Here is a 111,854-nt window from a genome sequence, read left to right as displayed (position 1 = left end):
GCTTGAGCTGCTGGCAGATCTCGGTGCTGCGGCGGCATTGCCAGACGATGGCGTTGTAGATCGGCCGGCCGGTGGTCTTGTCCCAGACCACGGTGGTTTCGCGCTGGTTGGTGATGCCGATGGCGGCTACCTGGTCGTGATGCAGGCCGGCTTGCGCCAGGGCCTCGACCATCACCGCGCTCTGGGTGGCGAAGATTTCCATCGGGTCGTGTTCGACCCAGCCGGCTTGCGGGTAATGCTGGACGAATTCGCGCTGGGCGGTGCACACGACGTTGGCGTCGCGATCGAAAATGATCGCGCGGGAGCTGGTCGTACCCTGATCGAGGGCAATGATGTAGTTCTTATTCTGAATGTCGGTCATGTCGATTGCCTTGGACAAAAATAAGGAAGTGGGCAAGAGGCGCAGGTCGGGGTTGGGCAGGACCTTGCGCCACCGGTTTCAAGAAGTTCTTACTTTGCCGTCAATGGCTTTTTCGGCATCCGTTGGAGCAGGGGCGACGGTTGGCAGGTGACGGGCAATCAGCCCGCGGTAAGCCACGGCACCGAGGCAGGCACCGACAATCGGCGCAAAGATCGGAACCAGGAAGTACGGAATATCGCGGCCGCCGGTGAAGGAAACCTCGCCCCAACCCATGAAGAATGTCATCAGTTTAGGGCCAAAATCCCGCGCCGGGTTCATCGCGAAACCGGTCAGCGGCCCCATGGCGCTGCCGATCACGGCAATCAGCAGGCCAATCAGCAGCGGCGCCATCGGGCCGCGTGGCAAGCCGTTGTTGTCGTCGGTCAGGGACATGATCACGCCCATCAGGATCGCGGTAATCACCACTTCGACCAGGAACGCCTGGGCGGTGGACAGCGCCGGGTTGGGAAAGGTGGAGAACACCGACGCCAGCTCGAGGCTGGCCTGGGAGCCGCGGACCATCTGGTGGGCTTGTTCGTAATCGAAGAACAGGTTGCTGTACAGCGTGTAGACCAGCAGCGCCGCGCAGAAGGCGCCGGCGATCTGGGAGAAGATGTAGAACGGCAGTTTGCGCTTCTCGAAGTCGGCAAAGATGCATAGCGCGATGCTGACCGCGGGGTTGAGGTGCGCGCCGGAAACACCGGCGGTGAGGTAGATCGCCATGCTCACGCCGATCCCCCAGATGATGCTGATTTCCCATAGGCCAAAGCTGGCACCCGCGACCTTGAGCGCGGCGACGCAACCGGTGCCGAAGAAGATCAACAAGGCTGTACCCAGGAATTCGGCCATGCACTGGCCGGAGAGCGACGGTTGTTGTAACGCAGTTGTCATGGAAAACCTCGGTTTTTGTTGTTGTCTGGCGCTGGCGTAAAGGGCGCCGAGCGCGATTTTCACCGTCGGCAGGATCCCCATCCTGGGCGCGGCTTACTGCTGGGTACGGCTGTTGGATCTAGCACATGATATTCGCAAACGAAAAAATATAGACAAGAAACATTACTGTCAAAGGTCGAAAGTGAACCACTGGTCATTTTATAACTATCAGTTGTGTGAATGATCTTGCGGGAAGCGCGTGGGTTTTGCGCAAAAGGCGCGGCCAGCCTGGTGCCGGCGGCTGCCTGGGCTGGGGGATGGGCCTTGGAATAGAGCCTTTTGCGGGCGGATATCCTAGAATCGCCGGTACTGTTTCTGTTGTTTTCCCTGCCTATGGAGTTGCCATGACCCCTGCACTGGATCTGCTGAAAAAAGTTCGCGCCGAACATCGGGTGCACAGTTATGAACACGACCCGAAGGCTGCCTCCTATGGTCTGGAGGCAGCGGAAAAGCTCGGCCTCGACCCGGCGCAGGTGTTCAAGACGCTGTTGGCCAGCAGTGAAAAGGGCGAATTGCTGGTGGCTGTGGTGCCGGTCGTCGGAAGTCTCGACCTCAAGGCCCTGGCACACGCCGCTGGGGTGAAAAAAGCCGAGATGGCCGACCCGGCTGCCGCGCAACGAGCGACCGGTTACCTGCTGGGCGGGATCAGCCCGCTGGGGCAGAAAAAGCGCTTGCGCACCTTTATCGACAACAGTGCGCAACCCTTTGCCAGCATCTTCGTCAGCGCCGGTCGGCGCGGGCTTGAGGTCGAACTTGCGGCTGCCGTGCTGGCTGAACACACCCAGGCGACCTTCGCTGATATCGGTCGCGACTGATTCGGCGCGCAGCCTGAGGTTTCAGTATTTGTCTGGAAGGGGAGAGATGAGGGGGTATAACGGCACAGGAGCCGGCGAACCGGCTCCTGTGGGAGGTCACTGGGCGCTGCTGTAGCGGCGAACGCCCGATTCGGCCTGTGGCAGCTGCGCCGCGGTGCTGCCGGAGGCCTGGAACAGCACCAGGTGTTCGGCGGCGACGCGGATTCCCACGTCAGCGCCAACCAGGTGATCGGCGTGGCTCGGGAAGATCGATTCCAGCTGGCTGCCGGTCGGCAGTTGCAGGCGGTACAGGGTCGAGGCACCCTGGAAGCTCTTGCCGACGATCCGTGCCTTGAGGGCGCTGTCCGGTGCATAAACGATGTCGTCCGGGCGTAGCAGCACATCCACCGCGCCGCCGGGCGGCCAGGTGTAGGCACGGTTGCCGCGCAGTACACCGAGCTCGGTCTGCACCGATTCCGGGCTGTCCAGCTGGCCACGGATGAAATAGCCCTGGCCGATAAAGCTTGCCACGAACGGCGTCAGCGGTTCGTGATAGAGGTTGTACGGCGTGTCCCATTGCTCCAGGCGGCCTTCCTTGAACACCCCGACGTGATCGCTGACGGCGAAGGCTTCTTCCTGGTCGTGGGTCACCAGGATCGCGCTGGTGCCCCGCGCCTTGAGGATGTCGCGCACTTCGTGGCTGAGCTTGCGCCGCAGTTCGCCATCGAGGTTGGAGAAGGGTTCGTCGAGCAGCAGCAACTGCGGTTCCGGCGCCAGTGCCCGGGCCAGTGCGACGCGCTGCTGCTGGCCACCGGACAGCTCGTGGGGGAAGCGCTTGCCGAGGTTCTTCAGGTTGACCAGTTCCAGCAGCTCCTCGACCACCCGGTTCTTTTGCGGGTGCTTGCGGATGCCGAAGGCAATGTTGTCCGCCACGCTCAGGTGCGGGAACAGGGCGTAGTCCTGGAACACCATGCCGATCCGGCGGCGCTCCGGCGCCAGGGTGAAGCCGGCGCTGGAGATGGTTTCGCCGGCCAGCTGGATTTCACCTTCGTGCACCGGTTCGAAACCGGCAATCGCGCGCAGGGTGGTGGTCTTGCCGCAGCCGGAGGAACCGAGCAGGCAACCGATATCGCCGGCGTTGAGGTGCAGGTTGAGGTTCTGCACGACCCGTTGGTCCTGGTAGCCGCAAGCGAGATTGCGCAGGTTAAGCAGTAATGGCTGGCTCATGCGTGGTGGTACGCCGGCTCGACCAGAAACTCGAGCAGGGCCTTTTGTGCGTGGAGACGGTTTTCTGCCTGATCCCACGCCACGGAGCGCGGATCGTCCAGCAGGTCGAGGCTGATTTCTTCGCCACGGTGAGCGGGCAGGCAGTGCATGAACAGTACGTCTTCGGCGGCCAGGTCGAGCAGTGCGCGATTGACCTGGAACGGCGCGAACAGCTTGAGGCGCAGGGCGGTTTCTTCTTCCTGGCCCATGGAGGTCCAGACATCGGTGCTCACCAGGTGGGCGCCGATCACCGCGTCTTTCGGATCGCGCACGATGCTCACCCGGTCGCCGGCCCGGGCGACGAATTCAGGGTTGGGGTCGTAGCCTTCGGGGCAGGCGATGCGCAGTTGGAAGTCGAACTGGATCGCCGCTTCTATATAGCTGTTGCACATGTTGTTGCCGTCGCCGATCCAGGCCACGGTCTTGCCCTGGATCGAGCCGCGGTGTTCGAGGAAGGTTTGCATGTCGGCCAGCAACTGGCACGGGTGCAGGTCGTCGGACAGGCCGTTGATCACCGGTACGCGGGAGTTGGCCGCAAACTCGGTCAGGGTGCTGTGGGCAAAGGTACGGATCATCACCGCGTCGAGCATGCGCGACATGACGATGGCGCAGTCGCTGATCGGCTCGCCGCGACCCAGTTGGGTGTCGCGCGGGGACAGGAAGATTGCCTGGCCGCCGAGCTGGATCATGCCGGCTTCGAAGGAAAGGCGGGTGCGGGTAGACGACTTCTCGAAAATCATCCCGAGAACGCGGTTTTTCAGGGGCTCGAAGAGTACGCCGCGGTTACGCAGGTCCTTCAGCTCGATGCCTCGACGAATCACGCTGACCAGCTCTTCGGGCGTGCAATCCATCAGGGAGAGAAAGTGCCTTGCGCTCATCATTAACTACCTTTTTGCAACAGACCGCAGATACTCAAAGCCTTGTTTTATCGAGAAACGGGCGAGACCTGCGGCGAAAGCCGCACGGGGCGACGAAATAGGGGAAGGCGCGATCTTATAATTAAATGTCGCGTCTTACCAATAGCAGGCTTGGTTTCTAAGGCTTTCACCACTTGCGGCGAGTGGTCTGGGCCAAAAAAAGTGGGCCATTCGTGACGTTTACAGCCTGTTCAGATCGGTCCGGTCCGATGTGGCGTCAATCCACTTTGCGTAGGTCCGGAGCGGCATTTGTACACTGCGCCTCGGCCGCTTTGCAACGCGCCTCGTGGCGCATGCCGCTATCAGGCATATGGCTGGCGCGGGCTGGGTTTTTCTCTGCTCGGCTCTTGGGTACTTTGAGCGTGGCAGGAAATGGGAAGGATCGCGGCAGGGATATCGGCCAGAAACATTTCCTAAGACAAAGTGCTGGGGTTATAAATGCGCACCGGCAACAGGGAAGTGCTTGGAATGGACTCGAAAGAACAGCAACTGAAAACATTGTTGGGGTTGACGACGCGAACCCTGACCGACCTGACGGCATCGATCACCTCGATGTCCTTCGAGTTGCTGCGCAGCGAGGACAGCACCACGCGCAACGCCGCGCGGCAGATGATCGATCGCATGATGACCATCAGCAGCAATCTCGATGAGCACTGGCGGCTGCTCGCCGAATTCAGCGGGATGCAGGGCAGCGAGGCACCGATGGACGGCATGACGCCGATCGCCCGACAGGACGACCCTCCGAGGCTGCCCTCCAACTGAGCCATCGGCTGGCTTGATGCTTGCCGATTCACAAGATGAAGGTCCCTGGCGCTGATGCCGGTCTGGCACCATAGTTTTGTTCCCGCGGCCTGACGCTGGCCGCCCCGAATAAAATAGAGACTGGCCATGACCAAGACTCTCCATCACCGTGCCTGCCACCTGTGTGAAGCCATCTGCGGCTTGACCATCGAAACCACCGAAGTCGACGGCGCCGGCCCGCAGATTACCTCGATCAAGGGCGACGCCCAGGACAGCTTCAGCCGCGGCCACATCTGCCCCAAGGCGGTGGCGCTGCAGGACATCCAGAACGACCCGGATCGGCTGCGGCAGCCCATGCGCAGGGTCGGCAGCGATTGGCAGGCGATTGGGTGGGACGAGGCCTTCAACCTGGTGGCCGAGCGCCTGGCGGCGATCCAGGAGCGGCACGGCAATAATGCGGTGGCGGTCTATCAGGGTAATCCCAGCGTGCACAACTATGGGTTGATGACCCACAGCAACTATTTCCTCGGCCTGCTGAAAACCCAGAGCCGCTTTTCCGCCACCTCGGTGGACCAGTTGCCGCAGCACCTGAGCAGCTACCTGATGTACGGCCACGGGCTGTTGCTGCCGATCCCGGATATCGATAACACCGATTTCATGCTGATCCTGGGCGGTAATCCGCTGGCGTCCAACGGCAGCATCATGACCGTGCCGGATGTGGAGAAGCGCCTGAAGGCGATCCAGGGGCGCGGCGGCAAAGTGGTGGTGGTCGACCCGCGGCGCAGCGAGACGGCGGCCATGGCCGACCAGCATGTGTTTGTCCGTCCCGGCGGGGATGTGGCGCTGCTGTTCGGCATGCTGCAGACGATCTTCGCGGAGGGGCTGACGCGCGACAGCCATCTGCTGGTGGATGGCCTGGCCGAGGTGCGTGAGGCCATTTCCCGCTTCAGCGCCGAAGCCATGAGCCCTTTGTGTTCGGTGCCAGCGCAGCAGATCCGCCAGTTGGCGCGGGACTTTGCCGCGGCGGACAGGGCGGTGTGTTATGGCCGGATGGGCGTGTCCACCCAGTCGTTCGGCACCCTCTGTCATTGGCTGGTGCAGTTGCTCAACCTGGTGACCGGCAACTTGGATCGGGTCGGCGGCGCCCTGTGCACCGAGCCGGCGGTGGATCTGGTGGCGGCGACTTCGGGTGGGCACTTCAATGCCTGGCAAAGCCGGGTTTCCGGACGCCCCGAATATGGCGGCGAACTGCCGGTCTCGGCCTTGGCCGAAGAGATGCTCACCGAAGGGGACGGGCAGGTGCGAGCTCTGATCACCGTGGCTGGCAATCCGGTGCTGTCGACCCCCAACGGACGGCAACTGGAGCAGGCGCTGGATGGCCTGGAGTTCATGGTCAGCATCGATCTGTACATTAACGAAACCACCCATTATGCGGACCTGATCCTGCCATCGACCTCGGCCCTGGAGAACGATCACTACGACACCACGTTCAATATGTTCGCGGTGCGTAATATCAGCCGCTTCAACCGGGCGATCCTGCCCAAACCGGAAGGCGCGCTGCATGACTGGGAAATCTTCGTCGGCCTGGCCAGGGCCTTTGCCGCGCGGACCGGCAAGGAGCTCAAGCCGACCGTGCCGCCGGCGCAGATGATCGACAGGGGGCTGCGGGCGGGGCGGTATAGCGAGGCGTCCGGGTTCAATCTGTCGGTGGCGACGCTGGCCGATCATCCCCATGGGATCGATCTGGGGCCGCTCAAGCCCAATCTGGCGGCACGCCTGAAAACCGAGAGCCGCCGGGTACAGGCCGCTCCCGCACCGATCATGGCGGACCTCCAGCGCTTTGCCGCGTTGCAGGCTCCGGCGGCCGATGAACTGGTGATGATCGGCCGGCGCCATGTGCGCAGCAATAATTCGTGGATGCACAACTACCATCGGTTGGTGAAGGGCAAGCCCCGGCACCAGTTGCTGATGAATCCCGATGATCTGGCCCAGCGGGGGCTGGCTGACGGGCAGCGCGTGCGGGTCAGTTCACGGGTCGGGGCGATCGAGGTGGAAGTCCTGGCCAGCAGCGAGATGATGCCCGGGGTGGTCAGCCTGCCCCATGGCTGGGGACATGGTCGGCCGGGCGTGCAGATGAGTATCGCGATGGCGCAACCGGGGTCGAGTGCCAATGACTTGACCGACGAGCGTCAGCTGGACGAGTTATCGGGCAATGCGGCGCTCAATGGCGTGCCGGTGAAGGTCGAGGCGGCCTGAGGAGTTTGTCGGAGAGGCCGAGCATGGCGCTCGGCTTTCCGTTACAATGCGCCACCGTGTCGACAACAGAGTCGGAAAGTTCAGCCGAGGTGCTCCATGGATATCATCGAAACTATTAAAGAGCAGATTGCCAACAACACCATTCTGCTTTACATGAAAGGCTCGCCGAATGCCCCGCAGTGTGGCTTCTCCGCGAAAGCCGCTCAGGCCGTGATGGGTTGTGGTGAGAAGTTCGCTTACGTGGACATCCTGCAGAACCCGGAAATTCGCGCCAACCTGCCTAAATACGCCAACTGGCCGACTTTCCCGCAACTGTGGGTAGCCGGTGAACTGGTCGGCGGCAGCGACATCATGGCTGAGATGTTTGCCAATGGTGAGTTGCAGACCCTGATCAAGGCCGCCGCTGAAAAAGCTGCTGCCAAGACCGAAGCCTGATTTGCCCCTCGGCAGGAGCGACACCTTCGCTCCTGCCGGTCGTGTGGATGTGTCCACGCAATAAAAAGCCCCGCCCTCGTGAGAGAGGCGGGGCTTTTTTATGGGCTGAACGTTGAGAAGAGTTACTCGTCGCCCATCTGCGATTGCAGGTAGTTTTCCAGGCCGACTTTATCGATCAGGCCCAGTTGGGTTTCCAGCCAGTCGATATGTTCTTCTTCCGATTCCAGGATGTCTTCCAGCAGCTCGCGGCTACCGAAGTCGCCAACCGATTCGCAATGGGCGATGGCGGCTTTCAGGTCAGCATGGCCGGTACGCTCGATGCGCAGGTCGCACTCGAGCATTTCCTTGGTGTGTTCACCGATGTGCAGTTTGCCCAGGTCCTGGACGTTTGGCAGGCCTTCGAGGAAGAGGATGCGCTTGATCAGCTTGTCCGCATGCTTCATCTCGTCGATGGACTCGTGGTATTCGTGCTTGCCCAGCTTGTTCAGGCCCCAGTCTTCGTACATGCGTGCGTGCAGGAAGTACTGATTGATCGCGACCAGTTCATTGGCAAGGATCTTGTTGAGATGCTGGATGACTGTGATGTCGCCTTTCATGATGGGGTCCTGCCCTGTAATTAGCGGTATATAAGGCAGAGTCTGAGCCGCACGATGATTAGTGTCAAACCTAAGTTATTGAATAATATATGAAAATTAATCGGAATAAGAATGTTTGTGTTCCGCGTTTTGACGCTAAGCGATTGAATTACAGACATAAAAAAGCCGGACATGAAGTCCGGCTCTTTTAAATGGCGTTAATTACGCAGCATTAAATTCTACTGGGTAAGGAATCGCTGGCTGGCTGCTTTGCAACTCGGTCAGGGTTTCACGTACCACCTGCTTGGCGAGGCAGGCACATTTGCCACATTGACTGGCAACGCCGGTCGCTTGGCGTACTTCACGATAGCTGCAGCAACCGTCGTAGATTGCATCGCGGATTTGTCCGTCGGTGACGCCAGTGCAGAGGCAGACATACATAAGGTGAGAACCGTCGCTGGTTATGGCTCAATGCGACGGATCTTAATGTTAACGAGAATGATTGTCAAAGTGGTTTCCTGGGGCTTTTTGCCAGATTCGTGTCTGGCAGACGAACGGTTTTTTCTACCACGGGTGACGAGTTGTCCAGCAGGGCGGCTTTTTTGCGGCCTGAGCCCGGAGGATGGAAAAACCACTAAGGACAGCTCAAAAACGCGGTGTATGATGTGCGGTCCTTACGAAGCGGGATCGAGTCACAGGGCTGTCGCTTGGCGGCGGCAAACTGGGCTGGATCTCATTCTTCATTCGATCACACCAGGAGATATCCAATGAGCGTACTCGTAGGCAAACAAGCCCCTGACTTCACCGTTCCCGCCGTTCTCGGCAATGGCGAAATCGTCGACAGCTTCACCCTGTCCTCGGCCATCAAAGGCAAATACGGCCTGGTGTTCTTCTACCCGCTGGACTTCACCTTCGTCTGCCCGTCCGAGCTGATCGCCCTGGACCACCGCATGGCTGACTTCAAGGCACGCAACGTTGAAGTGATCGCTGTTTCGATCGACTCGCACTTCACCCACAACGCCTGGCGCAACACCCCGATCAATGCCGGCGGCATCGGTCAGGTTCAGTACATCATGGCTGCCGACATGAAGCACGACATCGCCAAGGCCTACGACGTTGAGTCCGAAGGCGGCGTGGCTTTCCGTGGCGCGTTCCTGATCGACGACAAAGGTGTCGTTCGTTCGCAGATCGTCAACGACCTGCCGCTGGGCCGTAACATGGAAGAGCTGATCCGTCTGGTCGACGCTCTGCAGTTCCACGAAGAGCACGGCGAAGTCTGCCCGGCCAACTGGAAGAAAGGCGACAAAGGTATGACCGCTTCGCCAGAAGGCGTTGCTGCTTACCTGAGCGAGAACGCCGGCAAGCTGTAAGCCGCGCTTCACGCATAAAAAAACCGGCCTCAGGGCCGGTTTTTTTATGCGCGGTCGATCAGCGACGGTATCAGTCGTTGAAGTCTTCCCAGCCGCCCATTTCCTTCCAGCGATTGACGATGCCGCAGAACAGGTCGGCGGTCTTCTCGGTGTCGTAGCGGGCGGAGTGCGCCTCACGGCCATCGAAGTCGATGTCGGCAGCCTGGCACGCCTTGGCCAGCACGGTTTGGCCATAAGCCAGGCCGGCAAGCGTCGCGGTGTCGAAGCTGGAGAACGGATGAAACGGGTTGCGCTTCATGTCCAGGCGCGCAACGGCCGCGTTGAGGAAGCCCAGGTCGAAGCTGCTGTTGTGCCCGACCAGGATCGCGCGCTTGCAGCCGTTGGCCTTCAGCGCCTTGCGCACGCTGCGGAAGATATCGTTCAACGCGGTTTCTTCACTGACGGCCATGCGCAGCGGATGGTCGAGCTTGATCCCGGTGAACTCCAGCGCCGCAGCTTCGATGTTGGCGCCTTCGAAAGGCTCTACGCGGAAAAACAGGGTGTGCTCGGGGAACACGAAGCCCTTTTCGTCCATGCCGATGATGGTCGCGGCAATTTCCAGCAATGCGTCGGTGGCCGAGTTGAAGCCACCGGTTTCAACGTCGACGACTACCGGCAGGTAACCACGAAAGCGTGCCGCCATTGGATGACGCGAGCCACCACCGTTGTGACCGTCCTGCTCGTCGTCGAAATGGTCTTCACTCACGCGTGTTCCTCCAGCAGGCGCCAGCGCAGTTTTTCACCGGCGCGCAGCGGGATGACGGTCAGCTCGCCGAAAGGCAGGCTGGCAGGGGCGGTCCATTCTTCACGAACCAGGGTGATGCGATCGGTGTTGGCCGGCAGGCCGTAGAAGCGTGGGCCGTTGAGGCTGGCGAAGGCTTCCAGCTTGTCCAGCGCGTTGCGCTGTTCGAAGGCCTCGGCGTACAACTCGATCGCGGCATAGGCGGTATAGCAGCCGGCACAGCCGCAGGCCGCTTCTTTGGCGTGCTGGGCGTGGGGAGCGGAGTCGGTACCGAGGAAGAACTTCTGGCTGCCGCTGGTGGCGGCGTCGAGCAGTGCTTCCTGGTGCACGTTGCGCTTGAGAATCGGCAGGCAATAGAAGTGCGGGCGAATCCCGCCGACCAGCATGTGGTTGCGGTTGTACAGCAGGTGGTGGGCGGTGATGGTCGCGCCGACGTTGGCCGAGGCCTCGTTGACGAACTGCACGGCGTCACGGGTGGTGATGTGTTCGAACACCACCTTGAGCGTCGGGAAGCGCTCGACGACGCGGCGCATGTGCTCGTCGATGAACAGCTTCTCGCGGTCGAACACGTCGACCTCACCGCGGGTGACTTCACCGTGGATCAGCAGCGGCAGGCCGACTTCGGCCATGGCCTCCAGCGCCGGGAAGATCTTGTCGATGCTGGTGACGCCCGAGTCCGAGTTGGTGGTCGCACCGGCCGGGTAGAGCTTGGCGGCATGGACGAAACCACTGGCCTTGGCCGCGCGAATTTCTTCGGGCTGGGTGCGATCGGTAAGGTAGAGCACCATCAGCGGCTCGAAGCGGCTGCCGGCCGGCCGCGCAGCGAGAATGCGCTGGCGATAGGCGTCGGCTTCAGCGGCGTTGCGCACCGGAGGTACCAGGTTAGGCATGATGATGGCGCGGCCAAAGGTGCGCGCGACATCCGCGACAGTATTGGTCAACACGGCACCATCGCGAAGATGAATATGCCAGTCGTCGGGACGCAGCAGGGTCAGGCGGTCGGACATTGGGGATTCCAGGCGGGTCAAACTCCAGTGAATGCTACCGGAAAAGACTCTTCCAGGCACTCGCTATCAAGTTTTGCGTGAAGCTTCCGATATCCCGAAGGTATGCCGTAAACAGGCATTTCGATTTTCGTGATGTACAAGTCAGTGGAGCCTCCCGTGCGCCAGCGTTATCTAGCCTTGCTCAGTGTGTTCGCCAGTCTTCCCGCGATGGCGCTGACTTTCCAGACCCGTCTGGAGAGCATTGAGTGGACGGTCGAAGGCGATAAATTCGAGTGCCGTCTGAGCCAGCCGATCACCGATTTCGGTTCCGGGGAGTTCGTGCGCCGTGCCGGCGAGCAGGCGACCTTCCGCCTCAAGGCCTACAACCCGATGCTCGGTGGCGGTTCGGCCACGCTGCTCGCGGCGGCCGCGCCTTGGCAGCCAGGGCGGGGCGACATCAACCTGGGTTCGGTGCGGCTTGGCAGTGGCGATGTGCTGTTCAACAGCTCGCAACTGCAGGCCGGGCGGCTGATCGGTGGGCTGATGGAGGGGCGCAGCCCGGTGGTTCGCCACTATTCCCGTGAAGGCGGGGTGTCCGAGGTGCGCTTGTTGCCGGTCAGGTTCAGCAAGGCGTATGGCGACTATCAACGCTGTGTCGCCAAGCTGCTGCCGAAGAACTTCGACCAGGTCAGGCAATCCGAGGTCGGCTTCCCCGGGGGTGGTATCGACCTGGATGCCAAGGCCAAGGCCAGGCTGCAGGTGATGCTGGAGTTCCTCAAGGCCGATCCGACTGTCAATCACATCCAGCTCGATGGCCACTCGGACAACAGCGGCAACCGCTTGACCAACCGTGATCTGTCGCGGCGCCGGGCGTTGGCGGTGATGGAGTTCTTCAAGGCCAACGGCATTTCCGAATCGCAGATCGAGATGCGTTTCCACGGTGAACGCTATCCATTGGCGCCCAACACCAACGCGGCGAACCGGGCGAAGAATCGTCGGGTCAATGTGCAGTTGCAACGTGTCCCGGTCGCGGAAAAACCGGCGCCCCAGGCTGCGGCTGCCGCCAACGCCGCGGCGACTTCCTGAAGCGGCTGTCGTCGTCGCTCGCTCGACATAATCTGTCGCTTCGTCGTCATAAGCTGTCGCGCCTCTGTAAATTATCCGCGTTGATCGGTAGACTTGATGGCTTTCCGTAGAACCCCGTGGAGTGATGGCATGGCGGACGTAAACAAGGTTGTTCTGGCGTATTCCGGCGGCCTGGACACTTCGGTGATCCTCAAGTGGCTGCAGGATACTTATAACTGTGAAGTGGTGACGTTCACCGCTGACCTGGGTCAGGGCGAAGAGGTCGAACCTGCACGTGCCAAGGCGCAAGCCATGGGCGTGAAAGAGATCTATATCGACGATCTGCGCGAAGAGTTCGTCCGCGATTTCGTTTTCCCGATGTTCCGCGCCAACACCGTTTACGAAGGTGAGTACCTGCTGGGTACTTCCATCGCTCGTCCGTTGATCGCCAAGCGCCTAATCGAGATCGCCAACGAAACCGGCGCCGACGCCATTTCCCACGGCGCTACCGGCAAGGGCAACGACCAGGTTCGTTTCGAGCTGGGCGCCTACGCCTTGAAACCAGGGGTGAAAGTGATCGCTCCTTGGCGCGAGTGGGACCTGCTGTCCCGCGAGAAGCTGATGGACTACGCCGAGAAGCACGCGATCCCGATCGAGCGTCACGGCAAGAAGAAATCCCCGTACTCGATGGATGCCAACCTGCTGCACATCTCCTATGAAGGCGGCGTGCTGGAAGACACCTGGACCGAGCACGAAGAAGACATGTGGCGCTGGACCGTCTCCCCGGAGAAGGCTCCCAACACCCCGACCTACATCGAGCTGACCTACCGCAACGGCGACATCGTGGCGATCGACGGCGTCGAGATGACCCCGGCCACCGTGCTGGCGACCCTGAACCGCATCGGCGGCGAAAACGGCATCGGTCGTCTGGACATCGTGGAAAACCGCTATGTCGGCATGAAGTCCCGCGGCTGCTACGAAACCCCTGGCGGCACCATCATGCTGCGCGCTCACCGGGCGATCGAATCGATCACCCTGGATCGTGAAGTGGCGCACCTGAAAGACGAGCTGATGCCCAAGTACGCCAGCCTGATCTACACCGGCTACTGGTGGAGCCCTGAGCGTCTGATGCTGCAACAGATGATCGACGCCTCCCAGGCCCACGTGAACGGCGTGGTTCGCCTGAAGCTGTACAAGGGCAATGTGATCGTCACCGGTCGCAAGTCCGATGAGTCGCTGTTCGATGCCAACATCGCGACCTTCGAAGAAGACGGCGGCGCCTACAACCAGGCGGATGCGGCTGGCTTCATCAAGCTCAATGCCCTGCGCATGCGCATTGCGGCCAACAAGGGTCGGACTCTGTTCTGATGCGTTGAGTCGTTTTAAAAGAGCCCCGCCATGAGCGGGGCTTTTTTATGCCTGATGATTTAATCGATCAGGCGGGTATCTGAAGGCCATAACTAAAGTTGCCACTGCTCATTGTTTCAATGGGTTCTCGACTATCGTTCACTATGCTCTTTTCAATACAAACTGTAGGAAGCTTGGAGCTGATTAATATATAGCGAGCGACGTTCAAGTTTTCCTTGTAGGGCAAATCCGTATTGTTTGTAAGGAACTTCTCGGGGCGATGCTGGCTCGGGGCGCGGCCATGCCACGGGCCAAATGACTGGGTTATGGTGTTTGCTTGAAAAACCAATAGCGGACTCTGGACTTACCCATGAAGAAAGTTTTGATCGTAGATGATCATCCCGTCACGCGTCTGGCTGTGCGCATGCTGATGGAGCGGCACGGTTTTGAAGTAGTTGCCGAGGCGGACAATGGCATGGATGCCCTGAAACTGTCTTATGAACATGTTCCAGACATCCTTATTCTTGATATTGGTATTCCCAAACTCGATGGCCTGGAAGTTATCGCCAGACTGTCGTCAAAAGCCATGTCGACCAAAGTGCTGGTATTGAGCCTGCAAGTACCTGGCCCTTTCTCCATGCGCTGCATGCAGGCCGGTGCGGCGGGTTATGTGTGCAAGCAGCAGGACATCACTGAATTGATCAGCGCCGTCAGGGCAGTCCTGGCTGGCTACAGTTATTTTCCCAACGAAGCCTTGCATACCCTGCGCTCGAGCCTGGGCATCGCCAGCGAGGAGGGGATGTTGTCCAGCCTGTCCGGTCGGGAGCTGATGGTCCTGAAGCAACTCGCCGGTGGGCAGACCAACAAGGAGATTGCCGAGGGCCTGTGCTTGAGCAGTAAAACGGTGAGCACCTACAAGAGGCGGCTGTTGGGAAAACTCAACGCCCGCTCGCTGGTGGACCTGATCGAGTTTGCCAAGCGCCATCAGCTGGTATGACGGTTGAGGGGTTACAACAAGGCTCGCGAGGGAAAAACAGCGGTTTTTGCGAGCCTTCATTACGTTGTGGGCTTGCCGGTCTGTCGGCGGTGTTGGATCCATCAGCCGCGCATGGCCTGGTTTGAAAAACCGACTTGGAGTGTTAGCTGGTGTAACAAAAAAGCCTCCGTAAAAGGAGGCTTTTTGTTACTAAAGATCAAAGTCGTAATCGGCCAATTGCTTTTGCAAGCGCCGCTCTTCCAGAAGGTTGTCGATGGTACGACGTTTGCTCAAGTTGGTCTTGGCCACCTCTACCACGGGCTCCGCATCTTCTGTTTCAACAGGGGTGAAGTCGTCTTCTACGTCCAGTTGTTCTTTACCAGTACTCATAAGGTTAACTCCAGGCTAAGACTGCCATTGGCGCTCCTTATATCGATATTCTCGGGACTGGTAAAAAAGATTTTTTCAATCGACCTATCATCAAAATCAATAATCGCTCAATCGTCGGAGGTCTTGTGCTTGTATTCGCACAGGTCCTCGATTCGGCAGCTTCCGCAACGTGGCTTACGGGCCAGACACACGTAGCGGCCATGGAGGATCAGCCAGTGATGGGAGTCGAGGAGATACTCCTTGGGCACGAACTTCATCAGCTTTTTCTCGACTTCCACGACATTCTTCCCAGGGGCCAGCCCTGTGCGGTTGCTCACCCGAAAGATGTGGGTATCGACGGCCATGGTCAGTTGGCGGAAGGCGGTATTGAGCACCACGTTGGCGGTCTTCCTGCCGACGCCTGGCAGGGCCTCGAGTTCTTCCCGGGTCTGCGGGACTTCGCTGTTGTGCCGCTCCACCAGCAGGCGGCAGGTCTCGATCACGTTTTTCGCCTTGCTGTTGTACAGGCCGATGGTCTTGATGTACTCGGACAGGCCTTCGACGCCCAGGGCATAGATGGCGGCCGGTGTATTGGCCACGGGGAAGAGCTTGGCCGTCGCCTTGTTGACCCCGACATCGGTGGACTGGGCCGAGAGAATCACGGCGATCAGCAGCTCGAAGGGCGACGAATAGGCCAGTTCGGTTTTCGGTTCCGGATTGTCTTCGTGCAGCCTGCGGAAAATTTCCAGGCGTTTTGCGGCATTCATGGGTGAGTCATTTCCTTGAAGGCGGTCGGTGTGAGGTCGAAGCAGCAGCCCAGGCCTGCCTGGCGGCCAGCAGCAGCCCCAACAGGATAAAACCGCCAGGGGCGAGCGTCAGCAGGTGCAATCCGCCCTGGGCGGTCAGAACCCAACCTGGCCAGTCGACGTCGTTCATCCCCAGCAACCATTGCAGATGATTGCCAATGGTGCCACTGCCGAAGGCTTCGCGCAGTGCGCCCAGGGTAATCAGCAGCAGGCAGAAAAGGCCGGCGAAACGCAAGCGCACGGGGCGCTGGAAAAAATCCTGGTACTCCAGCACTACGCATTGCACGGCAATCAGGCCCAGGTAGAGGGCCAACTGTTGTTGCAGTTCGAAGGCCCAGGCTTGCGCTGCCAGCATGGCACAACTGGTGAGCGTGGCGCTGAGCAGGATACTGGCGCCCAGGCGGCTCTGACCAGCCAGGCGTGGGCGCAGGGCATTCATGCATAGGCCGAACACTGCGCTCACGCAGAGAAATACCAGGGCCAGGCCCAGGGCCTTGACCAGTGAGTCGCTGGCGCCGATCAGCGGCGTCAGCATCAGGGCGTTCTGCAGGGCCGAGGATTTATTCATGGGCGGGACTTCCCAGCAGTTGTTCGCGATGCTCGTCGAAGTAACGCAGGCTGTCGTGAATCCCCTCGACCACCGCCCGTGAGGTGATGGTGGCCCCGGCCATCTGGTCGAATTGGCCATTGTCCTTTTTCAGCGCCCAGCCGGCGTCGCCCGGGTTGCCCAGCGACTTGCCGATAAAACCCTGCAGCCAGGCATTGGGTCGCTCGGCGATGCGCGCGCCCAGCCCGGGAGTTTCCGAATGCCTGAGGGCCTTGCTGCCCAATAGTTTGCCGTTGGCGGAGATACCGATCAGCAGCTCGATCGGACCGCCGTAACCGCTGACCTGGCTGCGCAGCAGCACGGCACTGGGCTGGCCGTTGCGGGTAGCGCGATAACCTGTGAGCAGGGTGCTGTGGCTGAGTTGGATGTTATCGACGGCCAGGGGCTGATCCAGCGGCTGATTGTCGTAGCTGTCGACGGGCAGGATATCCAGCAGGTTGCGTGCCTGGATGGCGCGTTGTTCGCGCTCGATGCCTGGGGCCGTGGCCTGATGGACGAAGAAAGTACCGGTGGCGCCGACCGCCGCCAGCAATACCAACACTCCCAGACTCATTGCGCGATTCATGGCAGGGAAGGCTCAGGAGGCGGAGCAGCCAGGCGCTCCAGGGCCGGGACGGCGAGATTCATCAGCAGTACCGCGAAGGCGACGCCGTCGGGGTAACCGCCCCAGGTTCGGATCAGGTAGGTCAGCAGGCCGACCCCGACCCCGAACAGCAGGCGCGCCTTCGTGCTCCTGGGGCTGGAGACCGGCTCGGTGACGATAAAAAAGGCGCCAAGCATGGTGGCGCTGGTCAGTAGGTGGAAAAACGGCGAACCGTGGGAGTCCGACCCGGAACCGTTCCAGCACAGCAGGCTGATGATGAACAGACTGCCGAGCATGCCGGCCGGTGCGTGCCAGCTGAATACCCGTTGCTGCAGCAGAAAGGCGCCACCGGCGAGAAAGGCCAGGTTGACCCATTCCACGCCCTTGCCGCCGAAATGGCCGAAGGCGGCATTGCCGGCGAACAGTTCGTCGATGGTCAGGCTCTTGTTGATACGTAGGCTGTCGAGCGCCGTGGCCTGGGCCCAGGCATCGGGCGCTGTGCTATCGAGGGTTATGCCGACGATCTGCTGCAGGCCGCTCAGCAGGTCCAGGCCATGGGAGGCTGGCCAATGAGTCATCTGCTGGGGGAACGACACCAGCACCAGGGCATAACCGAGCATCGCCGGGTTGAACGGATTCTTGCCGACGCCGCCATACAGGTGCTTGCCGAACAGCAGGGCACAGGCCGCCGCACTGACCGTCAGCCACCACGGGCAGTACGGTGGCAAGGCCAGGGCCAGCAAGGTGGCGCTGACCAGGGCGCTGCCATCGCCCAGGAAGGGGCGCAGTGGCCACTGGCGCAATCGGAGCACCGCGGCTTCGACGGCAAGGGCGGTGGTACAGGCCAGCAGCAGGTTGATGAGAACTCCCCAGCCAAACAGCCAGAAGAGCGCCAGCAGCCCCGGCAGGGTCGCCAGAAGCACACGCTTCATGGCCTGTTGCAGGCGCTCGTCCGGCTGCTCAAGGGGCGTCATGGGCTTGTACCTGGCGCTCGGCTTCGGCCAGTCGTTCGCGGGCCTCGGCCAGCAGTGGCGGCGGGGTATCGCTGTGGCGTTCCAGCTTGCTGACTTGCGCCCGAGCGTAGGCCAGTTCGGTTTTCAGTTGCCGCAGGCGGGCGTCGATCGGGCGTTTCTCGACCCGCACGAGATCGGGTGCCGGCTTGCCGCTGGTGTCCTCGGCCGCGTGCAAAGCCTGTTCTGCGTCCTTCAGTGCCTGCTCCAGGCTGGCCAGCTGTTCGGCAGGCGCCTGGCTGTCCTGGGCCTTTTTCAGTTCCGCGCGGCGCGTCGCCAGCTGGATTTTCGCGCGCTTGAGCTCGGCGTCTTTGGCGGGAGGCGCTGAGGCTGCGGGAGCGACAGTACTTTCGGCAGCGCTTTCCAGTTGGGCGAGGGCTTGTTCGGCGGCCTCGAACTGGCGCTGCAGGACGGTCAGTTGCGACTGTTGCTCGAAGGTCGGCGGGTGGCCGAAGGCTTTCAGCGATTTGTTCAACTGGGCCCGGCTCATCGCCAGATCGATCTTGGCTTTTTTCACCGCGGCATCGGCGGCGGCCGCTTTTTGCGCGCGTACCCGCTCGATGGCCGCCTGCACCGGGTTCAGGGTGGTTTCGCTGGACTGCGCCGCTTTTTGCGCGCGCGCGGCACGTTCGGCCTGCTTGTGCTGTTCTTCGCGTTGCAGCCGGGCGTTGCGGCGCTCGAAGCGCAGGCGCGCGTGATCGCGTTTGGCGGTCCGGGCGTGCTGTTCTTCGAGGCTGGTGGCCAGTCCACCGACGATCGGCAACACATTGTTCAGCGACAGTGGGTGCATCTCGATGCAGTCCACCGGGCACGGTGCCACGCAGAGATCGCAGCCGGTGCATTCGTCGATCAGCACCGTGTGCATCTGCTTGGCCGCGCCGACTATGGCATCCACCGGGCAGGCCTGGATGCACTTGGTGCAGCCGATGCATTCGGCTTCGCGGATAAAGGCCACTTGGGCCGGTGCCGGGCCACGGCTGATGTCCAGTTCCACGATAGGGACGTTCAGCAGCCTGGCCAGGCCGGCGATGGTTTCGTCGCCGCCGGGCGGGCACTTGTTGATCGCCTCGCCGTTGGCGATGCCTTCGGCGTAGGGCTTGCATCCGGGATGGCCGCACTTGCCGCATTGGGTCTGCGGTAGCAGGGCGTCGATGCGTTGAATCAGACTCATGGGTTGAGCAGTCCGTTGAAACCGAGAAATGCCACGGCCATCAGGCCGGCGCTGATCAGGTCGATCGGCAGGCCGCGAAAGGGCAGGGGCACATCGTTGTTGAGAATGCGCTGGCGCAGGTCGCTGAACAGGCTCAGCACCAGCCAGAAACCGAGACCCGCGCCCAGGCCCAGGGCGAGGCTATAAGCGATTCCCCGATTGGCCTGGACCGCCAGCAGCAACGCGCCGAGCACGCCGGCATTGCCCAGCAGCAGCGGGCAGAGGCCGTCGAATGGCAGCCCGGGCAACATCCGGGTCAGCAGCTTGAGCAGCGGTGCGATCAGCAGCACGCCCAGCGGCAGGAACACGAACAGTTGCAGCGAGGTCAGGCCCAGTGGCACCAGCAGAGCCTGGTAAAGCCCGTAGCCCAACAGGCTGCAGAGCAGCATCAGGCAACTGGTGGCGATCCCCAGGGCATGGATCCGCCGCCGCGCAACCCGCGGCTCGGTACTGGTCTGCAACAGCGGATCGACGCCCAGCGGCCACTGCAACACGAAGTTGTTGATCAGGGCAGCGCTGATGAGCGTGAGGACAATCTCGGTCATGTTCGTGGCCGGTGAGGGCGGGCGTATACCTGAAGACTAGGCAATTATCCGGCAAGGGCGCAGGCCCATCCAGATATGAAAATCCCCCCGCCACGCGGCGGCGCGACGGGGGGATCGATCCCGCGGGCGGATTTACTTGATCCGCTGACCCGGCTTGGCGCCGCTGTCCGGGCTCAGCAGGTAGATCTCATCGCCGCCAGGGCCGGCCGCCATCACCATGCCTTCGGAAATGCCGAACTTCATTTTCCGGGGCTTGAGGTTGGCGATCATCATGGTCAGGCGACCGTCGAGCTTGGACGGATCCGGGTAGGCGCTCTTGATCCCGGAGAATACGTTGCGTTGTTCGTCACCGATATCCAGGGTCAGGCGCAGCAGCTTGTCGGCGCCTTCCACATGTTCGGCCTTGACGATCAGGGCCACGCGCAGGTCGACGGCGGCGAAGGTGTCGAAGTCGATTTCCGGCGACAGCGGATCCTTGGCCAGCTCGCCATTGCCTTGCTGAGCGCCGGTGTCGGTCTGGCTGGCGGTCAGGTCTTCTTTCGAGGCGTCGGTCATGGCTTGTACTTTCACTGGGTCGATCCGCGTCATCAGCGGCTTGAATTCGTTCAGCTGATGGTTGCTCAGCAGGTGCTGGTGGTCGTTCCAGGTCAGCGGGGCGACGTTGAGGAACGCCTCGGCATCGGCGGCCAGCAGCGGCAGCACCGGCTTGAGGAAGATCACCAATTGGCGGAACAGGTTGACGCCGGTGGCGCAGATGGCCTGGACCTCATCCTGCTTGCCTTCCTGCTTGTTCAACGACCACGGCGCCTTGTCGGCGATCCAGGCGTTGGCGCGGTCGGCCAGGGCCATGATTTCACGCATGGCGCGGGCGAAGTCGCGGGCCTCATAGGCGTCGGCGATGCTTGGCGCGGCCGCGAGGAAGGCATCGGTCAGCTCCGGCGCGGCATTCTGGTCCACCAGCACGCCGGCGTTGCCTTTGTGGATGAAGCCGGCGCAACGGCTGGCGATGTTCACCACCTTGCCCACCAGGTCGGAGTTGACCTTCTGCACGAAGTCTTCGAGGTTCAGGTCCAGGTCGTCGACGCCACGGCCCAGCTTGGCCGCGTAGTAGTAGCGCAGGTATTCCGGCGACAGGTGGTCGAGGTAGGTCCGGGCCTTGATGAAGGTGCCGCGGGACTTGGACATCTTCTGGCCGTTGACGGTCAGGTAGCCGTGCACGTTGATGCCGGTCGGCTTGCGGTAGCCGGCGCCTTCGAGCATGGCTGGCCAGAACAGCGCGTGGAAGTTGACGATGTCCTTGCCGATGAAGTGGTACAGCTCGGCGGTCGAGTCCTTGCCCCAGAACGCGTCGAAGTCCAGCTCCGGCGTGCGGTTGCACAGGTTCTTGAAGCTGGCCATGTAGCCGATCGGCGCGTCCAGCCAGACGTAGAAGTACTTGCCCGGTTCGTCGGGGATCTCGAAGCCGAAATACGGCGCGTCGCGGGAGATGTCCCACTGCTGCAGGCCGACATCCAGCCATTCGGCGATCTTGTTCGCCACGGCATCCTGCAGGGTGCCGCTGCGGGTCCACTCCTGCAGCATCTGCTGGAAGTCCGGCAGCTTGAAGAAGAAGTGCTGGGAATCCTTGAGCACCGGGGTGGCGCCGGAAATCGCCGACTTCGGATCCTTCAGGTCGGTCGGCGCGTAGGTGGCGCCGCATTTTTCGCAGTTGTCGCCGTACTGGTCCTCGGTGCCGCATTTCGGGCAGGTGCCCTTGATGAAGCGGTCGGCCAGGAACATTTGTTTTTCCGGGTCGAAATACTGAGTGATCGAACGCGTGGCGATGTGCCCGGCGTCGCGCAGCTTCAGGTAGATCTGGCTCGACAGCTCACGGTTTTCTTCGGCGTGGGTCGAGTGGAAATTGTCGAAGTCCACCAGGAAGTCGGCAAAGTCGGCGCTGTGTTCGGCCTGGACGTTGGCGATCAGTTGTTCCGGGGTGATGCCTTCCTTTTCCGCGCGCAGCATGATGGCCGAGCCGTGAGCGTCGTCCGCGCAGACATAGATGCATTGATTGCCGCGATGCTTCTGGAAGCGCACCCACATATCGGTCTGGATGTACTCAAGCATATGGCCAAGATGGATGGAACCATTGGCATAGGGCAGGGCGCTGGTGACGAGGATCTTGCGTGGCTCGGACATGGGGCTCGGCTACTTGATGAAACGGAGGTCGGCCACTATAAAGCGCCGGCGCATATTTTTCACCCTTCAGGCCGGTTTCCGGGTGTCGCGCGCGCCAGGGTTCGTGGCGAAGGACGAGCTCCCTCGCCACAAATGAGCGTCCGGCGTAGGATAGCCGCCTGATTTTCCCGTCTTGTTATCGGAGTTGCCCATGAGCGCCGTCAATCGCGCAGCGGTGGAAGCCGTTCTTCGCCAATACACCGACCCCTACCTTAACCAGGACCCGGTCAGCGCCGGTTGTGTCCGTTCCATCGATGTTCAGGGGGACCGGGTAACGGTCCAGCTCGAGCTGGGTTATGCCGCCGGCCTGTTCAAGAGCGGCTGGGCGCAGATGCTGCAACTGGCCATTGAAGGCCTGGACGGCGTGACAGCGGCCAAGGTCGAGGTCACCAGCGTGATTGCCGCGCACAAGGCCCAGGCGCAGATCCCGGGCCTGGCCAACGTCAAGAACGTGGTGGCGGTGGCCTCCGGCAAGGGCGGTGTGGGCAAGTCCACCACCGCGGCCAACCTGGCCCTGGCTTTGGCCCGCGAAGGCGCCAAGGTGGGGATTCTCGATGCGGACATCTATGGCCCGAGCCAGGGCATCATGTTCGGCATCGCCGAGGGCACCCGGCCGCAGGTCAAGGACCAGAAATGGTTCGTGCCGATCAAGTCCCACGGGGTCGAGGTCATGTCCATGGCCTTCCTGACCGATGACAACACGCCGATGGTCTGGCGCGGGCCGATGGTCTCCGGCGCCCTGCTGCAACTGGTGACCCAGACTGCCTGGGGCGACCTGGATTACCTGGTGATCGACATGCCGCCAGGTACCGGCGATATCCAGCTGACCCTGGCGCAGAAGGTCCCGGTGGCCGGCGCGGTCATCGTCACCACCCCGCAGGACCTGGCGCTGCTGGACGCGCGCAAGGGCGTGGAGATGTTCCGCAAGGTCAACATCCCGGTGCTGGGCGTGGTGGAAAACATGGCCGTGCACATCTGCTCCAACTGCGGCCACGCCGAGCACCTGTTCGGCGAAGGCGGTGGCGAGAAGCTGGCGACCCAGTACGGCGTCGAGCTGCTGGCCTCGCTGCCGCTGTCGATGCTGATTCGCGAGCAGGCCGATGGCGGCAAGCCGACGGTGATCGCCGAGCCGGAAAGCCAGATCGCCATGGTCTATCAGGAACTGGCCCGCCATGTCGGTGCGCGCATCGTATTGCAGGAAGCCGCGGCGCCGGCGATGCCGAACATTACCGTCAGCGACGACTGAGCCGGTTGGGCAAACAAAAAAGCCCGGTGCACTGCACCGGGCTTTTTTATGGGTGTTTTATGGGCGGGGTTCAGATCCGCAGGCCGCCGTCCAGCTCGAGGATCCGACCGGTGTAGTAGTCGTTCTCGAAGATATAGGCCGCCGAGTGAGCGATTTCTTCCGGCTTGCCCATGCGCTTGAGCGGGATGCCGGAGGTCATTTTCTCCAGGGCTTCGGGTTTCATGCCCAGGGTCATTTCGGTCTCGATGAAGCCCGGTGCGATGCCGGCCACGCGGATGCCGTAGCGCGCCAGTTCCTTGGCCCAGGTCACGGTCGCCGCGGCGACCCCGGCCTTGGCGGCGGAGTAGTTGGTCTGGCCGATATTGCCGGCACGGGAGATCGAGGAAATGTTGATGATCGCGCCGCTGGTTTTCAGCTCGACCATCTTCGCCGCGACTTCGCGGGTGCAGAGGAATACGCCGGTCAGGTTGACGTCGATCACCGACTGCCATTGGGCCAGGCTCATCTTGGTCATCTCGCCGTCCTTGACCTTGAGCAGCAGGCCATCGCGCAGGATACCGGCGTTGTTGATCAGGCCGTGAATGGCGCCGAAGTCTTCGGCAACCTGGGCGACCATGTGTTCCACCTGCTCTTCATTGGCGATGTTGCACAGGTAGGCGCGGGCTTCGACTCCCGCGGCCTGGCAGGCGGCAACGGCCTGGTCGAGCTTTTCCTGGTTCAGGTCGACCAGTGCCAGCCTGGTGCCTTTACTGGCGAAATACTCCGCCATGGAGCGGCCCAAACCCTGGCAACCGCCGGTGATAATGATTACTTTGTCATTGAGTTGCATTCGCATGCTCCGATAGCAGAACTGGAGTGGTGTCCTTTAAGGCGCCTCTCTTGTGCATCGGGCATGGCCTGGCTGCAGATTTGAGAATTGCCCCGATGGCGTCGCTGGAACTTTGCTCCAGACGCCCGTCCGTTTTCGACGGATTCTATATAAGGAGTCATAAATTGAGCGTTGAAGCTGCGAAGCATGCACGAGAATTACTGCTCAAGGAATACCGTGGCGTGCTGTCGACGCACTCCAAGGCCATGCCGGGTTTTCCCTTCGGCTCGGTGGTTCCTTATTGCCTGGACGAGCAGGGGCGGCCACTGATCCTGATCAGCCGCATTGCCCAGCACACCCACAACCTGCAGAAGGATCCCAAGTGTTCGCTGCTGGTGGGCGAGCGCGAAGCCGAGGACGTCCAGGCGGTGGGACGCCTGACCTATCTGGCCGAAGCCGAAAAGCTCGAGGACGCCGCGGCGATCGAGGCGGCCGCCGAACGCTACTACCGGTATTTCCCGGAGTCGCAGAATTATCACAAGGCCCACGATTTCGATTTCTGGCTGCTCAAGCCGGTACGTCATCGCTACATCGGCGGCTTTGGCGCGATCCACTGGATCGACCAGGTGACGCTGGCCAATCCGTTCGCCGGCAAGGCCGAGCTGAGCATGGTCGAACACATGAACAGCGATCACGCCAAGGCGATTGCCCATTACGTGGATCTGGCCGGCCTGCCGAAAACGGCTGCGGCGCAGCTGGCCGGCATCGATACCGAAGGCATGCACCTGCGGATCGACCAGGGGTTGTACTGGCTGCCGTTCCCAAGCCCTTGTAATACGCCGACACAAGTGCGCGAGGCCTTGGTTTTTCTGGCTCACGCCGAGCAATGGCCGAAAAATGCCGGGGCCGAGGCTTGAATTCACGAATTGCCGACGTCATCTAGGGTCTACTGGAAGGCATTCTTCCGTAGAGGAAACCATTTGATGCGCCCTTTTCTGTTGCTCTTTCTGCTGTTCCCGGTGCTAGAGCTGTTCGTATTCGTCAAAGTCAGCGGTGCGATCGGGTTTTTCCCGGCCTTGCTGCTGATCATCCTGGGTTCGATGCTGGGTGTGCTGGTCCTGCGCGTCGCGGGGCTGGCCACGGCATTGCGTGCCCGTGAAAGCCTGAACCGCGGCGAACTGCCGGCCCAGACCATGCTCGAAGGCCTGATGCTGGCCCTGGCGGGCGGCCTGTTGATCCTGCCTGGCTTCATCAGTGACGTATTCGGCCTGTTCATGCTGTTGCCGATCACCCGTCGCCTGCTGGCCAACAAGATGCGCCAGCGTGCCGAAGAACAGGCCATTCGTCAGCGCGCCTTTGCCGACGACATGCAGGCCGCCCGTGGCGGACCCGCGCCGCAGCGCCCTCTGGGGCGTGAGCCGAATGTGATCGAAGGCGAGTTCGAGCACCGCGATTCCTGAGTCTCTCAATGATCGACACGGCACCTTCGGGTGCCGTGTTCGTTTTGCCCGGCTGAAAATCTAAAAAATTTCACTGGGCAGCCCTTGTAATAAGCATATGCGCCCACATGTATCGGTCACCGCAAGGTTTCTGGTGGCGACACCAGACAGACTTCCGCGTCTCGCTCGTCGAGCCGCAACCGGCCACGCCGGATTTGTTAACCCGCCGGTAACGACACCGGCCGCTGAAAACCATAATTAGGAGAGATCGACAATGAAGCTTCGTCCTCTGCATGACCGCGTCGTCATCCGTCGCAGCGAAGAAGAATCGAAAACCGCTGGCGGTATCGTTCTGCCAGGTTCGGCCGCTGAAAAACCTAACCGTGGCGAAATCGTCGCTGTAGGTACCGGTCGTATCCTCGACAACGGTGAAGTACGTGCGCTGGCCGTGAAAGTGGGTGACAAGGTTGTGTTCGGCCCTTACTCCGGCAGCAACACTGTGAAAGTAGACGGCGAAGACCTGCTGGTAATGGCTGAGAACGAAATTCTCGCCGTTGTCGAAGGCTGATTACTCGCTCATTTTCCCGTTACTACAAAGTATTTAAGGAATATCGATCATGGCTGCTAAAGAAGTTAAATTCGGCGACTCCGCCCGCAAGAAAATGCTCACCGGCGTTAACGTCCTGGCTGACGCGGTAAAAGCGACCCTGGGCCCGAAAGGCCGTAACGTGATCATCGAGAAGAGCTTCGGCGCTCCGACCATCACCAAGGACGGCGTTTCCGTCGCCAAAGAAATCGAGCTGAAAGATCGCTTCGAAAACATGGGCGCGCAGCTGGTAAAAGACGTTGCTTCCCGTGCCAACGATGACGCCGGCGACGGTACCACCACCGCCACCGTACTGGCTCAGTCGATCGTCAACGAAGGCCTGAAAGCCGTTGCTGCCGGCATGAACCCGATGGACCTGAAGCGCGGCATCGACAAGGCGACCATCGCCATCGTCAAAGAGCTCAAAGGTCTGTCCAAGCCATGCGCCGATTCCAAGGCCATCGCTCAGGTTGGCACCATCTCCGCCAACTCCGACAACTCCATCGGCGACATCATTGCCGAAGCCATGGAAAAAGTCGGTAAAGAAGGCGTGATCACCGTTGAAGAAGGCTCGGGCCTGGAAAACGAACTGTCTGTCGTTGAAGGCATGCAGTTCGACCGTGGCTACCTGTCCCCTTACTTCATCAACAAGCCGGACACCATGGTCGCCGAGCTCGACGGCCCGCTGATCCTGCTGGTGGACAAGAAGATCTCCAACATCCGCGAAATGCTGCCAGTGCTGGAAGCCGTTGCCAAAGCCGGCCGCCCACTGCTGATCGTGGCTGAAGACGTTGAAGGCGAAGCCCTGGCGACTCTGGTTGTGAACAACATGCGTGGCATCGTCAAAGTCGCTGCCGTCAAGGCACCAGGCTTCGGCGACCGTCGCAAGGCCATGCTGCAGGACATCGCCGTCCTGACCGGCGGTACCGTTATCTCCGAAGAGATCGGCCTGAGCCTGGAAAGCACCACCCTGGAGCACCTGGGTAACGCCAAGCGCGTGATCCTGTCCAAAGAAAACACCACCATCATCGACGGTGCTGGCGTTGAAGCGGACATTCAGGCTCGTGTGACCCAGATCCGTCAACAAGTGGCCGACACTTCGTCCGACTACGACCGTGAAAAACTGCAAGAGCGTCTGGCCAAGCTGTCCGGCGGCGTTGCGGTGATCAAGGTTGGCGCCGGTTCCGAAGTTGAAATGAAAGAGAAGAAAGCCCGCGTTGAAGACGCCCTGCACGCTACCCGTGCAGCCGTTGAAGAAGGCGTGGTACCTGGCGGTGGCGTGGCCCTGATCCGTGCTCTGCAAGGCATCAACGACCTGAAAGGCGACAACGCCGATCAGGACGTGGGTATTGCAGTTCTGCGTCGCGCTATTGAAGCGCCTCTGCGCCAGATCGTTGCCAACTCTGGCGACGAGCCAAGCGTAGTGGTCGACAAGGTCAAGCAGGGTTCGGGTAACTTCGGTTACAACGCTGCCACCAGCGAATACGGCGACATGATCGAAATGGGCATCCTGGACCCAACCAAGGTGACCCGTTCGGCGCTGCAAGCGGCATCCTCCATCGGCGGTCTGATCCTGACCACCGAAGCGGCTGTTGCTGAAATCGCTGAAGACAAGCCTGCAGCTGGCGGTATGCCAGACATGGGCGGCATGGGTGGCATGGGCGGCATGATGTAAGCCAGCCTTACCCCCGTACGAAAAAGCCCCGCTGGCGAAAGCCGGCGGGGCTTTTTTATGGGCGGGATCTTTGCGGCCTGGGCTGGCGCCATCGCAAGCAAGCTCGCCTCTATGCGCTAGGCGCGAGCTTGTTCGCCATAAGGCTCAGGCCTTGACCGCTTCCGTCTCCATCACCGGCTCAGCCTTGCCCGCCGGTCGATAGAGAATGAAGTAGTAGGCCCCCAGGCAGATCAGCCAACAGAAGATCGCGGTCCAGACGTTGTGGGAGAAGAAGTGCGCGCCCTGCAGCATGCGGCCGACCGAGAACACCGTGCCGAGGGCAAAGGCGAACACCAGCGCCTTGCGCGCCAGGCGCGGGCGGCGATCACGCAGGACAAAAAACAGCGCGAACAGGGTGAAACCGGTGGCGGCATGGCCGCCTGGCCAGCAGCGACCGGGCTTGTTGGTCGCTGGCCGAGGGCTGAGCAGTTCGCTGTAGGTTTCCTTGCCGCCGAACTCTTTCAGGCTCCACGGACATTGCACGGCGGTGACCGCCTTGACCGGGGTGACGAACGCGGTGGCCAGGCCCAGCGACAGCACCAGGCAGCCCAGCTCGCGCTTGAACGGCCTGAGACGCCGGACGAAGAAGGCGCCGATGAAGCCGACAATGGCCAGCACCGAAAAGACGATGACCAGCTGCTTGGCACGGTCATGCAGGATGTTTTCCAGGAAGTAACTGTGGCTGCCGATGAAGTCGCCGGCGGCGGGATCGTAAAAATACTTGGCCAGATCCATGTCCAGGGTAGTCAGTTCAAGCAGCAGCAGGATGACGGCGGCAAGGGCGGGTATGCCCAGGCAGATCCACCAGTTCAGTGCTCTGGAGGTGGGGCGGGCAAGGGTCGGAGCCATGGGGAATCCTTTTGAGGGGAGCATTGCGATCGCGGGTTCCCGCGGAGTCTAAACCTGCCGCTGTCGTCAGCGTGTGAACCCCTGGTGAAAAACTCGTCAAGGCCCTGGAGTCCTGCGGCTGCATTCGCCATGGGGGATTGAACAACCCTAGCCCTGAGCCACGCTTGGCCTTAAGCTGCGCGAGCCAAGACGGCCGTAACTGTGTGCGGAGAGAGTGCCCATGCGAATTCTACTGGTTGAAGACAACCGCGATATTCTGGCCAACCTGGCCGACTACCTGGGGCTTAAAGGCTACACCGTGGACTGTGCCCAGGACGGTCTGTCGGGCCTGCACCTGGCTGCCACCGAACATTACGACCTGATCGTGCTCGACATCATGTTGCCGGGTATCGATGGCTACACCCTGTGCAAACGCCTGCGTGAAGATGCCCGCCGCGATACGCCGGTGATCATGCTCACTGCCCGCGATCAACTGGACGATCGCCTGCAGGGCTTCAAGTCCGGGGCCGACGATTACCTGGTCAAGCCTTTTGCCTTGTCCGAGCTCGCCGCGCGTATCGAGGCGGTCATGCGTCGTGTCCAGGGCGGCGGGCGCCGGGCCTTGCAGGTCGGCGACCTGAGTTATGACCTCGATACCCTGGAGGTCACTCGCGAAGGGCGCCTGCTCAAGCTCAACCCGGTCGGGCTCAAGTTGCTGGCGGTGCTGATGCAGAAGAGCCCGCATGTGCTGCGCCGTGAAATCCTCGAAGAAGCGCTGTGGGGCGACGATTGCCCGGACAGCGACAGCCTGCGCAGCCACGTCCACCAATTGCGCCAGGTGATCGACAAGCCATTCGGCAAACCGTTGTTGCATACCGTGCACGGTGTCGGTTACCGCCTGGCCGAGGGTCGTGATGGAGTTTAAGCAAAGCCTTTCCCAGCGGATCATCATCGCCTTTGCGCTGATGAGTGCGCTGGTCGCTGGAGCCTTCGCCCTGGGTATCGTGGCGACGGTGCACCTGGTGGAAGAGAAGCTGATTTCCGCGGGCCTGGGGGGCGACCTTCAGCGTCTGCTGTTGATGGACAACGTTTCCGACTGGAGCCACCGTCCCGAGCCGGACCAGCTGTTTTACTTCAGCGGCGGGCGTGGCGACTTCGAGTTGCCCAAGGATCTGCGGCATCTGGATCCGGGCTTTCATGAAGTGTTCCGCGAACAGCTGTCGTATCACGCCATGGTCGAAGTGGTCGACGGCCGGCGCTACGTGCTGCTGCAGGATCAGAGCGATTTCGAAGAGCGCGAACGGGTGCTTTTCGCGGTGGTGCTGGTGGGTTTCGTGCTGAGCCTGGCCTTGGCGGTGTTCCTCGGCTGGGTACTGGCGCGCCGGGTCATGGCGCCAGTGGTGAGGCTGGCGCGTCAGGTGCGGCATCGCGACCAGTTGCTGGGGCTGGCGCCGCCATTGGCACCGGACTACGCGGCTGACGAAGTAGGGGAGTTGGCGGTGGCCTTCGACGCCACCCTGGGGCGATTGCGCCAGGCCCTGAATCGCGAGCGCCTGTTCACCAGCGATGTCAGTCACGAACTGCGTACGCCGCTGATGGTGCTGGCCAGCTCCTGCGAGCTGTTGCTGGAAAACCCGGCGATCGATCAGCGCGGTCGAGCCCAGGTCGAGCGCATCGCCCGGGCGTGCGGCGAAATGCGCGAGCTGGTGCAGACCTTCCTGATGCTGGCCCGCGCCCAGCGTGAAGACGGCGGCATGTCGCCCCAGACGACCTTGAGCCAGGTGGCCGATGACCTGATGGGGCTGTGGGGCGAACCGATCCGGCAAAAGGGCCTGGAGCTGATCTTCGACGCCGGCCAACCGCTGGACACCCGCTATAACGCCACTTTCCTGCACGCGGTGATGGGCAACCTGCTGCGTAACGCCCTGCACTACACCGAGCAGGGCTTCATTCGCTTGAGCCTGGAGCCCTGCGGCTTTGTGGTCGAGGACAGCGGTGTGGGCATTCCCGAGGAGAAACGCGAGGCGATGTTCGAGCCTTTCGTGCGTGGCAACGAGAAGCGCGGCGAGGGCCTGGGCCTGGGCCTGTCGCTGGTGCAGCGGATCTGCGAGGACCAGGGCTGGAGCGTCAGCCTCAGCACCATGGAGCCCAACGGCTGCCGGTTTCATGTCGAGTTGAACCGTCGCACGGCATGACGGGTCTCTATGGCTTCTGCGTGGGCCGTCAGGTCGGGAATTTCCCTGGTTGATGGCCCCAGGCCATATGTCAGAGCCTGTAAAACCCTGAAATATTTCCACTCTGGACCGGACGAAGTTTTCACAAAGACATGACCTGACGCTGACAAGCCGCTGCCTAAGGTGGGGCCATCAGATTCAGGAGACTGTGTGATGGCGACCCCGATCAAGTTGGAATTTTCCGAGAAGTACGACGAACAACATGCTCAGGAGTATCTGCTCAAACATCAGGATGGCGTAGCTCGCCGGATGTCCCACAAGCGTGACGAGCAGTTGGCGCGCGCTGCCCTGGCCATGGCCGGAGAGCCGGGGCTGGTGCTTGACCTGCCGTGCGGTGCGGGGCGTTTCTGGCCGTTGCTGGCGGAGAAGCCCAACCGGGTGATCATCGGTGCGGACAACTCCGAGGCGATGTTGAAGATCGCCACGGTGGCGCAACCGGCCGACGTGGTGAAACGGGTACAACCCTTGCAGACGTCTGCCTTCGACATCAACTTGCCGGACAACGCCGTCGACAGCATTTTCTGCATGCGGCTGCTGCATCACATCGGCGAGTCGTCCCATCGCCTGGCTCTGCTCCGGGAGTTCCAGCGGGTTACCCGGGACAGTGTGATCGTTTCACTGTGGGTCGATGGCAACTTCAAGGCCTGGAAACGCAAGCGCATGGAAGTTCGGCGCAAGGAGGAATCCGGGCAGGAAGGTTACCAGAACCGTTTTGTGTTACCGGCTGCCACGGTTGAAGAAGAATTCAAGCAGGCCGGGTTTCGTGTTCAGGATCATCTGGACTTTTTTCCGCTCTACGCCATGTGGCGAGTCTACGTATTACGTAAGAGGTAACAGGATGGCTGTTGAATGTGCACGGGAAATGGAAGTCGCTGCTGCAGACCGTTTCGATTACTTCTGGAGTCAGCAGGGGGAGTGGGTCGAAGAGCCCAATCAACGTCGAGGCGGGGAAAGTGGCGTCCAACGTCTTCCGGGCACTGACGGGCGTGTGCTGTATGCCAAGCGCCAGATCGGTCATATCTATCGCAGCTGGTTGCACCCCTTCGGCCGCCCCACTGTGTTGCGCGAGCAGGATGCGCTCAAGGGCCTGAGCCAGCTCAATGTGAAGGTGCCGCACCTGGTGTTCTGTGGGGCGCAGCGTGATTCCCAGGGCCAGTGGCGTGCCTTGCTGGTGACCGAGGCGCTGGACGGCTTCGTGGAAATCGACCACTGGTACGCCGCTGGCGAGCGCGAGCGCCACGGCGAGGCACTGCACGAGTCTGTACTCAAGGAATTGGCGGCCGCGCTGGCGCGCATGCACCGGGGCCGCTGGCAGCATGGCTGTCTGTATAGCAAGCATGTGTTCGTACGGGTCATGGGTGAAGGCGCAGCGGCGAAGGTGGATATCGCGCTGCTGGATTTCGAGAAATGCCGCCAGCGCCTGACCGCTAAACGGGCTGCCGCCCATGACATGAAACAATTGCGTCGCCACTCGTCGTGGAGTGCCACGGACTGGGACAAACTCTACTATTTTTATAGGACGGCGTTTGGCAGCGCTATCAAAGGCTTATAGTGATGAAGCTCGAAATTGCACGAGGTTTGTTTTTAATAGGAGCCTTGGCAGTTGCATCCTTGGCGGTGGCTGCATGGGAGCAGCCACGCATGGAAGTTCTCAGTAGCACACAGGCGGGGGCGCACTGTCCTCTGCCACGGGTCGCAAAAGTGCCCAAGACAAGCACGGCAGCCAGACCCGATCAGGATCTTTTGTTGTTCATGTTCGGCCTGACTCAGGGAATGAGGCCACAGAGTTGAAGACCATCAGACCCGATAAAAAGGCCTCGCATCGCTAGGCCTTTTTTATTGCCCGTGTCCTTCACTTGTCCGGCCTGGCCAGCAGGGTGTAGATGCAGGGCAGCACGAACAGGGTGAACAGGGTGCCGATCGACATCCCCGTGGCGATTACCGTGCCGATGTCGAACCGGCTGACCGCGCCGGCACCCGTGGCCAGGATCAGCGGCACCATGCCGAAGACCATCGCCGCGGTGGTCATCAATACCGGCCGCAGGCGAATGGCCGCGGCGGCTTCCACGGCCTCGCGGGGCGTCAGTCCCTGGTCCTTGCGCAGCTGGTTGGCGAACTCGACGATCAGGATTCCGTGCTTGCTGATCAGGCCGATCAGGGTCACCAGCCCGACCTGGGTATAGATGTTCATGCTCGACCAGCCGAGAAACAGTGGAATCAAGGCCCCGCAGATCGACAGCGGCACCGTCACCAGGATCACCACCGGATCGCGGAAACTCTCGAACTGCGCAGCCAGCACCAGGAAAATGATCGCCAGCGCCAGGCCAAAGGTCACCCACAGCGCGTGGCCTTCCTGGACGAACTGTCGTGAGGTCCCGGCATAGTCGAAGGCGTAGCCCGGCGGGGCTTCTTCCTCGGCGATCTGGCGCACGGTATCTATCGCTTCACCCATGCTGACCACCGGGAACCCGGAAATGGTGGCGGCGTTGAGTTGCTGGAACTGGTTGAGCTGTCGCGGGCGGGCCCGATCGTGGACGCTGATCAGGGTCGACAGCGGCAGCGCCTCGCCCTTGGCGTTTTTCACGTAGTAGTTGTTCAGCCATTCGGGGTTGTCGCGATAAGGCCGTTCGACCTGGGCGATGACCTTGTAGCTGCGTCCCTCGATGGTGAAGCGGTTGATTTCCGCCTCGCCGAGCAAGGTGGCCAGGGTCCCGCCCAGGTCCAGCATCGACACGCCCATCTGCGCCGCCTTGGCGCGGTCGATGTCGACCACCACTTCCGGCTTGTCGAAGGCCAGGTCGATGTCGACGAAGGCGAACTTGCCCGACTCCATGGCGCGCTTCTTCACCCGGTCGGAGAGCTCCAGCAACGACTCGTAATCGTTGGGGCTGTTGATGATGAAGGCGAACGGCAGCCCTTCGCCGGTGCCCGGCAGGGACGGCAGGTTGAAACCGAAGACCTGCAGCCCGGCGATGCCCGCGAGCCGGGCCTGGACTTCTGGCAGGATCTGCATCTGCGTGCGCTTGCGCTCGTTCCAGGGTTTGAGCAGGAAACCGCCGATACCCGATTGCACACCGTTGAAGCCGTTGATCTGGAACGAGGAGTAGTACTCGGGGAACGTCTTGAAGATCTCCAGGAACTCGTCGGTATAGGCGTTGAGGTAATCCAGGTTGGCCGGCTGGGGAGCGGTGGCCATCATGAAAATGATGCCCTGGTCCTCGTCCGGGGCCAGTTCCGACTTGGTAAACATGAGCAGGACCGGGATCAGGCACAGCACGATCAGGGCGAACACCAGCACCACCGGCCGGGTGTTGAGGGTGCCATGCAGCAGGCTCTGGTAGCGGCGCTTGAGGCTCTCGAAAATCAGGTCGAGGCGGTGGGCCAGGCCGCTGGGGTTTTCATCGTGGCGCAGCAGCAGGGCGCACATCATCGGCGACAGGGTCAGGGCGACGATGCCGGAAATCACCACCGCGCCGGCCAGGGTCAGGGCGAACTCCTTGAACAGCGCCCCGGTGAGCCCCTGCAGGAAGCCGATGGGGGCGTAGACCGCCGCCAGGGTGATGGTCATCGATACCACCGGCATGGCGATTTCCCGGGCGCCTTCGAGGGCCGCGTCCAGCGGCGTCTTGCCTTCCTCGATATGGCGATGGATGTTTTCCACCACCACGATCGCGTCGTCCACCACCAGGCCGATGGCCAGCACCATCGCCAGCAGGGTCAGCAGGTTGATCGAGTAGCCCATCAACTGCATGAAGAACATCACGCCGATCATCGACAGCGGAATGGTCACCACCGGGATCACCACCGAACGCAGTGCGCCGAGGAACAGGAACACCACCACGATCACGATCAGCACGGCTTCGAACAGGGTCTTCACCACCTCGTTGATCGAGGCCTGGATGAACAGCGTGGCGTCGTAGGCGATCTCGGACTTGAGGTTGGGCGGCAGTTGGGCTTCCAGCTCCGGCATGATCTTGCGCACTTCCTTGATCACGTCCAGCGGGTTGGCGTTGGGGGTCGCCTTGATGCCGATATAGACCGAAGGGATGCCGCCAAAGGAGCTGATGGCGTTGTAGTTCTCCGCACCCATCTCGACCCGTGCCACGTCGCTGAGCAGTACCCGGCTGTCGCCCTCGGTCCGCAGGGGAATGGCGGCGAAGGCTTCGGCGGATTTCAGTTCGGTGCTGGCGTTGATGCTGGTGACCACGTACTCGCCCTTGACCTCGCCGGCCGCGGACAGGAAGTTGTAGCGACGCACCGCGCTGGTCACGTCGCTGGCGCTCAGGCCGTAGCCGGCGAGCTTGACCGGGTCCAGCCACAGGCGCATGGCGAACACCTGGTTGCCGAGGATCTCGGCCTCGGCCATGCCCGGCAGGGTCGCCAGCTTCGGCTGGATCACCCGCGACAGGTAGTCGGTGATCTGCGGGTTGCTCAGCTCCTGGCTGAAGAAGCTGATGTACATCAGCGCCGAGGCGTCGGCGGCTTCCTTGCTCAGCACCGGGTCCTCGGCGTCCTGGGGCAGCTTGTTTTTCACCTCGTTGGCCTTGGCCAGCAGCTCGGTGAACAGGCGGTCGCTGTTGGCGCCGATACGGGCGTAGACCGAGATCACCGAGAAGTTCTGGCGGCTGACCGAGGTCATGTAGTCGATGCCCTCGGCACTGGCCAGGCTCTGCTGCATCGGCTGGGTGATATAGCCCTGGATGGTCTCGGCGTTGGCCCCGGGGTAGGCGGTGGTCACCGTGATCAGGGCGTTTTCCATCTGCGGGTACTGGCGCAGCGGCAGCTTGCTCCAGGCCTGGAAGCCCAGCAGCACGATCAGCAGGCTGACCACGGTGGCCAGGACCGGACGACGGATGAACGGATCGGTAAAAGCCATGAGGACTCCTTGATCAGTTCGCGCGTGGCTGGCCGTTCTGTTCGGCGGGCAGCGTCTTGTCCGGCGTGGTGGTGATGTGGGCGCCATGGTCGAGCTTGATCTGCCCGCCGCTCACCACCTGTTCGCCGCTGCTCACGCCCTTGTTGATCAGCACCAGGCCGTTGCGCCGTTCGCCGGTTTCGATGAAGCGCCGCTCGGCGATCAGCACCGGCTGGCCCTTGTCGTCTTTTTCCGGGCTGCCGTCGTCGGCCTTTTTCTCACTGACCACGTACAGCGAATTGCCATACAGGGAGTAGGTGATGGCGCTTTCCGGGACCACCACCCGGGGCTGCGGATCGGGCAGCAGCACCTGCAGGTTGGTGAACATGCCGGGCAGCAGCTTGCCGTCGGGGTTGGCCAGGGTGGCGCGCACCTGCACGTTACGCGTGGTGTCTTCGACCTTGGGGTTAATGGCACTGATGGTGGCGGTGAACTGCTCCGCCGGATAGGCGGAGACCATCACGCTGACCGATTGCCCCAGGGCGATTTTCGGCACCGCCTGTTCCGGGACGAAGAAGTCGACATACAGGCTGCTGAGGTCCTGCAGGGTGGCGATCACCGTGCCGCTGGCCAGGTAGTCGCCGACATCCACATGGCGGATGCCGATGGTGCCGCTGAAGGGCGCGAGCATGCGTTTTTTCGCCAGCGCCGCCTTGAGCTGATTGACCGTGGCCTTGTTCTTTTGCAGCACCGCCGACAATCGATCGAATTCGCCGCGGGAAATCGCCTGGCTGCCTACCAGCTGGCTGCCGCGGCCGAAATCCAGCTGGGACAGGCCCAGGTCGGCCTGGGCGGTTTCCAGCAGGGCGCTTTCCACGGCACTGTCGAGTTGCAGCAAGGGCTGGCCGGCCGTGACCTTTTGCCCGGACTCGAACTGCAGTTCCTTGACGGTGCCGGCCACTTCCAGGCTGAGGTTGACCCCCTGCAGGGCCTTGAGGGTGCCGACCGTGGGCAGGCGGGTTTGCCACGGTTGTTCGCGAGCCGTGGCCACGGCCACGCTGATCGGCGGCTTGGGCACCGCGAAGAGCTTGACCTGCTGATAGATGGAGAAGGCCTTGTAGCCCGCCAGCGACAGCAGGATCAGCAGGACGACACCCAACATGATAAACATGCGGCGACGCAGCATATTCCGGTCCCTTGGAAAGCAAAGCTGGGAAAACCAAGTTGGTAAAACCAAGCTGATTGTCGGAGACATTACTCCGACTTTCCGGGGGCTTCCAGATGACAATCCGGTCATCTGCGGCCCGGCTTTGCGATCCTGCGCGGGGGCGAGAAACTAGACCAGGTGCAAATGGTTGTCCCAGAGCCCTGCCGGCAAATCCAGGGGCTTTGCCACCAGTTGTTTCTGACGACAGTCGTAGAAGCGACAACGCCCCTGACCCGAGGTCACGACAAAACCATCCGCCACCGCACCGACCCCGGCACAGTCCGGCAAGGGCGCGTCCAGGCGCACCTCGGCGCTGTCCAGGTCCCAGATGAAAAAGCGGTTGCCGCGCGGGGCGGTGAGGGCCACCAGGCGCAGTTCGCTGTGCACCGCGACGCTGGCGGTGTAATGCCCCATTGCCTGCAGCTGATGCTCGGCCACCGGGAAGGCCTGGAACGGCTGCCCCGGGCGCTTGATCGCCAGCAACTGCGACGACTCATGGGCGTCGCCCATGAACTGCTGGCCGGTGACTATGGTGCCGTCGCCGGCGATGCCCATGTGGCGCACGCTGTTCATCTGCTGGGCCAGGGTTTCCTTGCTCAGCAGGTTGCCGTCGCGCTGCATCAGCACCAGGCTCGGCTCCATGGCGTTGAGGTTCATCTCGACGCGGCTTTCCGCCTCGGTGCGAATCCCGCCGTTGGCCACCACCAGGGTCTCGCCGTCCGGCATCCACGACACCTGGTGCGGGCCGATACCGTGGGTCGGGATCTCGCCGCTGTGCACCAGGCGTTCGCCCTCGAACCGGTACACCCCGAGCAGGCCGCGACCCGGATCGCTTGTGTCGTTCTCGGTGGCGTACAGCCAGTCGCCGCTCTTGTGGATCACCGCGTGGCCATAGAAATGCCGGTTGGGCTGCGAGGCCAGGGTTTGCAGCAACGCGCCGTCGCGCAGGTCGATCAGGTAGCTTTCGGTGCCCGGGCGGCGGGCGACGAACAGGGCGATCGGCAGCGTCGGGTGGTTGACGATGTCATGGCAGCGTTGACCGACCTGGGTGGCGAACACTTGCTGGCCATCCAGGCGGTAGCCGACGGCGTAGTGCTTGCCGTCGCCGTCATCCCGCGCCGAGAGCAGCAGCGGGCCTTGGTCCTTGTGCTTGAACAGCGTCCAGCCACCCAGCGTGACGGCGCTCAGCAGCAGGCTGCCGAGTGCCAGAGCCTGACGTCGCAGCATGATCAGTCACCGTCGTTGGCGTTGAAGCCCAGTTGGATGCCCAGCGCCTTGGCCAGCTCGCCTTCGTGCAGGCGGTGGACGACGTTGAGGCTGTCGTAGATGTCGTTCAGTTGCTGGCGGCCGGCGTCGTCGGCCAGCAGCTCGGTCAGCGAGCGCTGGGTGCTGGCGAACAGCTTCAGCGAGGCGGCGTAGGCGGCGTCGATCTTGTCCACCAGCGGCTTCTGCTCGGCCGGCAACAGGCCGCGCAGGCCCTTGTTGTCTACCCCGGCCCAGACGGTCTGGGCCGCGGCGAGGCTGGCTTCCAGGCTCTGCATGGACGACTGGCTGCGCCAGGCGTCGGCCTGGAACGGCTGTGGAATACCCTTGCTCTGACGGCCCATCGGCGTGCCGAGCTTCTTCTTCAGGGTGTCCAGCGCGGTGACCTGGACCCGCAGCAGGTCGGCGATGGCCTCATGGGAGTCGGCGTAGCGCTGGTTGGGGAACTTGCTCATCTGCGCGAGCATGCCGTCGCTGGTGTTCCAGCGCGACAGGATCTCTTCGGCGAGCTGTTTCTGGCGTTCTCCAATAGCAGTCAGCAGCGGGCAGTAGCGAGCTTTCTGCGCGCTGTCGGCCATATCGATCTTGCTGTCGAACAGGATGTATTCGTAGGCCGAGAGGCCTTGCACCACGACGCTGGACTTGGCCAGGGCGGCGGCGTCGATCTGCGGCGTGGCGGTGACCAGCTGTTCGACCTGACGACCAACCAGGTTCTTCTTGTCCGGCCAGAACTGCACCTGCCAGGAGCGGTTGCCCTCGGCCAGCGGGCCGATCAGCAAGGGTTGCAGTTCGGCCCAGGCTTTCTGCGCGTGCAGGAAGTCGGCACGGGCGGTATCCAGGCTTTGCTTGCCTTCACAGAAGGCCAGGGCGCTGATCGCCAGCTGGCGGTCGGCTTCGACCCAGCGGCTGTAGGTCGGCAGGATCACCTGCTTGGCGATGGCCGCCGAGGTCACGGCTTGTGGGTCCTGCGGCGAGCAGGCGCCCAGGGCGAGCGCGGCAAGGCTGGTGAACAACAGCTTGGGACGGAACATGTTCGGGCTCCCGGTTCTTGTAGGAAGGCGTTAAAGAGAGTTCAGGAATGCCAGCAACGCAGCGCGTTGTTCGGCATTGAAGGATAAAACCTGTTGCTGCGCCGCCTGGGCTTCGCCGCCGTGCCAGAGCACGGCTTCGAGCAGGTTGCGGGCGCGACCGTCATGCAGGAACTGGGTGTGGCCGCTGACCGTTTGCGTCAGGCCGATCCCCCACAACGGCGGCGTGCGCCAGTCGCGGCCGCCGGCCTGGAATTCGCTGCGGTTGTCGGCCAGGCCTTCGCCCATGTCATGCAGCAGCAGGTCGCTGTAGGGGCGGATCACTTGATTGGCCAGCTCGGGTTCCGCGGCGTCGGCAGCGGTGGTGAACTGGGGGGTATGACAGGACTGGCAGCCGGCCTGGTAGAACAGGTTCTTGCCGGCCAGCACCTGTGGCGAGCCAACATCGCGGCGCGCCGGCACCCCGAGGTTGCGACTGTAGAACAACACCAGGCGCAGGATGTTGTCGCTGACTTCCGGTTCGCCATCCGGCCCGTTGCCGTTGGGGGCTTGCTTGCAGGCGGTCTGGGCGTCGGTGCAGTCATCGAAGGGTCTCAGGCTGGTGGTCAGGCCCATATCACCAGAGAACGCGTGAACATTTTGTTGATTGAGGTTGGGTTGTCCGGCTTTCCAGCCAAAACGCCCGAGTACGGTCTTCTGCTGGGCGTCGTCCCAGACCCGGTTCGGTCGTCCGGCGATGCCGTTGCCAGCCTTGGCCTGTGCTTGGGCATTGGCCAGGATCGCTGCCTCGGGGATGGCTTCAAGCAGGCCCAGGCCGATCATCGGTGGCGCCACGCGGGCCGAGAAACGGGTGTCGGGATGCATCGGGCCGTAGCCGAGCTGGGTGATCTGCAGCTTTGGCTTGCGCAGTTCGACTTCGCTGCCGTCCTTGAAGCGTAGGGTCAGCGGTTCGTACTCGACCCGCACCTTGCCTTCCGGAGCGACGCCAGGCACCGCCATGTCCTGGAACTGCCCGCCGTACACCGGCTCGGGCACTATGCCCAGTTGCTCGATGACCTTGGCGTAGGCCGGCTCATTGGGGATCGACAGGCGCACTAGCATCGACACGGCGTTGTCCGAGTCGGGCGTCGGCGGGTGGCCGCGGCCGTCCTTGATATGGCAGTTCTGGCAGCCGTTGGTATTGAACAGCGGGCCCAGGCCATCGCGGGCGGTGGTGGTCGAGGGGGCAATCACCCAGGGGCTGCGGAAGAAACTGTTGCCAACGCTGAAGTCCAGGCGCCGGGTCGGCGACAGGTTGGCCGACGGCATGGAAAAAGCGTTCTGGTCACTCTTGCGCACGGTCGCTTCACCGCCGGAACGCGCTTCGCCCGGCTCGGCCTGGGTAAAACGCGGAGCGTCATCGCAGGCACTCAGGCTCAAGGCCATGAACAGCGCAGACCAGCGAAGCAGCGATCGGGGCATCGGATATCCTGCAAGACGAGCAAAACAAGGGCGCAAAGTCTAACAGGGCGGGGGAGTTTGAATAAGAGGAATTATCGTTCCGCTTGACCTGAGGCAAGAGCGGAGCACCCGCCTGTAGCCGCTGCCGAAGGCTGCGATCTTGAACCCTGCGCCCCTTCGGTGGCGATCGCAGCCTGCGGCAGCGGCTATAGGACAGCAGGCACAAAAAAGGCGACCCGAAGGTCGCCTTTTCATTCCCGCAACGCTGATCAGAACTCGTGATCGGCGTTGTCCGGGTTCAGGTCGCTGATGCCCAGCTTGCCCGCGGCCTGTTCGATCGAACCGGTCTGCTTGACCAGCGCGGCGATGGCGTCACGCACGATCTGGTTGCCCGCGTCGTTGCCGGCGGCGATCAGTTGGTCGTAGTGCTCACCCTTGTTGGCGTGATCGACCATGACCTGGATCTTGGCTTCGGTGGCGGCCAGATCGGCTTTCAGCGCGGCGTCGGCGGCCGGGTCGATTTTCGCCACCAGCGACGACAGGCTGGCGCCGGTTAGCTTGGTGCCGTCGGCGCGGGTGTACTCGCCCAGGTAGACGTTGCGGATGCCCTTGGCGTCGTAGAAGTGCGAGTTGTGGGTGTTGTCGCTGAAGCAGTCCTGCTCGTCTTCAGGGGAGTTGGCCTCCAGGGACACCTTCATGCGCTCGCCCGCCAGTTCGCCCAGGGACAGGCTGCCCATGCCGAACAGCATTTTGCGCAGGCCGCTTTCAGCTGGTTCGGCTTCCAGGGTGGCGCGGTAGTTGTCGGCCACGTTCGGTTTCCAGTTGCCGACCATTTCTTCCAGGTCGTTGACCAGCAGCTGGGTCACGGCTTTCAGGTAGGCACGACGACGGTCGTTGTGGCCACCGGTGGCACCGGCGCCTTCCAGGTAGTCGGACGCCGGACGGTTGCCGGCGCCAGGGCCGGTGCCGTTCAGGTCCTGGCCCCAGAGCAGGAATTCGATGGCGTGGTAGCCGGTGGCGACGTTGGCCTCGGAACCGCCCAGTTCGTTGAGGCTGGCGAGTTTTTCCGGGGTGATGTCTTTCACGTCGACCTTGTCTTCGCCGACCTGGACTTCAGTGTTGGCGATGATGTTGGCGGTGGCGCCCGGGTTACCCAGCGCATGCTCGTAGGACTTGTCGACGTAGTCGATCAGGCCTTCGTCCAGCGGCCAGGAGTTCACCTGGCCTTCCCAGTCGTCGACGATGGTGTTGCCGAAGCGGAACACTTCGCTCTGCAGGTAAGGCACGCGAGCGGCGACCCAGGCGGCCTTGGCGGCTTTCAGGGTGTCGGCGTTGGGCTTGGCGAGGAAGGCGTCGATCGCGGTCTGCAGGGTCTTCGCGGTGGATTCGGCATCGCTGTATACGGCGAAGACCATGTCGGCGTAATGCGCGACAACCGCCTTGGCCGACGCTTCATCGACCTTGCCGGCCGCAGGAGCGGTGGCCGGGGCTGCGGTGCTGGCGGCTGGGGTAGCGGCTTGCGGCGCGGCAGCCTTGTCTTTGCCTTCGCCGCAACCAGCGAGGGAAATAGCGATGGCCAACAGACTGGCGGTAGCCAGAGGCATACGAATCATGGCGAACATCCTGCTTCGAGAGAGGGGTGGACTGGCGCGAGGGGCGCGCAAAACTGCGACATAATGCGAAAGATTTGCATTATGTGTAAAGGGTTGTGGTTGTAAATATTTCCTATTCAGAAAGCGATTGCGCTGGATCAAGCTTATGCGCGCAATCGTGCTTTCAGAGGATGGCCGCGTTACTGCGTTGGGCCTGTTTCAGGTAGGCGCTCAGCTCCCGTGCCGGCAGGGGTTTGCTGTAGTGGTAACCCTGACCTTCGTGGCAGCCTTCGGAGATGATGTAGGCCTCCTGCTCGGCGGTTTCCACGCCCTCGGCGATCACCTGCATGCCGAGGCTTTTGCCCAGCTGGATGATCGCCCGCACGATGGTCGCATCGTCGTCGTCATCCAGCAGGTCCTGGACGAAGCTCTTGTCGATCTTGATCTTGTCCAGCGGCAGGCTCTTGAGATAGCTCAGGGACGAATAGCCGGTACCGAAGTCGTCGATGGCGATCAGCGCCCCCGAGCGGCGCAGGCTCAGCAGGTGCTGGGCAGCGGTGCTGATGTCTTCCATCAGGCCGGTTTCGGTGACTTCCAGTTCCAGGCTGCGTGGCGGCAAGCGATAGATCTGCAGCAGGTTGTTGACCACCCGCGGCAACTCGGCGTGGTGCAGTTGCACGGTGGACAGGTTGACCGCCATGCGCAGGTCGCTGAAGCCCAGGTCATGCCATTCGCGCAACTGGCGGCAGGCCTGGTCCAGCACCCATTCGCCGATGGCGATGATGGTGCCGTTCTGCTCGGCCAGGGGAATGAACAGGTCCGGCGGGACGAAGCCGTGTTCCGGATGCTGCCAGCGCAGCAGCGCCTCGACCCCGACCACCCGATGATCGCGGTAGCTGATCTGCGGCTGGTAGACCAGGTGGAACTGCTCGCGGTTCAGGGCTTCGCGCAGGTCCTTCTCCAGCTCGCGGCGCCGGCGCATCTCGCTGTCGACGCTGGCGATATAGAACTGATAACGGTTGCGCGACCGGCTCTTGGCCAGGGTCATGGTCTGCTCGGCTTTCTGCAGCAGCTTCTCGGTGCTGTCGCCGTCTTCCGGGAACAGGGTGATGCCGATGGTGGCGCGCAGGCGGATTTCCTGGTGGTCGAGGGCAAACGGCGCTTCCAGGTCGTCGAGAATGCTCTGCGCCAGTTCGGCGGCTTCGTAGGGTTGTTCGATATCGGCCTGGACCAGGGCGAACTGGTCGCCGCCGAGGCGGGCGAGGGCGCCCAGGCGGCCACTGTGGGCCCGCAGGCGATCGGCCAGGGCCAGCAGTAACTGGTCACCGGTCTGGTAGCTGAACTGTTCGTTGATGCCCTTGAAGTCGTCGAGGCCGACACAGAGCACCGCGACCCGGCGTTGCAGGCGGCCGGCATCGATCAGGATCTTGTCCAGTTGCTGCTGCAGTTGCTGGCGGTTGGGCAGGCCGGTGAGGAAGTCGTACTGGGCCATGCGCAGCAGGCTGTTTTCCGCTTCATGGCGCAGGTGCGTGTTGCGCTCGATCGACGCCAGCAACTGGTTGGCGGTATTGATCCAGATCCCCAGTTCGTTTCGCTCGTGGCCCTTGAGCAGGGGAATCTGATGTTCGCTGGGGCGGTCCGGGTTGATGGTGGTCAGGTGCTCGATGATCCGCGACAGCGGCTTGGTCAGCAGCCAGTGGTAAACCAGATACAGCACCAGGCCCATGGCCAGGGCGCGCAATACACCGGAAATGAAAATGATCACCGAGCTGACGATGAATCCCTGGCCGTAGGTGGCCGTGTCGAGGGTGATGCTCAGGTCGCCGTAGTATTCGCTGTAGGGGCCACGACCCACCAGTTGGGTGGTGAAGGTGCGTTCCTTGCCGAGGATCAGGTCGGTCAGCCAGCGGCTGGGGGAGGCCTGTAACTCACGGGTTTTTTCCGCGAGCATGGTTTCGTTGGGATGGCCAATGGAGGCCATGCGCACAGCATCGTCCTGGAACAGGCCTTCGATGACTTGCATGCCCATTTCGCGGTCCAGGCTGTATACGGCCTGGGTCGAGGGGTCGCGAAACATGTCGAGAATGCGCTGGGCATCATTAGCGACCGCCTGCCGAGTCTTGTAAGCATCGAAGACGATTTGTGCGCAGCTCAGAACTACGCCCACTATCAGTGCCGACAGCAGCACAACCCGGAGCAACTTCACCGACAAGCTGTTTTTGAGTTCCAGCTTCAAAGGGTTATTCCTTGTTCCGTGCGTGTAGCGTCAAGTTGCCATGAGTATTGGCAATCCCGTGATGGCAGTCAAAGGGACAATCAGGCCCAGGATATTTCACCTGTAGGCTTGGCTGGAATGCCGGGAGCCAGCATATCCGCGCTTATCGGTTATATGTCGGTAGCCAAGCCTTGCAACTTGAGGGACGGAGGAGATTTTTTACCTGAATAGAGAGGTTAGCCCGCTGGGCTGGCACGGCAAGCCGGGCCCTTGCCGGTAAAACGAAAAAACCCGGCAATGCCGGGTTTTTTTGACTGCAAACGGGCTTAGGCGACGAAGGTCTTGCCTTCGAACTGCTCGGCCACGAATTTCCAGTTGACCAGGTTCCAGAACGCTTCGACGTACTTAGGACGCAGGTTGCGGTAGTCGATGTAGTAAGCGTGTTCCCAGACGTCGCAGGTCAGCAGCGGGGTGTCGCCGCTGGTCAGCGGGTTGCCGGCGCCGATGGTGCTGGCCAGGGCCAGGGAACCGTCAGCCTTTTTCACCAGCCAGCCCCAACCGGAACCGAAGGTGCCGACGGAAGTCTTGGTGAATTCTTCCTTGAACTTGTCGAACGAACCGAAAGCCGCGTTGATGGCTTCAGCCAGTGCGCCGGTTGGTTGACCGCCAGCGTTTGGCGCCAGGCAGTTCCAGTAGAAAGTGTGGTTCCAGACCTGAGCGGCGTTGTTGAAGATACCGCCCGAAGAGGATTTGACGATCTCTTCCAGGGTTTTGCCTTCGAACTCGGTGCCTGGCACCAGGTTGTTCAGGTTCACGACATAGGTGTTGTGGTGCTTGTCGTGGTGGTATTCCAGAGTTTCCTTGGAAATGTGCGGCTGCAGGGCATCGTGTGCGTAAGGCAGCGGCGGCAATTCGAAAGCCATGGTGATTCTCCTAATCAGGTCAGTTGCGGTGGGCGCAAGGCCGATCACGGGCGGCCAGACAAGCGCCGGGGAGTTTGTACTCTTTGCGGCGCAGGGTTCGGATCATAGCACCGGGGGTGCGGCATAACCACGCAACAACTGTGTGGGATAGAGGTTCCAGAGCCTTTTGGAATAAATCATGCGGCGGTGAGGAGTTGAATCGCGACACTGAACATCATCACTGCCACCAGCAGGTCGAGAATGCGCCAGGTGCTCGGCCGTGCCAGCCATGGAGCCAGCCACGCGGCGCCGAGGGCGAGGGTGAAAAACCACAGCAGCGAAGCGCTGGCCGCACCGACCACATAGGCGCCGGGTTCGGTCTGTTGCGCGCCCAGCGAGCCGATCAGCAGCACCGTGTCCAGGTACACATGGGGGTTGAGCAGGGTCACCGCCAGCGCACTGAGCAGCACCGCGCGCAGCGAGCGGACAGTCTGGTTCTCGCCCTGTTGCAGGCTCTGCCTGGAGCAGGCGCGACGCAGGGCCTGGCTGCCGTACCAGATCAGGAACGCGGCGCCGCCCCAGCGGGCAACCGCCAGCAGCGTCGGGTTCTGCGCCAGCACCGTGGCCAGGCCGAATACCCCGGCCGCCACCAGCAACGCATCGCAAGTCACGCACAGCACGGCCACCGGCAGGTGGTGTTCGCGCCGCAGGCTCTGGGCCAGGACAAAAGCATTCTGGCTGCCGATCGCCATGATCAGCCCGGCCGCTACCAGCAGTCCGTTAACGTAGCTCTGCCACATGTCGTTTACTCCTCGCCCGCCGCCAGTTGCCGCAGCACGTGCATGGCGCGCTCGGCATCGGCCTTACCGACAAACAGATGATCGTGGTAGTAGCCGGCGATCACGTTACAGCTGATCCCGGCCTTGCCCAGGGCGCTGGCGAATGCGGCGGTCAGGCCGACGGCTTCCAGGGCCGAATGCACGTTCAGGGTGATCCAGGCCGCGACGTAGTCGAACCCCAGCCCCAGCCGTTCGGCTTGCTGGCGCTCGAGGATCACCGTGAGCCCTTCCTGCTCGCGAAAGCTGCCCAGTACGTCGATGCCGTCGAGCAGCGCGCGATCGGCGATGGAGCAGAACACGTAGTCACCGGGGTTGAGCTGCGGGCTCATGCTGCGCAGCAGGGTATCGAGGGAGGTTTCGCCAGCCATGGAAAAGGTCCTTGAACGAGAAAGCATGCTGGCTATTCTCCGGTTGCAGGCTGTATAAGAAAAACCAATATTACTGATCGCTCATTAGGAAAACTGATGTTCGACTATAAATTGCTGTCCGCCCTGGCCGCGGTGATCGAACAGGCTGGATTCGAGCGCGCCGCGCAGGTGCTGGGGTTGTCGCAGTCGGCCATTTCCCAGCGGATCAAGCTGCTCGAGGCGCGGATCGGCCAGCCGGTGCTGGTGCGGGTCACGCCGCCGGCGCCGACGGAAATCGGCCGGCGCCTGCTCAACCATGTGCAGCAGGTACGCCTGCTCGAACGCGACCTGCAGAGCCAGGTGCCGGCCCTGGACGAGGAAGGCTTGCCGGAGCGTCTGCGCATCGCCCTCAACGCCGACAGCCTGGCCACCTGGTGGGCCGAGGCCGTGGGCGACTTTTGTGCCGAGCAGCACTTGCTTCTGGACCTGATCGTCGAAGACCAGACCGTGGGCCTCAAGCGCATGCGGGCCGGGGAAGTGGCGGCCTGTGTCTGTGCCAGCGAGCGGCCGGTGGCGGGTGCCCGCAGCGTGCTGCTGGGCGCCATGCGCTACCGTGCCCTGGCCAGCCCGGCCTTCCTTGCTCGGCATTTTCCGCAGGGTGTGCAGGCCGAGCGCCTGGCCCGGACGCCGGCCCTGGTGTTCGGCCCGGACGATTTCCTGCAGCACCGCTACCTGGCGGCGCTGGGTGTCGATGGCGGGTTCGAGCATCACCTGTGCCCTTCGTCCGAGGGCTTTATCCGCCTGACCGAGGCCGGCCTGGGCTGGGGGCTGGTGCCCGAATTGCAGGTGCGCGACCAGTTGGCGCGGGGTGTGTTGGTGGAGCTTTTGCCAGATAAGCCGATCGATGTGCCGCTGTACTGGCATCATTGGCGCAATGGTGGCCAACTGCTGGGTCTGCTCACCGAGCACCTGGCGCGTTCTTCGGCGCAATGGCTGGTGCCGTTGGCGTAACACAAGGCGTCAAGGCATCAGGCAATACCCCATGCAACACAAGTGTGCGACAGGCATGAAACACGAAAGCAATCGGAGCAAGTCATGAAAATTCTGGTCACCGGCGCAAGCGGCTTCATTGGCGGACGCTTCGCGCGTTTTGCCCTTGAGCAGGGCCTGGATGTACGGGTCAACGGGCGTCGGGCCGAAGGTGTGGAACATCTGGTGCGGCGTGGAGCCGAGTTCGTCCAGGGTGACTTGAGTGATGCCGACCTGGTGCGCGACCTGTGTCGCGATGTCGATGCGGTGGTGCATTGTGCGGGGGCGGTGGGGCTCTGGGGGCGTTATCAGGATTTCCATCAGGGCAACGTGCTGGTCACCGAAAACGTGGTCGAGGCCTGCCTCAAGCGCCATGTCCGGCGCCTGGTGCACCTGTCGTCGCCGTCGATCTATTTCGACGGCCGCGACCATCTGGGCCTGACCGAAGAACAAGTACCCAAGCGCTTCAAGCACCCTTATGCCGCCACCAAATACCTGGCGGAGCAGAAGGTGTTCGGCGCCCAGGAGTTCGGCCTGGAAGTGCTGGCGCTGCGTCCGCGTTTTGTCACCGGCGCCGGCGACATGAGCATTTTCCCGCGCCTGTTGAAGATGCAGCGCAAGGGCCGTCTGGCGATCATCGGCAATGGCCTGAACAAGGTCGACTTCACCAGTGTGCAGAACCTCAACGAAGCGCTGCTCAGCAGTCTGCTGGCCAGCGGCTCGGCCCTGGGCAAGGCCTACAACATCAGTAACGGCGCGCCCGTGCCGTTGTGGGACGTGGTGAACTATGTGATGCGCCAGATGGGCGTGCCGCAGGTCACGCGCTACCGCTCCTTTGGCCTGGCCTACAGCGTGGCGGCCCTCAATGAAGGCTTCTGCAAGCTCTGGCCGGGCCGTCCGGAGCCGACCCTGTCGCGCCTGGGCATGCAGGTCATGAACAAGAACTTCACCCTGGATATCAGCCGCGCCCGCCATTATCTGGATTACGAACCCAAGGTCAGCCTGTGGACGGCGCTGGATGAATTCTGCGGCTGGTGGAAGGCCCAGGACATACGCTGAAAATAAACACTGAACCGAGTTCGGGGTTCAGGGTCGATCAGGGCGGCGGGTTAGCGGTTTATACTCGCCCCATTCAGCTATCACCGCGGTTTTAGAAAGGTTGCCCCATGCGTAACGATGCCAACGACGACTTCGACGATGTTCCAAGCCTGCGTGCCGATACCCTCGACGATGATTTCCCGACCACCGCCGCGGGCCGCGCGCGTACTTCGGTGCATTCGCGCAGCGTGCCGGCCGTCAAGGTCAAGGCAGCGAATGCCGGGCCACTCTGGGCGCTGGTCGGTGCCTTGTTCTTCGCCTTTATCGGCCTGGCCTGGTGGAGCTTCCAGCAGATCTCGCTAATGGAGCAGCAACTGGTCGCCACCCAAGAGAGTTTCGCCCGTATCAGCGAAGAGGCGGCGGGGCGCCTGCAGGACATTTCCGGCAAGGTGGTCGCCAGCCAGTCCAGCGTCAACAGCGACAGCGAAGCCTTGAAGCTGCAGATCAAGCAGCTGGAAAGCCGGCTGCAGGACCAGGGCAAGCAACAGCAAGGCGTAGCCGGACAGGCCACGGACCTGGACAAGCGCCTGGCCCAGATGACCGCGCAGGCCACCGAACAACAGACGGCCAACAGCCAGTTGCAGGCTCAGGTGAAATCCTTGAGCAGCGAGCTGGCCGCCCTGAAAAGCGCGCCTGCCGACACCAGCAAGGCCGATGCCCAGTTCAAGAGCCTGAACGGCGAGATCGCCACCTTGAAGAAACAGGGCAACCCGAGCGCCGCCATCGAGCGTCTGGAGCAGGACATGATCGTGCTCAAGAGCCAGCAGGACAATCGTCCCGCCGCTGCCCAGGGCGGCACCAACACCGCCGAGTTCGACGCCTTCCGCGGCCAGGTCACCCGCAACATCAATACCCTGCAGAGCCAGATCCAGAATCTGCAGCAGCAGCTCAATACCCGCCCCTGACCTTGACGACCTTCCCGCGCCAGGCGTGGGAAGGTCGCGGTTTTGCCTCTCGCCTCCCTGCTTCGCTGAATACTCGACCATATCCTTTAGCCGTCTACGCTCTTGAAACACCAACAAGAACGAGGGACGCGCAATGAGGGGATTGCTTAGAGCCACGGTGCTGGGGTGGTTGCTGATGTTCTGTGGCAGCCAGGTCCAGGCGGCGGACGATGCCACGGCGGCCAAGGCCCTGCTGGAGAAGGCCCTGGCCTATTACCACGACCAGGGTGACAAGGCCTTTGCCGCTTTCAGCCGGCAGGGCGAGTTCGTCGACAAGGACCGTTATGTGTTTGTGGTCGACACCAAGGGGGTGATGCTGGCCAGTGGCGGGCCGTCGTCGGCGCTGATCGGCCGCGATGTTTCCGAGGTGCTCGGGCCGGATTTGCAAAAGGCCTTCAAGGACGCGCTGAAGATTCCCGAGGGCAATGGCATCCAGCAAGCCGAATACCGCTGGCAGAACTGGGCCGACGGCAAGGTCGAGCGCAAGCATGTGTATTACCAGCGGGTCGGCGAGCGAATCCTCGCGGTCGGTTATTACCTGCCGCGGGCCTCCGCCGAGCAAGCCAGGGCCTTGCTGGACAAGGCTGCGAGCGAGTTGGTCAAGGACGAGAAGGGTACGCTGACGGCGATCAACTCGCTCAAGGGCGGTTTCCTGCAGGACGACCTGTATGTGTTCGTGGTCGATCTGGACAACCAGCGCTATGTGGCCCACGGCACCAATCTGCGGCTGATCAATACCGACTTCAACAAGGTCAAGGATCCGGACGGCAAACCGGTGGGCGAGCCGATCCTGGCACTGATGGCCACCCAGGATCAGGGCGAGTATGAGTACCGCTGGAAGAACCCGGTGACGGCCAAGGTGGAAGACAAGCACGCCTACCTGCGCAAGGTCGGGCACTTCCTGGTGGCGGTGGGGTACTACAGCCCGTGAGGGTCGGTCGCCAGCCAGCTCGCCTATGGAAGAGCTGGCTGGCGATGCCGTTATTTGACCTTGTCTTCACGCCCGCGCAGCAGCGCATTGGGCATGGCCAGCGCCGCCGCCAACCCCAGCAACGACACTGCCGCGCTGACCATCAGCAAGTGTTTGAAGGTCAGCAGCAACTCAGCCCGCAAGGCTCCCTGTTCCACATCCGGCGCGGCATTCAGGCCATCGAGCAGCACATTGCCCGAGTGGCCTTCGCCGATCAGCGCCGAACCGCTCAACTGGGCGAAGCTGGAGTCCTGCAACAACGCCAGCAACAGCGCTGACATCAAGGCCACACCCACCGCACCGCCCAGGGAACGGAACAGGTTGGTAGTGCTGGTGGCGACTCCGATATCCCGTTGTTCCACCGAGTTCTGGCTGCCCACCAGCGAAGTCGGGAACTGCATGCCCGAGGCAATCCCGCCGAACAACATGAACACACTGCTCAGCAGCACCGCCTGGGGTGGGCTGAAGGCCATGCCGAGAACGGTCAGCGGCATCAGTAGGGCGCCACTGAGGATCATCGGTTTGTAGCGGCCGGTCACCGAGGTCATGCGCCCGGCGAAGTAGCCGCCTATCGGCAGGCCGATGGCCAGCGGCAGCAGGTGCAATGCCGCGCTGTCGGCTCCGGCGCCGGTGACGCTCTGAAAGCGCAACGGCATCAGCACCGTCAGGGAGATGGCCTGGAAGCTGGTGAAGAACACCGTGCACCAGCACAGCATGGCATTGCGATTGGCGAACAGGTGCATGGGCAGCAGCGGCTCTTGCGTGCGCCGTTCATGCCTGGCGAACAGGGCCAGGACGATGACGGCACAGGCCAGCAGGCCCAGCACCTCTTGGCTGCGCCAGGCGTGACCCTGGCCGAAATGGGTGATCGCCAGCAGCAGGGCGGTCAGGCCGATGATCATCAGCAGCGTGCCGAGGTAGTCGATGATCGGTTTGCGTTGCGGAATCGGTAGCCCCCGCAGATTGCGCCTGGCCACCAGCCAGGCACCCAGGCCCAGGGGCAGGTTGATCAGGAACACCCAGCGCCAGGACAGGTATTCGGTCATGTAGCCGCCGAGCACCGGGCCGGCGACGCTGGCTGCCGCGTACATGCTGCTGAAGTAACCCTGGTAACGCCCACGTTCGCGGGGCGGCACTATGTCGCTGATGATCGCCTGGCTGACCGAAATCATCCCGCCGGCGCCGATGCCCTGGAAGATCCGCGCCAGGACCAGCTGTTCCATGTTCTGGGCCATGCCGCAGAACAGCGATGCCAGGGTGAACAGGCCCATGCCGAACAGCATCAGCTTGCGTCGGCCATAGAGGTCGCCGAGCTTGCCGTAGATCGGTACAGCCACGGTCATGGCCACCATGTAGCCGGAAATCACCCAGGCCAGCAGGCTGACGTCCTTGAACTGCGCGGAGATGGCGGGCATGGAGACCGCGACTATGGTCTGGTCCAGGGCGCCGAGGAAGATCGCCAGCATCAGGGCAATCAGTACGCTGCGAAGAGCCAGTTTGGGCTGGCCAGGCTGGTCGGGATGGGTCACGGAAGAACCTGCGGGCAGTGATTGACCCGCAGGGTGCAAGGCGAGCGGGAATGCCCGCTAGTGTACTCGATAGGCCCCTACTCGATAGCTTCGTAAGGAAGGCCGACGTAATTTTCCGCGATGGTTTTGCGCCCGGCCTCGGAGTCGACGAAGTACGCCAGCTCCGACTCGGCGATACGCTGGCTGAAGTCGTCGGAGTCGGGGAAACGGTGCAGCATCGCGGTCATCCACCAGGAGAAACGCTCGGCCTTCCAGATCCGCCGCAGGCAGATTTCCGAGTACTTTTGCAGCAGGTCGGTGCGCTGCTCGCGGTAGACCTTGAGCAGGATGTTGAACAGCGTGCTGACATCGCTGGCGGCCAGGTTCAGGCCCTTGGCCCCGGTGGGCGGCACTATGTGCGCGGCGTCGCCGACCAGGAACAGCCGTCCGTATTGCATCGGCTCGACCACGAAACTGCGCAGCGGCGCGATGCTTTTCTCGATCGACGGTCCGGTCACCAGGCGCTCCGCCAGCTCCTCGGGCAGGCGCTTCTTGAGTTCGTCCCAGAAGCGTTGATCGGACCAGTCGGCGACATTTTCCTCTGCCGGTACCTGCAGGTAGTAGCGGGTGCGGGTGGTCGATCGCATGCTGCACAGGGCAAAGCCGCGTTCGTGGCGGGCGTAGACCAGTTCGTCGTGGACCGGCGGGGTATCGGCGAGAATGCCGAGCCAGCCGAACGGATAGATGCGCTCGAAAACCTTGAGCTTGTCGGCCGGGATCGACTGCCGGGCGACACCGTGGAAGCCGTCGCAGCCGGCGATGTAGTTGCAGTCCAGGCGGTGGGGCTCGCCCTGGTAATCGAAGGTCAGGTAGGGCTGGTCGCTCTGCATGTCGTGGGGGCGCACGTTGTCGGCCTGGTACAGGGTCCGGGCGCCGACGGCCTGGCGGGCTTGCATAAGGTCGCGGGTAACTTCGGTCTGGCCGTAGATCGTCACGCTCTTGCCGCCGGTGAGGGCGTGCAGGTCGATGGCCACTCGGCGGCCGTCGAGGGCCAGTTCGAAGCCGCCGTGCACCAGGCCTTCGACGTCCATGCGCTGGCTGACCCCGGCCTGGCGCAGCAGGTCGACCATGCCTTGTTCCAGCACCCCGGCGCGGATGCGCCCGAGTACGTAGTCCGGGGTTTGTCGTTCGAGGATCAGGGTATCGATGCCGGCCTTGTGCAGCAGCTGGCCGAGCAGTAGTCCGGAGGGGCCGGCGCCGATGATGGCGACTTGAGTTTTCAGGGTTTTCATTGTTTTTATGACTCGCAAGCTTCACGCGAACAGGTTCGCTGAGTGATTTTTATGTTTCGAGTGCCTGCATTTTTCACTTGTGATGCTGTCAGTTGAAGGTGAAAACTGAGCCGATACCTGTTCATTTCACCAATCGGTGCGATTATCGCCCGTCACCCAGAGGCCTGGATTGCAGTTATGAATAAGCCTGCCTTGCCTTCAATTCCGGTGTTCAAACTCTATGGGGAAAGCCTGGATTGGCCGACACCGGACCTGCTGCACTGCGAAACCATTTCCAAGCGCAGCCGCGAGCACCATTGGGAAATCAAGCCGCATCGGCATGCCGATCTCTGTCAGTTGCTGTTCGTGCATCGCGGGCAGGCCGAGCTTGAGATCGAAGGCCAGCGCACGCTGCTGGGGGAGTCGGCACTACAGATCCTGCCGGCCCTGTCGGTGCATGGCTTTCGTTTTTCCGAGGACATCGACGGTTATGTGGTGACCCTGGCCGCGCCCTTGATGGCCCATCTGCAAGCCCAGCTGGGGCACTCGGTGAATGCCCTGGCCGTGGCCGAGAGCTACCCGGCGGGCGCCGACGGCGACTACCTGAACAGCCTGTTCGCCGCGTTGCAGAACGAGTACCTGGGGCGTGAGCCGGCGCGGGAAATGCTCATGCACTCGCTGGTCAGCGTGATCATGGTGTGGGTCAGCCGCCAGGCGATCCGGCGCCGCAGCGCCAGCCAGCGACCGCAGCGGGCGCGGGAGTATTTCAATGGCTATATCCAGTTGGTGGAAACCCACTATCGCGAGCATGTGAAGGTCGAGGACCTGGCGCACAAGCTGGGGATCTCCGTTTCCCACCTCAATGGCACCTGCCGTGAACTGGCGGGCCAGCCGGCCCTGCAGATCATGCATGAACGCCAGCTGCTGGAGGCCAAGCGCCTGCTGACCTACACCAGCATGACCATCTACGAGATTTCCGACACCCTGGGGTTTTCCGATCCCACCAACTTCACCCGGCTGTTCCGCCGCCGCGTCGGGATCTCGCCCAAGGCCTTCCGCGACCGCTTGAAGAGCGATCACGAACAGTGACGCCGCGCGCCTGCATCATTTCAAGGAGTTGAGGGTCGCGTTGTGCGGGATGCACTGATCAATGTTGCAACTGGCGAAGACATGTGGCTGTTGCCGGGCCTGCTCGACGCGATAGGCCGCTGTTCCATACAGCACCAGGGTCGCGGTGCAGGTGACGAAAATGGCCAGGTATCTTCTTGTTTTGATGTTCATGGCAAACACCTCTGAACGAATACCCCTGCGCGTGTGGGGGTACTGTTATCAGCATAGATCAGCCACATGGGGCAGACATGGCCGCTTGCCAGGTCGCGGGCAGGGTGTTGACGCGGTATTCAGCGGTCTTATCGGGTTTTACAGCCCCTTGTCCCACTCCGGTTCTTCGGGGAAACGCAGCACCAGGAAATCCAGCATGCTGCGCAGGGCCGCCGGCATGTGTTTGCGCGAGGCGTAGACCGCGTACATGTTCATTTGCCGGGGTTCGGCATGGGGCAGCAGGCGCACCAGTTCGCCGCTGTGGATATGCACGCCGGCCTGGTAGCTGGGCAGCATCGCCACGCCGGCCCCGGCCATGGTCGCGCGCAACAGGGTGCTGGCTTCGTTGGCGCTGATATTGCCCTGCACCGGTACCGAAACCTGTTCGCCGTCCTGTTCGAAATGCCACAGGCTCTTGCCGAAATAGGAGTGGGTCAGGCAGTTGTGCTGGCTGAGCTCCTCGACCCGCTGTGGTGCCGGGTGCTCACGCAGGTAGGCCGGGGAGGCGCAGATCACCGAGCGGCATACCGTCAGCCGCCGGGCGATCAGGTTCGGGTCCAGGTCGTTGCTGGTGCGGATCGCCAGGTCGATGCGTTCGTCCACCAGGTTCACCGTGCGGTCGAGCATCTGCAGGTCGATGCTGACGCCGGGGTAACGCTTGACGTAGGTGGCCATGGCATCCGCCAGCTGAGCCTGGCCGAACGAGGTGCTGACACTGATGCGCAGCAAACCGCGGGGCGCATCGTCGGGTTCGCTGACGGCGGCCTGCATGTCCGTCGACAACTCGAGCATCTGCCGGCAGCGGGGCAGGATCTCGGAGCCCGCCGCGGTCAGGCTCAGCTTGCGGGTGGTGCGGTGCATCAGCCGGGCGCCGACCCAGTCCTCCAGCTCCGCGAGATAACGCGAAACCACCGGCCGCGAGAGGTCCAGATGGTCGGCGGCGGCCGACTGGCTGCCAAGGTCGACTACGGTGACGAAGACGCGCATTGCTTGAAGACGATCCATGATTTGCCCGCTTTCAGAAACAAACTATGTCCAAGCATCGCATTTTTTGTAACGAGTGCGGCAACTAAGCTTCATCTCCATCGCCACCTACCCATGGCCACTTACGGCCGACAGACCATCGGAGCTGCATATGATCGGATTCACCTCACTCAAGCGCCTGCTGCTGGCGACCGCCACCCTGGGTTTCGCCGCCCATGCCGCCGCCGTCGAGCCGGCCCTGAAGCTGGATGTGTACAACCCGGGCACCGCGGCGATCTTCCCGGTGACTTCGGTGCTGGTCAGCGGCAAGAAGGAAGCGATCCTGGTGGACGCGCAGTTCGGCAAATCCCAGGCCGAGCAACTGGTGGAAAAGATCCGCGCCAGCGGCAAGCAACTGACCACCATCTACATCAGCCACGGTGACCCGGACTACTACTTCGGCCTGGACACCATCACCCAGGCTTTCCCCAAGGCCAAGGTCGTGGCGTCGCAGCCGACTGTCGAGCACATCAAGGCCACGGTCGACGGCAAGCTCGCGTTCTGGGGCCCGAAAATGGGCGCCGACGTACCGGCCAAGACCATTGTGCCGGGCGTGCTCAAGGGCCACAGCCTGACCCTGGAAGGGCAGAAGCTGGACATCATCGGCCTGGACGGCAAGCAGCCTGACCGCACCTTCGTCTGGATCCCGTCGATCAAGGCGGTCGTCGGTGGCGTGGTGGTGGCGGAAAACATCCATGTATGGATGGCCGATACCCAGACCGCGCAATCCCACAAGGACTGGCTAACCACCCTGGACACCATCGCCGCGCTGAAACCCCAGACCGTGGTACCGGGCCATTACCTGGGCGAAAGCGTCCGCTCCCTGGCTCCCGTGCATTTCACCGCCGACTACATCAAGGCCTTCGATGAAGAAACCGCCAAGGCCAAGGATTCCGCCGAACTGATCGCGGCGATGAAAAAGCGTTACCCGGACCTGGGCGAAGACAGCTCCCTGGAGCTGAGCGCCAAGGTCGCCAAGGGCGAAATGAAGTGGTGATTCGACTGCCCCCGCGCCTGGCGCGGGGGCAGTCCCTGTAAGGCTTTGTCTCACTTATCGGAACTGGAGAACTGTCATGAGCAAGATCGCAATCATTGGTGCCACCGGTCGTGCCGGTAGCCAACTGCTGGAAGAAGCCCTGCGTCGTGGTCACAGCGTCACCGCGATTGCCCGTAACCCGGCGAAAATCGGCAACCGCGCCGGTGTGGTGAGCAAGGCGGTCGACGTGCTGGACGGCGCGGCGTTGCAGGCAGCGGTCGCCGGTCACGATGCGGTGATCAGCGCGGCGCACTTTTCCACCATCGCGCCCAAGGCCGTGATCGACCCGGTGAAACAGGCCGGCGTCAAACGCCTGCTGGTGGTGGGCGGTGCCGGTTCGTTGCTGTTGCCCGACGGCAGTCGGGTGATCGACGCCGCCGGTTTTCCGGATGAGTACAAGGCTGAAGCCAGTGCCGGCAGTGTGTTCCTCGATACCCTGCGCCAGGAGAAAGAGCTGGACTGGACCTTCCTGTCGCCATCGGCGGAATTCGTCGAAGGCGAACGCCGCGGGCAGTTCCGCCTGGGCCAGGACCATCTGCTGGTGAGCGCCGAAGGCAAGAGCTGGATCACCTTCGCCGACTTCGCCATCGCCATGATCGATGAGCTGGAAACACCGAAGCACTCCCGCCAGCGTTTCACTGTCGGTTACTGAGGCTCCCCCTCACCCTGTAGCCGCTGCCGCAGGCTGCGAACGAGCGCGAAGCGGTCGTAATCCAGACAACAGGTTGTACGTGGTGTCTGGTTTTGCGACTGCTGCGCAGCCGATCGCAGGCTGCGCCAGCGGCTACAGGGCTACATCGGTTTTAGGGCTATCTGGTCCGGGCCTGTTCCACCAGCCAGTCCAGCAACGCCCGCAACTGCGGCGATGGCGCTGAGCGATCGGGGTGGACCAGGTAGTAACCCAGGCCGGTGCGCACCTTCAATGCAAATGGCATGACCAGCCGCCCGGCGCTCAGGTCTTCGCCGATCAATGCCCAGTCGCCAATGGCCACGCCCGTGCCTTGGGCCGCAACCGACATCGCCAGGTCCAGGGTTTCGAAATGCTGGCCCTTGCCGATGTTATTCAGCACCGTCCCCGAGGCTTTCAGCCAGGTCTTCCAGTCATGGGTATCCAGGGTCGGATGCAGCAGCATGTGTTGCTGCAGGTCGGCCGGGGTCTTCAGCGCTATCGCCCCTTCGAGCAATGCCCGTGAGCACACCGGCGTCAGCTGTTCGTCGAACAGGTGATAGGCCCCGAGGGTGGAGGGGGGCGGGGCGCCGTAAATCACCGCGGCGTCGAAGTGTTCGCGGTTGAAGTCGACCCCGTGCTGCACCGTGGTGGTCAGCCGCACAGGCACGTCCGGCCGCTCTTTCTGCCACTGCATCAGGCGCGGCAACAACCAGCGCATCACGCAGGTGGACGCCTTGAGTTGCAGGGTGTCGCGGTTCACCCCGACCTGTTCCACCCCCTCGCTGATCAGGCCGAACACCTGTTCCACCCGTGGCAACCATTCCCGTCCTTCGGCCGTCAGGCTCAGGCCGCGGGCCTGGCGCTGGAACAAGGCATAACCCAGGTGGCTCTCCAGGCCGGCGATCTGCCGGCTCACCGCGCCCTGGGTGATATGCAGCTGCTCGGCCGCGTGGGTGAAGTTGCAGCAGCGTGCGGTGATCAGAAAGGTGTGCAGCGCAGGCAAGGGCGGGAGGCGTTTCATAAAGGGCCAAGGCATGACGTGAGGACATGGCTAGTATGACTTTTTATCCATTGTTCCCGCTACACGTGGCCCGTTCCAATGACGCCTTCCCCGTGCCTGGCCATGCAGCGGCCAGCCAGGCACACCGTCTCAAGCGAACAAGAAGGGCAAGACATGGCGACGTGCGGCGAAGTGTTGGTCAAGTTACTCGAAGGTTATGGCGTCGAGCAGGTCTTCGGCATTCCGGGGGTGCACACCGTCGAGCTGTATCGCGGCCTGGCCCGTTCGCGCATCAGGCATGTCACGCCGCGTCACGAGCAGGGCGCCGGTTTCATGGCCGACGGTTATGCCCGCACCAGCGGCAAGCCGGGGGTGTGTTTCATCATCACTGGCCCCGGGATGACCAACATCACCACCGCCATGGGCCAGGCCTATGCCGACTCGATTCCGATGCTGGTGATCTCCAGCGTGCAGTCGCGCAGCCAGCTCGGCGGCGGCCGCGGCAAGTTGCATGAGCTGCCGAACCAGGGCGCCCTGGTGGGCGGCGTGGCGGCGTTCTCCCATACCCTGATGTCCGCAGCGGAACTGCCGGGCGTCCTGGCCCGCGCCTTCGCGCTGTTCCAGGCCGGTCGGCCGCGCCCGGTGCACATCGAGATCCCCCTCGACGTGCTGGTGGAGGAGGCCGATGACCTGCTCGACAGCGAGCCGGTGAGCATCGCCCGGGCCGGCGCCGCGCCCGCCGCGATTGCCCGGATGAGCCAACTGCTGGCGGGCGCCAGGCGTCCGCTGATCCTCGCCGGTGGCGGTGCGATCGATGCTGCCGCGTCCCTGACCCGCCTCGCCGAATTGCTCCAGGCACCGGTGGCCTTGACCATCAATGCCAAGGGCATGCTGCCGTCGCGGCACCCGCTGCTGATCGGCTCGACCCAGTCGCTGGTGGCGACCCGCGCCCTGGTGGCCGATGCCGACGTGGTCCTGGCCATCGGCACCGAACTGGCCGAAACCGATTACGACGTGACCTTCGCCGGTGGCTTCGAGATTCCTGGCGCCCTGCTGCGCATCGACATCGACCCTGACCAGACCGTGCGCAACTATCCACCGAAAGTGGCGCTGGTGGCCGACTCCCACAGCGCAACCGAAGCCTTGCTGGCCGAGTTGGGCAAGCAACCGCTGAGCGAGCGCGACAGTGCCTGGGGCACCGCCCGTGCCGCTGCCCTGCGCAACGCACTGGAACAGCAGTGGGACGCGCCGACCCGGGCGCAGACGCTGTTCCTCGAAACCGTGCTGCAAGAGCTGTCGGAGATCGTCATCGTCGGCGACTCCACACAGCCGGTGTACAGCGGCAACCTGACCTTTAACCCCGAGCGTCCGCGCCGCTGGTTCAACTCCTCGACCGGCTACGGCACCTTGGGTTATGCCTTGCCGGCGGCCATCGGCGCCTGGCTGGGCGGTGCTTCCGAGCGCAATGCCCGGGGCCCGGTGGCGTGCCTGATCGGCGACGGCGGCCTGCAGTTCACCCTGTCGGAACTGGCCTGCGCGGTGGAAGCGCGCACGCCGATCATCGTGCTGCTGTGGAACAACCAGGGCTACGAAGAAATCAAGAAATACATGGTCAACCGCGCCATCGAACCGGTGGGCGTGGACATCTACACGCCGGACTTCATCGGCGTGGCCAAGGCCCTGGGCTGCGCCGCCGAGGCCATCGACAGCGTCGACGGATTGCGCGATGCGCTGCGCGCGGCCAGCGATCGCCAGGGCCCGACCCTGATCGAAATCGACCAGGCCGGCTGGATGCGGGCGGTGCAAGCATGAGCCAGGCAAACCTGTTGAACGGCCTCTACATCGACGGTCAGTGGCGTGCCGGCAGCGAGCTGCTGCCAGTGATCAATCCCTCCACCGAAGAGCTGCTGGCGTTGGTCGGTGGTGGCGACCGGCACAGCGTCGAGCAGGCGGTGACCGCGGCCCAGGCCGGGCTCGTGCACTGGGCCGCGGCCAGCGGTGCCGAGCGTGGCGCGGTGTTGCGGCGGATCGCCGCCGGGGTCGCCGAGCGCCGTGAACGCCTGACGCACCTGCAATCGAGCAACAACGGCAAGCCGCAATTCGAAGCGGCCATCGACGTCGATGACGTGATTGCCACCTTCGAGTACTACGCGGGGCTGGCCGAAGGCCTGGACGCCGCCCAGGACCGCGACGTGCCGTTGCCCAGCGATGATTTCAGCGCCCGTGTGCGGCGTGAGCCCTGTGGCGTGGTCGGCCTGATCGTGCCGTGGAACTTCCCGATGGTCACCACCGCCTGGAAGCTCGCGCCGGCCCTGGCTGCCGGTTGCAGCGTGGTGCTCAAGCCCTCGGAAGTCACCCCGCTGCCGGAACTGGAACTGGCGGCGATCATCGCCCAGAGCGGCTTGCCCAAGGGCGTATTCAACCTGGTCTGCGGCACCGGGCTGGCGGTGGGCGCGCCGCTGGCGGCCGATCCGCGGGTGGCGAAGATTTCCTTCACCGGCAGCAATGCGGTCGGGGTCCAGGTCATGCAGCGCGCGGCGGAGACGGTCAAAGGCGTGAGCCTGGAGCTGGGCGGCAAATCTTCGCTGCTGGTGCTGGCGGATGCCGATCTCGAACTGGCGGTGGAACTGGCCTGTGGCGGCGGATTTTTCAACGCCGGGCAGATGTGCTCTGCCACCAGCCGGGTGCTGGTGGCCGACGAACTAGCGGACGAGTTCCTGCTGCGCCTCAAGGCGCGGGCCGAGGCGATTCGAGTGGCGGACCCTTTCGATCCGGACGTGGAGATGGGCGCGCTGGTCAACCAGGCGCAATACCAGCGAGTGCTGGGCCATATTGATCGCGGGCTGAGTGTCGGGGCCAAGCTGGTATGCGGTGGTGGGCGTCCAGCGGACCGGGAACGTGGTTTTTTTGTACGGCCGACCCTCTTCACCGAAGTGCCCCTCGACAGTGCGCTGTGGCGTGAGGAGATCTTTGGCCCGGTGCTCTGCGTGCGCAGTTTCGCCAGCGAGGCCGAGGCCATCGCACTGGCCAACGACAGCGAGTTCGGCCTGGTGGCCAGTGTGGTCAGCGCGGATCTAGACAACGCCGAGCGGGTCGCCAATGCCTTGCAGGCCGGGCTGGTATGGATCAACGCGCCGCAAGTGATCTTCCCGCAGACCGCCTGGGGCGGCTACAAGCAGAGCAGCATCGGCCGCGAGCTGGGGCCTTGGGGGTTGCAGGCATTCCAGGAGATCAAGCACGTGATTCGCGCGCGCTGAGCCGCGCAAAAAACACCCCATGCCTCGCCAGGAGGCATGGGGTTTTCAATTTTCGGTCATTGTGCCCGTCAGACGCTGCTGCGCAGGCGCGCCATATCCCGCAGCGGCGGAGCGCCGAACTGGCGGCTGTATTCGCGGCTGAACTGTGAGGGGCTTTCGTAGCCGACCCGGTAACCGGCGGCGGACGCTTCCAGCCCTTCAGTCAGCATCAGGCGCCGGGCTTCCTGCAGGCGCAGTTGTTTCTGATACTGCAAGGGGCTCATGGCAGTCATGGCCTTGAAGCGGTGGTGCAGGGTGGACACGCTGAGGTTCACCCCGCGCGCCAGATCGTCGATGCGCAGCGGTTGCTCGTAATTGCCGTTCAGCCATTTGATGGCCTGGCTGACCCGGTGGCCCTGGCTGTTGGCGATGGCGATCTCATACAACCGGTGGCCCTGGGGGCTGCGCAGCAGCCGGTAGAGAATCTCCCGACGAATCAGCGGCGCGAGCATGGCGATGTCTTTGGGCGTATCCAGCAGGCGGGTCAGGCGCAGCACGGCGTCGAGCATCGGCGTATCCAGGCGTTCCACATACAGGCCACGGCCGACAGGACGGTTCGGCACCCCCAGCGGCCCGGCATCGGCGATCAGCGTGCTGATTTCGGCCGGGTCGATGTCCAGGCGCAGGGCGAGGACCGGTTCCAGCGGCGAGACATCGGCCAGGCGTCCGCTCAATGGCATGGAAACCGAGACCACCAGGTAGTTGAGCGGGTCGTAGTTGAACTCCTCGTCGGCCAGCCGTACTTCCTTGCGACCCTGGGCCATGATGCACAGGGCCGGTTGGGCCAGCACCGAGGCGAAATCATGGGAGTGGCTGTAGCGCGAGACGAACAGCGACTGGATCGCCGTGGCATAGCTGCCGTCTTCGCCGGTGTTGCGAGCAATGATCCCGGCCAGCTCCGCCCGCTGTTTTTCCATTTCCGCATCCAGTGGCGGCTGCTGGGTTTCGAGCGATGACATGAAGGCCCCTCCGGGAAGATTGCGATGGCCACAGCTTAAATTTGTGCAAGCGCCAGGGGTAGGCGATTCCTGCGTAAATCTTGCCTGATCCTGCCACGCGTGCGCGCGTGAGCAGAGCAGAGTCCTGTACGCGGGCTGTCACTTGCTTGAAACAACGTTGTGGTTTTTTCCCCGCGGGAGGGGCTGGATCCGCTGCTCTCAAATCAGGTTCGCAGGATTGTGCAATACGCTGGCAGGAATCGACTAACGGCCGTTGCGCCGGGCGCTTAATCTTGGATCCTGTCGCAGCCCGTCCCATGGCTGCCTCGACACCACCCTGGGAGGGTCGCACATGTCCACGCATATTCCCGTCAGCCACATGGCATTCGTCCGCGCCCGCGCCGGTCGCTCAACCGAGTTGGGTGCTCGCTTGAGCAGTCTGATCGAACCATCCCGCCAGGCCACAGGTTGCCTGCAGTTCGCCTTGCAGCATTCGCAGTGCGACGCTGATTTGTGGCTGGTATCCGGATTCTGGAGCAGCCAGCAGGCGATGACCGATTACTTCTGCTCGCCGGCCATGGCGATATTCGCCGAGCTGGTCCAGGACCTGGTGGTCAACAGCCTGGATTTCCATACCTTCAGCGACGTCTCGGCGGCCCAGGCCGAAGGCGAATACGCGCAACTGAACGGGGCACCGGTACACCAGCTGGCCAGCTGAGGGTTTAGAATGGCCGACTTTCCATTGGCCAGGATCAGCAACATGGCACGTAAAGAGTTTGCAGCATACGAAGCGGTTTCCGCCGTGGTTCCAGGTGAAGGGGGCTACAGCGCCGCCATCGCGGTCAAGGCCCTGGGTGGTTCAGGGGCACCGCGCTTTCACAAGGTTCTGGACGACCAGAAATTCAAGACCGCCCACGACGCCGACCAGGCTGCCGCGCAGAAGCTTGAGCAGTTGATCGACGTGAACGAAGACGGCGAACTGGCCTGGGAAACGGCCTGATCCGGGCAGCAATCTGATCTGAGAAACTAGTTGATCTGAGAAGCTACCTGACCGCCCCCGGGCGGAACATCTTGAACAAGGCCTCTGGCCCCAGTTGGAAATAATCCGCCGGCCCGCCGCCGCGCAGAATCGGTTCTGCCGCGGCGGTGTCGTATATCCCATCCTTGAGCAGCCATTTGGCGATATGCACGGCGACCACCTCGCCGAGGATCAGCCAGCTGGGCACCAACTCCTGATCCGCGCGCTGCAGTTGAATGATCTGGGTGACCTTGCACTCGAAGGACACCGGGCTTTCGGCTACCCGCGGCACAGCAATCACCTTCGAGGTCGCGGGCGTCAGCCCCGCCAGTTCGAATTCATTGACCTCGGCCGATACGGCCGCGCAGCTCTGGTTCATCTGCTCGGCCAGCGGGCGGGTGGCGAGGTTCCAGGCGAACTCGCCGGTCTGCTCGATGTTGTTCAGGCTGTCTTTGCGACCGACGCTGGAGAAACCGATGATCGGAGGAATGTAATTGAAGGCGTTGAAAAAACTGTAGGGCGCCAGGTTCAACCGGCCTTGCAGGTCCTGGGAGGAAATCCAGCCGATCGGGCGCGGGCCGACGATGGCGTTGAACGGATCGTGGGGCAGGCCGTGGCCCTGGGCGGGTTCGTAGTAATGGATGTCTTCGGACATGACAGGCTCTTGCGCGGACAAAGAGGGAAGGCCGTCATAGTGCAAGCCATTGAAAGTGAATGCCAGCTTGCGGCGTGCGGTTTTCCCCGGGCCAGAAACAACTAGGCCCGGCCGAAGCCGGGCTGCGGGGCATCCCTGAGGGTTAGCCGATGGTGGCGGCAGTTCCGGTGCGATCGAAACCATCGGCAGCGATTGCGTCGGCGGTGCCGGTGCGATCGAAACCATCGGAGGCGACTGCGCCTGCGCCTGCGGTACCGGTGTGATCGAAGCCATCAGAAGCAACTGCGCCTGCGGTGCCAGTGTGGTCGAAACCGTCGGCGGCGATAGCGGCGGCGGTACCGGTGCGATTGAAGCCGTCGGAAGCCAGGCTGGCGCTGGTCGAGCTGCCCGAGGTGAAAGTGGCCGAGCCGGTGCGGTCGTAGCCATCGGCGGCGAAGGTGTTGGCAGCCAGTACGGAAAGGGTCAGGGCGAGGATCAGTTTGCTTTTCATGGTGGTCACTCCAGGTTCGTTGACGTTTTGTGCAGTGGGTGTGGAATAGATACTACGCCAGTTAATTTGATTAAAAAGCGCAAATAAATGCTTAGAAATATCGATTTAATCGATGTTTGTGGCACCAGAAATACCTGCATAAAGCCTCTTTCCTGCTTCTGCCGCGTTTGACGCGCCGACACCGATTTCGATGGGGGCAGAATGCGGGCAGGGCATTAACCGATCATTAACCTGTTCGAACCGTTGAAAAATCGTGATCAACGGTTTTTTCATCCGCCACTTACCTATTTTTCACCGCTCGCCCCGCAGCCTTCGCTCCGACATAGAAGTCCAAGACGGACCGTCCTCAATCGAGCCCTGGAGCAATGCTGCGAATGAATAAACTCCCTCAGATCACCCTGGCGTTCTGGGTCATGAAAATCTGCGCGACGACCCTCGGGGAAACCGCCGGCGACTTGCTGTCGATGACCCTGAATGTCGGTTACGCCATCAGCTCGATGATCCTGATCAGCGTGTTCCTGCTGACCCTGGTCACCCAGCTGTTCTCGAAAACCTACAACCCGGTGCTGTACTGGATCGTGATCCTCTCCACCAGCACTGCCGGCACCACCATGTCGGACTTCATGGACCGCACCCTGGGCCTGGGGTATGCCACCGGCTCGGCGATCCTGATTGCGATCCTGCTGGCGATCTTCGCGGTCTGGCGCCTGAGCGGCGATCCGCTCAACGTCAACAAGATCCAGACCCTGCGCGGCGAGCTGTTCTATTGGATGGCGATCCTGTTTTCCAACACCCTGGGCACGGCGCTGGGGGACTACCTGGCGGACGACTCGGGGCTGGGGTTTGCCGGTGGCGCGTTGCTGATCGGTTCGACCATAGCCCTGGTGGTCGTGCTCAAGTACTGCACCCGGATCTCCTCGGTACTGCTGTTCTGGGTGGCGTTCGTGCTGACCCGGCCGTTCGGCGCGACCCTGGGCGACTTCCTGACCAAGCCCCTGGAGAAGGGTGGACTGGACTTCGGCACCATCGGCTCGTCGGCGGTCCTGGCGGGGATTCTGCTGGTGATGATTGCCGGGGCTTCGTACTACAAGAACCGTAGCGAGCGGCAGGTGGCGGCTGAGTTGGGGTGATGAGCCGAGCGCCGCGTTGCGGTTATCGCGGGCAAGCCCCGCTTCTGTAGGCGCGAGGCTTGCCCGCGATAGGCTTTACCTGATGACACCACAGCGCGAGGGCCTTGCACCCTCGCGCTTTTTATTGCGGGTCAGTCAGTCTCGATCCGCGAGTGTTTGCGGGTGTCTTTCATGGTGATGTAGACCAGCAGTGACACGGCGATGCAGGCGGTGACATACCAGTAGTAGCCGGTTTCCATGCCGATGCTCTTGAACCACAGTGCGATGTATTCGGCGGTGCCGCCGAAGATCGATACGGTCAGCGCGTAGGGCAGGCCCACGCCCAGGGCGCGGATCTCGGTCGGGAACAGCTCGGCCTTGACCACCGCGTTGATCGAGGTATAGCCGCTGACGATGATCAGCGCCGCCATGATCAGGAAGAACGCGCCCCACCAGCTCTGGACGGTGTGCAGGGTGGTGAGGATCGGCACGGTGAAAATGGTGCCGAGGATGCCGAAGGCGATCAGGATCGGACGGCGGCCGATCTTGTCCGACAGCGCACCGACCACCGGTTGCAGGCACATGAACAGGAACAGGGTCGCCGCGGAAATGGTGGTGGAGTCGGAGATGCTCATGCCGACGGTGTTCACCAGGTATTTCTGCATGTAGGTGGTGTAGGTGTAGAAGGCCAGGGTGCCGCCCATGGTCAGGCCGACCACTGTCATCAGCTCTTTCGGATGACGCATCAGGGTACGCATCAGGCTTTCTTTCGGCTTTTCCTTCTTCTTGGTGAAGGACTCGGTTTCTTCCATGCCGCGACGCAGGTACAGCGCTACGACCGCGCACAGGGCGCCGATACCGAACGGAATGCGCCAGCCCCAGGATTGCAGCTCTTCGGTGGTCAGCACGTTCTGCAGCACGATCAGGACCGCCAGGGCGATGAGCTGGCCGGAGATCAGGGTCACGTACTGGAAGCTGGAGAAGAAGCCGCGACGTTCCTTGGTCGCCATCTCGCTGAGGTAGGTGGCCGAGGTGCCGTATTCGCCGCCGACCGACAGGCCCTGCATCAGGCGCGCCAGGACCAGCAGGATCGGGGCGCCGACGCCGATGGTTTCGTAGCCGGGAGTCAGGGCGATGATCAGGGAGCCGAAGCACATCAGCAGCACCGAGGCCATCAACGCGGCCTTGCGGCCCTTGCGGTCAGCGTAGAGCCCCATCAGCCAGCCGCCGATCGGCCGCATCAGGAAGCCCACGGCGAAGATCGCGGCGGTGTTGAGCAGTTGGGCGGTGGTGTCGCCTTTGGGGAAGAAGACTTTGGCGAAGTACAGGGAGAAGGCGGCGTAGACGTACCAGTCGTACCACTCGACCATGTTGCCGACCGAACCGCTGAAGATCGATTTCAGGCGACTGGCGGTGGTCTTTTCTTTGGCAGGCGCAGCTGCCGCCCCAAGAGGCAGGGTTTGCGAGTTATCCATGACGGATCCTTCATTTAATTGTTTTTGTGGAGCGCGCCGAAACGCAGCCTGCAGGGGCTATAGCAGGAGCTGTGCCAGGAGCCGAGAGGCCCGGTTTAGAAGGGTCTTGAGAAATCGATGAGCGGAAATCCGCTCATTTCTTGGAGTGCGTGAGCGGAAATTTGCCGACTGAGCGGCGTTTGTGAGGATGCTATCGCGGGCAAGTCGGATCGCCGCCCGCTCGCTCCTACAGTCGGAGCGAGGCTTGCCCGCGATAGGGATGGCCCGGATAAAACATCTCCTCGGGCATCACTCCTCCCCGAGAAACATCTCCCGCGCCAACCCATGGCGCTGCATCTTTTCATTGAAGGTGCGGCGCGGCAGCTGCAGCTCATTGAGCACCGCCTTGATGTCGCCCTTGTGCCGGGTCAGCGCGGCCCGCAGGCATTGCGCCTCGAAGGCTTCCTGCTGCGCGGCCAGGGACTGGCCGGGGTCGATGCTTTCCGGCTCCGGCTCGCCCAGGCCGAGTACCTGGCGTTCGGCGACGTTGGCCAGCTCGCGCACGTTGCCCGGCCAGTCGTGGCTCAGCAGGCGGCTCAACTGCGCCCCGCTCAGGGGCGCGACGCCGCGGCCCAGGCGCTCGGCGGCGGCGTGGGCGAAATGTTCGTACAGCAGCGGGATGTCCTCGCGCCGATCCCGCAGCGGCGGCAGGCGCAGCTGTGCGACGTTCAGGCGGTAAGCCAGGTCCTCGCGAAAACGCCCGGCGCGGGCTTCGTCCAGCAGGTCCGGCTTGGTCGCGGCAATGATCCGCAGATCCACGGCAATGCTCTGGTTGGAACCCAGTCGCTCGAGCTTCTGTTCCTGCAGCACCCGCAGTAGCTTGACCTGCTGGGCCAGCGGCATGCTTTCGATCTCGTCGAGGAACAGGGTGCCGCCGTCAGCGTATTCCAGCTTGCCGATGCGCTTGCCCTGGGCGCCGGTAAAGGCACCGCTTTCATGGCCGAACAGTTCGGCTTCGAACAGTTGCTCGGGGATTGCCGCACAGTTCAGGGCGACAAAGGGCTTGTCGGCGCGCGGCCCGAAGTCGTGCAGGCAGCGGGCGACCAGTTCCTTGCCGCTGCCGGTCTCGCCGCGGATCAGCACGTTGACCGGCAGCGCGGCCAGGTCGACCACCTGCCGCCGCAGGGTCTGCAAGGCGCGGGACACGCCGAGCAGGGTGGAATCGATTTTCTCCCGGGTATCGGCCTGTTCGTGCAGGCGCCGGTTCTCCAGGACCAGGCCGCGTTTATCCAGGGCCCGGCGCAGGCTGCTCAGCAGGGTTTCCGGGCTGAAGGGTTTTTCCAGGAAGTCATAGGCGCCGTCGCGCATCGCTTCCACCGCCATCGGCACGTCGCCGTGGCCGGTCAGCAGGATCACCGGCAGGTCGGCGTCGCGCTGCTGCACCTGTTTGAGCAGCTCCAGGCCGCTGATGCCAGGCATGCGCACGTCGCTGAGGATCACCCCGGGGAAGTCCCTGGGCAGCCGGGCCAGGCAGTCCTCGGCGCGACTGAACAGCTGCACCTCGAAGCCCGACAGGCTCAGCCATTGTTCGACGGCGGTGCGAATACTGGCTTCGTCGTCGACCAGCATCACCGAATTCAACATGGGATATGCGCCTCCAGGTCGATGGGCAGGCTCAGGGTGAAGATCGCGCCCTGGCCTTGATTGCCGGCGCTCAGGCGCCCGCCCAGTTCGTGGACGATAGCGTAGGACACTGCCAGGCCCAGGCCCAGGCCGTCACCCACCGGCTTGGTGGTGAAGAACGGATCGAAGACGTTCGGCAGGTGTTCTTCGGCGATGCCGCCACCGCTGTCGATGACGCTCAGGCTCCACAGCTGCTGGTTGGCTTCGAGGCGGATTTCCAGTTGCTTGAGGGGCTTGTCGTGCATGGCGTCCAGGGCGTTGCGCAGCAGGTTGATCAGCACCTGCTCCAGGCGTATGGCATCGCCGCGCACCCAGGCCGGGCGCGTCAGTTGCAGGCGTATGTCGACCTGTTCGTCGCGCAGCCGGGTGTCCAGCAGTTGCAGGGCCTGATCCGCCACCGCCGCCAGGTCCAGGCGTTCGCGCAGGCCGCTGGGGCTCTTGCGGGCGAAGGTTTTCAGGTGGCCGGTGAGGCTGGCCATGCGGGTCAGCATATCGTCCAGCGGTTTCAGGGCCTGGTAGGCCTCGTCGACCCGCCCGTGATCGAGCAGCAGGCGCAGGGTGGCCAGTTGCATGCGCTGGGTGGTCAGCGGCTGGTTGATTTCGTGGGCCAGGGCCGCGGACATCTGCCCCAGGGCCGCCAGCTTGGCCGACTGCACCAGGCCGTCCTGGGCGGTGCGCAGGTCACGGGTACGCTCCTCGACCAGGCGTTCGAGCTCCTCGCGGCTGCGCTGGCGTAGCCTGGCCAGGCGCCAGCGCTGGTTGAGGAACAGCAGCAGGAATACCAGGGTCAGCCAGGCGCCGGCGGCGGCCAGGCCGGCATTGCGGCGGTCTTCGAAGGCGATCTGCGGGCGGCGCAGCAGATGCAGGGTCCAGCCTTCGGTGGCCAGGGGCAGGGACTCCCACAGGTAGTCGACGCTGCCGTCCGGACCCTCGACCCGGGTCAGCGTGCTGTCGTCGTCAAAGCGTCGCAGCGGCCGATGTTCGAGCGGGGTCAGCAGTTGTTTGTCGTATTGCCGGGTGGCCTTGAGTTCGGCGCGGTCGCTGTCCGACAACGGGCGCAACTGGCGATAACGCCAGCCCGGCTGGTTGGCGATGAACACGATGCCACGGGCATCGCTGACCAGCAGGGTGTCGCTGCCCTGGCTCCATTCGCGTTCCAGTTCGGGAAACTCCAGTTTCACCACCATGGCGCCGAGGAACTGTTCCTGCTCGTCCTTGACCGCGCTGGAGAGGAAATAACCGGGAATGCCGCTGGTGACGCCCACCGCATAGAAGCGTCCGCTGCCCTGGCTGCGGGTCTGGCTGAAGTAGGGGCGAAAGCCGTAGTTGTGCCCGACGTAGCTGCTGGGCAGGCGCCAGTTGCTGGCGGCCACCGCGAGGCCGGTGTGGTCCAGCAGTTCCAGGGTGGAGGAGCGGGCCGCGCCGTTGATCCGTTCCAGTTTGCGGTTCAGGGCGTCCTGCTGTTCCGGGCCGACCGGGCCCTTGAGCGCCGAACGCAGTTCCGGGTCCAGCGCCAGCACGGCGGGCAGGGCGCGGTAGCGCTCGATCAGGGTATGCAGGGAGTTGGCGTACAGCGCCAGTTGCTCGCTGGCGCGGGCGGCATCGTCCTCCAGCGCCTGACGTTCGGCATGGCGCATGGCGAAGGTCGCGCTGACCACGGCGCCGGCGAGAATCACCAGGGTATAGAAGGTCAAGCGCAGCGGGCGGGAGATCTGGACCATGAGTCAAGGGCAGGCTGAAAGGGGCAGGCAAGATAACATGCCTGTCCGAGGCTTCGTTGATCGTGGACAGCCCTGGCCCGGGCAGGCATGAAAAAGGCGGCGCTGCTCATCGAGCAACGCCGCCTTGGGTGACCGGTCGAAGCGCTTACTGCACTTCTACCGCCAGGCTTTCACTGATCTTTTTCTGCCAGATGGCGGGACCTGTGATGTGCACCGACTCGCCTTTGCTGTCGACCGCGACAGTGACCGGCATGTCTTTGACTTCGAACTCGTAGATCGCTTCCATGCCCAGTTCGGCAAAGGCCAGGACCTTGGACTTCTTGATCGCCTGGGCCACCAGGTAGGCAGCGCCGCCGACGGCCATCAGGTACACGGCCTTGCTGTCCTTGATCGCTTCGATCGCGGTCGGGCCGCGCTCGGACTTGCCGATCATGCCCAAGAGGCCAGTCTGCTCGAGGATCTGGCGGGTGAACTTGTCCATCCGCGTCGCGGTGGTCGGGCCAGCCGGGCCCACCACTTCGTCACCGACCGGATCGACCGGACCGACGTAGTAGATGAAGCGACCCTTGAGGTCCACCGGCAGGGTTTCGCCCTTGTTCAGCATCTCGACCATGCGCTTGTGCGCGGCGTCGCGACCGGTGAGCATCTTGCCGTTGAGCAGGACGGTTTCGCCCGGCTTCCAGCTCTGCACTTCTTCCGGGGTCAGGGTGTCGAGGTTGACGCGACGGGCCGACGGACCGGCTTCCCAGACGATTTCCGGGTAGGCGTCCAGAGGTGGCGCTTCCAGGGACGCAGGGCCCGAGCCGTCGAGCACGAAGTGCGCGTGACGGGTCGCGGCGCAGTTCGGGATCATGCACACCGGCAGGGAGGCGGCGTGGGTCGGGTAGTCCATGATCTTCACGTCGAGCACGGTGGTCAGGCCGCCCAGGCCCTGGGCGCCGATGCCCAGCTGGTTGACCTTCTCGAACAGCTCCAGGCGCATCTCTTCGATACGGTTCTGCGGGCCGCGGGCCTTCAGCTCGTGGATGTCGATGGATTCCATCAACACTTCCTTGGCCATCACCGCGGCTTTCTCGGCGGTGCCGCCGATGCCGATGCCGAGCATGCCCGGCGGGCACCAGCCGGCGCCCATGGTCGGAACGGTCTTCAGCACCCAGTCGACGATCGAGTCGGACGGGTTGAGCATGGCCATCTTCGACTTGTTCTCGGAGCCGCCGCCTTTGGCCGCCACGTCCACTTCCACGGTGTTGCCGGGAACGATGGAGTAGTGGATCACCGCCGGGGTGTTGTCCTTGGTGTTTTTACGAGCGCCCGCCGGGTCGGCGAGGATCGAGGCCCGCAGGACGTTTTCCGGCAGGTTGTAAGCGCGACGCACGCCTTCGTTGATCATGTCGTCCAGGCTCATGGTCGCGCCGTCCCAGCGCACGTCCATGCCCACGCGTACGAATACGGTGACGATACCGGTGTCCTGGCAGATCGGGCGGTGGCCGGTGGCACACATGCGCGAGTTGATCAGGATCTGCGCCATGGAGTCACGGGCCGCTGGCGATTCTTCGCGCAGGTAGGCTTCGTGCATCGCCTGGATGAAGTCCACGGGGTGGTAGTAGGAAATGAATTGCAGGGCGTCGGCAACGCTCTGAATCAGGTCGTCTTGCTTGATCACGGTCATGAGTCGCGCTCCTCTAAAAGACGGGAACATTTAATAAGGTGCTTGCAGCTTGGGTGCATCGGTCGGTTGCAAACACCTTCAAGGCACGCCGGACACACTGGCGCGACGCTAAAAAGGCGCGGCAGTATACCGCGCCTCGGGGCCAGGCACACGCGCCGGCAGTCAAACCAAAGTCGCATGCCCGGGACACGCCAGCCGGGATGCCGCCAGGCATGCGGTAGGCGCGGTCCGGGGCGGGATGGCGCTGGGCGGGGACAAAAATGGGATAGTTATTTTTTGGCGACACCACTAAAGTGGCAAGTGGCCTGTAGGGTAGGAAACTCTTTAAAGCCCCCTTTCGCATGGTGAGTCAACGATTGACCCATAACGCTATCCAGAGTCTTTTACTCAAGCGCTTCGTTCTTGCGGCGGGTACCTATGGACTGGCGTTACTGCTGCTCTGGCTGGCGATTTTCAGCGGCCACTATTCGGCGCCGCTGCGTTCGGCGCTGATCGATACCGGCCTGGTGGTGCTGAGCCAGGCGGTGCTGTTCTGGCTGTTCGTGTCCGGGCGCAACCTGCGCTTTCGCGACCCGAGCCTGACCGAGATCCAGATCCTCCTGGGCATCGGCTGGCAGACCTGGATGCTGGCCCACCTCGATACCGCGCGCGGCACCTTCCTGGTGTTCTATCTGCTGATGCTGTTGTTCGGCCTGTTCCACCTTCCTCGCCGGGCCTTCGTGCGTTGCGCCCTGTGCATTTTCATCGGCTTTGCCGGGATCACGCTGTGGGACGGCTACCACTTCCGCCTGGCCGATCCGATGCTTGCTGTGCTGCAGGTGTGTGTGCTGTTCGTGGTGCTGGCCTGGCTGTGCCTGTATGCCAGCTATGTGCAGGCTTCCCGGCAGCGCATGCGGCAACGGCGTTTCGCCTTGCAGGCCCACCAGGACACCTTGCGCGGCATGATGCGACAATTGGAAGACCTGGTCGCCACCGACGAACTGACCGGTCTGTACAATCGGCGGCATTTCCTGCGGCTGGCTTCGCGCGAACTGCACGCGATGAGCCTGGACCAGATGCATGGCCTGGCGCTGATCGACCTCGATCACTTCAAGCGGATCAACGACGTGCACGGCCATGCCGCCGGCGATCAGGTGCTGCAGGCGTTCGCCGCCGTGGCCAGCGCCTGCTTGCGCGATGGCGATGTATTGGCCCGCTACGGCGGCGAGGAGTTTGTCATGTTGTTGCCCGATTGCGATCCCGAACGCCTGACCTCCTGCTGCGAGCGTCTGCGCGTGGCCTTCATGGACGCCCAGTTGATCGGGGTCGAGGTACATGGCCTGAGCCTGTCCGTGGGGATGACCCTGGTGGAGCTGGGCGACGATCTGGACGACGCCCTGCAACGTGCCGACCAGGCGCTGTACCGGGCCAAGCGCGACGGGCGCAACCGCTGCGCCGCGGCCTGGGAAAATATCGATGCCTGAGCTGCGTGTCGGTGAACGGCAGTGGTCGGTGGCCGCCGGCAGCAATCTGCTGGATGCCTTGAATCAGGCCGGCGTGGCGGTGCCTTACAGCTGCCGCGCCGGCAGTTGTCACGCCTGCCTGGTGCACTGTGTCGAGGGTCTGCCCAGCGACAGTCGGCCCGATGCCTTGAGCGACGATCAGCGCCAGCGCGGCTGGCGGTTGGCCTGCCAGTGTCAGGTGGTGGAAGACCTGCGGGTCGAAACCTATGACCCGCTGCGCGATGGTGCGCCGGCCGAGGTGGTGGGTGTCGACTGGCTGTCGGCCACGGTGCTGCGCCTGCGTTTGCAGCCGGAGCGCAACCTGCGTTATCAGGCCGGCCAGCACCTGGTGCTGTGGACGGCTTCCGGTGTGGCGCGGCCGTATTCGCTGGCGAGTCTGCCCGGCGAAGACCGCTTTCTCGAGTTCCACCTCGATTGCCGCCAGCCCGGCGAGTTCAGCGACGCGGCGCGCCAGCTCAAGCCCGGCGATGGGCTGCGCCTGGGCGAACTGCGCGGCGGGGCGCTGCATTACGACCCGGACTGGCAAACCCGGCCATTGTGGCTGCTGGCGGCGGGCACCGGGCTGGCGCCGTTGTTCGGTATCCTGCGCGAGGCTCTGCGCCAGGATCATCAAGGCGCCATCCGCGTCATTCACCTGGCCCATGACGCCAGCGAACATTACCTGGCCAAGCCCCTGGCGGCGCTGGCGGCGAGCCGCGCCAACCTCAGTGTCGAGCTGCTGACCGCGACCGAGCTGCCAGCGGCTTTGGCACAACTGCGGCTTGTTTCGCGACAAACCCAGGCCTTACTCTGCGGGCACCCCGACAGCGTCGATGCTTTCGCCCGACGCTTGTACCTGGCGGGGCTGCCGCGCAATCAACTGCTGGCCGATGTATTCCTGCCCCGTGGTTGAGCGCTGATCCGTCCTGAGCGAGACCACCCATGACCGATACCATCCTGCTTGAACGCGAGGGCGGGCTGCTGACCCTGCGGCTGAACCGCCCGGACAAGAAAAATGCCCTGACCCGGGCCATGTACAGCCAACTGGCCGAAGGGCTGCGGCACGCCGACGCCGACCCTGAGGTCCGCGCGGTACTGATCAGCGGCAGCAGTGACTGCTTTACCGCCGGCAACGATATTGCCGACTTCCTCCAGCAGCCGCCCACCGGGCTCGACAGCCCGGTCTTTCAGTTCATGCTCAGCCTGTTCGAATGCCGCAAGCCGGTGGTCGCCGCGGTCGCGGGCCCGGCCGTGGGGATCGGCACCACCCTGCTGCTGCATTGCGATCTGGTGTACGTCAGCCGCGATGCCCGGTTGCGCATGCCGTTCGTCAATCTTGGTTTGTGCCCCGAATTCGGTTCCAGCCTGATCCTGCCGCGCCTGCTTGGGCAGGCCAAGGCCGCCGAGCTGTTGCTGCTGGGTGAAGGTTTCAGTGGCGAACAGGCGGCGCAGTGGGGCATTGCCAACCTGGCCTTGGCCGACGGAGCGGCGACCCTGGACAAGGCCCGGGAGATGGCGCTGCGTTTCGAGAAGCTGGCGCCGCAGGCGGTGCAGATCAGCAAGCAGCTGATGCGCACGCCCGATCGCGAGCAACTGCGCAAGGTGATCGAGGAGGAGGGCGCCCTGTTCACCCAGCGCCTGCATTCGCCGGAAGCGCTGGCTGCATTGTCGGGGTTTCTTGCCAAGAGCTGATCCCGGCCCTGTAGGAGCGAAGCTTGCTCGCGATCGCGGGCGGCGCGTTGTTTCTGGCGGATCGCGGTGTAGCTATCGCGGGCAGGTCGGATCGCCGCGCGCTCACTCCTACAGAGGCTCATAAAAAAGCCCCGCAGTTTTCACTGCGGGGCTTTTTTACTGCTGCGCCGGTTATGGACGCATCAGGGGGGACTCAGACCATCGGGTCGCCAACGTGCAGGATCTTCATGCCGTTGGTGCCGCCGGTGGTGTGGTAGCTGTCACCCTTGGTCAGGATCACCCAGTCGCCTTTCTGCACGACGCCGCGCTTGACCAGCTCGTCGATGGCCTTCTGGCTGACTTCGCTTGGCGGCAGGGATGCCGGGTCGAACGGGATGGTGTAGACGCCACGGAACATCGCGGTGCGGGCCTGGGCTTCGCGGTGCGGGGTGAACGCGTAGATCGGCACCGAGGAACGGATACGCGACATGATCAGCGGGGTGTAACCGCTTTCAGTCAAGGCGATGATCGCCTTCACGCCCGGGAAGTGGTTGGCGGTGTACATGGTGGCCAGGGCAATGCTTTCATCGCAACGCTCGAAGGTCTTGCCGATGCGGTGGCTGGAGGTCTTGCTGGTCGGGTGCTTTTCCGCGCCGATGCAGATGCGGTCCATGGCCTGCACCGCTTCGAGCGGGTAGGCGCCGGCGGCGGATTCGGCCGAGAGCATCACGGCGTCGGTGTAGTCGAGCACTGCGTTGGCCACGTCGGACACTTCGGCGCGGGTCGGCATCGGGTTCTGGATCATCGACTCCATCATCTGGGTCGCGACGATCACCGCCTTGTTGTGGCGACGGGCGTGCAGGATGATTTTCTTCTGGATGCCCACCAGCTCGGCGTCGCCGATTTCCACGCCCAGGTCACCACGGGCCACCATCACGGCGTCGGAAGCCTTGATCAGGCCGTCGAGGGTCTCGTCGTTGGCCACGGCTTCGGCGCGCTCGATCTTCGCCACCAGCCAGGCGGTGCCGCCGGCCTCGTCGCGCAGTTGGCGGGCGTATTCCATGTCCGCGGCGTCACGCGGGAAGGACACGGCCAGGTAGTCCAGGTCCATGGCCGCGGCCAGCTTGATGTCGGCCTTGTCTTTTTCGGTCAGGGCCGGGGCGGTCAGGCCACCGCCGCGACGGTTGATGCCCTTGTGGTCCGACAGCGGGCCGCCGATGGTCACGGTGCAATGCAGTTCGGTGTTGGTGGCGGTGTCGACGCGCATCACCACGCGACCGTCGTCGAGCAGCAGCTCGTCGCCCACGCCGCAGTCCTTGACCAGGTCCGGATAGTCGATGCCGACGATGTCCTGGGTACCTTCGGTCAGCGGGTGGCTGGTGGAGAAGGTGAACTTGTCACCGATCTTCAGCTCGATGCGCTTGTTGGCGAATTTGGCGATACGGATCTTCGGGCCTTGCAGGTCACCCAGCAGCGCGACGAAGCGGCCATGCTTGGCGGCCAGGTCACGCACCAGCTTGGCGCGAGCCTTGTGCTCGTCCGGGGTGCCGTGGGAGAAGTTCAGGCGGGCGACGTCCAGGCCAGCCAGAATCAGCTGTTCGAGAACTTCCGGCGAGTTACTGGCCGGGCCAAGGGTAGCGACGATTTTGGTACGACGGACGGACATGCAAAGACTCCTGAGTTCAAGCGCAACGAGAGGCTACTATGGTCCGCAGCTGTAGTCATTGTTCGTTTGCACTACTTATTCGTTTGTTTCTTTAAACGAACATTCCTGAAGATTTTCCAACGCGGGTCGATAACGTGCACAAGACAGGAGAACTCCCATGCGATTCGTGCTCATTGCTGCCCTGGCCGTCAGTGTTGTCGGCTGTACCCGCTGGTCGATGGACCATCATCTGAATACCGCCTACCGCGCCTATGACGCCGGCAACTGCGAACGGGTGATGCTGGAACTGAGCCAGGTCGACCGCACGAGTCGCTCGCGCCCTTATATCCAGCCCGAGGTGTCGATGCTGCGCGGACAGTGCCTGGAGCGGCAGAAGCTGTTCCTCGATGCCGTGCAGACCTATCAGTACATCATCACCGAGCACCCCAACAGCGAGTACGCCTACCGCGCCCGTGCGCGTCTGGAAACCCTGCAGCAACTGGGTCATTACCCTTCGCGCAATAGTGCTCAGGCGCGTCCGACTGCATTGTAATACTCGTCATCATTCTATTGATGGTCTCGCGTGAGCCTTGAACTAACATCTGTGAGCCTGTTTTAGAGTATCGTTTCTAAAATGGGCCGGCCGGGGGCCAGCAGTCCTCGGCGCGACGATGTGCAATGACCTTCTTAAATAGCGATGCATGACATGTTCACGGACCGGCGGATCGAGCGGCACCAGTTGCCGTGTTTTTTGAAAGTGTTCAATCGGCTGACCGATCGACCCATCGGTTACCTGGGCAACGTCTCCGAAGACGGCTTCATGTTGATCAGCCAGTTGCCGATGCTGATCGGCGCCGATTTCGAGTTGCGCCTGCAGGTTCCCGGCCGCGACGGCCAGCTGCAATCGATCGAGATCACCGCCTCCTGTCGCTGGTGCCATGAGGATGTCACGCCCCATCATTACGACACCGGCTTCGTGCTGCTGCGTTCGCCTCCCGAGTACCGCGAGCTGGTGACGGCCTTGCGCACCTACTTCAGTTTCTACCCGTTGCAGACCTCCGCCTGAGCGTTACAGCGTCCCGGCCTTTTTCCAACTGAGGTAACGGGTCACCAGTTCCGACCCCAGTTCACCCGGCCGCACATCGAGCAGGGCAACGCCCTGGGCGCTCAGGCGTTCATGCAGGTCGGTACGGGCATTCAGGTAATTGATCGTGCCGCAGTAGGCCAGGGCGTCCGGCAGATTGTGCACCGGCGCCTGGCGCAGATGATCGAGGACTTCCTCGCGCAGGCTGGCCACCAGCACCCGATGCTGGCGCCCGAGGCGCTTGACCGCGGTCAGCAGTTCCTCGTCGTCCTCATCCCGCAGGTTGGTCACCAGCACCACCAGGGCCCGGCGTTTCTGCCGAGCCAGCAGCTCGCTGGCGGCGGCCTGGAAGTCGGCGCAGCGCTGGCTGCTGTCCAGGTCGTAGACAGTGTTGAGCAAGGCACTCAACTGGCCCGCGCCCTTGACCGGCGCCAGGTAACGGCGGCGTTCGCCGGCAAAGGTGCTCAGGCCCACCGCGTCGCCCTGGCGCAAGGCGACATAGCTGAGCAGCAGGCAGGCGTTGAGCGCATGGTCGAAATGCGCCAGTTCCCCGTCCTGGCTGCGCATGCGTCGACCGCAGTCGAGCATGAAGACGATCTGCTGGTCGCGTTCGTCCTGGTACTCGCGGGCAATCGGCGTGCGTTGCCGGGCGGTGGCTTTCCAGTCGATCTGGCGCAGGCTGTCGCCCTCGCGAAACTCGCGCAGCTGATTGAATTCCAGGCCCAGGCCGCGACGGGGCTGTTGCCGTACGCCGATCTGGTTCAGCCAGTTGTCGACGGCCAGCAGCCGGGCGCCGTAGAGGCGGGCGAAATCCGGGTAGACGCGCGTGCTGTCGTTGAGCTTCAGCAACCGCCGCGTCGACCACAGGCCCAGCGGGCTGGGCAAGCTGACCTCGCAGCGCTCGAAGTTGAAATGGCCACGCTTGAGCGGCCGCACCCGATAACCCAGCTCCTGTGACTGGCCCGGCTCCAGCAGCAGCGACTGCGGCAGGTACTCGAAGCCCAGGCCGTCCGGCACATGATCGAACAGCTCCAGGGTCAGCGGCTGGGCAAAGTCGTGGCGAACTTCTAGGCGCACTTCGCTCCAGCGGCCCAGGGGCAGGCTGCCAGGCAACTGGCGTTGGAGCTGGGGCGAAGGCAGGCGCCTGAGCCGGAAGGCGTCCAGCATGGCCAGCAGCAACAGGGCCAGGAGCAGGCCCCAGGCAATCGCTTGCAGGCTGGCCGCGACCGCCAGGCCGTAGGCGCGCGCGGCGCCGAGCAGCACGTCCAGCGCCAGCAAGACGCCAAGCCAGGTCAGAAACAGACGTGAGGGTTTCATCGCTTTGGCGGGCTCGCAGTCACGAAGCTCATAATCACAAAGCTCATAGTCGCGGTGCCGGTACTTGATCGAGCAGTTGCTTGAGCACCTGCTCCACCGACAGGCCTTCGATATCCAGCTCCGGGGCGATCCGCACGCGATGGCGCAGTACCGCCAGGGCGCAGCCCTTGATGTCGTCCGGAATAACGAACTCGCCGCCCCGCAACAAGGCCCTGGCCCGCGCCCCGCGTACCAGGGCGATCGACGCCCGCGGTCCGGCGCCGAGGGTCAGGCCCGGCCAGCTGCGGGTGGCCCGGGCCAGCCGCACGGCGTAGTCGAGGACTTGCTCGTCCAGCGGCAGGTCGCTGGCGATCCGCTGCAGGGCCAGCACGTCCTTGGCCTGCAGCAGGGTGCGCAGCGGCTGTACGTCGAGCATGTCGGCCCGGGGCGAGCGGGTGACCTGGCGGACCATGTTCAATTCCTGGTCGCTGTCCGGGTAATCCATGCGCAGTTTGAGCATGAAACGGTCAAGCTCGGCTTCCGGCAGCGGGTAGGTGCCTTCCTGTTCGATCGGGTTCTGCGTGGCCAGGACCATGAAGGGCTGGACGATGGGCAGCGCCCGGCCTTCGAGGGTGACCTGGCGCTCCTGCATGGCTTCGAGCAGGGCGGCCTGGGTCTTGGCCGGTGCGCGATTGATCTCGTCGGCCAGCAGCAGGTTGGTGAACAAGGGGCCTTTGCGCAGCTTGAACTGCTCGGTCTGCAGGTCGTAGACCGCATGGCCGGTGACGTCGCTGGGCATCAGGTCCGGGGTGAACTGAATGCGTGCGAACTCGCCGCCAAAGCAACGGGCCAGGGCGCGCACCAGCAAGGTCTTGCCCAGCCCGGGCACGCCTTCGAGCAGCACGTGGCCGCCGGCGATCAGGGCGGTGAGCACGTCGTCGATCACCGCGTCCTGGCCGATCACCGCCTTTTGCAGTTCATGGCGCAGGGCCTGGGCCAACTGGCTGGCGCGCTGGCGTTGCTGGACGGCATGCGCTTGCGCATGACCGGGCTCGGTGGCGGGAAGCGGTTCGGCGGGAAGGTCGCTCATAGGGCATTCCTGAGAGTTTGCAGGTGGGTGACCAGGCGGCTGAAGTCGGCGCTGGAAAGGCGTTGTTTCGGCTGGGGAGCCAAGGCCTGGCTGATGACGCTGTCCGGTTGCCGGGTAAGGCGGGCCAGGACCTGCCCTTGTTCGGCGGCGGTGAGTCGTTCGAAACCGGGATGCCGATGCTGGGCGCGGCGCAGGATGTCCTGGCGCAGGGCATGCAGCAGCCCTTGCTGACCGGTACGGCGCAGCAGGAAGTGGGCGCTGGCTTGCAGGTGCTCGCGCAACTGGCGCCGGGCTTTGGGCGTCGGTGCCTGCATCGGTCCGTGGCGAACCCCGACATGCCACAGCCACAGGCCGAGCAGTGCGGCGAGGGCGACCAGCGCCTGAGGGAAATACTTCAGCAGCAGGCTCCAGAGGCTGTCGTGATCGGTGTCGAACAGCAGGGTGACGTCGCTGTCGGCGCTCAGGTACCAGAGCAGCCAGGCGTTGTCGTACTTGGCGATCAACGGGGTCTTCCAGATCTCGGCGTCGGTGAGCACGGTAACCGAACCCTTGCCGTAGCTCAGTTGCATCATGTGGGTCGCCCGGGCACTGTTGGCCCAGGACTGGGCGAGGTTGTCCGGGTCTTCCAGGTGGAAGTCGGTGTCGAAACCGATGTAGGCCGGGGCGTCTTCATCTTCCAGGTAGAGCTTGGTCAGTTTCGGGTAGGGCTCTTTGCCGGCGTCGGGCGGCGGGGCCTTCAGGTCCTTGCTGAGAAACTGGCGCAGGTGCAGGCGATCGAGCAGCAGGTCGCCACTGCGTCCGGCCTCTTTGTTCCACAACGCTTCGGCGACGAACAGCAGGCGCCCGCCGGCCCTGGCCCAGTCCAGCAGTTGCTCGACCTGCTGCGGCGTCATGTTCGAGCGCTCGCCCAGCAGCAACAGGCTGTGCTGTTCCGGCTTGAGGGTTGGCAGCACCTCCAGGCCGTTGGCGTGGTGAACCTGCAGGCCGCGCTGGCGTAGGAACATTTCCGCCGCCAGGTAAGGGTTGGCGCGGGCTTGCGGGGAAGGGCCGTGATCGATGGTTTCCTGATAGGGCCTGGCGTTGAGGTAGAGGTACAGCAGCAAGCCGCCCAGCAAGCCGGCGACCAATAGCGCGAGCAGCGGCAGCAGGCGCCGGTTCACCGTGGCGCTCCCGGGCCGAACAGGGTCCGCCAGCCATCGCACAGTTCCTGCTTCAGTTGAGCGGGAGGCAGGCGATGACCGTAGGCCAGGTTCTGCCAGTGCTGGGTCAGGCTGCTGCTGAACGCCTGGAGCTGGGGCAACTGCAAAGCCTTGATCTGCTCGAGGACCTGGCCCTCGGTGTCCGCTGGTTTCAGCGGCAGGCGGAAGTCATGCAGGAGCCGGCTCAGCAGCGCGCGGTACAACAACCCGAGGGCCTCCCGAGGCTGCTGTGGCCAGAGCGCTTCGGCAGCGGCGGCGACATCCTCGGGCAAGGCGTCGGGGCTGAGGTCCAGGCCGAACAACTGTTGCGGAGCGGTTCGCGCGGGGACCTTGCCCGACCGCGGTCGGCGGCCGACAAAGGCCCGCAACCACTCACGATGACGCCACACCAGCAAGGCCAGCGCCCCCAGTAGCAGGGCCCAGAGCAAGATCTCCAGGGCTTTGGCCGCGGTGCCGAAGACACTGCTGTCGAGCAGATCGGTCAGGGCCTTGAGCCAGCCCGGCAGTTCAGATTCTTCAGCGCTTTTCGGGCTGTCTTCGTCGAACCGGTAACGGGTCAGGGTCTGCGGGTTCTTGAAGGGCGGCTGGTCGAGGATCTGGTTGATGCTGTCTTTCGCGGCCTGGCTGGTCAGCGGCTGATCCAGCAGGCGCGGGCTGTCGGGCGTGGCGAGCGGTTCGGCGGCCCAGGCCTCGGGTGCCAGGGGCAGCAGGCTCAGGCCGCCCAGGACCAGCAGCAGGGCGACGCCGCTCAAGCGCTGCCGCAGGCGGCGCAGCACCAGTTCGATATCCCAGGCCTCCAGCAGTGTGCGGCGATTGAGGTAAAGGCTGAAGCCGCAGGCTACGTACACCGGCTCCCAGATAATCAGGATCAGGGCATAAAAGGCGTTGGTCAGGTGTTCGAGCCAGAGCCAGTCCTGCTGGGCGGCGGCGATCAGGGTCTGCCAGTCCCAGTCCAGCTCGATCTGCTGTGGCAGCAGCAGATAGAACAGCGCCAGCAGACCGACCCACAAGATGCCTTCCAGGTGCACGCCGATCAGAGTCAACCAGTGCGCGGCCCCGGCATTACGCTGTAGCAACACGTGCACCCGCTGCTGGCGCGCCTCGCCGCTCAGGCCTTCGAGCTGCACCACGGGCATGATGAAGCTGCGGCTCAGGCTCAGGCGGCGCCAGGTCAGGCTGGCCAGCAGTTGTGGCTTGAGCAGCCGTGGCCATTGGCGCAGGGCCTGGCGCAAGGTCGGGGTTTCGCCGAACAGGGCCTTGGCGAGGATGTACAGCGGCAGCCGTTCGAAGGCCGGCTTGAGCCACCAGAACAGCAGCAGGGCGAGGGTGGGCGAGTCCCAGAGCAGCAGGCTGAGCAGGGCGAACACCGGCAGGGTGATCAGCGCCCAGCTGGTCATCAGCAGGCGCCGGTGGCGCTGGCTCAGCAATACGCCCAGGTCCATGGCTTCCCAGGTCGTGCGGGGGCGAATCACCACGCTGGCTTCACTCAGGCGCATGACGGCGTCCAGCGAATATCAGGTAGGCCAGGACCAGCAGCCAGCAGGTGCCGCCGACCAGGTATTTGATCCAGGCCGCGGGCCAGGTCAGGGAGGACCAATAGGCTTCGATGAACGCGGCGATCAGCAGAAACAGGATGACCCCGCAGATCAACTGCACACTGGTGCGCGCGGCCAGCAGCAAGGCTTCGCCGCGGGGCAGGCGCCCGGGGGCGATCAGCGCCCAGCCCATTTTCAGCCCCGCCGCGCCGGCCAGGGCGATGGCGCTGAGCTCGAAGGCACTGTGGCCGACGACGAACGACCAGAAGGTGGCGCCATAGCCGATCTGAGTCAGGTGGCCGGCTACCGCGCCGATGGTCAGGCCGTTGAAAAACAGGAAGAACAGGCTGCCCAGGCCAAACAGCAGGCCGCTGGCAAAGGTCTGAAAGGCGATGCCGATGTTGTTCATGATGTAGTAGCCGAACATCATCCAGTCTTCGCCGGCGGCGCGGTTGGCGAGCCGGCCCAGGCGGCTGGCGTTCGGCTCGTAGAGGCGTTGCATCTCGGCCACCTGTTGCGGGCTGATCACGCTGTAGATCAGCTCGGGCACCAGGTACACCAGCAGGCCGATGCCCAGCAGGCTGCCAAAGAACACCAGGCTGGCGGCCAGGACGAAGCGCCATTGCTCGCGCACGAGCTGCGGGAAACCGGCCAGGATGAAGCCCAGGACCCGGGCGCCCAGCGGGCTGCGTTGGCGATAGAGCTGCTGATGGCCGCGCAGCGCCAGTTGCTGCAACGGATCGACCAGGAAGCTGCTGTAGCCGCGCTCCTGGGCCAGGGCCAGGTGCTGGCACAGGCGCCGGTAATCCTCGGGGAAACGGACGCAGGTCTCGGGCGTCGCCTGGCCGCGCTCCAGTTGCTCGAGCTGTTCGCGCAGGCGCTGCCACAAGGCTTGATGACGGCTTTCGAACAGGCTCTGTTTCATGTCGGCCCCAGCAGCCCGCAGGCGATGCCATTGAGTTCGGCAGTGGCCTGCGTGGGCGTTACATGCAGGGGCTCGGCGAGCAGGGCGGCCAGTTCCTGGACCCGCTGCGCGGACAGTTGCTCCTGGCGTTCGGCGAAGCTGAGGATGGCCCGTTGTTCGGCCAGGCTCAGGGCGAAGGCGGCGGTTTTAGCGGGTACTGCCGGCAAGGTCGGACGGGCCACCGGCTGCTCGCGGTAGATCACCAGCGTGCCGGCGGCCAGGTCGCCGAGGCGCTTGAAGGTCGGGTGTTGCAGGCAACTGATGGCGCCGAGGCAATAACCGAACGGCAGCATGTCGACAAAACGCAGCAGGTTGCGGGTCAGGGAAGGGCCCCAGCCGATGGGCGTGCCATCGTCCTGCACGACCCGCAGGCCCATCAGTTGCTTGCCTGGCGAGCAGCCCTGGTTCAGCACCTCGAACAGCACCATGTACCACCAGCTGACCAGAAACAGCAGGATCGAGCCCAGGCCCATGCCGAGCTGCCCGAGAAATCCCAGGACAATAAACAGTACGCCGAGGATCAGGCCACGAAAGCCCAGGTCGATGGCAAAGGCCAGGGCGCGCGGCATCAGCCCCGCTGGCCGCAGCGGCAGGTCGATGCCTTCTGGCGTTTCGACCTGGTAGCGGGTGTCCAGTGGCGGGGGCAATGCTTTCCCTGGCAGTGCTGTCGTCTCGAGCATAGGCAACTTGAGGCTGGCCTGGTGGCGATGGATGACCGCCTGATGCTAGCAGTGTCGGAGGGGCGAACGACATCATTAACTGTCCTGCGTGACGTGCGCCGTTACCCTTGAATCGCAAGAAGGCTGGCCGCAGCCGGTGCCAAGCGCCTAGACTTCGCCGGTCTTTTGCTCAGGAACAGCCCGTGACTTCCATCTTCTGGTACGACTACGAAACCACCGGCATCAACCCGCGCTGCGATCGGCCGTTGCAGGTGGCAGGGATTCGCACCGACTTCGAACTCAACGAGATCGGCGAGCCGGTCAATCTCTATTGTCAGCCCAGCGACGACATCCTGCCCCATCCGGCGGCCTGCATGATCACCGGCATTACCCCGGGCCGGCTGGCCGAGCAGGGGTTGAGCGAAGCCGATTTCATGACCCGGGTGCATGCCCAGCTAGCGGCGCCGGGCACCTGTAGCGCCGGCTACAACACCCTGCGCTTCGACGACGAGATGACCCGCTACAGCCTGTACCGGAACTTCTTCGACCCTTACGCCCGCGAGTGGCAAGGCGGCAACAGCCGCTGGGACCTGATCGATGTGGTGCGCACCGCCTATGCCCTGCGCCCGGAAGGCATTGTCTGGCCACGGGACGAGGAAGGGCGGGTGACCCTGAAGCTGGAGCGCCTGACGGCGGCCAATGGCATCGATCACGGGCATGCCCACGAAGCGCTGTCCGATGTGCGCGCCACTATTGCCTTGGCCAAGTTGATTCGCGACAAGCAGCCGAAGTTGTATGAATGGCTGTTCCAGTTGCGCAGCAAGCAAAAGGTCATGGACCAGGTCCGCCTGCTGCAACCGCTGGTGCATATTTCCGGGCGCTTTTCCGCGGCGCGCAGTTATGTCGGCGTGGTCCTGCCGCTGGCCTGGCACCCGCGCAATCGCAATGCCCTGATTGTCTGCGACCTGCACCTGGACCCACAGGGATTGCTCGACCTGGACGCCGAGGCGTTGCGCCAGCGTTTGTATACCCGCCGCGAAGAGCTGGCCGAAGGCGAGTTGCCGGTGCCGTTGAAGCTGATTCATATCAATCGCTGCCCGGTCGTCGCGCCGCTGAATGTATTGCGTGGCGAAGACCAGCAGCGTTTGCAACTGGACATGGCGGAATATAAGGCCCGGGCGCTGCGGCTAAGTGACGCACAAGAAGTTTGGCGGGATAAACTTGCGGCAATTTATGCCAGCGAGGATTTCGCTCCCAGCCTCGATCCCGAGCAGCAGTTGTACGACGGTTTTATCGGCGATCGCGACCGACGCTTGTGCGAACAAGTGCGCAATGCCGAACCGGTTCATTTAGGGCAAGAGCAATGGCCGTTCGATGATGAACGTTTGCCGGAATTATTATTTCGTTATCGCGCCCGTAACTTTCCTGACACCTTGAACGGGGAGGAGCAAGAACGCTGGAAAACATTCTGTCAGCAGCGCCTGTGCGACCCGCAGTGGGGAGCGCCCAATACCCTGGAAAGTTTCAACCAGGCGGCTGCCGAACTACTGGCGAGTGCTACATCGGTTCAGCGTCAGGTGCTGGATGAGTGGCAGGATTACAGCCGGTCGCTGGCGCTGCGTTTCGGGCTTTGATTGTTCGGCTTAGAACATTTTGGGCGTTTGCCGGAAATAAAAAAACGCCAGCAAGCTGGCGTTTTTTCATAAGGTCGCAAATCCCTCTGTGACGGGCGTAGGGCTTAACCCAGCAGGGTTGCCCAGCCTTCGACCACATCGCCGCCCCACTTGGCTTTCCACTCTTTCAGAGTCTTGTGGTTGCCACCCTTGGTTTCGATGACTTCGCCGTTGTGCGGGTTCTTGTATTGTTTGACCTTGCGCGCGCGCTTGGTGCCGGTAGTTTTGGCGGCAACACGTGGCGCCTTAACTTTCGAGTCCGGATCCAGCAGCGCGATGATGTCGCGCAGGGACTTGGAGTATTCACCCATCAGGGCGCGCAGTTTGCCTTCGAATTCCAGCTCGGCTTGCAGTTTGTCGTCTTGCGACAGGTTCTTCAAACGGGCTTGCAGCTCTTTGATAGCTTCTTCTGTGGCGCGGTATTCGTTGATCAGGGACATGAGAATTGCCTTATGTTGAGTGCTGAGTGGCAGGTGACAGTGGCGTAATAATAGTCAGGCAGTTTGCCCAAGTAAACAATAAAGCCGTCTTTTATTTAATTTGATTAGAGTGTTTAGCAAAGAAGCTGAGTGATGAGTTAAATGTTGTGAACGAGTCCGCAGGAATATTCCCCAAAGAGTTATAGGACTATTTCCAAGTGTGACTGATTTCCCGCTCGCATCGGGCATGAGCCCTACGGGCGGCTCAGAGGAATCGGATTCCGACATCACGAATACTGCAGTTTTGTCGCGCAATCGCTAGAATGGCGGCCTTTGCGAAGTTCTGGAGTTTCCCCCTCATGCGCACTTTTCGGTTGGTGATTTCTTGCCCGGACCGCGTTGGCATCGTTGCCAAAGTCAGTAACTTTCTGGCGTCCCACAACGGCTGGATCACCGAAGCCAGTCACCACTCGGATGACCTGAGCGGCTGGTTCTTCATGCGTCACGAAATACGTGCCGACTCTTTGCCGTTCGGCCTTGAAGCCTTCCGTGAAGCCTTTGCGCCGATTGCCGAAGAGTTCTCGATGGACTGGCGCATCACCGATACCGCGCAGAAGAAACGCGTGGTGTTGATGGCCAGTCGCGAGTCCCATTGCCTGGCGGACCTGTTGCACCGCTGGCACAGCGACGAACTCGACTGCGAAATTTCCTGTGTGATTTCCAACCATGACGACTTGCGCAGCATGGTCGAGTGGCATGGCATTCCTTATTACCATGTGCCGGTCAATCCGCAGGACAAGGAACCGGCGTTCGCCGAGGTCTCGCGCCTGGTCAAGCAGCACGATGCCGAAGTGGTGGTACTGGCGCGCTACATGCAGATCCTGCCGCCACAGCTGTGCAGCGAATACGCGCACAAGGTGATCAACATCCACCACAGCTTCCTGCCGTCCTTTGTCGGCGCCAAGCCTTACCACCAGGCTTCCCTGCGTGGCGTGAAGCTGATCGGCGCGACCTGCCACTACGTGACCGAAGAGCTGGACGCCGGCCCGATCATCGAGCAGGACGTGGTCCGTGTCAGTCACAGCGACAGCATCGAAGACATGGTGCGTTTCGGCCGTGACGTCGAGAAGATGGTCCTGGCCCGCGGCCTGCGCTACCACCTGGAAGACCGCGTGTTGGTGCACGGCAACAAGACTGTAGTGTTCTGATCAAGAGTGCTCTGATCGAATCCGCCGGGCCTGGGCATTCAAGCTTCAGGCCCGGCGATTTTTCATGGGGATCGGCCGATGAGTGATCCACTGGATAAAGCCACATCCAAGGCACCCGCCACCCTCGGTGAGGGCTGCCTGAGCCGCTACGATCCCGACGACATGAGCGCCGAGGACGGTACCGAGTTTCCCGGTGCCGCAGAATTGTGGCAGCAGTTGCAGCAGGATGCTCCGGATACAGACCCGCCTAAGCCTGCTTGAGCTTCATCGGGTGCGCAGCAAGGAGCGCCCGACCATCAAGGAATACCGACCCGATCGTCCGGCTCATGGGGCACTGCGCGCCCTCGGCGGCTGGGTGTCCAGCCAATCGGCCTTAGTCAGCGGTATGCGTCCTTGCTCCAGCAGGCGTTCGAGGATGTCCAGCCAGTACTGGCGCGAGTCGGGGTAACGCATGTCCACCGGGTGCAGGCCGAGGCGAATGACCGGTGCCTGTCGCCAGCGTCGTTCGCGTTGGGCGTTGACAAGCCGGGAGACTTGTCGGCGCCAGGCGCTGCGGGCGCTCCACACCAGACCGGGGGCGGCGATCGGCGAGAAGTCCGGCAGCCGGTACAGATGCTGTGGGCCGCTGGTGTAGCGCAGGGGCAGTTGGCGCAGGGCCTGGCGGGTGCCCGGGCTCATCAGCCAGGCGGGGGCGACGAATCCCTGCACGGGCCAGTTATAGCGCTGGAACACTTCCAGGCCGGCATGCAGGCGTGCCAGGGCAGCATTTTCCGAGAGGCTGTGGAACTCGCCCTCACGGGTGTACAGGCGGCGCATGAACCAGTCGTACGGGGTGCTCGGTGGCGGCTGGTCGTCGCAATGGAAGCAACCATGCAGCACCAGTTCGTCGCCCCGTTCCAGGCGCGCGCTGAGCAGCCGGCGAAAACCGGGATGGGCATCGAGCGGGTTGTGCCGGTGAAAATCCGGTACCACCAGCCAGGTCATCGGTACGTTGCCCATGGCGTCGACCGCTTCGACGAAGGCTTGGTAGTCGATCCAGGTTTGTGGCGCGACATCGTGCAAGACCAGCAGCACGCTGGGCACGCCGGCGGACTCAACCATGGGCCAGCATCGGCTGCTGGGTGCCGAGCACGGCGCGATAGTGCTGCAGCAGGCTGGCGACCACCCTATCCCAGGCGTAGTAGCGCTCGACATGGCGGCGCGCCCGTCGGCCTCGCTCGGCGCAGCCTTGGGCGAACAGCTCTTGCACGGCATTGGCCATCGCCAGCGGATTGTTCGGCGCACAGAGCAAGCCACCTTCCGCGGTGACGATTTCCCGAAAGGCCCCGGCGGCCACCGCGACCACGGGAATGCCGCTGGCCATGGCTTCCAGGATCACCAGGCCAAAGGTTTCCTGGTCCCCGGCATGCACCAGGGCATCGGCGCTGGCCATCAGGCGGGCGACCTGAGGGGCCGGGCAGAACTGGTCGATCACCGTGACGTTCTCCGGTACCGCGGTCGGCATGGCCGAGCCCACCAGCAGCAGGTGGTAGCGCTTGCCCAGGCGTTGCATGCAATTGAGCAGCACCGGCAGGTTCTTTTCCTTGGAGCCGCGACCGGCAAAGATCAGCAGACGGCAGTCTTCGGCAATCCCCAGTGCGGCGCGCAGGCCGGGGTCGCGATGACTCGGGTGGAAGGTCTGCAGGTCCACGCCCAACGGTTGCACATAGACGTTGCGCACGCCCAGGCCGATCAGTTTGTCGGCCATCACCTGGCTGGGGGCCAGAACCCGGTCGAAATTGCCGTACAGCTTGCGCACGTAGGCCTCGACATTCGGGGTGAACCAGGGGCCCATGCGGTTGCTGACCAGCAGCGGCAGGTCCGAGTGATAAAAGCCGATCACCGGTACATCCAACTGGCGCCGGGCATCCAGGGCCGCCCAGGCGGTGAGGTAGGGGTCGCCGACTTCGATCAGGTCCGGTTGCAGGTCCTGCAGGACATTGCGCCAGGGCCCCAGGCGCAGGGGAAAACGGTAGCCCTTGCCAAAGGGCAGGGCGGGAGCGGGGACTTTATAGATGCCGTCGCGTTCGCTGAAGTGGGCCCCGGGGATCAGCAAGCTGTGGCGGATTCCTGGTTGGCGTCCCAGGCGACGGTGCTTGGCGTCCAGATAAGTGCGCACGCCACCGCTGGCAGGGGCGTAGAACATGGTTATGTCAGCGATATGCACGATGATCATCCCTCCGATCCGCTGCTCTCCTTAGGGTTGACCCTTATCAAGGATAGATGTTCGGTCGGGCTGCCGTGGCGCTTGGCGAAGTGTCTGGATGAACGGTTTGCTGCGGATGCAGGAGCGATTGTCGCCAGTCCGGTGCCTGGATTTTGCCCAGGCACCGGGTGGCTGAAGGGATCAGATGCGGAAGCTGCCGACCAGTTGCTTCAGGCGTGCGGCCTGCTGCTCCAGGTCGGAACAGGCGCGCAGGGTCGACTGCAGGTTTTCCACGCCTTCCTGGTTCAGGGTGTTGATTTCGGTGATGTCCATGTTGATCGACTCCACCACCGAGGTCTGTTCCTCGGTCGCGGTGGCGACCGACTGGTTCATGCCGTCGATCTCGCCGATGCGCTGGGTCACGCTGTTCAGGCGTTCGCCGGCCTGGTTGGCGATTTCCACGCTGTCCTGGCTGTGGCGCTGGCTGTTGCTCATGGTGCTGACCGACTCGCGGGCGCCGACCTGCAGCTCCTCGATCATGGTCTGCACCTGTTGCGCCGACTCCTGGGTGCGGTGGGCCAGGTTGCGCACTTCATCGGCGACCACGGCGAAACCGCGCCCGGCCTCGCCCGCCCGCGCCGCTTCGATGGCCGCGTTGAGGGCCAGCAGGTTGGTCTGCTGGGAGATGCTGGTGATGACTTCGAGGATCTGCCCGATGTTCACGGTCTTGCTGTTGAGGGTTTCGATGTTGCTGCTGGAGGCGCTGATCATGTCCGACAGCTGGTTCATCGCCAGGATGCTGCGGTCCACCACTTGCTGTCCGTCTTCGGCCAGGTTGCGCGCATCGCTGGCCTGCTGCGAAGCCTGGGCGGCGTTGCGGGCGATTTCCTGGGCGGCGGCGCCCAGCTGATTGATCGCCGCGGCCACGCTGTTGGTGCGGCTGGCCTGCTCGTCGGAGTTGAGCATTGACGAATTGGAGGCGCTGACTACGCGCAGGGCGACTTCGTTGACGTGCTCGGTGGCCGACGAGACTTCGCGGATCGAACCGTGGATGCGCTCCACGAAGCGGTTGAACGCTGTGCCGAGGATGCCGAATTCATCCTGGTTCTGGATGGTCAGGCGGCGAGTCAGGTCGCCTTCGCCGTCGGCGATGTCCTGCATCGCGCGGGTCATGACGTGCAGGGGCTGCATCAGCACCCGGATCAGCATGCCCAGCAGGGCGATGATGATGGCGACGGCTATGACGGTGGCAATGATGGCGGAGGCGCGGAACTCGCTGAGCATCGAGAACGCCTTGTCCTTGTCCACGGACAGGCCGATGTACCAGTTCACCGAAGGCAGGCCCTTGATCGGGGTGAAGGTGACGATGCGGGTCTTGCCCTCGACTTCGATTTCGCTGAAGTCGCCATTGATGCGCGGCGTGTTCTGCGGATAGGCCTCGCTCAGGCTCTTCATCACCAGCGCCTTGTCCGGGTGCACCAGGATCTTGCCGTCGGCGCTGACCAGGAAGGCATAGCCCATGCCGTCGAAATCCAGGGCATTGAGGGTTTCGACCAGGGTCTGCAGGCTCAGGTCGCCGCCCACCACGCCGATGCTCTGCCCTGCATGACGCGAGGCGGTGGCGACGGAAATGATCAGCTGGCCGGTGGCTGCATCTATATAGGGTTCGGTAAGGGTCGAGCCGCTGCTGCTTTCGGCGCCCTTGTACCAGGGCCGAACGCGAGGATCGAAACCGTCGGGCATCTTCGCATCCGGGCGGATGGTGAAGCTGCCGCTGGCATCGCCCAGGTAGGAGGCCATGAAGGTCGAAGTCAGGGCTTTCTGTTCGAGCAGGCTGGCGACCTTGGTCGATTGCGGGTCGATCGCCAGGTTTTGCGCCAGGTTTTCGATCAACAGGATGCGCCCGGTGAGCCAGGTCTGGATGTTGCTCGCGGTCACATCACCCATTTCATGCAGGTAATTGTCCAGGTCTTCACGAATCGCGTTGCGCTGTAAATAGTCGTTGTACAGCGTGAAGGAAGCGAAGGCGGCAATGACGATGAGGGCGGCGGCAAGCAGGATTTTATGGCTGAAGCGCAGGTTTTTGTTCATGGCTTGTAGTGTCCGCTAAGGTCTTAATGTCACGAGCGTGCTCTTATAAAAGCGCGCAAAATGGGCGGGGTTGAAGTAAGTTGATATTTCCATCTCTCCTTGGGGAATTATCTGTCCTATGTTCAGTCTTTTCTGATCTATCGGCCGGTCAAGGCTAAAGATTAACCATGGGTGACAAAATGCCGGATTCATCGCAACTCGTTATCGGTGCCGATCTCGCGGGGCAACCGATTGCCCAGGCCATGCGCCTGGCAAACCGTCACGGGCTGGTGGCAGGCGCCACCGGGACAGGGAAAACCGTCACTTTGCAACGACTGGCGGAAGCCTTCAGCGATGCCGGTGTCGCGGTGTTCGCCGCAGATATCAAAGGTGACCTGTGCGGCCTGGGCGCCGCGGGCAATCCCCAGGGCAAGGTGGCCGAACGTATTGCCGGGATGCCGTGGCTGAACCACAAGCCCCAGGCTTATCCGGTCACGTTGTGGGACATCCACGGGCAGTCCGGTCATCCGCTGCGGACTACCCTGAGCGAAATGGGCCCGCTGCTGCTGGGCAGCCTGCTGGAGCTGACCGACAGCCAGCAATCGGCGTTGTACGCGGCATTCAAGGTGGCTGACCGCGAAGGTCTGTTGCTGCTCGACCTGAAAGACCTCAAGGCGTTGCTCAACCACCTCAAGGACAATCCGCAGTTGCTGGGGGATGACGCGGCGCTGATGACCACCGGCTCCAGCCAGGCTTTGTTGCGGCGCCTGGCCACCCTGGAGCAGCAGGGCGCCGAAGCCCTGTTCGGCGAGCCGGCCCTGCAGCTGGAAGACATCCTGCAGCCAGCCAGTGACGGACGCGGGCGGATCCACCTGCTCGACGCCAGCCGCCTGGTGCACGAGGCGCCCAAGGTCTATGCGACCTTCCTGTTGTGGCTGCTGGCCGAGCTGTTCGAGCAGCTGCCGGAGCGCGGCGATGCGGAAAAACCGCTGCTGGCGCTGTTTTTCGACGAAGCCCACCTGTTGTTCGCCGGCACGCCCAAGGCGTTGCAGGACCGGCTGGAGCAAGTGGTGCGGCTGATTCGCTCCAAAGGCGTGGGCGTGTACTTCGTCACCCAGTCGCCGGGCGACTTGCCGGACGACGTGCTGGCGCAACTGGGGCTGCGCGTCCAGCACGGCTTGCGGGCATTCACCGCCAAGGAACAGAAATCCTTGCGCGCGGTGGCGGACGGCTTCCGGCCGAACCCGGCGTTCGATGCCCTGTCGGTGCTCACCGAGTTGGGGATCGGCGAAGCGCTGGTCGGTACCCTGCAGGAAAAAGGTACGCCGGAGATGGTCCAGCGAGTGCTGGTGGCGCCGCCGCAATCGCGCATCGGGCCGTTGACCGAGGCTGAGCGTGCTGCGCTGATCAGCAGTTCGCCGTTGGTCGGCCGCTATGACAAGCCGATCGACCGTGAGTCCGCTTATGAAGTGCTGATGGGGCGCAAGGGCCTGGCACCTGAGGCCGAGGCTGCGCCGGGCAAACCCGTCGCCGAGGAGCCGAGCTTTACCGATCGGGCCGGTGAGTTCCTCGGCACTGCCGCTGGTCAGGCTCTGAAGTCCGCCATGCGCCAGGCCGCCAACCAATTGGGCCGGCAGTTGGTGCGCGGGTTGATGGGGTCTCTGCTGGGTGGCAGCAAGCGCCGCTGATCGATGGCTGGCCAGTTACGCCCGTGGTTTGGCGTGGCTGGCCAGGCGCTCCAGGGCAGCGCGCAGGTTGGGATCGGTGATGCCGTCAGCAGTGGCCTGAATGGTCTCGGCGGCATTGCTCGACAGGTCCATGGTGTGACCGGCCGCGCCGTGTTGCACGGTGGGAGGCTGCACCTTGAACAGAATCCGCGTCAGATTGTTGAACTCATTGAATTCCAGAAGCTGACGTTGCAGGCGTTTTTGCTGATAACGCAGGCGCGTCGCCCAGTGGCCGTCAGTGACGATCAGCAACAGGCTGCCTTCGCGCCAGGAGGCAACGTGGCAGTGTTCGCGCGCGGCCGGTTGCAGCTGGCTTTCCAGCAGGCGCTGCAAATGCGCCAGGCGCTGGGCGTGGCCGAGTATGGCTTTGAGAGGCTTGGCTTCGCGAAGGAGTACGGCGGGTGCTCTGGCCGTAAGAGGGCGAAATGCCATGATCAGACACCTGAAGTTACAGAGCCGCCATGGTAGCAGAAAGCGCTGGTCAGGCCTCGCTCATCGCGCAGGCGCGGCTTTATCTATTAAATCAATGGTTAACTTCGTACTCGTCCGGGTTGAAACTGGCGCAAAAGGCCTTATTGTAAGTGAGCCCCGTCACAGCGCTGTACCAGCATCGTGGAATAACGCCACTTTCCTCACCATCGTTTCCGGGTAGAATGCTCGTTCGCATGCGGCCATGAGGGCTGCACGGGCGACTCACGGGGCCGCCCTCCATCCCTATGTGTGGAAGATCCTGCCGATATGTTTGCGCCTTTGTTAAAGAAACTTTTTGGAAGCAAGAACGAGCGTGAAGTCAAACGCATGCTCAAGACGGTACAGATCGTCAATGCCTTCGAAGAGCAAATGGTGGCCCTTTCGGACGATCAGTTGCGCGCCAAGACTGAAGAGTTCAAGGCCCGCATAGCCAAAGGTGAATCCCTCGACAAACTGCTTCCCGAAGCCTTTGCGGTCGCCCGCGAAGCCGGCAAGCGGGTCATGGGTATGCGCCACTTCGACGTACAGTTGATCGGCGGCATGACCTTGCATGAAGGCAAGATCGCCGAAATGCGTACCGGTGAAGGCAAGACCCTGGTGGCAACACTGGGCGTTTACCTCAATGCGTTGTCCGGCAAGGGCGTGCACGTGGTCACGGTGAACGACTATCTGGCCCGCCGCGACGCCAACTGGATGCGCCCGCTCTATGAATTCCTCGGCCTGACGGTCGGCGTGGTCACGCCGTTCCAGCCGCCGGAAGAGAAGCGCGCTGCCTACGCCGCCGACATCACCTACGGCACCAACAACGAATTCGGTTTCGACTACCTGCGCGACAACATGGCTTTCAGCATGGAAGACAAGTTCCAGCGCGAGCTCAATTTTGCCGTGATCGACGAAGTCGACTCGATCCTGATCGACGAGGCCCGTACCCCGCTGATCATCTCCGGCCAGGCTGAGGACAGTTCCCGCCTGTACACCGAAATCAACAAGCTGATCCCGCGCCTTGAGCTGCACGTCGAGGAAGTGGAAGGCGAGGTCACCAAGGCCGGTCATTTCACCGTCGACGAGAAGACCCGTCAGGTCGAGCTCAACGAAGCCGGTCACCAGTTCATCGAAGAGATGCTGACCCAGGTCGGCTTGCTGGCGGAAGGCGAGAGCCTGTACTCGGCGCACAACCTGGGCCTGCTGACCCACGTCTATGCCGGTCTGCGCGCGCACAAGCTGTTCAACCGCAACGTCGAATACATCGTCCAGGATGGCCAGGTGGTCCTGGTGGACGAGCACACCGGTCGTACCATGCCGGGTCGCCGTCTGTCCGAGGGCCTGCACCAGGCCATCGAAGCCAAGGAAAACCTCAACATCCAGGCCGAAAGCCAGACCCTGGCGTCGACCACCTTCCAGAACTACTTCCGTCTGTACACCAAGCTGTCCGGCATGACCGGTACCGCGGATACCGAAGCCTTCGAGTTCCATCAGATCTACGGTCTGCAGGTGATGGTCATCCCGCCGAACAAGCCGCTGGCGCGTAAAGACTACAACGACCTGGTGTTCCTGACTGCGGACGAGAAGTACGCCGCGATCATCAACGACATCAAGGAATGCATGACCCAGGGCCGTCCGGTCCTGGTGGGCACCGCGACCATCGAAACTTCCGAGCACATGTCCAACCTGCTCCAGAAGGAAGGCATCGAGCACAAGGTCCTGAACGCCAAGTTCCACGAGAAAGAAGCGGAAATCATTGCCCAGGCCGGTCGTCCGGGCGCCCTGACCATCGCCACCAACATGGCCGGTCGCGGTACCGACATCCTGTTGGGCGGTAACTGGGAAGTCGAAGTCGCCTCCCTGGAAAGCCCGACCCCCGAGCAGATTGCCCAGATCAAGGCCGACTGGCAGAAGCGTCACCAGCAGGTGCTGGAGTCCGGCGGTCTGCAGGTGATCGCGTCCGAGCGTCACGAATCGCGCCGTATCGACAACCAGCTGCGTGGTCGCGCCGGTCGTCAGGGCGACGCCGGTTCCAGCCGTTTCTACCTGTCCCTGGAAGACAGCCTGATGCGCATCTTCGCCTCCGACCGGGTGAAGAACTTCATGAAGGCCCTGGGCATGCAGTCCGGCGAAGCGATCGAGCACCGCATGGTGACCAACGCGATCGAAAAGGCCCAGCGCAAGGTGGAAGGCCGCAACTTCGACATCCGCAAGCAACTGCTCGAGTTCGACGACGTCAACAACGAACAGCGTAAAGTGATCTATCACATGCGTAACACGTTGCTGGCCGCGGACAACATCGGCGAGACCATTTCCGACTTCCGTCAGGACGTGCTCAATGCCACCGTCAGCGCGCACATTCCTCCACAATCGCTGCCTGAGCAGTGGGACGTGGCCGGTCTGGAGGCTGCGTTGCAGAGTGACTTCGGTGTGAGCCTGCCGATCCAGCAATGGCTCGACGAAGACGATCACCTGTACGAAGAAACCCTGCGCGAGAAGCTGCTGAACGAGCTGGTGGCGGCGTACAACGAAAAAGAAGACCAGGCCGGTGCCGAAGCACTGCGCACCTTCGAGAAACAAATCGTTCTGCGCGTACTGGACGACCTGTGGAAAGACCACCTGTCGACCATGGATCACCTGCGTCACGGTATTCACCTGCGTGGTTATGCGCAGAAGAACCCGAAACAGGAATACAAGCGCGAGTCCTTCACCCTGTTCTCCGAGCTGCTGGATTCCATCAAGCGCGACTCGATCCGTGTGCTGTCGCACGTTCAGGTTCGTCGCGAAGATCCGATCGAGGAAGAGGCGCGCCTGCGTCAGGAAGCCGAGGCACTGGCTCAGCGCATGCAGTTCGAGCACGCCGAAGCCCCGGGCCTGGAACAGCCGGAAGCGCTGGAAGAGGGCGTCGATGTCGACGTGGCCCTGGCCTCGGCTCCGGTACGCAACGAGCAGAAACTGGGCCGCAACGAACTGTGCTACTGCGGTTCGGGCAAGAAGTACAAACACTGTCACGGCCAGATCAACTAAGATTTTCGCCAGACACTGAAATACCCGCGCCGCGACCGGCATCAGCCGTCGCGGCGTTTTTCCATTCGCCGCACTGCCTTTTGCGATGGCAGTGCACACATCAGGTTAAAGAGGAGCGCATTCATGGCTGTTGGTCTTGGTCCTTTGCCAACGTTGCACCCGGTTGCCGGTTTTGAACTCGGTATCGCTTCGGCGGGCATCAAGCGCCCGGGGCGCAAGGATGTTGTGGTCATGCGCTGCGCCGAGGGTTCCACGGTGGCCGGTGTGTTTACCTTGAACGCGTTCTGCGCCGCTCCGGTGATCCTGGCCAAGCAGCGTGTGCAAGGCCCTGTGCGTTACCTGCTGACCAACACCGGCAACGCCAACGCCGGTACCGGTGAGCCAGGCCTGGCCGCCGCGACCCGCACCTGCGCCAAGCTGGCCGAACTGACGGGCGTCGATGCCAGCGCCGTGCTGCCGTATTCCACCGGGGTCATTGGCGAGCCGCTGCCGGTCGAGAAGATCGAAGGCGCGCTGCAGGCCGCGCTGGATGACCTGTCCGTGGACAACTGGGCCGCCGCGGCCACTGGCATCATGACCACCGATACCCTGCCCAAGGGGGCCAGCCGCCAGTTCCAGCACGATGGCGTGACCATCACCGTCACCGGCATCAGCAAGGGCGCGGGCATGATTCGTCCGAACATGGCGACCATGCTCGGTTACATCGCCACCGACGCCAAAGTCTCCCGTGAAGTGCTGCAGAACCTGCTGCTGGACGGCGCCAACAAGTCGTTCAACCGCATCACCATCGACGGCGATACCTCCACCAACGACTGCTGCATGCTGATCGCTACCGGCCAGGCAGCCCTGCCGGAAATCACCGAAGCCAGCGGCCCGCTGTTCGCTGCGCTGAAGCAGGCCGTGTTCGAAGTGTGCATGGAAGTGGCCCAGGCCATCGTGCGTGACGGCGAAGGCGCGACCAAGTTCGTCACGGTCGAAGTCAACGGCGGCGGCAATCACCAAGAGTGCCTGGATGTCGGCTACACCGTGGCCCACTCGCCATTGATCAAGACCGCGCTGTTCGCTTCCGACCCGAACTGGGGGCGTATCCTGGCCGCTGTCGGTCGTGCCGGTGTGCCGGACCTGGATGTGAGCAAGATCGATGTTTTCCTCGGCGAAGTGTGCATCGCCAGCCGCGGCGCGCGTGCCGCCAGCTACACCGAAGCCCAGGGCGCGGCGGTGATGCAGCAGGAAGAAATCACCATCCGCATCGAGCTGGGGCGCGGTGATTGCAGCGAAACCATCTGGACCACCGACCTGTCCCACGAGTACGTGAAAATCAACGCGGAATACCGTACCTGAGTACACCGCTACTCGCTTCTACATGGACGCGACGCATCACGTGTAGGAGCGAGCCTGCTCGCGACGGAGGCCTAAGGCCTCCATCTCCTCTGAAAGGTGCCCGACATGAATCTTCACCTGATCATCGGCGACAAACTCTATTCCTCCTGGTCGCTGCGCGCCGCCCTGGCGCTTGAGCTGACTGGCGCGACTTACACCGAAGAGCTGATCAAGCTGAACCAGTCCGATACCCGCGAGCGGATTCTCAAGCATTCGCCGACCGGCAAAGTTCCGTTGCTGAAGACCGAGCACGGCATCATCGCCGACTCCCTGGCGATTGCCGAATACCTGGTCGAGCGTTTTCCCGAAGCCGAGCTCTGGCCGCGCGATGTGGCTGCCCGGGCCCAGGCCCGTTCCGCCTGCGCGCAGATGCACAGCGGTTTCTTCGGCCTGCGCGGTAACCTGCCGTTCGACCTGAGCCGCGATGCCGCGCTGTCACCCATGCCGCCCGAAGCACAGGCCGACATCGAGCGGATGCTGGCGTTGTGGGCCGAGTGCCGCGCGGCTGCGACCGAGCCAGGACCTTTCCTGTTTGGCCGGGTCAGTCTGGCGGACGCCTTTTTTGCGCCGATCGCCGTGCGCTTGCGCACCTATCGGGTGGCGCTGCCGGCCGTCGATGCCGCCTATGTTGAAACGATCTATCAATGGCCAGCCTTCAAGGCCTGGCAGAAAGCCGGTTTAGAGGAAGTTGTACGGTGAAACGAGTACATGTGGCGGCGGCCGTTATCCGTGATGCCGACGGCAGGATCCTGATTGCCCGACGTGCCGATACCCAGCATCAGGGCGGTCTCTGGGAGTTTCCCGGCGGCAAGGTCGAAGCGGACGAGGCGGTGGAAGCGGCCTTGACCCGTGAGCTGCAGGAGGAGCTGGGCATCCTGGTGTCCCAGGCGCGGCCGTTGATCAAGGTGCAGCATGACTACCCGGACAAGCAGGTGTTGCTGGATGTCTGGGAAGTTTCCGCTTTTACCGGCGAACCCCATGGCGCAGAGGGCCAGCCTTTGGCCTGGGTCACGGCCCGTGAGCTGGAGAACTACGAGTTCCCGGCGGCCAACCAGCCGATCGTGGCGGCAGCGCGTTTGCCGAGCGAATACCTGATCACCCCGGAAGACCTGGAAACACCAGCGCTGTTGCGGGGCATGCAGAAGGCTATTGCCGGCGGCAGCAAGTTGATCCAGCTACGCGCACCCAACGGCTACGACCCGCAATACCGCGACCTGGCGGTGGACGCGGTCGGCCTGTGCGCGGGCAAGGCGCAATTGATGCTCAAGGGGCCGTTCGAATGGCTGGGGGATTTCCCCTCGGCGGGCTGGCATATCACCTCGGCGCAGCTGCGCAAATACGCCAGCGCCGGGCGCCCCTTCGGCAAGGAGCGCTGGCTGGCGGCGTCCTGCCATAACGCTGAAGAGCTGTCCCTGGCGCAGCAGATGGATGTGGACTTCGTGACGCTGTCGCCGGTCCAGCCGACCCAGACCCACCCTGATGCGCAGCCTCTGGGTTGGGAGCAGGCCACCCGACTGATCAGCGGTTTCAACAAGCCGGTGTACCTGCTGGGCGGCGTCGGTCCGGACCAGCGCGAGCAGGCCTGGGCAGCCGGGGCGCAAGGGGTGGCGGGGATTCGCGCGTTCTGGCCCTGAGGCCAGTCACCAGCCGGTTCGCTCCTGCATAAGTTGCAGGAGCGGGCTTGCTGGCGATCAGAGGGGACGTTATTCGGGTTTTGCCGCCGCTTGCCAGAGAATCTCGGCAATCCCCTGGCGCTTGGCAATCAGGCGCGCCGCCACGAACAGCAAGTCGGACAGGCGATTGATATAGGCCAGGCCGACCCCCTCCAGCGGCTCTACGGCATTCAGATGCTGGCAGCGTCGCTCGGCACTGCGCGCCAGGCTGCGGCAAACATGGGCTTGGGCGATCAAGGCCGAGCCGCCCGGCAAAATGAAGTTCTCCAGCGGCCCCAACTCTTCGTTCCAGGCATCGATGGCCGCTTCCAGGCGCTCGACTTCCGCGCTATTCAGTGCCTGATACACCGGCATGGCCAACTCGCCACCGAGGTCGAAGAGGCGGTGCTGGCAGGGTGCCAGGACGTCGATCAGTTCCTGTAGGCCCGGATGCTCGATGCGCTGTTCGATCAGCCCGGCCAGGAGCAGCCCCAGCTGACTGTTCAGCGTATCGACTTCGCCGATGGCCTCGACCCGCGGATGGTCCTTGGGAACCCGGCGCCCATCACCCAGCCCGGTTTCGCCTTTGTCGCCGGTGCGGGTGTAAATCTTCGACAAGCGAAAGCCCATGCTTACCTCTCCAGTGGGGGATGTTCCAGTGGTGGCGGCTGACTGCCCGCCAATGGCAAACGCAAGGTGAAGCAAGTGCCCTGACCCTGCGTCGACTGCACTTCCATCTGGCCTTTGTGATTGTTGGTGATGATGAAGTACGAAACCGACAGCCCAAGGCCGGTGCCCTGGCCGATTTCCTTGGTGGTGAAGAACGGCTCGAAGGTCCGTTTGCGCACGTTTTCGCTCATGCCAATACCGTTGTCCTCGACCTGGATTTCCGCCCAGGGCGGGTTCAGCCGGGTGCGCAGGATAATGCGCCCGGGTTCGCTGTCGTCTACCCGCTGGTGAATGGCCTGGGCGGCGTTTTTCAGCAGGTTGAGCAGGACCTGCTCCAGTTCGTTGGCGGTACCGGGCACCGGCCCCAGTTGCGGGTCGAACTGGCGGATGATGGCCTGGCCCTTGAAGTCGAAGCCTATGGCCAGGTCGAAGTCGTTGCCGGCAATCTCCACGGCCTGGTCGATCAGTGCCGGCAGGTCGCAAGGCGCCATCTGCCGGTTGCTGCGCCGGCTGAAACTGAGCATATGGGTCACGATCTTCGCCGCGCGGGCGCCAGCCTGCTGGATGCCGTCGAGCAGTTGCGGCACTTCGCGGCTCTGCAGGTAGTGGTTGACGGTTTCCAGTTCAATGCCGATCTGTTCGGCATGCTCCTGATTCTTCGGCAGCTCGGGGGACAGACGCCGGCGAATGTTCTGCACGTTGTGCAGGATCGCCCCCAGCGGGTTATTGATTTCATGGGCCATACCGGCGGCCAGGCCGCCCACGGAGAGCATTTTTTCCGACTGCACCATCATTTCTTCCAGGGACAGGCGCTGGGTGATGTCGTCGATCCGGATCACCACGCCGCGCCCGGCACCGCCCATCAGCGGGTAGAAGGTGAGGGCATAATGCCGGGCTTCGTCGTCCTTGACCCAGGTGACCCGCTCGACCTTGGTGACCGTATGTTGCTCCACGGTTTCCTTGAGCTGTGGCAGGAACGGCTTGAGCGGTTCGAAGGCGAGGAAGATCGGCTGATTCAGTGCTTCGTCCAGGCGCGTGCCGGAGAGGGCGCTGGCTTCCTGGTTCCACTGGGTGACATAGAGCTGCTCGTCCAGAGCGATCAGGGCCGAGGGCATGGAGTCGATGATGCTGTTGAGGTAGTTCTGAAAGCCGGTGAGTTTCTTTTCGATCTTGCTGCGCACCTGGACTTCCAGCTCCAGCTTGCGGTTGGTGTGGCGGGTTTCTTCGGCCAGGCCCTGGGCCTGGTCATAGGCCGCCTGGGAATCGTCACGGGCGCGTTTGAGTTGCTGTTCTCGCGCTTCGATGCGCGACAGCATGGTGTTGAAGGCCTCGGCCAGGCTGCCGATTTCATCGTGGTTGCCGCGGGCGGCGCGCAGGGAATAGTTCTCTTCGCGGGTCACTTGCCGGGACAGTTCTTCCAACTGATGAATGGGGCGGGTGATCAGCCGTTTGATCTGCCGGGCAATCACCAGCCACAGCAGCACACTGAAGATCAGGATGCCCAGGCTCGCGGTCAGGGTGCCGGTGTAGAAGGCCATCGGCAGCTCACTGCTGGCCACCAGCAACAGGTGGCCGGGGGGCTGGCCGGCGCGGGGCAGGGTGATGATCTGGTTGCTGCGAAATTCGGTCAGTTGCCAAGCTTCGATATGCCGATAGCGCTCCGGCAGGCTCAGGCGTTCGCCATGTTGCAGTTGGGCCAGGCGCGTGCCCTTGCCGTCATAGATCGCTGCGGCGCGCAGGGGGGAGTAGCTGTTGAGCTCGTTGAGCAGTTTCTCGGCGTTTTGCGGCGAATCCAGCGCCTGCTCGGCCAGGGTCGGGTTGGACACCAGCCGGCCGATGGTCTGCAAGGCTTGCGGTGCCATGCTTTCCTGGGAGATCCAGTAGGCGGCGCTGATAAAGGTCAGGTTGGCGACCAGCAGTACGGTAATCAGCAGGACGAGCAAGGCGGCCAGCAGTTTTTGGCCGACCGGCAGGTTTTCAAGGCGCTGGCGCAATGGCATCGGGGACGTCGCTAGAGAGGAACACGTGGGCAGCGTAGCCGCTGCTCAGTCGCTGGGCAATCCGCGCTGTTGCAGGTGTTCCACCAATAGCCGACGCAGGCGGCTGAGGTTGGGCAGGTGCAACTGGTGCCTGGCGGCAACGTCGCAGGCATGCCCCAATAAATAGCTGATTTCGGTTCTGCGCCGGCTGGCGACGTCCTGGTACATGGAGGAGTAGTTGGCGGCGGTCGCCTGGATCACCCGCTCCACTTCCTGCTGCAGGTTTTCGGCCGCGGCGGGCTGGCCGCAACGTTCCAGCAGTTCGCTCAACTCGACGCACAGCATCGCCACTTCGCAATGATGCTGCAGCAGACCGCCGTTGCGGCAGTCATGCAGGACCGTCAGGGGATTGATCGCGCAGTTGAGCGCCAGCTTGCGCCAGAGGCGGGTCAGGATGTCCGCGCTCCATTCATGGGGGATGCCGCTGGCGCTCAGGTCGTCGAGCCAGAAGGGCGCGGTGGGGTGGCTGGCGTCCCCCAGCCAGGTGTAGCCATGACCGGCGAACACCACGCGCCAGTCGCCATCGCGAAAGGCGCCTTCGGTGCTCGAGGCATAAATGCAGCGGGCCTGCGGCACCTGGGCGGCCACGGCGTCCTGGCTGCCCAGGCCGTTCTGCAGCAGGACCAGTTCGGCGTCGGGTGTCAGGCGCGCGACCAGCTGGCTGACGGCCTGTTGCGCGTCATAGGCCTTGCAGGCCACCAGCAGGCGAGTGATGGGGGCGGGGTTGTCGATGGTCTCGCCGGGAATGGCATGGAAACTGGCCTGCCCTTGTTCCACCAGCGTCAGCCCACCCGCGGCCAGGTAAGCCTCCAGGCGTGCCTGATCGCGCAGGATCAGGCGCACCGGCAAGCCGGCACGGGCCAGGCGTGTCGCCCACAGGGTGCCGAGGCTACCTGCGCCCAGAATGTGCCAGGTAGTCGACATCAGCGTGGTGCTCGGTTTGGCAGGCGCATGCGAGGCTCGCAGTGAAGGAGGGGAAAGACCCGTTATAATGAGCCCGGATTTTAACCGCAAACCGGGCGTGCTCCATCTTTATCGAGCTGCGCCCCTTTTTTATTGGAGAAATTACATGCCGTCGTTTGACGTGGTATCCGAACTGGACAAACACGAAGTCACCAACGCCGTGGAAAACGCCGTCAAGGAGCTGGACCGCCGCTATGACTTGAAGGGCAAGGGCAGCTTCGAGTTCAAGGAAAAGGAACTGACCGTCAACCTGACCGCTGAAGCGGAATTCCAGCTGGAAGCGATGATCGAGATCCTCAAGCTGGCCCTGGTCAAGCGCAAGATCGATGTGCAGTGCCTTGAGGTCAAGGACGCTTACGCTTCGGGCAAGGTGATGAAGCAGGAAGCCACCCTCAAGGAAGGCATCGACAAAGAGCTGGCGAAAAAGATCGTTGCCCACATCAAGGACGCCAAGCTGAAGGTCCAGGCTGCGATCCAGGGCGAGCAGGTACGGGTTACCGGCAAGAAGCGCGACGATCTGCAGGAAGCCATCGCCGCCCTGCGCGCGAAAGAGTTCGGCATGCCGCTGCAGTTCAACAACTTCCGCGACTGATGGGATTTTTCGGGAACCTCTCGAGCTTATTGGCGTCCGAGGCCCGAGTAGTGGGCAGAAACGATTGAGCCTGTATAAGGCTAGTCGTTCTGCCCTTGTTTTTTGTGTGCCCGGCAGCCGGGAATCAGGAGAGATAGATGGATTTGAATGCTGAAGTGGACAACCTGGTCAAGGCTTCCCAAGCCTGGATTCCGATGATCATGGAATACGGCAGTCGGGTACTGCTGGCCGTCATCACACTGGCCATCGGCTGGTGGCTGATCAACAGTTTGACGCAAAAAGTCGGCAAGTTGCTGGCGCTGCGTAATGCCGACCAGGCCTTGCAGGGTTTTATCAGCAGCCTGGCGAACGTCATTCTCAAGGTGCTGCTGATTGTCAGCGTGGCCTCGATGATTGGTGTCGAAACCACTTCGTTCGTTGCCGCGATCGGTGCGGCGGGCCTGGCCATCGGCCTGGCCTTGCAAGGTAGCCTGGCCAACTTCGCTGGTGGTGTGCTGATCCTGCTGTTCCGTCCTTTCCGCATCGGCGACGTGATCGAAGCCCAGGGCATCAGCGGCACGGTCGACAGCATCCAGATCTTCCACACGGTGTTGCGTACCGGTGACAACAAGACCGTCATCGTGCCTAACGGCAACCTGTCCAACGGCATCATCACCAACCACAACCGCCAGTTGACCCGCAAAGTGATCTTCGATGTCGGCGTGAACTACGAGGCTGACCTGCAAAAGGCCCGTGAGGTTCTGCTGGACCTGGCCAAGGACGAGCGCGTGCTGGCCGATCCGGAGCCGGTGGCGGTGGTTTCCATGCTGGGTGACAGCGCCATTACCCTTTCCCTGCGTGTCTGGGTGAAAACTGCGGACTACTGGGACGTGATGTTCCGCTTCAACGAGTTGTCCCGTGATCGCTTGAAGGAAGCTGGTATTGATATTCCGTTTCCACAGCGCGTGATTCGTGTGGTTCAGGAAGCGGCTGTTTGAGTCAGTAACGGGGATAGGGATTAAAAATCTGATCGAGTGGTCAGGCTTTTAACGCGGTACTCGCTGGAGGATGTTTGAAACCTGGTTGTAACAATAAACTGTCGATAACCGGAGCTTCAGCGAGTCGCCAGCCCCAACAAAAAGGCCCATCGAATGATGGGCCTTTTTTATTACTTGCTAAGTAACCGCTATTACAAGATCGACAGTGGGTAGTCGACGATCAGGCGGAACTCTTTGATATCGCCTTCACCTTGGTCGCTGTTAGCGAAGTGCCAAGCTTGACGAACGCGGAAGGAGAGATCTTTTGCCGGGCCAGACTGAACAACGTACTTGGCTTCGAAGTTGGTCTCGTTGTGTTTGCCATCGGCACCGTAAATCGGATCGCCGTTGTTTTTACGGTACACGCTGTTGTCAGCCAGGCCTGTGCCATCGATATCCCAGCCTTTAACATAACGGGTCATGAAGCTCAGACCAGGAACGCCGTACTCGGCCATTTTCAGATCGTAACGGATCTGTGCGGACTTCTCGTTCGGGCCGTTGAAGTCAGAGTACTGGATGGAGTTGGCGAGGAAGATCGAGTCGCCGCCACGGTTGGCTCCGCGCCTGGAGGAATCGTGGCCACCTACACCGATGTAGTCGAACGGAGTGTCACCATTGACCTTCTGGAACGCGACGGTAATGGTGTGTGCTCTCAGGAACGAGAAAGCGGCTGCCAGGGAGAACGTGGTGTTGCTGATGTCGCCCGCCTTGGCGCTGCCGGCGTCGGTGGTACGGTAGATGTTACCGTCCAGGTTCAGCGACTGATCGCCACCCATTGGGATGGTGTAGTTCAGGTTGGCGTAGTACTGGTTCCAGATGTCTTCCAGCTTGGCGCCGTAGAGCGATGCACTCAGATTGTCGGTGATGCCGTACTTGCCACCGAAGTAGTCGATGCTGTTGGATGTCACACCGGCGTAGTTTGCATACAGGTTGCCGTTACGGGCGTTGGAGTCCTGGCTGGTGGCCGAATAGAAGTGACCGCCTTCCAGATCAAGGTTTTTGATCTCGCTGCTCTGCAGTTGGAAACCGCTGGCAGTTTGAGGAAGGATACGGGAACCGCCGACTGCGAACACCGGGGAGGTGCTTGGCTGCATGTCGCCGGCTTTCAGCTCGGTCTTGGAGATGCGGAATTTGACGGCCGCGCCTGCTTTGCCCTGGCTGTTGTTGACGTCGCCATCGGAGTCGCGGCTCATGTTACCGGTACCGCCAGTGCCGTCGCCGCCGTCCAGTTTGATCGCCAGATAACCGAATGCATCGACGCCGACGCCTACGGTGCCCTGGGTGTAACCGGAGCTGAAGTTGCCCCAGATACCCTGGGTCCAGTCTTTCTGATCGTTGCTGTGGTCTTTGTTGTCACGATTGAAGTAATAGTTACGCAACAGTACGTCGAATTTTGCGTCTTCAACAAAGCCCTTGGCTTCAGACTGGTCACTTACAAAAGGTGCGGCCGTAGCCACTTGAGTACTGGCTGCTGCTGCAACTGCCAGTGCGATCATGCTCCACTTCATCACGCGCATCGTGATTTGCTCCTTTGGTTTTTAGAAGAGTACTGCCGTCCCACCTGTTTTATTATCTGGGCGGCTCTTTCTTTTTGTGTCGGCGCAAACTTATATCACGCCGACAATGTTGGCGATACTTGCGTATCAGTCCTTTCAGCTTCTTTACGACCCTGTCGCAAAATGCTCGATCAATGTCGCAAATCCGCAGTCCGCATGTATCCGGACTGACAACTTCAGCGCTGTTTTCGAAGGCTTGAACCTGGAACAAAAAGAACTTTGGTCAAGCAGTCAAATCTCCATGGGGCAGCCTTGCCACTATTGTTATTAGTCTCAGGAGGAGCCTTTTTCCGATGGCTTCTCCTGGGACAATGTGGGTGTGAATGCAACAAGCGTGCACAAAACGCAAAGGCACCGAGTTTTTTTCGGCGATAGCCCTTCAGGCTGTAAAAACCGCATAAAACAGTGGTTTTAAGGTCGTTTTGTTTGGGCTTGACGTTCCCTGTCCTCCTGGTGTTGCTCCCTGAAAAAAAACGCACGACATTCCAAAACGTTACCGGTTCACCCTGCTGAGTGAGTAGATAGCGGATGGTTAACGCACTGAGCGTAGACGCACTGTGAGGTTTTGGTGCAAAAGTTTCTTGATGCAGCTCAATCATCATCCGCCGTCGGGCGCTGAAGAATGTGCAGGGAAGGGGCTCTTTCGCGGCTTTTTCCTTGTTTTTTATGAGCTTCGTTCAGTCGTGGTGCAGCCCGTTGGAAAATGTTCCAGGTCGGGGCGCTCTGACGTGTGGCATCGAGGATGAATGTTGAGGCGGGATCTGCGCAGCGGAGCGATGAACGGAAAAGCTTTCGCAGGTATGCTGCCGTTCTGTCGCTTGGCGGGCAGCCGGTCATGGCGTTCGCTAAGCTGAAACTTGATGAGCTGAGCGGGAGTGCGCGCGGTGTTCGCTTTAGATCCACGACTTCAACAAGACACATTGCCCATTGGGGATTTCCCCCTTTGCCGGCTGCTGTTGTCCAACGATTCCAATTACCCGTGGTTCATCCTGGTACCGCGCCGGGAAGATATCAGTGAGTTGTTTCAATTGGATGACGCGGACCAGCAGCAACTATGGCGAGAAACCACGGCGCTGGCGGAGTTGCTTAAAGACTCTTTCGATGCGGACAAGTTGAATGTGGCGACTCTGGGCAATGTCGTCAGCCAGTTGCACATGCACGTTATTGTTCGCAAGCGCGACGATGGGGCCTGGCCTGCTCCGGTATGGGGCAAGCTGCCTGCCAAGCCCTACGACGCCGAACAGGTGGCCGCGATTCGTGAGCGGTTACGACTGGTCCTGACCGATGACTTCAAGTTTCTGGAGGGCTGAGTCATGAACCTGGAAGAGCGGGTTACCGATCTGGAAAGCCGATTGGCTTTTCAGGATGACACCATTCAAGCCCTGAACGACGTGCTGGTAGGGCAGCAACGGGTGGTCGAGCGCCTGCAGTTGCAGATGGCCGCCTTGCTCAAGCGTCAGGAGGAAATGGTGGGGCAGTTCGAGTCATTCGAAGAAGAGGCTCCGCCGCCACATTATTGAGCGTTGGACGGCCCCTGCCGTTCAGGCAATAAAAAACCGCGAGCAGCCTGGCTGCGTCGCGGTTTTTTATGGGCGTGAATCAGCGACGCGGCAATGCCGCAATCACGTCTTCGGCTTGCAGGCCCTTGTCGCGGTTCATGACGGAGAACTCCACGCGCTGGCCTTCCACCAGGACGCGGTGACCTTCGCCACGGATGGCGCGGAAGTGCACGAAGATGTCATCGCCGGAGTCGCGAGAGATGAAGCCGAAACCCTTCGAAGTGTTGAACCACTTGACGGTGCCGGTATCGCGATTGCTCATGTCGTAGGTTTGCGACGTATTGGCCGAGGGAGACGATTTGTAGAAGCTGACGGCCAGGTGCAGAAGAACGGCGATCGCCGCGGTCACCAGGCTGAACAGCACAGCCGGTTGACCTGCGATAACCGGCATCGGTGCCAGCAGGGTCAAGGTCTGCAAGACCACCGCCAGCACCAGGAGCGCGCTGACCAGGTTTTGCAGTTGGTGGCGCGGGCCTTTGTTCCAGTAGGGGATAACCGGAGCCAGCGTCAGGTTGAGCAGGCCGAAAAAGGCCAGGTAAAGAGCATCGGGTTGTTGCAGGAAGGGAACGGCTTCAGATCGCAGGCTAGGGATAAAGGACAGCAGCAAGGCCGCTGCGCCCGTTAGCAGGTGGACGATTTTCAACATTTTAATGAACTCACGTTAAGACGGATCACAAGGAAGAGCTGAGCGTGCACGGTTCGCTTCTGAACAATGGGAGGCGGTGAGCACGTGCGCGAGATCAGCCTATGCGCTGAGGCCGAGAAATAGGCAACAGCGACACGGCCTCTATTTAACAGCAAAGCCCAGGCCTTCTCAAATCAAGCGCTGTAGCCGAATGGAGGGAGAGAGCCCTGGTTGTCCTGAGGGAATACCGGACTATCGGGCAAAGCCTTGTTCTAGAGAGCCAGTACCCCAAAAACGTGGAACGGCGGCTTTTCAGGCGGGTCACAACCGGAGTGGGCTTTCTTGCAGGTACTGTCGCCCGCTCGGTGGGCAATCTGTCGCAGGGTCTCGGGCGATCCCGGGCTGCGGGTGCAGGACAGTCTTGCTAGAGTGGTCCGGTACCTGATCTGTTGAATTCAATGTGTTAACGGAGATAGACATGGCAATCGATATCGGTATCAGCGCAGAAGATCGCAAATCCATCGTGGAGGGTCTCTCTCGCCTGCTTTCAGATACTTATGTGCTGTATCTGAAAACCCATAATTTCCACTGGAACGTCACAGGCCCGCAGTTTCGCACGCTGCATCTGATGTTCGAGGAGCAGTACAACGAACTGGCGCTGGCGGTGGATCTGATCGCTGAACGTATCCGCGCCCTGGGCTTCCCGGCGCCAGGTGCTTACTCCATCTACGCGCGTCTTTCTTCGATCAAGGAAGAAGAGGGCGTGCCAAGCGCCGATGAGATGATCAGGCAGCTGGTGGCGGGGCAGGAAGCGGTGACCCGCACCGCCCGTGGCATTTTCCCGATCATCGACAAGGTCAGCGACGAACCCACCGCGGACCTGCTGACCCAGCGGATGCAGGTGCATGAGAAAACCGCGTGGATGCTGCGCTCGCTGTTGAGCGAGCAGTAATCCCGCAGACCGAATGGCGCCGTTATCGGCGCCATTTGCCTTTATGGGGCCTGACTTGTCGTCCGATCATGGCTGTTCGCCCTCAGGCCCGATAGGCTGGGTATGGCAGCGGGGCGCTGGCTTTGTTTCGGCGGGCGGTGGTCTATCGGTGCCGTCATACGGCTGCACAGGGCCGATTTAATGGATATAATCCCGCCCTTTGCTATATAACCCGGGCCTCGGCACGGGTTAAGCCAGACGTTAAGTACGCCGAGACGCTCCCATGCCCATGTACGACTACCAATGTGCTTCCTGTGGTCATCAGTTGGAAGCCATTCAAAAGATCAGCGCGCCTGCGTTGGTCGATTGCCCTGCCTGCCAGGCGCCTGAGCTGAAAAAAATGCTGTCCATGCCAGGTTTCCGCCTCAGCGGTTCGGGCTGGTATGAGACCGACTTCAAAACCGGCGCCAAGAAGAATCTGGCCGGTGGCGACAAAGCTGATTAAGTTGAACGACACGCGCGAGCTCTTGCATTATCCGGTACCCCGAGGTGCGCAAGGCCTCCCATCGAATTTCGAATTACGAGAAGTGAAACCACTACCATGATGCGCAGCCATTATTGCGGCCAACTGAACGAAAGCCTGGAAGGTCAGGAAGTTACCCTTTGCGGATGGGTCCACCGTCGTCGCGACCATGGCGGGGTGATCTTCCTCGATATCCGTGATCGTGAAGGTCTGGCCCAGGTGGTGTTCGACCCGGACCGCGCTGAAACCTTCGCCGCCGCCGACCGCGTGCGCAGCGAATACGTGGTCAAGATCACCGGCAAGGTGCGCCTGCGTCCGGCCGGTGCCGGCAA

General features: G+C 62.5%; 108 protein-coding genes and 1 pseudogene (2 of these 109 running past the window's edge). 50 read left to right on the top strand and 59 right to left on the bottom strand.

The features are described 5' to 3' along the window. Window positions 1-361: the start of a glycerol kinase GlpK gene (glpK, locus tag C4K38_RS25485; RefSeq protein ID WP_053280680.1), read on the bottom strand. 1,145 nt of this gene lie to the left of the window's left edge; 361 of the gene's 1,506 nt are visible here — the first part of the coding sequence; the start codon lies at window positions 359-361; its stop codon lies off the left edge, out of view. 78 nt (window positions 362-439) lie between these two features. Next, window positions 440-1,291, bottom strand: coding sequence for an MIP/aquaporin family protein (locus tag C4K38_RS25480; protein WP_025806008.1), 852 nt, complete (start codon window positions 1,289-1,291; stop codon window positions 440-442). A 383-nt stretch (window positions 1,292-1,674) separates the two neighbouring features. Here C4K38_RS25480 and ybaK point away from each other — a divergent pair, with 383 nt between their 5' ends. Then, window positions 1,675-2,145: a Cys-tRNA(Pro) deacylase gene (ybaK, locus tag C4K38_RS25475; protein ID WP_016703437.1), complete on the top strand. Its 471-nt coding sequence runs from the start codon at window positions 1,675-1,677 to the stop codon at window positions 2,143-2,145. Window positions 2,146-2,241: 96 nt separating this feature from the next. Here the strand turns inward: ybaK and C4K38_RS25470 are convergent, their stop codons facing one another. Together C4K38_RS25470 and argF are read right to left on the bottom strand one after the other, a co-directional pair. Then, the gene (locus C4K38_RS25470) at window positions 2,242-3,351 is read right to left on the bottom strand and encodes an ABC transporter ATP-binding protein (RefSeq protein WP_025806007.1); all 1,110 of its coding nucleotides are present in this window, start codon (window positions 3,349-3,351) and stop codon (window positions 2,242-2,244) included. Next, on the bottom strand, window positions 3,348-4,268 hold the full coding sequence (argF, locus tag C4K38_RS25465) for an ornithine carbamoyltransferase (RefSeq protein WP_025806006.1): 921 nt from the start codon (window positions 4,266-4,268) through the stop codon (window positions 3,348-3,350). The genes C4K38_RS25470 and argF overlap by 4 nt, the downstream gene beginning before the upstream one ends. A 507-nt stretch (window positions 4,269-4,775) precedes the next feature. On the opposite strand from argF, the gene C4K38_RS25460 reads away from it, so the two are divergent. The 3 genes from C4K38_RS25460 (at window position 4,776) to grxD (ending at window position 7,739) form a co-directional block, all read left to right on the top strand. Further along, window positions 4,776-5,069 carry a PlzR type 4 pili assembly inhibitor gene (locus C4K38_RS25460; protein WP_053280679.1) on the top strand — a complete coding sequence of 98 codons (294 nt, stop codon included), beginning with the start codon at window positions 4,776-4,778 and terminating at the stop codon, window positions 5,067-5,069. Between the two features lie 126 nt (window positions 5,070-5,195). After that, window positions 5,196-7,304, top strand: coding sequence for a molybdopterin oxidoreductase family protein (locus tag C4K38_RS25455; RefSeq protein ID WP_053280678.1), 2,109 nt, complete (start codon window positions 5,196-5,198; stop codon window positions 7,302-7,304). A 96-nt stretch (window positions 7,305-7,400) separates the two neighbouring features. Next, window positions 7,401-7,739, top strand: coding sequence for a Grx4 family monothiol glutaredoxin (grxD, locus tag C4K38_RS25450; protein WP_007922425.1), 339 nt, complete (start codon window positions 7,401-7,403; stop codon window positions 7,737-7,739). A 122-nt stretch (window positions 7,740-7,861) separates the two neighbouring features. Here the strand turns inward: grxD and bfr are convergent, their stop codons facing one another. Together bfr and C4K38_RS25440 are read right to left on the bottom strand one after the other, a co-directional pair. Beyond that, window positions 7,862-8,335, bottom strand: coding sequence for a bacterioferritin (gene bfr, locus C4K38_RS25445; protein WP_009050554.1), 474 nt, complete (start codon window positions 8,333-8,335; stop codon window positions 7,862-7,864). Between the two features lie 201 nt (window positions 8,336-8,536). Beyond that, the gene (locus tag C4K38_RS25440) at window positions 8,537-8,755 is read right to left on the bottom strand and encodes a bacterioferritin-associated ferredoxin (protein ID WP_081001588.1); all 219 of its coding nucleotides are present in this window, start codon (window positions 8,753-8,755) and stop codon (window positions 8,537-8,539) included. Window positions 8,756-9,081: 326 nt separating this feature from the next. On the opposite strand from C4K38_RS25440, the gene C4K38_RS25435 reads away from it, so the two are divergent. After that, window positions 9,082-9,684: a peroxiredoxin gene (locus C4K38_RS25435; protein ID WP_007922432.1), complete on the top strand. Its 603-nt coding sequence runs from the start codon at window positions 9,082-9,084 to the stop codon at window positions 9,682-9,684. 70 nt (window positions 9,685-9,754) lie between these two features. Here C4K38_RS25435 and rnt read toward each other — a convergent pair whose 3' ends face one another. Further along, window positions 9,755-10,429 (bottom strand): ribonuclease T, encoded by a 675-nt coding sequence (rnt, locus tag C4K38_RS25430; RefSeq protein WP_009050553.1) that lies wholly within the window; start codon window positions 10,427-10,429, stop codon window positions 9,755-9,757. Beyond that, the gene (gene pyrC / locus C4K38_RS25425; protein WP_053280677.1) at window positions 10,426-11,472 is read right to left on the bottom strand and encodes a dihydroorotase; all 1,047 of its coding nucleotides are present in this window, start codon (window positions 11,470-11,472) and stop codon (window positions 10,426-10,428) included. The genes rnt and pyrC overlap by 4 nt, the downstream gene beginning before the upstream one ends. Window positions 11,473-11,628: 156 nt before the next feature. On the opposite strand from pyrC, the gene C4K38_RS25420 reads away from it, so the two are divergent. From C4K38_RS25420 to C4K38_RS25410, 3 genes are all read left to right on the top strand, one after another. After that, window positions 11,629-12,537, top strand: a complete 909-nt coding sequence (locus C4K38_RS25420; protein ID WP_053280676.1) for a flagellar protein MotY — start codon at window positions 11,629-11,631, stop codon at window positions 12,535-12,537. Window positions 12,538-12,666: 129 nt separating this feature from the next. Further along, complete coding sequence (locus C4K38_RS25415; RefSeq protein ID WP_009045364.1) at window positions 12,667-13,884, top strand: argininosuccinate synthase; 1,218 nt, start codon at window positions 12,667-12,669, stop codon at window positions 13,882-13,884. 349 nt (window positions 13,885-14,233) lie between these two features. Further along, window positions 14,234-14,860 carry a response regulator transcription factor gene (locus C4K38_RS25410; RefSeq protein ID WP_007922442.1) on the top strand — a complete coding sequence of 209 codons (627 nt, stop codon included), beginning with the start codon at window positions 14,234-14,236 and terminating at the stop codon, window positions 14,858-14,860. A 189-nt stretch (window positions 14,861-15,049) separates the two neighbouring features. Here the strand turns inward: C4K38_RS25410 and C4K38_RS25405 are convergent, their stop codons facing one another. The 8 genes from C4K38_RS25405 to metG form a co-directional block, all read right to left on the bottom strand. Beyond that, window positions 15,050-15,229, bottom strand: a complete 180-nt coding sequence (locus C4K38_RS25405; RefSeq protein ID WP_007922443.1) for a PA3496 family putative envelope integrity protein — start codon at window positions 15,227-15,229, stop codon at window positions 15,050-15,052. A 107-nt stretch (window positions 15,230-15,336) separates the two neighbouring features. After that, the gene (nth, locus tag C4K38_RS25400) at window positions 15,337-15,975 is read right to left on the bottom strand and encodes an endonuclease III (RefSeq protein ID WP_007922445.1); all 639 of its coding nucleotides are present in this window, start codon (window positions 15,973-15,975) and stop codon (window positions 15,337-15,339) included. 7 nt (window positions 15,976-15,982) lie between these two features. After that, a complete protein-coding gene (locus C4K38_RS25395) occupies window positions 15,983-16,582 on the bottom strand; it encodes an Rnf-Nqr domain containing protein (protein WP_053280675.1) in 600 nt (199 codons plus the stop codon). Then, window positions 16,575-17,186: an RnfABCDGE type electron transport complex subunit G gene (locus C4K38_RS25390; protein WP_053280674.1), complete on the bottom strand. Its 612-nt coding sequence runs from the start codon at window positions 17,184-17,186 to the stop codon at window positions 16,575-16,577. The genes C4K38_RS25395 and C4K38_RS25390 overlap by 8 nt, the downstream gene beginning before the upstream one ends. Then, entirely contained in the window at window positions 17,183-18,178 is a 996-nt protein-coding gene (locus tag C4K38_RS25385) for an RnfABCDGE type electron transport complex subunit D (RefSeq protein WP_053280673.1), read from the bottom strand. The genes C4K38_RS25390 and C4K38_RS25385 overlap by 4 nt, the downstream gene beginning before the upstream one ends. Further along, a complete protein-coding gene (rsxB, locus tag C4K38_RS25380) occupies window positions 18,165-19,385 on the bottom strand; it encodes an electron transport complex subunit RsxB (protein ID WP_053280672.1) in 1,221 nt (406 codons plus the stop codon). The genes C4K38_RS25385 and rsxB overlap by 14 nt, the downstream gene beginning before the upstream one ends. Next, entirely contained in the window at window positions 19,382-19,969 is a 588-nt protein-coding gene (locus C4K38_RS25375; protein ID WP_053280671.1) for an Rnf-Nqr domain containing protein, read from the bottom strand. The genes rsxB and C4K38_RS25375 overlap by 4 nt, the downstream gene beginning before the upstream one ends. Before the next feature lie 132 nt (window positions 19,970-20,101). After that, on the bottom strand, window positions 20,102-22,147 hold the full coding sequence (gene metG, locus C4K38_RS25370) for a methionine--tRNA ligase (RefSeq protein ID WP_053280670.1): 2,046 nt from the start codon (window positions 22,145-22,147) through the stop codon (window positions 20,102-20,104). A 190-nt stretch (window positions 22,148-22,337) separates the two neighbouring features. Between metG and apbC the strand changes: the two genes are divergently transcribed. Further along, window positions 22,338-23,432, top strand: a complete 1,095-nt coding sequence (apbC, locus tag C4K38_RS25365; RefSeq protein WP_053280669.1) for an iron-sulfur cluster carrier protein ApbC — start codon at window positions 22,338-22,340, stop codon at window positions 23,430-23,432. Window positions 23,433-23,502: 70 nt separating this feature from the next. On the opposite strand, the gene C4K38_RS25360 is transcribed toward apbC, so the two are convergent. After that, window positions 23,503-24,261: an SDR family oxidoreductase gene (locus C4K38_RS25360; protein WP_053280668.1), complete on the bottom strand. Its 759-nt coding sequence runs from the start codon at window positions 24,259-24,261 to the stop codon at window positions 23,503-23,505. Between the two features lie 164 nt (window positions 24,262-24,425). Between C4K38_RS25360 and C4K38_RS25355 the strand changes: the two genes are divergently transcribed. The 4 genes from C4K38_RS25355 (at window position 24,426) to groL (ending at window position 27,940) form a co-directional block, all read left to right on the top strand. Continuing rightward, entirely contained in the window at window positions 24,426-25,157 is a 732-nt protein-coding gene (locus tag C4K38_RS25355; RefSeq protein ID WP_053280667.1) for a HugZ family pyridoxamine 5'-phosphate oxidase, read from the top strand. Between the two features lie 66 nt (window positions 25,158-25,223). Further along, on the top strand, window positions 25,224-25,700 hold the full coding sequence (locus tag C4K38_RS25350; protein WP_007932702.1) for an FxsA family protein: 477 nt from the start codon (window positions 25,224-25,226) through the stop codon (window positions 25,698-25,700). Window positions 25,701-25,953: 253 nt separating this feature from the next. Continuing rightward, a complete protein-coding gene (locus tag C4K38_RS25340; RefSeq protein ID WP_053280666.1) occupies window positions 25,954-26,247 on the top strand; it encodes a co-chaperone GroES in 294 nt (97 codons plus the stop codon). Between the two features lie 49 nt (window positions 26,248-26,296). After that, on the top strand, window positions 26,297-27,940 hold the full coding sequence (gene groL / locus C4K38_RS25335) for a chaperonin GroEL (protein WP_025805990.1): 1,644 nt from the start codon (window positions 26,297-26,299) through the stop codon (window positions 27,938-27,940). 144 nt (window positions 27,941-28,084) lie between these two features. Here groL and C4K38_RS25330 read toward each other — a convergent pair whose 3' ends face one another. Continuing rightward, window positions 28,085-28,828 carry a phosphatase PAP2 family protein gene (locus tag C4K38_RS25330; RefSeq protein WP_053280665.1) on the bottom strand — a complete coding sequence of 248 codons (744 nt, stop codon included), beginning with the start codon at window positions 28,826-28,828 and terminating at the stop codon, window positions 28,085-28,087. A gap of 220 nt (window positions 28,829-29,048) precedes the next feature. Here C4K38_RS25330 and colR point away from each other — a divergent pair, with 220 nt between their 5' ends. From colR to C4K38_RS25305, 5 genes are all read left to right on the top strand, one after another. Further along, window positions 29,049-29,732: a two-component system response regulator ColR gene (gene colR, locus C4K38_RS25325; RefSeq protein ID WP_053280664.1), complete on the top strand. Its 684-nt coding sequence runs from the start codon at window positions 29,049-29,051 to the stop codon at window positions 29,730-29,732. Then, on the top strand, window positions 29,722-31,002 hold the full coding sequence (locus tag C4K38_RS25320) for a sensor histidine kinase (RefSeq protein ID WP_053280663.1): 1,281 nt from the start codon (window positions 29,722-29,724) through the stop codon (window positions 31,000-31,002). The genes colR and C4K38_RS25320 overlap by 11 nt, the downstream gene beginning before the upstream one ends. 192 nt (window positions 31,003-31,194) lie before the next feature. Next, a complete protein-coding gene (locus C4K38_RS25315) occupies window positions 31,195-31,875 on the top strand; it encodes a class I SAM-dependent methyltransferase (protein ID WP_053280662.1) in 681 nt (226 codons plus the stop codon). Window positions 31,876-31,879: 4 nt separating this feature from the next. Beyond that, window positions 31,880-32,593, top strand: coding sequence for a lipopolysaccharide kinase InaA family protein (locus tag C4K38_RS25310; protein ID WP_053280661.1), 714 nt, complete (start codon window positions 31,880-31,882; stop codon window positions 32,591-32,593). A 2-nt stretch (window positions 32,594-32,595) separates the two neighbouring features. Next, on the top strand, window positions 32,596-32,832 hold the full coding sequence (locus C4K38_RS25305; RefSeq protein ID WP_081001587.1) for a hypothetical protein: 237 nt from the start codon (window positions 32,596-32,598) through the stop codon (window positions 32,830-32,832). A gap of 61 nt (window positions 32,833-32,893) precedes the next feature. On the opposite strand, the gene C4K38_RS25300 is transcribed toward C4K38_RS25305, so the two are convergent. The 10 genes from C4K38_RS25300 to C4K38_RS25255 all read right to left on the bottom strand — a co-directional run bounded on the left by C4K38_RS25300 (window position 32,894) and on the right by C4K38_RS25255 (window position 46,750). Next, window positions 32,894-35,917, bottom strand: coding sequence for a multidrug efflux RND transporter permease subunit (locus tag C4K38_RS25300; RefSeq protein ID WP_053280660.1), 3,024 nt, complete (start codon window positions 35,915-35,917; stop codon window positions 32,894-32,896). Between the two features lie 13 nt (window positions 35,918-35,930). After that, entirely contained in the window at window positions 35,931-37,082 is a 1,152-nt protein-coding gene (locus C4K38_RS25295; RefSeq protein ID WP_053280659.1) for an efflux RND transporter periplasmic adaptor subunit, read from the bottom strand. A gap of 150 nt (window positions 37,083-37,232) precedes the next feature. Then, window positions 37,233-38,330, bottom strand: a complete 1,098-nt coding sequence (locus tag C4K38_RS25290; RefSeq protein ID WP_053280658.1) for a DUF1513 domain-containing protein — start codon at window positions 38,328-38,330, stop codon at window positions 37,233-37,235. A 2-nt stretch (window positions 38,331-38,332) separates the two neighbouring features. After that, complete coding sequence (locus C4K38_RS25285; protein ID WP_053280657.1) at window positions 38,333-39,397, bottom strand: imelysin family protein; 1,065 nt, start codon at window positions 39,395-39,397, stop codon at window positions 38,333-38,335. 30 nt (window positions 39,398-39,427) lie between these two features. Next, window positions 39,428-40,855 carry a di-heme oxidoreductase family protein gene (locus C4K38_RS25280; protein ID WP_053280656.1) on the bottom strand — a complete coding sequence of 476 codons (1,428 nt, stop codon included), beginning with the start codon at window positions 40,853-40,855 and terminating at the stop codon, window positions 39,428-39,430. Between the two features lie 248 nt (window positions 40,856-41,103). Then, a complete protein-coding gene (locus C4K38_RS25275; protein ID WP_053280655.1) occupies window positions 41,104-42,447 on the bottom strand; it encodes an imelysin family protein in 1,344 nt (447 codons plus the stop codon). Between the two features lie 163 nt (window positions 42,448-42,610). Beyond that, a complete protein-coding gene (locus C4K38_RS25270) occupies window positions 42,611-44,662 on the bottom strand; it encodes a putative bifunctional diguanylate cyclase/phosphodiesterase (protein WP_053280654.1) in 2,052 nt (683 codons plus the stop codon). A 305-nt stretch (window positions 44,663-44,967) separates the two neighbouring features. Continuing rightward, window positions 44,968-45,564 (bottom strand): superoxide dismutase, encoded by a 597-nt coding sequence (locus tag C4K38_RS25265; protein ID WP_007929765.1) that lies wholly within the window; start codon window positions 45,562-45,564, stop codon window positions 44,968-44,970. A gap of 176 nt (window positions 45,565-45,740) precedes the next feature. After that, window positions 45,741-46,343, bottom strand: a complete 603-nt coding sequence (locus C4K38_RS25260; protein WP_053280653.1) for a LysE/ArgO family amino acid transporter — start codon at window positions 46,341-46,343, stop codon at window positions 45,741-45,743. 5 nt (window positions 46,344-46,348) lie between these two features. Further along, window positions 46,349-46,750 carry an ACT domain-containing protein gene (locus tag C4K38_RS25255; protein WP_053280652.1) on the bottom strand — a complete coding sequence of 134 codons (402 nt, stop codon included), beginning with the start codon at window positions 46,748-46,750 and terminating at the stop codon, window positions 46,349-46,351. A 96-nt stretch (window positions 46,751-46,846) separates the two neighbouring features. Here C4K38_RS25255 and C4K38_RS25250 point away from each other — a divergent pair, with 96 nt between their 5' ends. From C4K38_RS25250 to C4K38_RS25235, 4 genes are all read left to right on the top strand, one after another. Beyond that, window positions 46,847-47,740, top strand: coding sequence for a LysR family transcriptional regulator ArgP (locus C4K38_RS25250; RefSeq protein WP_009045339.1), 894 nt, complete (start codon window positions 46,847-46,849; stop codon window positions 47,738-47,740). Between the two features lie 84 nt (window positions 47,741-47,824). Then, window positions 47,825-48,817, top strand: a complete 993-nt coding sequence (locus tag C4K38_RS25245) for an NAD-dependent epimerase/dehydratase family protein (RefSeq protein ID WP_009045338.1) — start codon at window positions 47,825-47,827, stop codon at window positions 48,815-48,817. 107 nt (window positions 48,818-48,924) lie between these two features. Further along, entirely contained in the window at window positions 48,925-49,761 is an 837-nt protein-coding gene (locus tag C4K38_RS25240; RefSeq protein ID WP_053280651.1) for a hypothetical protein, read from the top strand. A 133-nt stretch (window positions 49,762-49,894) separates the two neighbouring features. Continuing rightward, window positions 49,895-50,731, top strand: coding sequence for a cache domain-containing protein (locus C4K38_RS25235; RefSeq protein ID WP_053280650.1), 837 nt, complete (start codon window positions 49,895-49,897; stop codon window positions 50,729-50,731). Window positions 50,732-50,781: 50 nt separating this feature from the next. On the opposite strand, the gene C4K38_RS25230 is transcribed toward C4K38_RS25235, so the two are convergent. Next, window positions 50,782-52,236, bottom strand: coding sequence for an MDR family MFS transporter (locus C4K38_RS25230; RefSeq protein WP_414860363.1), 1,455 nt, complete (start codon window positions 52,234-52,236; stop codon window positions 50,782-50,784). 140 nt (window positions 52,237-52,376) lie between these two features. After that, on the bottom strand, window positions 52,377-53,561 hold the full coding sequence (pobA, locus tag C4K38_RS25225; protein ID WP_172833192.1) for a 4-hydroxybenzoate 3-monooxygenase: 1,185 nt from the start codon (window positions 53,559-53,561) through the stop codon (window positions 52,377-52,379). 186 nt (window positions 53,562-53,747) lie between these two features. On the opposite strand from pobA, the gene C4K38_RS25220 reads away from it, so the two are divergent. Further along, window positions 53,748-54,638 carry a helix-turn-helix domain-containing protein gene (locus C4K38_RS25220; RefSeq protein ID WP_053280647.1) on the top strand — a complete coding sequence of 297 codons (891 nt, stop codon included), beginning with the start codon at window positions 53,748-53,750 and terminating at the stop codon, window positions 54,636-54,638. Between the two features lie 15 nt (window positions 54,639-54,653). On the opposite strand, the gene C4K38_RS32415 is transcribed toward C4K38_RS25220, so the two are convergent. Together C4K38_RS32415 and C4K38_RS25215 are read right to left on the bottom strand one after the other, a co-directional pair. Continuing rightward, the gene (locus tag C4K38_RS32415) at window positions 54,654-54,830 is read right to left on the bottom strand and encodes a hypothetical protein (RefSeq protein WP_164487024.1); all 177 of its coding nucleotides are present in this window, start codon (window positions 54,828-54,830) and stop codon (window positions 54,654-54,656) included. A gap of 138 nt (window positions 54,831-54,968) precedes the next feature. Beyond that, on the bottom strand, window positions 54,969-55,874 hold the full coding sequence (locus C4K38_RS25215) for a LysR family transcriptional regulator (RefSeq protein ID WP_053280646.1): 906 nt from the start codon (window positions 55,872-55,874) through the stop codon (window positions 54,969-54,971). Window positions 55,875-56,004: 130 nt separating this feature from the next. Between C4K38_RS25215 and C4K38_RS25210 the strand changes: the two genes are divergently transcribed. Next, a complete protein-coding gene (locus tag C4K38_RS25210) occupies window positions 56,005-56,889 on the top strand; it encodes an MBL fold metallo-hydrolase (protein ID WP_028683262.1) in 885 nt (294 codons plus the stop codon). A 76-nt stretch (window positions 56,890-56,965) separates the two neighbouring features. Continuing rightward, a complete protein-coding gene (locus tag C4K38_RS25205; protein WP_053280645.1) occupies window positions 56,966-57,580 on the top strand; it encodes an NAD(P)-dependent oxidoreductase in 615 nt (204 codons plus the stop codon). A gap of 157 nt (window positions 57,581-57,737) precedes the next feature. Here the strand turns inward: C4K38_RS25205 and C4K38_RS25200 are convergent, their stop codons facing one another. Beyond that, window positions 57,738-58,619, bottom strand: coding sequence for a LysR substrate-binding domain-containing protein (locus C4K38_RS25200; protein ID WP_053280929.1), 882 nt, complete (start codon window positions 58,617-58,619; stop codon window positions 57,738-57,740). Window positions 58,620-58,772: 153 nt separating this feature from the next. On the opposite strand from C4K38_RS25200, the gene C4K38_RS25195 reads away from it, so the two are divergent. Next, window positions 58,773-60,410 (top strand): 5-guanidino-2-oxopentanoate decarboxylase, encoded by a 1,638-nt coding sequence (locus tag C4K38_RS25195; RefSeq protein ID WP_053280644.1) that lies wholly within the window; start codon window positions 58,773-58,775, stop codon window positions 60,408-60,410. Further along, window positions 60,407-61,855, top strand: coding sequence for an aldehyde dehydrogenase family protein (locus tag C4K38_RS25190; RefSeq protein ID WP_053280643.1), 1,449 nt, complete (start codon window positions 60,407-60,409; stop codon window positions 61,853-61,855). The genes C4K38_RS25195 and C4K38_RS25190 overlap by 4 nt, the downstream gene beginning before the upstream one ends. Window positions 61,856-61,923: 68 nt before the next feature. Here the strand turns inward: C4K38_RS25190 and C4K38_RS25185 are convergent, their stop codons facing one another. Further along, the gene (locus C4K38_RS25185; RefSeq protein WP_025805956.1) at window positions 61,924-62,853 is read right to left on the bottom strand and encodes an AraC family transcriptional regulator; all 930 of its coding nucleotides are present in this window, start codon (window positions 62,851-62,853) and stop codon (window positions 61,924-61,926) included. Between the two features lie 331 nt (window positions 62,854-63,184). Here C4K38_RS25185 and C4K38_RS25180 point away from each other — a divergent pair, with 331 nt between their 5' ends. Beyond that, window positions 63,185-63,550 carry an antibiotic biosynthesis monooxygenase family protein gene (locus tag C4K38_RS25180; RefSeq protein ID WP_025805954.1) on the top strand — a complete coding sequence of 122 codons (366 nt, stop codon included), beginning with the start codon at window positions 63,185-63,187 and terminating at the stop codon, window positions 63,548-63,550. A gap of 9 nt (window positions 63,551-63,559) precedes the next feature. Continuing rightward, on the top strand, window positions 63,560-63,832 hold the full coding sequence (locus C4K38_RS25175; RefSeq protein ID WP_025805953.1) for a hypothetical protein: 273 nt from the start codon (window positions 63,560-63,562) through the stop codon (window positions 63,830-63,832). A gap of 43 nt (window positions 63,833-63,875) precedes the next feature. Here C4K38_RS25175 and C4K38_RS25170 read toward each other — a convergent pair whose 3' ends face one another. The 3 genes from C4K38_RS25170 to C4K38_RS32410 form a co-directional block, all read right to left on the bottom strand. Beyond that, on the bottom strand, window positions 63,876-64,505 hold the full coding sequence (locus C4K38_RS25170; protein WP_053280642.1) for a flavin reductase family protein: 630 nt from the start codon (window positions 64,503-64,505) through the stop codon (window positions 63,876-63,878). Between the two features lie 142 nt (window positions 64,506-64,647). After that, complete coding sequence (locus C4K38_RS25165; RefSeq protein WP_053280641.1) at window positions 64,648-64,995, bottom strand: hypothetical protein; 348 nt, start codon at window positions 64,993-64,995, stop codon at window positions 64,648-64,650. Between the two features lie 105 nt (window positions 64,996-65,100). Further along, window positions 65,101-65,268 (bottom strand): hypothetical protein, encoded by a 168-nt coding sequence (locus C4K38_RS32410; RefSeq protein ID WP_155772909.1) that lies wholly within the window; start codon window positions 65,266-65,268, stop codon window positions 65,101-65,103. Window positions 65,269-65,369: 101 nt separating this feature from the next. On the opposite strand from C4K38_RS32410, the gene C4K38_RS25160 reads away from it, so the two are divergent. Beyond that, complete coding sequence (locus tag C4K38_RS25160) at window positions 65,370-66,125, top strand: COG4705 family protein (protein ID WP_053280640.1); 756 nt, start codon at window positions 65,370-65,372, stop codon at window positions 66,123-66,125. A gap of 131 nt (window positions 66,126-66,256) precedes the next feature. Here C4K38_RS25160 and C4K38_RS25155 read toward each other — a convergent pair whose 3' ends face one another. The 4 genes from C4K38_RS25155 to C4K38_RS25140 form a co-directional block, all read right to left on the bottom strand. Further along, window positions 66,257-67,579 carry an MFS transporter gene (locus tag C4K38_RS25155; RefSeq protein ID WP_053280639.1) on the bottom strand — a complete coding sequence of 441 codons (1,323 nt, stop codon included), beginning with the start codon at window positions 67,577-67,579 and terminating at the stop codon, window positions 66,257-66,259. A gap of 288 nt (window positions 67,580-67,867) precedes the next feature. Next, entirely contained in the window at window positions 67,868-69,202 is a 1,335-nt protein-coding gene (locus C4K38_RS25150) for a sigma-54-dependent transcriptional regulator (RefSeq protein WP_053280638.1), read from the bottom strand. After that, window positions 69,196-70,962: a sensor histidine kinase gene (locus C4K38_RS25145; RefSeq protein WP_053280637.1), complete on the bottom strand. Its 1,767-nt coding sequence runs from the start codon at window positions 70,960-70,962 to the stop codon at window positions 69,196-69,198. The genes C4K38_RS25150 and C4K38_RS25145 overlap by 7 nt, the downstream gene beginning before the upstream one ends. Before the next feature lie 145 nt (window positions 70,963-71,107). Beyond that, window positions 71,108-72,631, bottom strand: a complete 1,524-nt coding sequence (locus tag C4K38_RS25140) for a fumarate hydratase (protein ID WP_007931196.1) — start codon at window positions 72,629-72,631, stop codon at window positions 71,108-71,110. 356 nt (window positions 72,632-72,987) lie between these two features. On the opposite strand from C4K38_RS25140, the gene C4K38_RS25130 reads away from it, so the two are divergent. Genes C4K38_RS25130 through C4K38_RS25120 form a run of 3 tightly spaced genes read left to right on the top strand, consistent with a single transcriptional unit; the run spans window position 72,988 to window position 75,804 of the window. Beyond that, window positions 72,988-74,094, top strand: coding sequence for a GGDEF domain-containing protein (locus C4K38_RS25130; protein ID WP_053280928.1), 1,107 nt, complete (start codon window positions 72,988-72,990; stop codon window positions 74,092-74,094). After that, a complete protein-coding gene (locus tag C4K38_RS25125; protein WP_053280636.1) occupies window positions 74,087-75,025 on the top strand; it encodes an iron-sulfur-binding ferredoxin reductase in 939 nt (312 codons plus the stop codon). The genes C4K38_RS25130 and C4K38_RS25125 overlap by 8 nt, the downstream gene beginning before the upstream one ends. Window positions 75,026-75,054: 29 nt before the next feature. Beyond that, entirely contained in the window at window positions 75,055-75,804 is a 750-nt protein-coding gene (locus tag C4K38_RS25120) for an enoyl-CoA hydratase-related protein (RefSeq protein ID WP_053280635.1), read from the top strand. Window positions 75,805-75,997: 193 nt separating this feature from the next. Here C4K38_RS25120 and pyk read toward each other — a convergent pair whose 3' ends face one another. Next, complete coding sequence (gene pyk, locus C4K38_RS25115) at window positions 75,998-77,449, bottom strand: pyruvate kinase (RefSeq protein ID WP_053280634.1); 1,452 nt, start codon at window positions 77,447-77,449, stop codon at window positions 75,998-76,000. Between the two features lie 157 nt (window positions 77,450-77,606). Between pyk and C4K38_RS25110 the strand changes: the two genes are divergently transcribed. Together C4K38_RS25110 and C4K38_RS25105 are read left to right on the top strand one after the other, a co-directional pair. After that, on the top strand, window positions 77,607-77,981 hold the full coding sequence (locus C4K38_RS25110) for a hypothetical protein (RefSeq protein ID WP_053280633.1): 375 nt from the start codon (window positions 77,607-77,609) through the stop codon (window positions 77,979-77,981). Between the two features lie 153 nt (window positions 77,982-78,134). After that, a complete protein-coding gene (locus tag C4K38_RS25105; RefSeq protein ID WP_025805939.1) occupies window positions 78,135-78,494 on the top strand; it encodes a PilZ domain-containing protein in 360 nt (119 codons plus the stop codon). A 3-nt stretch (window positions 78,495-78,497) separates the two neighbouring features. On the opposite strand, the gene C4K38_RS25100 is transcribed toward C4K38_RS25105, so the two are convergent. Genes C4K38_RS25100 through C4K38_RS25075 form a run of 6 tightly spaced genes read right to left on the bottom strand, consistent with a single transcriptional unit; the run spans window position 78,498 to window position 85,276 of the window. Continuing rightward, the gene (locus tag C4K38_RS25100) at window positions 78,498-79,829 is read right to left on the bottom strand and encodes a DUF58 domain-containing protein (RefSeq protein ID WP_053280632.1); all 1,332 of its coding nucleotides are present in this window, start codon (window positions 79,827-79,829) and stop codon (window positions 78,498-78,500) included. A 43-nt stretch (window positions 79,830-79,872) separates the two neighbouring features. Beyond that, complete coding sequence (locus C4K38_RS25095; RefSeq protein WP_053280631.1) at window positions 79,873-80,898, bottom strand: AAA family ATPase; 1,026 nt, start codon at window positions 80,896-80,898, stop codon at window positions 79,873-79,875. Beyond that, window positions 80,895-82,058, bottom strand: coding sequence for a DUF4350 domain-containing protein (locus C4K38_RS25090; protein ID WP_053280630.1), 1,164 nt, complete (start codon window positions 82,056-82,058; stop codon window positions 80,895-80,897). The genes C4K38_RS25095 and C4K38_RS25090 overlap by 4 nt, the downstream gene beginning before the upstream one ends. Beyond that, window positions 82,055-83,593, bottom strand: a complete 1,539-nt coding sequence (locus tag C4K38_RS25085) for a DUF4129 domain-containing protein (protein ID WP_053280629.1) — start codon at window positions 83,591-83,593, stop codon at window positions 82,055-82,057. Before C4K38_RS25085 ends, C4K38_RS25090 begins: the two co-directional genes overlap by 4 nt. Further along, window positions 83,580-84,557: a stage II sporulation protein M gene (locus tag C4K38_RS25080; RefSeq protein ID WP_053280927.1), complete on the bottom strand. Its 978-nt coding sequence runs from the start codon at window positions 84,555-84,557 to the stop codon at window positions 83,580-83,582. Before C4K38_RS25080 ends, C4K38_RS25085 begins: the two co-directional genes overlap by 14 nt. After that, the gene (locus C4K38_RS25075; protein WP_053280628.1) at window positions 84,554-85,276 is read right to left on the bottom strand and encodes an RDD family protein; all 723 of its coding nucleotides are present in this window, start codon (window positions 85,274-85,276) and stop codon (window positions 84,554-84,556) included. The genes C4K38_RS25080 and C4K38_RS25075 overlap by 4 nt, the downstream gene beginning before the upstream one ends. 182 nt (window positions 85,277-85,458) lie before the next feature. Here C4K38_RS25075 and sbcB point away from each other — a divergent pair, with 182 nt between their 5' ends. Continuing rightward, entirely contained in the window at window positions 85,459-86,889 is a 1,431-nt protein-coding gene (gene sbcB / locus C4K38_RS25070; protein ID WP_053280627.1) for an exodeoxyribonuclease I, read from the top strand. Between the two features lie 104 nt (window positions 86,890-86,993). Here sbcB and mvaT read toward each other — a convergent pair whose 3' ends face one another. Next, entirely contained in the window at window positions 86,994-87,368 is a 375-nt protein-coding gene (mvaT, locus tag C4K38_RS25065) for a histone-like nucleoid-structuring protein MvaT (protein ID WP_007931174.1), read from the bottom strand. Window positions 87,369-87,706: 338 nt separating this feature from the next. On the opposite strand from mvaT, the gene purU reads away from it, so the two are divergent. Continuing rightward, window positions 87,707-88,555: a formyltetrahydrofolate deformylase gene (gene purU / locus C4K38_RS25060; RefSeq protein WP_053280626.1), complete on the top strand. Its 849-nt coding sequence runs from the start codon at window positions 87,707-87,709 to the stop codon at window positions 88,553-88,555. Between the two features lie 78 nt (window positions 88,556-88,633). Further along, entirely contained in the window at window positions 88,634-88,816 is a 183-nt protein-coding gene (locus C4K38_RS25055; protein WP_016703378.1) for a hypothetical protein, read from the top strand. Between the two features lie 63 nt (window positions 88,817-88,879). Here the strand turns inward: C4K38_RS25055 and gpgD are convergent, their stop codons facing one another. The 4 genes and pseudogenes from gpgD to C4K38_RS33020 form a co-directional block, all read right to left on the bottom strand. Next, entirely contained in the window at window positions 88,880-89,656 is a 777-nt protein-coding gene (gpgD, locus tag C4K38_RS25050) for an N-acetylglucosaminyl phosphatidylglycerol deacetylase (protein WP_053280625.1), read from the bottom strand. After that, window positions 89,649-90,770, bottom strand: a complete 1,122-nt coding sequence (gpgS, locus tag C4K38_RS25045; RefSeq protein ID WP_053280624.1) for an N-acetylglucosaminyl phosphatidylglycerol synthase — start codon at window positions 90,768-90,770, stop codon at window positions 89,649-89,651. Before gpgS ends, gpgD begins: the two co-directional genes overlap by 8 nt. A 171-nt stretch (window positions 90,771-90,941) precedes the next feature. After that, window positions 90,942-91,706, bottom strand: coding sequence for a methyl-accepting chemotaxis protein (locus tag C4K38_RS33025; protein WP_370686811.1), 765 nt, complete (start codon window positions 91,704-91,706; stop codon window positions 90,942-90,944). A 141-nt stretch (window positions 91,707-91,847) separates the two neighbouring features. After that, window positions 91,848-92,687, bottom strand: a pseudogene (locus C4K38_RS33020) (HAMP domain-containing protein); the annotation flags it as partial. Window positions 92,688-93,010: 323 nt separating this feature from the next. Between C4K38_RS33020 and C4K38_RS25035 the strand changes: the two are divergent. Then, a complete protein-coding gene (locus C4K38_RS25035; protein WP_053280926.1) occupies window positions 93,011-94,498 on the top strand; it encodes a helicase HerA-like domain-containing protein in 1,488 nt (495 codons plus the stop codon). Between the two features lie 15 nt (window positions 94,499-94,513). Here C4K38_RS25035 and C4K38_RS25030 read toward each other — a convergent pair whose 3' ends face one another. After that, on the bottom strand, window positions 94,514-94,969 hold the full coding sequence (locus C4K38_RS25030) for a DUF721 domain-containing protein (protein WP_053280623.1): 456 nt from the start codon (window positions 94,967-94,969) through the stop codon (window positions 94,514-94,516). A 306-nt stretch (window positions 94,970-95,275) separates the two neighbouring features. Between C4K38_RS25030 and secA the strand changes: the two genes are divergently transcribed. The 4 genes from secA to C4K38_RS25010 all read left to right on the top strand — a co-directional run bounded on the left by secA (window position 95,276) and on the right by C4K38_RS25010 (window position 101,031). Next, on the top strand, window positions 95,276-98,017 hold the full coding sequence (secA, locus tag C4K38_RS25025; protein ID WP_053280622.1) for a preprotein translocase subunit SecA: 2,742 nt from the start codon (window positions 95,276-95,278) through the stop codon (window positions 98,015-98,017). Window positions 98,018-98,140: 123 nt separating this feature from the next. Next, a complete protein-coding gene (argJ, locus tag C4K38_RS25020; protein WP_023966924.1) occupies window positions 98,141-99,358 on the top strand; it encodes a bifunctional glutamate N-acetyltransferase/amino-acid acetyltransferase ArgJ in 1,218 nt (405 codons plus the stop codon). A gap of 105 nt (window positions 99,359-99,463) precedes the next feature. Then, window positions 99,464-100,096: a glutathione S-transferase family protein gene (locus tag C4K38_RS25015; RefSeq protein WP_053280621.1), complete on the top strand. Its 633-nt coding sequence runs from the start codon at window positions 99,464-99,466 to the stop codon at window positions 100,094-100,096. Then, entirely contained in the window at window positions 100,093-101,031 is a 939-nt protein-coding gene (locus C4K38_RS25010; RefSeq protein WP_053280620.1) for a Nudix family hydrolase, read from the top strand. The genes C4K38_RS25015 and C4K38_RS25010 overlap by 4 nt, the downstream gene beginning before the upstream one ends. Before the next feature lie 69 nt (window positions 101,032-101,100). Here the strand turns inward: C4K38_RS25010 and C4K38_RS25005 are convergent, their stop codons facing one another. From C4K38_RS25005 to C4K38_RS24995, 3 genes are read right to left on the bottom strand one after another with little or no spacing between them, the layout of a single operon-like run. Further along, on the bottom strand, window positions 101,101-101,679 hold the full coding sequence (locus C4K38_RS25005) for a cob(I)yrinic acid a,c-diamide adenosyltransferase (protein ID WP_053280619.1): 579 nt from the start codon (window positions 101,677-101,679) through the stop codon (window positions 101,101-101,103). A 2-nt stretch (window positions 101,680-101,681) separates the two neighbouring features. Next, on the bottom strand, window positions 101,682-103,718 hold the full coding sequence (locus C4K38_RS25000; RefSeq protein ID WP_053280618.1) for a sensor histidine kinase: 2,037 nt from the start codon (window positions 103,716-103,718) through the stop codon (window positions 101,682-101,684). 45 nt (window positions 103,719-103,763) lie between these two features. Next, entirely contained in the window at window positions 103,764-104,681 is a 918-nt protein-coding gene (locus tag C4K38_RS24995; protein WP_053280617.1) for a putative 2-dehydropantoate 2-reductase, read from the bottom strand. A 145-nt stretch (window positions 104,682-104,826) separates the two neighbouring features. On the opposite strand from C4K38_RS24995, the gene C4K38_RS24990 reads away from it, so the two are divergent. Beyond that, window positions 104,827-105,312, top strand: a complete 486-nt coding sequence (locus C4K38_RS24990; protein WP_007931144.1) for a YajQ family cyclic di-GMP-binding protein — start codon at window positions 104,827-104,829, stop codon at window positions 105,310-105,312. A gap of 137 nt (window positions 105,313-105,449) precedes the next feature. Continuing rightward, window positions 105,450-106,289, top strand: a complete 840-nt coding sequence (locus tag C4K38_RS24985) for a mechanosensitive ion channel family protein (protein WP_009050475.1) — start codon at window positions 105,450-105,452, stop codon at window positions 106,287-106,289. A gap of 191 nt (window positions 106,290-106,480) precedes the next feature. Here C4K38_RS24985 and C4K38_RS24980 read toward each other — a convergent pair whose 3' ends face one another. Further along, window positions 106,481-107,845 carry an OprD family porin gene (locus C4K38_RS24980; protein WP_053280616.1) on the bottom strand — a complete coding sequence of 455 codons (1,365 nt, stop codon included), beginning with the start codon at window positions 107,843-107,845 and terminating at the stop codon, window positions 106,481-106,483. Between the two features lie 923 nt (window positions 107,846-108,768). Between C4K38_RS24980 and C4K38_RS24970 the strand changes: the two genes are divergently transcribed. Together C4K38_RS24970 and C4K38_RS24965 are read left to right on the top strand one after the other, a co-directional pair. After that, window positions 108,769-109,194 (top strand): HIT family protein, encoded by a 426-nt coding sequence (locus C4K38_RS24970; protein ID WP_053280615.1) that lies wholly within the window; start codon window positions 108,769-108,771, stop codon window positions 109,192-109,194. Between the two features lie 3 nt (window positions 109,195-109,197). Then, a complete protein-coding gene (locus tag C4K38_RS24965; RefSeq protein WP_007931136.1) occupies window positions 109,198-109,404 on the top strand; it encodes a SlyX family protein in 207 nt (68 codons plus the stop codon). A 79-nt stretch (window positions 109,405-109,483) separates the two neighbouring features. Here C4K38_RS24965 and C4K38_RS32755 read toward each other — a convergent pair whose 3' ends face one another. Further along, the gene (locus C4K38_RS32755; protein ID WP_009050471.1) at window positions 109,484-110,089 is read right to left on the bottom strand and encodes a cold-shock protein; all 606 of its coding nucleotides are present in this window, start codon (window positions 110,087-110,089) and stop codon (window positions 109,484-109,486) included. A gap of 457 nt (window positions 110,090-110,546) precedes the next feature. On the opposite strand from C4K38_RS32755, the gene C4K38_RS24955 reads away from it, so the two are divergent. From C4K38_RS24955 to aspS, 3 genes are all read left to right on the top strand, one after another. Beyond that, window positions 110,547-111,020 (top strand): Dps family protein, encoded by a 474-nt coding sequence (locus C4K38_RS24955; RefSeq protein WP_053280614.1) that lies wholly within the window; start codon window positions 110,547-110,549, stop codon window positions 111,018-111,020. 262 nt (window positions 111,021-111,282) lie between these two features. After that, entirely contained in the window at window positions 111,283-111,504 is a 222-nt protein-coding gene (locus tag C4K38_RS24950) for an FmdB family zinc ribbon protein (RefSeq protein WP_007931131.1), read from the top strand. A gap of 96 nt (window positions 111,505-111,600) precedes the next feature. Beyond that, on the top strand, window positions 111,601-111,854 hold the beginning of the coding sequence (gene aspS / locus C4K38_RS24945) for an aspartate--tRNA ligase (RefSeq protein WP_053280613.1). Its footprint extends 1,522 nt past the window's final position; the window shows 254 of its 1,776 coding nt (coding positions 1-254); its start codon is at window positions 111,601-111,603; the stop codon falls past the right edge of the window.

Source organism: Pseudomonas chlororaphis subsp. piscium, assembly GCF_003850345.1.
Taxonomy (GTDB): Bacteria; Pseudomonadota; Gammaproteobacteria; order Pseudomonadales; family Pseudomonadaceae; genus Aquipseudomonas; species Aquipseudomonas piscium.
The sequence above is the reverse complement of the archived record's forward strand: the minus strand, read 5'-3'. Positions and strand labels throughout refer to the sequence as shown.

Coding starts and splice junctions, on each gene's coding strand:
- C4K38_RS25175 (WP_025805953.1), top strand. CDS start 63,560: ATGGCCGACTTTCCATTGGCCAGGATCAGCAACATGGCACGTAAAGAG.
- secA (WP_053280622.1), top strand. CDS start 95,276: ATGTTTGCGCCTTTGTTAAAGAAACTTTTTGGAAGCAAGAACGAGCGT.
- C4K38_RS25385 (WP_053280673.1), bottom strand. CDS start 18,178: ATGACGCCCCTTGAGCAGCCGGACGAGCGCCTGCAACAGGCCATGAAG.
- gpgS (WP_053280624.1), bottom strand. CDS start 90,770: ATGATCATCGTGCATATCGCTGACATAACCATGTTCTACGCCCCTGCC.
- C4K38_RS25165 (WP_053280641.1), bottom strand. CDS start 64,995: ATGAAAAGCAAACTGATCCTCGCCCTGACCCTTTCCGTACTGGCTGCC.
- C4K38_RS25100 (WP_053280632.1), bottom strand. CDS start 79,829: ATGAAACCCTCACGTCTGTTTCTGACCTGGCTTGGCGTCTTGCTGGCG.
- C4K38_RS25410 (WP_007922442.1), top strand. CDS start 14,234: ATGAAGAAAGTTTTGATCGTAGATGATCATCCCGTCACGCGTCTGGCT.
- C4K38_RS32410 (WP_155772909.1), bottom strand. CDS start 65,268: ATGAAAAAACCGTTGATCACGATTTTTCAACGGTTCGAACAGGTTAAT.
- C4K38_RS32415 (WP_164487024.1), bottom strand. CDS start 54,830: ATGAACATCAAAACAAGAAGATACCTGGCCATTTTCGTCACCTGCACC.
- C4K38_RS25470 (WP_025806007.1), bottom strand. CDS start 3,351: ATGAGCCAGCCATTACTGCTTAACCTGCGCAATCTCGCTTGCGGCTAC.
- C4K38_RS25295 (WP_053280659.1), bottom strand. CDS start 37,082: ATGCTGCGTCGCCGCATGTTTATCATGTTGGGTGTCGTCCTGCTGATC.
- C4K38_RS25305 (WP_081001587.1), top strand. CDS start 32,596: ATGAAGCTCGAAATTGCACGAGGTTTGTTTTTAATAGGAGCCTTGGCA.
- C4K38_RS25180 (WP_025805954.1), top strand. CDS start 63,185: ATGTCCACGCATATTCCCGTCAGCCACATGGCATTCGTCCGCGCCCGC.
- C4K38_RS25375 (WP_053280671.1), bottom strand. CDS start 19,969: ATGACCGAGATTGTCCTCACGCTCATCAGCGCTGCCCTGATCAACAAC.
- C4K38_RS25265 (WP_007929765.1), bottom strand. CDS start 45,564: ATGGCTTTCGAATTGCCGCCGCTGCCTTACGCACACGATGCCCTGCAG.
- C4K38_RS25105 (WP_025805939.1), top strand. CDS start 78,135: ATGTTCACGGACCGGCGGATCGAGCGGCACCAGTTGCCGTGTTTTTTG.
- C4K38_RS25275 (WP_053280655.1), bottom strand. CDS start 42,447: ATGATTCGTATGCCTCTGGCTACCGCCAGTCTGTTGGCCATCGCTATT.
- C4K38_RS25005 (WP_053280619.1), bottom strand. CDS start 101,679: ATGGGCTTTCGCTTGTCGAAGATTTACACCCGCACCGGCGACAAAGGC.
- C4K38_RS25290 (WP_053280658.1), bottom strand. CDS start 38,330: ATGCTGCGACGTCAGGCTCTGGCACTCGGCAGCCTGCTGCTGAGCGCC.
- groL (WP_025805990.1), top strand. CDS start 26,297: ATGGCTGCTAAAGAAGTTAAATTCGGCGACTCCGCCCGCAAGAAAATG.
- C4K38_RS25480 (WP_025806008.1), bottom strand. CDS start 1,291: ATGACAACTGCGTTACAACAACCGTCGCTCTCCGGCCAGTGCATGGCC.
- C4K38_RS25110 (WP_053280633.1), top strand. CDS start 77,607: ATGCGATTCGTGCTCATTGCTGCCCTGGCCGTCAGTGTTGTCGGCTGT.
- pyrC (WP_053280677.1), bottom strand. CDS start 11,472: ATGTCCGACCGCCTGACCCTGCTGCGTCCCGACGACTGGCATATTCAT.
- C4K38_RS25085 (WP_053280629.1), bottom strand. CDS start 83,593: ATGCGCCTGAGTGAAGCCAGCGTGGTGATTCGCCCCCGCACGACCTGG.
- C4K38_RS25150 (WP_053280638.1), bottom strand. CDS start 69,202: ATGTTGAATTCGGTGATGCTGGTCGACGACGAAGCCAGTATTCGCACC.
- C4K38_RS25190 (WP_053280643.1), top strand. CDS start 60,407: ATGAGCCAGGCAAACCTGTTGAACGGCCTCTACATCGACGGTCAGTGG.
- C4K38_RS32755 (WP_009050471.1), bottom strand. CDS start 110,089: ATGTTGAAAATCGTCCACCTGCTAACGGGCGCAGCGGCCTTGCTGCTG.
- apbC (WP_053280669.1), top strand. CDS start 22,338: ATGAGCGCCGTCAATCGCGCAGCGGTGGAAGCCGTTCTTCGCCAATAC.
- purU (WP_053280626.1), top strand. CDS start 87,707: ATGCGCACTTTTCGGTTGGTGATTTCTTGCCCGGACCGCGTTGGCATC.
- colR (WP_053280664.1), top strand. CDS start 29,049: ATGCGAATTCTACTGGTTGAAGACAACCGCGATATTCTGGCCAACCTG.
- C4K38_RS24980 (WP_053280616.1), bottom strand. CDS start 107,845: ATGCGCGTGATGAAGTGGAGCATGATCGCACTGGCAGTTGCAGCAGCA.
- mvaT (WP_007931174.1), bottom strand. CDS start 87,368: ATGTCCCTGATCAACGAATACCGCGCCACAGAAGAAGCTATCAAAGAG.
- C4K38_RS25200 (WP_053280929.1), bottom strand. CDS start 58,619: ATGAAACGCCTCCCGCCCTTGCCTGCGCTGCACACCTTTCTGATCACC.
- ybaK (WP_016703437.1), top strand. CDS start 1,675: ATGACCCCTGCACTGGATCTGCTGAAAAAAGTTCGCGCCGAACATCGG.
- C4K38_RS25195 (WP_053280644.1), top strand. CDS start 58,773: ATGGCGACGTGCGGCGAAGTGTTGGTCAAGTTACTCGAAGGTTATGGC.
- C4K38_RS24985 (WP_009050475.1), top strand. CDS start 105,450: ATGGATTTGAATGCTGAAGTGGACAACCTGGTCAAGGCTTCCCAAGCC.
- C4K38_RS25055 (WP_016703378.1), top strand. CDS start 88,634: ATGAGTGATCCACTGGATAAAGCCACATCCAAGGCACCCGCCACCCTC.
- C4K38_RS25125 (WP_053280636.1), top strand. CDS start 74,087: ATGCCTGAGCTGCGTGTCGGTGAACGGCAGTGGTCGGTGGCCGCCGGC.
- C4K38_RS25220 (WP_053280647.1), top strand. CDS start 53,748: ATGAATAAGCCTGCCTTGCCTTCAATTCCGGTGTTCAAACTCTATGGG.
- C4K38_RS25205 (WP_053280645.1), top strand. CDS start 56,966: ATGAGCAAGATCGCAATCATTGGTGCCACCGGTCGTGCCGGTAGCCAA.
- C4K38_RS25215 (WP_053280646.1), bottom strand. CDS start 55,874: ATGGATCGTCTTCAAGCAATGCGCGTCTTCGTCACCGTAGTCGACCTT.
- C4K38_RS25440 (WP_081001588.1), bottom strand. CDS start 8,755: ATGTATGTCTGCCTCTGCACTGGCGTCACCGACGGACAAATCCGCGAT.
- C4K38_RS25145 (WP_053280637.1), bottom strand. CDS start 70,962: ATGGTCCAGATCTCCCGCCCGCTGCGCTTGACCTTCTATACCCTGGTG.
- C4K38_RS25250 (WP_009045339.1), top strand. CDS start 46,847: ATGTTCGACTATAAATTGCTGTCCGCCCTGGCCGCGGTGATCGAACAG.
- C4K38_RS25340 (WP_053280666.1), top strand. CDS start 25,954: ATGAAGCTTCGTCCTCTGCATGACCGCGTCGTCATCCGTCGCAGCGAA.
- C4K38_RS25015 (WP_053280621.1), top strand. CDS start 99,464: ATGAATCTTCACCTGATCATCGGCGACAAACTCTATTCCTCCTGGTCG.
- C4K38_RS25240 (WP_053280651.1), top strand. CDS start 48,925: ATGCGTAACGATGCCAACGACGACTTCGACGATGTTCCAAGCCTGCGT.
- C4K38_RS33025 (WP_370686811.1), bottom strand. CDS start 91,706: ATGCTCAACTCCGACGAGCAGGCCAGCCGCACCAACAGCGTGGCCGCG.
- C4K38_RS25460 (WP_053280679.1), top strand. CDS start 4,776: ATGGACTCGAAAGAACAGCAACTGAAAACATTGTTGGGGTTGACGACG.
- C4K38_RS25245 (WP_009045338.1), top strand. CDS start 47,825: ATGAAAATTCTGGTCACCGGCGCAAGCGGCTTCATTGGCGGACGCTTC.
- C4K38_RS24950 (WP_007931131.1), top strand. CDS start 111,283: ATGCCCATGTACGACTACCAATGTGCTTCCTGTGGTCATCAGTTGGAA.
- nth (WP_007922445.1), bottom strand. CDS start 15,975: ATGAATGCCGCAAAACGCCTGGAAATTTTCCGCAGGCTGCACGAAGAC.
- C4K38_RS25210 (WP_028683262.1), top strand. CDS start 56,005: ATGATCGGATTCACCTCACTCAAGCGCCTGCTGCTGGCGACCGCCACC.
- C4K38_RS25455 (WP_053280678.1), top strand. CDS start 5,196: ATGACCAAGACTCTCCATCACCGTGCCTGCCACCTGTGTGAAGCCATC.
- C4K38_RS25260 (WP_053280653.1), bottom strand. CDS start 46,343: ATGTGGCAGAGCTACGTTAACGGACTGCTGGTAGCGGCCGGGCTGATC.
- C4K38_RS25350 (WP_007932702.1), top strand. CDS start 25,224: ATGCGCCCTTTTCTGTTGCTCTTTCTGCTGTTCCCGGTGCTAGAGCTG.
- C4K38_RS25235 (WP_053280650.1), top strand. CDS start 49,895: ATGAGGGGATTGCTTAGAGCCACGGTGCTGGGGTGGTTGCTGATGTTC.
- C4K38_RS25160 (WP_053280640.1), top strand. CDS start 65,370: ATGAATAAACTCCCTCAGATCACCCTGGCGTTCTGGGTCATGAAAATC.
- C4K38_RS25255 (WP_053280652.1), bottom strand. CDS start 46,750: ATGGCTGGCGAAACCTCCCTCGATACCCTGCTGCGCAGCATGAGCCCG.
- C4K38_RS25300 (WP_053280660.1), bottom strand. CDS start 35,917: ATGGCTTTTACCGATCCGTTCATCCGTCGTCCGGTCCTGGCCACCGTG.
- C4K38_RS25075 (WP_053280628.1), bottom strand. CDS start 85,276: ATGCTCGAGACGACAGCACTGCCAGGGAAAGCATTGCCCCCGCCACTG.
- C4K38_RS24955 (WP_053280614.1), top strand. CDS start 110,547: ATGGCAATCGATATCGGTATCAGCGCAGAAGATCGCAAATCCATCGTG.
- C4K38_RS25185 (WP_025805956.1), bottom strand. CDS start 62,853: ATGTCATCGCTCGAAACCCAGCAGCCGCCACTGGATGCGGAAATGGAA.
- C4K38_RS24995 (WP_053280617.1), bottom strand. CDS start 104,681: ATGTCGACTACCTGGCACATTCTGGGCGCAGGTAGCCTCGGCACCCTG.
- argF (WP_025806006.1), bottom strand. CDS start 4,268: ATGAGCGCAAGGCACTTTCTCTCCCTGATGGATTGCACGCCCGAAGAG.
- C4K38_RS25120 (WP_053280635.1), top strand. CDS start 75,055: ATGACCGATACCATCCTGCTTGAACGCGAGGGCGGGCTGCTGACCCTG.
- C4K38_RS25360 (WP_053280668.1), bottom strand. CDS start 24,261: ATGCAACTCAATGACAAAGTAATCATTATCACCGGCGGTTGCCAGGGT.
- C4K38_RS25140 (WP_007931196.1), bottom strand. CDS start 72,631: ATGACCGTGATCAAGCAAGACGACCTGATTCAGAGCGTTGCCGACGCC.
- pyk (WP_053280634.1), bottom strand. CDS start 77,449: ATGTCCGTCCGTCGTACCAAAATCGTCGCTACCCTTGGCCCGGCCAGT.
- C4K38_RS25315 (WP_053280662.1), top strand. CDS start 31,195: ATGGCGACCCCGATCAAGTTGGAATTTTCCGAGAAGTACGACGAACAA.
- C4K38_RS25395 (WP_053280675.1), bottom strand. CDS start 16,582: ATGAATAAATCCTCGGCCCTGCAGAACGCCCTGATGCTGACGCCGCTG.
- C4K38_RS25435 (WP_007922432.1), top strand. CDS start 9,082: ATGAGCGTACTCGTAGGCAAACAAGCCCCTGACTTCACCGTTCCCGCC.
- C4K38_RS25320 (WP_053280663.1), top strand. CDS start 29,722: ATGGAGTTTAAGCAAAGCCTTTCCCAGCGGATCATCATCGCCTTTGCG.
- C4K38_RS24965 (WP_007931136.1), top strand. CDS start 109,198: ATGAACCTGGAAGAGCGGGTTACCGATCTGGAAAGCCGATTGGCTTTT.
- C4K38_RS25285 (WP_053280657.1), bottom strand. CDS start 39,397: ATGTTCCGTCCCAAGCTGTTGTTCACCAGCCTTGCCGCGCTCGCCCTG.
- grxD (WP_007922425.1), top strand. CDS start 7,401: ATGGATATCATCGAAACTATTAAAGAGCAGATTGCCAACAACACCATT.
- C4K38_RS25095 (WP_053280631.1), bottom strand. CDS start 80,898: ATGAGCGACCTTCCCGCCGAACCGCTTCCCGCCACCGAGCCCGGTCAT.
- C4K38_RS25230 (WP_414860363.1), bottom strand. CDS start 52,236: ATGCTGGCGATCTTCCTCGGCGCCCTGGACCAGACCATAGTCGCGGTC.
- C4K38_RS25170 (WP_053280642.1), bottom strand. CDS start 64,505: ATGTCCGAAGACATCCATTACTACGAACCCGCCCAGGGCCACGGCCTG.
- bfr (WP_009050554.1), bottom strand. CDS start 8,335: ATGAAAGGCGACATCACAGTCATCCAGCATCTCAACAAGATCCTTGCC.
- C4K38_RS25330 (WP_053280665.1), bottom strand. CDS start 28,828: ATGGCTCCGACCCTTGCCCGCCCCACCTCCAGAGCACTGAACTGGTGG.
- argJ (WP_023966924.1), top strand. CDS start 98,141: ATGGCTGTTGGTCTTGGTCCTTTGCCAACGTTGCACCCGGTTGCCGGT.
- C4K38_RS25035 (WP_053280926.1), top strand. CDS start 93,011: ATGCCGGATTCATCGCAACTCGTTATCGGTGCCGATCTCGCGGGGCAA.
- C4K38_RS25310 (WP_053280661.1), top strand. CDS start 31,880: ATGGCTGTTGAATGTGCACGGGAAATGGAAGTCGCTGCTGCAGACCGT.
- C4K38_RS25080 (WP_053280927.1), bottom strand. CDS start 84,557: ATGAAACAGAGCCTGTTCGAAAGCCGTCATCAAGCCTTGTGGCAGCGC.
- rsxB (WP_053280672.1), bottom strand. CDS start 19,385: ATGAGTCTGATTCAACGCATCGACGCCCTGCTACCGCAGACCCAATGC.
- metG (WP_053280670.1), bottom strand. CDS start 22,147: ATGTCCGAGCCACGCAAGATCCTCGTCACCAGCGCCCTGCCCTATGCC.
- C4K38_RS25280 (WP_053280656.1), bottom strand. CDS start 40,855: ATGCCCCGATCGCTGCTTCGCTGGTCTGCGCTGTTCATGGCCTTGAGC.
- C4K38_RS25390 (WP_053280674.1), bottom strand. CDS start 17,186: ATGAATCGCGCAATGAGTCTGGGAGTGTTGGTATTGCTGGCGGCGGTC.
- C4K38_RS25030 (WP_053280623.1), bottom strand. CDS start 94,969: ATGGCATTTCGCCCTCTTACGGCCAGAGCACCCGCCGTACTCCTTCGC.
- gpgD (WP_053280625.1), bottom strand. CDS start 89,656: ATGGTTGAGTCCGCCGGCGTGCCCAGCGTGCTGCTGGTCTTGCACGAT.
- C4K38_RS25415 (WP_009045364.1), top strand. CDS start 12,667: ATGGCGGACGTAAACAAGGTTGTTCTGGCGTATTCCGGCGGCCTGGAC.
- C4K38_RS24990 (WP_007931144.1), top strand. CDS start 104,827: ATGCCGTCGTTTGACGTGGTATCCGAACTGGACAAACACGAAGTCACC.
- C4K38_RS25155 (WP_053280639.1), bottom strand. CDS start 67,579: ATGGATAACTCGCAAACCCTGCCTCTTGGGGCGGCAGCTGCGCCTGCC.
- C4K38_RS25405 (WP_007922443.1), bottom strand. CDS start 15,229: ATGAGTACTGGTAAAGAACAACTGGACGTAGAAGACGACTTCACCCCT.
- C4K38_RS25000 (WP_053280618.1), bottom strand. CDS start 103,718: ATGCCATTGCGCCAGCGCCTTGAAAACCTGCCGGTCGGCCAAAAACTG.